General features: G+C 33.1%; 96 protein-coding genes and 21 tRNA genes (2 of these 117 running past the window's edge). 85 read left to right on the top strand and 32 right to left on the bottom strand.

Translation table 11 applies throughout. The features are described 5' to 3' along the window. The 7 genes from AC1Q7L_RS13215 to AC1Q7L_RS13185 form a co-directional block, all read left to right on the top strand. Window positions 1-627: the 3' portion of a tRNase toxin domain-containing protein gene (locus AC1Q7L_RS13215; protein WP_492306324.1), read on the top strand. It extends 24 nt beyond the left edge of the window; 627 of the gene's 651 nt are visible here — the last part of the coding sequence; its start codon lies beyond the left edge, outside the window; its stop codon occupies window positions 625-627. A gap of 67 nt (window positions 628-694) precedes the next feature. Further along, a complete protein-coding gene (locus tag AC1Q7L_RS13210) occupies window positions 695-2,059 on the top strand; it encodes an SDR family oxidoreductase (protein ID WP_492306323.1) in 1,365 nt (454 codons plus the stop codon). Between the two features lie 7 nt (window positions 2,060-2,066). After that, a tRNA-Gly gene (locus AC1Q7L_RS13205) sits at window positions 2,067-2,138 on the top strand. 3 nt (window positions 2,139-2,141) lie between these two features. Next, window positions 2,142-2,215 (top strand) — tRNA-Gly (locus AC1Q7L_RS13200). A gap of 83 nt (window positions 2,216-2,298) precedes the next feature. Next, window positions 2,299-2,368, top strand: a tRNA-Val gene (locus AC1Q7L_RS13195). Window positions 2,369-2,382: 14 nt separating this feature from the next. Beyond that, window positions 2,383-2,712: a hypothetical protein gene (locus AC1Q7L_RS13190; RefSeq protein ID WP_492306322.1), complete on the top strand. Its 330-nt coding sequence runs from the start codon at window positions 2,383-2,385 to the stop codon at window positions 2,710-2,712. Next, window positions 2,709-3,494, top strand: coding sequence for a TatD family hydrolase (locus AC1Q7L_RS13185; RefSeq protein ID WP_492306321.1), 786 nt, complete (start codon window positions 2,709-2,711; stop codon window positions 3,492-3,494). Before AC1Q7L_RS13190 ends, AC1Q7L_RS13185 begins: the two co-directional genes overlap by 4 nt. A gap of 61 nt (window positions 3,495-3,555) precedes the next feature. Here the strand turns inward: AC1Q7L_RS13185 and deoD are convergent, their stop codons facing one another. Next, entirely contained in the window at window positions 3,556-4,266 is a 711-nt protein-coding gene (gene deoD / locus AC1Q7L_RS13180; protein WP_492306320.1) for a purine-nucleoside phosphorylase, read from the bottom strand. A 112-nt stretch (window positions 4,267-4,378) separates the two neighbouring features. Between deoD and AC1Q7L_RS13175 the strand changes: the two genes are divergently transcribed. The 33 genes from AC1Q7L_RS13175 to AC1Q7L_RS13015 all read left to right on the top strand — a co-directional run bounded on the left by AC1Q7L_RS13175 (window position 4,379) and on the right by AC1Q7L_RS13015 (window position 24,793). Then, window positions 4,379-4,768, top strand: coding sequence for a VOC family protein (locus tag AC1Q7L_RS13175; RefSeq protein ID WP_492306319.1), 390 nt, complete (start codon window positions 4,379-4,381; stop codon window positions 4,766-4,768). 322 nt (window positions 4,769-5,090) lie between these two features. Continuing rightward, window positions 5,091-5,756, top strand: coding sequence for a hypothetical protein (locus AC1Q7L_RS13170; protein ID WP_492306318.1), 666 nt, complete (start codon window positions 5,091-5,093; stop codon window positions 5,754-5,756). Then, complete coding sequence (locus AC1Q7L_RS13165; protein WP_410692828.1) at window positions 5,734-6,297, top strand: DUF4919 domain-containing protein; 564 nt, start codon at window positions 5,734-5,736, stop codon at window positions 6,295-6,297. The genes AC1Q7L_RS13170 and AC1Q7L_RS13165 overlap by 23 nt, the downstream gene beginning before the upstream one ends. 11 nt (window positions 6,298-6,308) lie before the next feature. Next, window positions 6,309-7,442: an AAA family ATPase gene (locus AC1Q7L_RS13160; protein WP_492306317.1), complete on the top strand. Its 1,134-nt coding sequence runs from the start codon at window positions 6,309-6,311 to the stop codon at window positions 7,440-7,442. After that, window positions 7,415-8,158, top strand: a complete 744-nt coding sequence (locus AC1Q7L_RS13155) for a hypothetical protein (protein ID WP_492306316.1) — start codon at window positions 7,415-7,417, stop codon at window positions 8,156-8,158. Before AC1Q7L_RS13160 ends, AC1Q7L_RS13155 begins: the two co-directional genes overlap by 28 nt. Then, window positions 8,149-10,518, top strand: a complete 2,370-nt coding sequence (locus AC1Q7L_RS13150) for a hypothetical protein (protein ID WP_492306315.1) — start codon at window positions 8,149-8,151, stop codon at window positions 10,516-10,518. Before AC1Q7L_RS13155 ends, AC1Q7L_RS13150 begins: the two co-directional genes overlap by 10 nt. Then, window positions 10,508-12,223, top strand: coding sequence for an APC family permease (locus AC1Q7L_RS13145; RefSeq protein WP_492306314.1), 1,716 nt, complete (start codon window positions 10,508-10,510; stop codon window positions 12,221-12,223). Before AC1Q7L_RS13150 ends, AC1Q7L_RS13145 begins: the two co-directional genes overlap by 11 nt. Next, window positions 12,216-13,238, top strand: coding sequence for a tetratricopeptide repeat protein (locus AC1Q7L_RS13140; protein WP_492306313.1), 1,023 nt, complete (start codon window positions 12,216-12,218; stop codon window positions 13,236-13,238). Before AC1Q7L_RS13145 ends, AC1Q7L_RS13140 begins: the two co-directional genes overlap by 8 nt. A 38-nt stretch (window positions 13,239-13,276) precedes the next feature. After that, window positions 13,277-13,531, top strand: coding sequence for a hypothetical protein (locus AC1Q7L_RS13135; protein ID WP_492329386.1), 255 nt, complete (start codon window positions 13,277-13,279; stop codon window positions 13,529-13,531). A gap of 794 nt (window positions 13,532-14,325) precedes the next feature. After that, a tRNA-His gene (locus tag AC1Q7L_RS13130) sits at window positions 14,326-14,398 on the top strand. Window positions 14,399-14,495: 97 nt separating this feature from the next. Then, a tRNA-Ile gene (locus AC1Q7L_RS13125) sits at window positions 14,496-14,569 on the top strand. 7 nt (window positions 14,570-14,576) lie between these two features. After that, window positions 14,577-14,650, top strand: a tRNA-Lys gene (locus AC1Q7L_RS13120). Window positions 14,651-14,747: 97 nt separating this feature from the next. Next, window positions 14,748-14,821, top strand: a tRNA-Arg gene (locus AC1Q7L_RS13115). A 7-nt stretch (window positions 14,822-14,828) separates the two neighbouring features. Beyond that, window positions 14,829-14,900: transfer RNA gene (locus AC1Q7L_RS13110), tRNA-Asp, on the top strand. Window positions 14,901-14,968: 68 nt separating this feature from the next. Further along, window positions 14,969-15,040 (top strand) — tRNA-Pro (locus AC1Q7L_RS13105). A 6-nt stretch (window positions 15,041-15,046) separates the two neighbouring features. Further along, window positions 15,047-15,119 (top strand) — tRNA-Glu (locus AC1Q7L_RS13100). Window positions 15,120-15,212: 93 nt separating this feature from the next. Further along, a tRNA-Met gene (locus AC1Q7L_RS13095) sits at window positions 15,213-15,286 on the top strand. Window positions 15,287-15,294: 8 nt separating this feature from the next. Then, a tRNA-Asn gene (locus tag AC1Q7L_RS13090) sits at window positions 15,295-15,366 on the top strand. Window positions 15,367-15,931: 565 nt separating this feature from the next. Further along, a tRNA-Tyr gene (locus AC1Q7L_RS13085) sits at window positions 15,932-16,018 on the top strand. 89 nt (window positions 16,019-16,107) lie between these two features. Beyond that, a tRNA-Glu gene (locus AC1Q7L_RS13080) sits at window positions 16,108-16,179 on the top strand. A 108-nt stretch (window positions 16,180-16,287) separates the two neighbouring features. Beyond that, window positions 16,288-16,361: transfer RNA gene (locus tag AC1Q7L_RS13075), tRNA-Leu, on the top strand. A 90-nt stretch (window positions 16,362-16,451) separates the two neighbouring features. Then, a tRNA-Phe gene (locus tag AC1Q7L_RS13070) sits at window positions 16,452-16,527 on the top strand. Window positions 16,528-16,612: 85 nt separating this feature from the next. Continuing rightward, window positions 16,613-16,685, top strand: a tRNA-Gln gene (locus AC1Q7L_RS13065). A gap of 8 nt (window positions 16,686-16,693) precedes the next feature. Next, a tRNA-Trp gene (locus AC1Q7L_RS13060) sits at window positions 16,694-16,764 on the top strand. A 117-nt stretch (window positions 16,765-16,881) separates the two neighbouring features. Then, window positions 16,882-17,367, top strand: coding sequence for a ribonuclease H-like YkuK family protein (locus tag AC1Q7L_RS13055; RefSeq protein WP_492306311.1), 486 nt, complete (start codon window positions 16,882-16,884; stop codon window positions 17,365-17,367). Window positions 17,368-17,472: 105 nt separating this feature from the next. Further along, a complete protein-coding gene (locus AC1Q7L_RS13050; protein WP_492306310.1) occupies window positions 17,473-17,844 on the top strand; it encodes a cyclic-phosphate processing receiver domain-containing protein in 372 nt (123 codons plus the stop codon). Further along, on the top strand, window positions 17,844-18,401 hold the full coding sequence (locus AC1Q7L_RS13045) for a DinB family protein (RefSeq protein ID WP_492306309.1): 558 nt from the start codon (window positions 17,844-17,846) through the stop codon (window positions 18,399-18,401). Before AC1Q7L_RS13050 ends, AC1Q7L_RS13045 begins: the two co-directional genes overlap by 1 nt. Window positions 18,402-18,536: 135 nt before the next feature. Continuing rightward, on the top strand, window positions 18,537-19,550 hold the full coding sequence (locus AC1Q7L_RS13040; RefSeq protein WP_492306308.1) for an RNA ligase, Rnl2 family: 1,014 nt from the start codon (window positions 18,537-18,539) through the stop codon (window positions 19,548-19,550). A gap of 194 nt (window positions 19,551-19,744) precedes the next feature. Continuing rightward, a complete protein-coding gene (locus AC1Q7L_RS13035; RefSeq protein ID WP_492306307.1) occupies window positions 19,745-20,689 on the top strand; it encodes an MBL fold metallo-hydrolase in 945 nt (314 codons plus the stop codon). A gap of 24 nt (window positions 20,690-20,713) precedes the next feature. After that, entirely contained in the window at window positions 20,714-21,277 is a 564-nt protein-coding gene (locus AC1Q7L_RS13030) for a metallophosphoesterase family protein (RefSeq protein ID WP_492306306.1), read from the top strand. 90 nt (window positions 21,278-21,367) lie between these two features. After that, a complete protein-coding gene (locus tag AC1Q7L_RS13025; protein ID WP_492306305.1) occupies window positions 21,368-21,913 on the top strand; it encodes a 3'-5' exonuclease in 546 nt (181 codons plus the stop codon). A gap of 109 nt (window positions 21,914-22,022) precedes the next feature. Next, entirely contained in the window at window positions 22,023-22,574 is a 552-nt protein-coding gene (locus AC1Q7L_RS13020; RefSeq protein ID WP_492306304.1) for a 3'-5' exonuclease, read from the top strand. Window positions 22,575-23,695: 1,121 nt separating this feature from the next. After that, the gene (locus AC1Q7L_RS13015) at window positions 23,696-24,793 is read left to right on the top strand and encodes a slipin family protein (protein ID WP_492306303.1); all 1,098 of its coding nucleotides are present in this window, start codon (window positions 23,696-23,698) and stop codon (window positions 24,791-24,793) included. A 365-nt stretch (window positions 24,794-25,158) separates the two neighbouring features. Here AC1Q7L_RS13015 and AC1Q7L_RS13010 read toward each other — a convergent pair whose 3' ends face one another. After that, entirely contained in the window at window positions 25,159-25,605 is a 447-nt protein-coding gene (locus tag AC1Q7L_RS13010) for a VOC family protein (protein WP_492306302.1), read from the bottom strand. Window positions 25,606-25,920: 315 nt separating this feature from the next. Here AC1Q7L_RS13010 and AC1Q7L_RS13005 point away from each other — a divergent pair, with 315 nt between their 5' ends. Then, the gene (locus AC1Q7L_RS13005; protein ID WP_492306301.1) at window positions 25,921-27,438 is read left to right on the top strand and encodes a TROVE domain-containing protein; all 1,518 of its coding nucleotides are present in this window, start codon (window positions 25,921-25,923) and stop codon (window positions 27,436-27,438) included. A 53-nt stretch (window positions 27,439-27,491) separates the two neighbouring features. Beyond that, window positions 27,492-28,190 (top strand): hypothetical protein, encoded by a 699-nt coding sequence (locus AC1Q7L_RS13000; protein ID WP_492306300.1) that lies wholly within the window; start codon window positions 27,492-27,494, stop codon window positions 28,188-28,190. 2,065 nt (window positions 28,191-30,255) lie between these two features. On the opposite strand, the gene AC1Q7L_RS12995 is transcribed toward AC1Q7L_RS13000, so the two are convergent. The 6 genes from AC1Q7L_RS12995 to AC1Q7L_RS12970 form a co-directional block, all read right to left on the bottom strand. Then, a complete protein-coding gene (locus AC1Q7L_RS12995; RefSeq protein WP_492306299.1) occupies window positions 30,256-31,764 on the bottom strand; it encodes a transcriptional regulator in 1,509 nt (502 codons plus the stop codon). Between the two features lie 574 nt (window positions 31,765-32,338). Continuing rightward, on the bottom strand, window positions 32,339-33,856 hold the full coding sequence (locus tag AC1Q7L_RS12990) for a helix-turn-helix transcriptional regulator (RefSeq protein WP_492329385.1): 1,518 nt from the start codon (window positions 33,854-33,856) through the stop codon (window positions 32,339-32,341). 521 nt (window positions 33,857-34,377) lie between these two features. Beyond that, complete coding sequence (locus AC1Q7L_RS12985) at window positions 34,378-35,901, bottom strand: helix-turn-helix transcriptional regulator (RefSeq protein ID WP_492306297.1); 1,524 nt, start codon at window positions 35,899-35,901, stop codon at window positions 34,378-34,380. 680 nt (window positions 35,902-36,581) lie between these two features. Continuing rightward, complete coding sequence (locus AC1Q7L_RS12980; protein ID WP_492306296.1) at window positions 36,582-38,096, bottom strand: tetratricopeptide repeat protein; 1,515 nt, start codon at window positions 38,094-38,096, stop codon at window positions 36,582-36,584. 235 nt (window positions 38,097-38,331) lie between these two features. After that, a complete protein-coding gene (locus AC1Q7L_RS12975) occupies window positions 38,332-38,667 on the bottom strand; it encodes a helix-turn-helix domain-containing protein (RefSeq protein WP_410692852.1) in 336 nt (111 codons plus the stop codon). A 9-nt stretch (window positions 38,668-38,676) separates the two neighbouring features. Continuing rightward, complete coding sequence (locus tag AC1Q7L_RS12970; protein WP_492306295.1) at window positions 38,677-39,105, bottom strand: transposase; 429 nt, start codon at window positions 39,103-39,105, stop codon at window positions 38,677-38,679. A 735-nt stretch (window positions 39,106-39,840) separates the two neighbouring features. On the opposite strand from AC1Q7L_RS12970, the gene AC1Q7L_RS12965 reads away from it, so the two are divergent. Next, a complete protein-coding gene (locus AC1Q7L_RS12965; protein WP_492306294.1) occupies window positions 39,841-41,379 on the top strand; it encodes a SulP family inorganic anion transporter in 1,539 nt (512 codons plus the stop codon). Between the two features lie 233 nt (window positions 41,380-41,612). Here the strand turns inward: AC1Q7L_RS12965 and fusA are convergent, their stop codons facing one another. Further along, a complete protein-coding gene (fusA, locus tag AC1Q7L_RS12960) occupies window positions 41,613-43,679 on the bottom strand; it encodes an elongation factor G (protein WP_492306293.1) in 2,067 nt (688 codons plus the stop codon). A 798-nt stretch (window positions 43,680-44,477) separates the two neighbouring features. Here fusA and AC1Q7L_RS12955 point away from each other — a divergent pair. The 7 genes from AC1Q7L_RS12955 (at window position 44,478) to AC1Q7L_RS12925 (ending at window position 50,572) form a co-directional block, all read left to right on the top strand. Then, the gene (locus AC1Q7L_RS12955; RefSeq protein ID WP_492306292.1) at window positions 44,478-45,146 is read left to right on the top strand and encodes an HAD family hydrolase; all 669 of its coding nucleotides are present in this window, start codon (window positions 44,478-44,480) and stop codon (window positions 45,144-45,146) included. A gap of 5 nt (window positions 45,147-45,151) precedes the next feature. Then, a complete protein-coding gene (locus AC1Q7L_RS12950; protein WP_492306291.1) occupies window positions 45,152-45,976 on the top strand; it encodes a phosphoribosyltransferase family protein in 825 nt (274 codons plus the stop codon). Then, window positions 45,966-46,520 (top strand): TerD family protein, encoded by a 555-nt coding sequence (locus AC1Q7L_RS12945; protein WP_492306290.1) that lies wholly within the window; start codon window positions 45,966-45,968, stop codon window positions 46,518-46,520. Before AC1Q7L_RS12950 ends, AC1Q7L_RS12945 begins: the two co-directional genes overlap by 11 nt. A gap of 6 nt (window positions 46,521-46,526) precedes the next feature. Further along, a complete protein-coding gene (locus tag AC1Q7L_RS12940) occupies window positions 46,527-47,705 on the top strand; it encodes a toxic anion resistance protein (RefSeq protein WP_410692859.1) in 1,179 nt (392 codons plus the stop codon). Between the two features lie 166 nt (window positions 47,706-47,871). Further along, entirely contained in the window at window positions 47,872-48,669 is a 798-nt protein-coding gene (locus AC1Q7L_RS12935; RefSeq protein WP_492306289.1) for a hypothetical protein, read from the top strand. Between the two features lie 65 nt (window positions 48,670-48,734). Further along, on the top strand, window positions 48,735-49,346 hold the full coding sequence (locus tag AC1Q7L_RS12930; RefSeq protein WP_066751804.1) for a TerD family protein: 612 nt from the start codon (window positions 48,735-48,737) through the stop codon (window positions 49,344-49,346). A 185-nt stretch (window positions 49,347-49,531) separates the two neighbouring features. After that, window positions 49,532-50,572: a TerC/Alx family metal homeostasis membrane protein gene (locus tag AC1Q7L_RS12925; RefSeq protein ID WP_492306288.1), complete on the top strand. Its 1,041-nt coding sequence runs from the start codon at window positions 49,532-49,534 to the stop codon at window positions 50,570-50,572. A gap of 261 nt (window positions 50,573-50,833) precedes the next feature. On the opposite strand, the gene AC1Q7L_RS12920 is transcribed toward AC1Q7L_RS12925, so the two are convergent. After that, window positions 50,834-51,832: a catalase family protein gene (locus AC1Q7L_RS12920; protein WP_492306287.1), complete on the bottom strand. Its 999-nt coding sequence runs from the start codon at window positions 51,830-51,832 to the stop codon at window positions 50,834-50,836. A gap of 175 nt (window positions 51,833-52,007) precedes the next feature. On the opposite strand from AC1Q7L_RS12920, the gene AC1Q7L_RS12915 reads away from it, so the two are divergent. The 4 genes from AC1Q7L_RS12915 (at window position 52,008) to AC1Q7L_RS12900 (ending at window position 54,732) form a co-directional block, all read left to right on the top strand. After that, the gene (locus AC1Q7L_RS12915; protein WP_492306286.1) at window positions 52,008-52,442 is read left to right on the top strand and encodes an FKBP-type peptidyl-prolyl cis-trans isomerase; all 435 of its coding nucleotides are present in this window, start codon (window positions 52,008-52,010) and stop codon (window positions 52,440-52,442) included. A gap of 151 nt (window positions 52,443-52,593) precedes the next feature. Continuing rightward, on the top strand, window positions 52,594-53,544 hold the full coding sequence (locus AC1Q7L_RS12910) for a hypothetical protein (protein ID WP_492306285.1): 951 nt from the start codon (window positions 52,594-52,596) through the stop codon (window positions 53,542-53,544). 66 nt (window positions 53,545-53,610) lie between these two features. After that, the gene (locus AC1Q7L_RS12905; RefSeq protein ID WP_492306284.1) at window positions 53,611-54,021 is read left to right on the top strand and encodes an Rrf2 family transcriptional regulator; all 411 of its coding nucleotides are present in this window, start codon (window positions 53,611-53,613) and stop codon (window positions 54,019-54,021) included. A 57-nt stretch (window positions 54,022-54,078) separates the two neighbouring features. Next, complete coding sequence (locus tag AC1Q7L_RS12900) at window positions 54,079-54,732, top strand: NAD(P)-dependent oxidoreductase (protein ID WP_492306283.1); 654 nt, start codon at window positions 54,079-54,081, stop codon at window positions 54,730-54,732. Window positions 54,733-54,804: 72 nt separating this feature from the next. Here the strand turns inward: AC1Q7L_RS12900 and AC1Q7L_RS12895 are convergent, their stop codons facing one another. The 4 genes from AC1Q7L_RS12895 to AC1Q7L_RS12880 form a co-directional block, all read right to left on the bottom strand. Further along, window positions 54,805-55,842 (bottom strand): M23 family metallopeptidase, encoded by a 1,038-nt coding sequence (locus tag AC1Q7L_RS12895; protein ID WP_492306282.1) that lies wholly within the window; start codon window positions 55,840-55,842, stop codon window positions 54,805-54,807. 362 nt (window positions 55,843-56,204) lie between these two features. Continuing rightward, window positions 56,205-57,230, bottom strand: coding sequence for a hypothetical protein (locus AC1Q7L_RS12890; RefSeq protein ID WP_492306281.1), 1,026 nt, complete (start codon window positions 57,228-57,230; stop codon window positions 56,205-56,207). A gap of 80 nt (window positions 57,231-57,310) precedes the next feature. Further along, window positions 57,311-58,627: a tail fiber domain-containing protein gene (locus AC1Q7L_RS12885; RefSeq protein ID WP_492306280.1), complete on the bottom strand. Its 1,317-nt coding sequence runs from the start codon at window positions 58,625-58,627 to the stop codon at window positions 57,311-57,313. Window positions 58,628-59,294: 667 nt separating this feature from the next. Beyond that, complete coding sequence (locus tag AC1Q7L_RS12880) at window positions 59,295-60,890, bottom strand: helix-turn-helix domain-containing protein (protein WP_492306279.1); 1,596 nt, start codon at window positions 60,888-60,890, stop codon at window positions 59,295-59,297. Window positions 60,891-61,205: 315 nt separating this feature from the next. On the opposite strand from AC1Q7L_RS12880, the gene AC1Q7L_RS12875 reads away from it, so the two are divergent. From AC1Q7L_RS12875 to AC1Q7L_RS12865, 3 genes are all read left to right on the top strand, one after another. Then, the gene (locus AC1Q7L_RS12875; protein WP_492306278.1) at window positions 61,206-62,246 is read left to right on the top strand and encodes an NAD(P)H-dependent glycerol-3-phosphate dehydrogenase; all 1,041 of its coding nucleotides are present in this window, start codon (window positions 61,206-61,208) and stop codon (window positions 62,244-62,246) included. A gap of 294 nt (window positions 62,247-62,540) precedes the next feature. Beyond that, window positions 62,541-64,046, top strand: a complete 1,506-nt coding sequence (gene mqo / locus AC1Q7L_RS12870) for a malate dehydrogenase (quinone) (RefSeq protein ID WP_492306277.1) — start codon at window positions 62,541-62,543, stop codon at window positions 64,044-64,046. A gap of 96 nt (window positions 64,047-64,142) precedes the next feature. Continuing rightward, window positions 64,143-64,544, top strand: a complete 402-nt coding sequence (locus tag AC1Q7L_RS12865) for a hypothetical protein (protein ID WP_066751760.1) — start codon at window positions 64,143-64,145, stop codon at window positions 64,542-64,544. A gap of 209 nt (window positions 64,545-64,753) precedes the next feature. Here the strand turns inward: AC1Q7L_RS12865 and AC1Q7L_RS12860 are convergent, their stop codons facing one another. Further along, window positions 64,754-66,331 carry a GMC family oxidoreductase N-terminal domain-containing protein gene (locus tag AC1Q7L_RS12860; RefSeq protein WP_492306276.1) on the bottom strand — a complete coding sequence of 526 codons (1,578 nt, stop codon included), beginning with the start codon at window positions 66,329-66,331 and terminating at the stop codon, window positions 64,754-64,756. Window positions 66,332-66,586: 255 nt separating this feature from the next. Here AC1Q7L_RS12860 and AC1Q7L_RS12855 point away from each other — a divergent pair, with 255 nt between their 5' ends. The 4 genes from AC1Q7L_RS12855 to AC1Q7L_RS12840 all read left to right on the top strand — a co-directional run bounded on the left by AC1Q7L_RS12855 (window position 66,587) and on the right by AC1Q7L_RS12840 (window position 71,643). Continuing rightward, window positions 66,587-67,204 carry a DUF1684 domain-containing protein gene (locus AC1Q7L_RS12855; RefSeq protein ID WP_492306275.1) on the top strand — a complete coding sequence of 206 codons (618 nt, stop codon included), beginning with the start codon at window positions 66,587-66,589 and terminating at the stop codon, window positions 67,202-67,204. Between the two features lie 8 nt (window positions 67,205-67,212). Next, complete coding sequence (locus AC1Q7L_RS12850) at window positions 67,213-67,686, top strand: GNAT family N-acetyltransferase (protein ID WP_492306274.1); 474 nt, start codon at window positions 67,213-67,215, stop codon at window positions 67,684-67,686. Window positions 67,687-67,856: 170 nt separating this feature from the next. After that, window positions 67,857-68,666, top strand: coding sequence for a glucose 1-dehydrogenase (locus tag AC1Q7L_RS12845; RefSeq protein WP_492306273.1), 810 nt, complete (start codon window positions 67,857-67,859; stop codon window positions 68,664-68,666). 322 nt (window positions 68,667-68,988) lie between these two features. Then, window positions 68,989-71,643 (top strand): MGH1-like glycoside hydrolase domain-containing protein, encoded by a 2,655-nt coding sequence (locus AC1Q7L_RS12840; protein WP_492306272.1) that lies wholly within the window; start codon window positions 68,989-68,991, stop codon window positions 71,641-71,643. A 10-nt stretch (window positions 71,644-71,653) separates the two neighbouring features. Here the strand turns inward: AC1Q7L_RS12840 and recO are convergent, their stop codons facing one another. The 4 genes from recO to AC1Q7L_RS12820 are packed head-to-tail and all read right to left on the bottom strand — an operon-like array spanning window position 71,654 to window position 76,332. Next, window positions 71,654-72,340: a DNA repair protein RecO gene (recO, locus tag AC1Q7L_RS12835; protein ID WP_492306271.1), complete on the bottom strand. Its 687-nt coding sequence runs from the start codon at window positions 72,338-72,340 to the stop codon at window positions 71,654-71,656. Then, the gene (gene porZ / locus AC1Q7L_RS12830) at window positions 72,340-74,622 is read right to left on the bottom strand and encodes a type IX secretion system anionic LPS delivery protein PorZ (RefSeq protein ID WP_492306270.1); all 2,283 of its coding nucleotides are present in this window, start codon (window positions 74,620-74,622) and stop codon (window positions 72,340-72,342) included. The genes recO and porZ overlap by 1 nt, the downstream gene beginning before the upstream one ends. 1 nt (window position 74,623) lies before the next feature. Next, window positions 74,624-75,574 carry a bifunctional metallophosphatase/5'-nucleotidase gene (locus AC1Q7L_RS12825; RefSeq protein ID WP_492306269.1) on the bottom strand — a complete coding sequence of 317 codons (951 nt, stop codon included), beginning with the start codon at window positions 75,572-75,574 and terminating at the stop codon, window positions 74,624-74,626. Further along, entirely contained in the window at window positions 75,574-76,332 is a 759-nt protein-coding gene (locus AC1Q7L_RS12820) for a 5'-nucleotidase C-terminal domain-containing protein (protein WP_492306268.1), read from the bottom strand. Before AC1Q7L_RS12820 ends, AC1Q7L_RS12825 begins: the two co-directional genes overlap by 1 nt. A 195-nt stretch (window positions 76,333-76,527) precedes the next feature. Here AC1Q7L_RS12820 and dapA point away from each other — a divergent pair, with 195 nt between their 5' ends. The 4 genes from dapA to AC1Q7L_RS12800 all read left to right on the top strand — a co-directional run bounded on the left by dapA (window position 76,528) and on the right by AC1Q7L_RS12800 (window position 79,464). Beyond that, the gene (dapA, locus tag AC1Q7L_RS12815) at window positions 76,528-77,400 is read left to right on the top strand and encodes a 4-hydroxy-tetrahydrodipicolinate synthase (RefSeq protein ID WP_410692881.1); all 873 of its coding nucleotides are present in this window, start codon (window positions 76,528-76,530) and stop codon (window positions 77,398-77,400) included. A 240-nt stretch (window positions 77,401-77,640) separates the two neighbouring features. After that, window positions 77,641-78,144 carry a GNAT family N-acetyltransferase gene (locus tag AC1Q7L_RS12810; protein ID WP_410692882.1) on the top strand — a complete coding sequence of 168 codons (504 nt, stop codon included), beginning with the start codon at window positions 77,641-77,643 and terminating at the stop codon, window positions 78,142-78,144. 296 nt (window positions 78,145-78,440) lie between these two features. After that, the gene (locus AC1Q7L_RS12805) at window positions 78,441-79,022 is read left to right on the top strand and encodes a helix-turn-helix domain-containing protein (RefSeq protein WP_410692883.1); all 582 of its coding nucleotides are present in this window, start codon (window positions 78,441-78,443) and stop codon (window positions 79,020-79,022) included. After that, a complete protein-coding gene (locus tag AC1Q7L_RS12800; RefSeq protein ID WP_492306267.1) occupies window positions 79,015-79,464 on the top strand; it encodes a response regulator in 450 nt (149 codons plus the stop codon). Before AC1Q7L_RS12805 ends, AC1Q7L_RS12800 begins: the two co-directional genes overlap by 8 nt. Window positions 79,465-80,077: 613 nt before the next feature. Here the strand turns inward: AC1Q7L_RS12800 and recG are convergent. The 5 genes from recG to AC1Q7L_RS12775 all read right to left on the bottom strand — a co-directional run bounded on the left by recG (window position 80,078) and on the right by AC1Q7L_RS12775 (window position 88,039). Continuing rightward, the gene (gene recG, locus AC1Q7L_RS12795) at window positions 80,078-82,162 is read right to left on the bottom strand and encodes an ATP-dependent DNA helicase RecG (RefSeq protein ID WP_492306266.1); all 2,085 of its coding nucleotides are present in this window, start codon (window positions 82,160-82,162) and stop codon (window positions 80,078-80,080) included. An 89-nt stretch (window positions 82,163-82,251) separates the two neighbouring features. Beyond that, window positions 82,252-82,785 (bottom strand): thioredoxin family protein, encoded by a 534-nt coding sequence (locus AC1Q7L_RS12790; protein ID WP_066751721.1) that lies wholly within the window; start codon window positions 82,783-82,785, stop codon window positions 82,252-82,254. Window positions 82,786-82,829: 44 nt separating this feature from the next. Further along, window positions 82,830-84,341, bottom strand: coding sequence for a peptide MFS transporter (locus AC1Q7L_RS12785; protein ID WP_492306265.1), 1,512 nt, complete (start codon window positions 84,339-84,341; stop codon window positions 82,830-82,832). A gap of 154 nt (window positions 84,342-84,495) precedes the next feature. Further along, window positions 84,496-86,250, bottom strand: a complete 1,755-nt coding sequence (locus tag AC1Q7L_RS12780) for a peptide MFS transporter (protein WP_410692886.1) — start codon at window positions 86,248-86,250, stop codon at window positions 84,496-84,498. A gap of 133 nt (window positions 86,251-86,383) precedes the next feature. Next, on the bottom strand, window positions 86,384-88,039 hold the full coding sequence (locus tag AC1Q7L_RS12775; RefSeq protein ID WP_492306264.1) for a peptide MFS transporter: 1,656 nt from the start codon (window positions 88,037-88,039) through the stop codon (window positions 86,384-86,386). A gap of 87 nt (window positions 88,040-88,126) precedes the next feature. Between AC1Q7L_RS12775 and AC1Q7L_RS12770 the strand changes: the two genes are divergently transcribed. Together AC1Q7L_RS12770 and AC1Q7L_RS12765 are read left to right on the top strand one after the other, a co-directional pair. Continuing rightward, window positions 88,127-88,372 carry a DUF2281 domain-containing protein gene (locus AC1Q7L_RS12770; protein WP_492306263.1) on the top strand — a complete coding sequence of 82 codons (246 nt, stop codon included), beginning with the start codon at window positions 88,127-88,129 and terminating at the stop codon, window positions 88,370-88,372. Next, window positions 88,362-88,664, top strand: a complete 303-nt coding sequence (locus tag AC1Q7L_RS12765; RefSeq protein ID WP_492306262.1) for a type II toxin-antitoxin system RelE/ParE family toxin — start codon at window positions 88,362-88,364, stop codon at window positions 88,662-88,664. The genes AC1Q7L_RS12770 and AC1Q7L_RS12765 overlap by 11 nt, the downstream gene beginning before the upstream one ends. A 58-nt stretch (window positions 88,665-88,722) precedes the next feature. Here AC1Q7L_RS12765 and AC1Q7L_RS12760 read toward each other — a convergent pair whose 3' ends face one another. The 3 genes from AC1Q7L_RS12760 to AC1Q7L_RS12750 form a co-directional block, all read right to left on the bottom strand. Next, entirely contained in the window at window positions 88,723-90,852 is a 2,130-nt protein-coding gene (locus AC1Q7L_RS12760; RefSeq protein ID WP_492306261.1) for a S9 family peptidase, read from the bottom strand. A gap of 133 nt (window positions 90,853-90,985) precedes the next feature. Then, window positions 90,986-92,365: a hypothetical protein gene (locus AC1Q7L_RS12755; RefSeq protein WP_492306260.1), complete on the bottom strand. Its 1,380-nt coding sequence runs from the start codon at window positions 92,363-92,365 to the stop codon at window positions 90,986-90,988. Window positions 92,366-92,369: 4 nt separating this feature from the next. After that, window positions 92,370-93,551 (bottom strand): hypothetical protein, encoded by a 1,182-nt coding sequence (locus AC1Q7L_RS12750; protein ID WP_492306259.1) that lies wholly within the window; start codon window positions 93,549-93,551, stop codon window positions 92,370-92,372. A gap of 215 nt (window positions 93,552-93,766) precedes the next feature. Here AC1Q7L_RS12750 and AC1Q7L_RS12745 point away from each other — a divergent pair, with 215 nt between their 5' ends. Both AC1Q7L_RS12745 and AC1Q7L_RS12740 read left to right on the top strand, forming a co-directional pair. Further along, window positions 93,767-94,240 carry a hypothetical protein gene (locus AC1Q7L_RS12745; protein ID WP_410692891.1) on the top strand — a complete coding sequence of 158 codons (474 nt, stop codon included), beginning with the start codon at window positions 93,767-93,769 and terminating at the stop codon, window positions 94,238-94,240. Window positions 94,241-94,250: 10 nt separating this feature from the next. Then, on the top strand, window positions 94,251-94,436 hold the full coding sequence (locus AC1Q7L_RS12740; RefSeq protein WP_492306258.1) for a DUF6496 domain-containing protein: 186 nt from the start codon (window positions 94,251-94,253) through the stop codon (window positions 94,434-94,436). Between the two features lie 60 nt (window positions 94,437-94,496). On the opposite strand, the gene glgP is transcribed toward AC1Q7L_RS12740, so the two are convergent. Further along, a complete protein-coding gene (gene glgP, locus AC1Q7L_RS12735) occupies window positions 94,497-96,161 on the bottom strand; it encodes an alpha-glucan family phosphorylase (RefSeq protein ID WP_492306257.1) in 1,665 nt (554 codons plus the stop codon). Between the two features lie 204 nt (window positions 96,162-96,365). Between glgP and AC1Q7L_RS12730 the strand changes: the two genes are divergently transcribed. Both AC1Q7L_RS12730 and AC1Q7L_RS12725 read left to right on the top strand, forming a co-directional pair. Then, window positions 96,366-97,163, top strand: a complete 798-nt coding sequence (locus tag AC1Q7L_RS12730) for a hypothetical protein (RefSeq protein WP_492306256.1) — start codon at window positions 96,366-96,368, stop codon at window positions 97,161-97,163. A gap of 159 nt (window positions 97,164-97,322) precedes the next feature. Then, the gene (locus AC1Q7L_RS12725; RefSeq protein WP_492306255.1) at window positions 97,323-99,428 is read left to right on the top strand and encodes an FIDD domain-containing protein; all 2,106 of its coding nucleotides are present in this window, start codon (window positions 97,323-97,325) and stop codon (window positions 99,426-99,428) included. A 47-nt stretch (window positions 99,429-99,475) separates the two neighbouring features. Here the strand turns inward: AC1Q7L_RS12725 and AC1Q7L_RS12720 are convergent, their stop codons facing one another. Beyond that, a complete protein-coding gene (locus AC1Q7L_RS12720; RefSeq protein WP_492329384.1) occupies window positions 99,476-99,811 on the bottom strand; it encodes a nuclear transport factor 2 family protein in 336 nt (111 codons plus the stop codon). A gap of 82 nt (window positions 99,812-99,893) precedes the next feature. On the opposite strand from AC1Q7L_RS12720, the gene AC1Q7L_RS12715 reads away from it, so the two are divergent. The 3 genes from AC1Q7L_RS12715 to AC1Q7L_RS12705 all read left to right on the top strand — a co-directional run bounded on the left by AC1Q7L_RS12715 (window position 99,894) and on the right by AC1Q7L_RS12705 (window position 103,470). Continuing rightward, entirely contained in the window at window positions 99,894-100,484 is a 591-nt protein-coding gene (locus AC1Q7L_RS12715; RefSeq protein ID WP_492306254.1) for a DUF1572 family protein, read from the top strand. Between the two features lie 67 nt (window positions 100,485-100,551). Further along, window positions 100,552-101,898, top strand: a complete 1,347-nt coding sequence (mtaB, locus tag AC1Q7L_RS12710; RefSeq protein ID WP_492306253.1) for a tRNA (N(6)-L-threonylcarbamoyladenosine(37)-C(2))-methylthiotransferase MtaB — start codon at window positions 100,552-100,554, stop codon at window positions 101,896-101,898. A 54-nt stretch (window positions 101,899-101,952) separates the two neighbouring features. Beyond that, a complete protein-coding gene (locus tag AC1Q7L_RS12705) occupies window positions 101,953-103,470 on the top strand; it encodes an FMN-binding glutamate synthase family protein (protein ID WP_410692899.1) in 1,518 nt (505 codons plus the stop codon). A 77-nt stretch (window positions 103,471-103,547) separates the two neighbouring features. On the opposite strand, the gene AC1Q7L_RS12700 is transcribed toward AC1Q7L_RS12705, so the two are convergent. Further along, window positions 103,548-104,288 (bottom strand): hypothetical protein, encoded by a 741-nt coding sequence (locus AC1Q7L_RS12700; protein ID WP_492306252.1) that lies wholly within the window; start codon window positions 104,286-104,288, stop codon window positions 103,548-103,550. Window positions 104,289-104,343: 55 nt separating this feature from the next. Between AC1Q7L_RS12700 and AC1Q7L_RS12695 the strand changes: the two genes are divergently transcribed. After that, window positions 104,344-104,805 (top strand): RNA-binding S4 domain-containing protein, encoded by a 462-nt coding sequence (locus AC1Q7L_RS12695; protein WP_492306251.1) that lies wholly within the window; start codon window positions 104,344-104,346, stop codon window positions 104,803-104,805. On the opposite strand, the gene AC1Q7L_RS12690 is transcribed toward AC1Q7L_RS12695, so the two are convergent. Then, the gene (locus tag AC1Q7L_RS12690; RefSeq protein ID WP_066751674.1) at window positions 104,800-105,315 is read right to left on the bottom strand and encodes a shikimate kinase; all 516 of its coding nucleotides are present in this window, start codon (window positions 105,313-105,315) and stop codon (window positions 104,800-104,802) included. The two genes, AC1Q7L_RS12695 and AC1Q7L_RS12690, sit on opposite strands and share 6 nt — an antisense overlap. A 115-nt stretch (window positions 105,316-105,430) precedes the next feature. Between AC1Q7L_RS12690 and AC1Q7L_RS12685 the strand changes: the two genes are divergently transcribed. The 3 genes from AC1Q7L_RS12685 (at window position 105,431) to AC1Q7L_RS12675 (ending at window position 105,776) form a co-directional block, all read left to right on the top strand. Next, a tRNA-Lys gene (locus tag AC1Q7L_RS12685) sits at window positions 105,431-105,503 on the top strand. A gap of 41 nt (window positions 105,504-105,544) precedes the next feature. Then, a tRNA-Leu gene (locus AC1Q7L_RS12680) sits at window positions 105,545-105,627 on the top strand. Window positions 105,628-105,703: 76 nt separating this feature from the next. Further along, window positions 105,704-105,776: transfer RNA gene (locus AC1Q7L_RS12675), tRNA-Lys, on the top strand. A 250-nt stretch (window positions 105,777-106,026) separates the two neighbouring features. Here AC1Q7L_RS12675 and panC read toward each other — a convergent pair. After that, a complete protein-coding gene (panC, locus tag AC1Q7L_RS12670; RefSeq protein ID WP_410692903.1) occupies window positions 106,027-106,875 on the bottom strand; it encodes a pantoate--beta-alanine ligase in 849 nt (282 codons plus the stop codon). 170 nt (window positions 106,876-107,045) lie between these two features. Between panC and AC1Q7L_RS12665 the strand changes: the two genes are divergently transcribed. The 7 genes from AC1Q7L_RS12665 to porN all read left to right on the top strand — a co-directional run. Beyond that, a complete protein-coding gene (locus AC1Q7L_RS12665; protein WP_072409446.1) occupies window positions 107,046-107,816 on the top strand; it encodes a glycogen/starch synthase in 771 nt (256 codons plus the stop codon). Between the two features lie 13 nt (window positions 107,817-107,829). Then, window positions 107,830-109,392, top strand: coding sequence for a DUF4270 family protein (locus AC1Q7L_RS12660; protein ID WP_492306250.1), 1,563 nt, complete (start codon window positions 107,830-107,832; stop codon window positions 109,390-109,392). A gap of 25 nt (window positions 109,393-109,417) precedes the next feature. Further along, on the top strand, window positions 109,418-111,271 hold the full coding sequence (glmS, locus tag AC1Q7L_RS12655; protein ID WP_410692905.1) for a glutamine--fructose-6-phosphate transaminase (isomerizing): 1,854 nt from the start codon (window positions 109,418-109,420) through the stop codon (window positions 111,269-111,271). Between the two features lie 108 nt (window positions 111,272-111,379). Continuing rightward, complete coding sequence (porK, locus tag AC1Q7L_RS12650) at window positions 111,380-112,798, top strand: T9SS ring complex lipoprotein PorK/GldK (RefSeq protein WP_066751654.1); 1,419 nt, start codon at window positions 111,380-111,382, stop codon at window positions 112,796-112,798. A gap of 62 nt (window positions 112,799-112,860) precedes the next feature. After that, window positions 112,861-113,553, top strand: coding sequence for a type IX secretion system motor protein PorL/GldL (gene porL / locus AC1Q7L_RS12645; RefSeq protein ID WP_066751651.1), 693 nt, complete (start codon window positions 112,861-112,863; stop codon window positions 113,551-113,553). A gap of 50 nt (window positions 113,554-113,603) precedes the next feature. Next, entirely contained in the window at window positions 113,604-115,193 is a 1,590-nt protein-coding gene (gene porM / locus AC1Q7L_RS12640; protein ID WP_492306249.1) for a type IX secretion system motor protein PorM/GldM, read from the top strand. A gap of 24 nt (window positions 115,194-115,217) precedes the next feature. Further along, window positions 115,218-115,343, top strand: partial view of a type IX secretion system ring subunit PorN/GldN gene (gene porN / locus AC1Q7L_RS12635; protein WP_066751647.1) — the start only. It continues 813 nt past the right edge of the window; only the first 126 of its 939 coding nucleotides appear in the window; the start codon lies at window positions 115,218-115,220; its stop codon lies beyond the right edge, outside the window.

Genomic DNA, 115,343 nt, shown 5'->3' with positions numbered 1-115,343 from the left:
CCATTGCTTTCAACATCTTGGAAAGAAAAATACCATCCTATTTTATCGTCAGAACATTTGGAAATTTTATCAAAAAATATTCAGAAATATAAAGACAAAACTTTAGATTGGGATTTACCTTATTTTAATGAAGAAATAAAAATTGACCGCGATAAAAGTTTTTCTGCATTCATCAATATTCTTGAAACTGATGACTCAGATGAGATTATCGCTCAAAAATTACAGGAAATTCCATTTGAGTATTGGCTGGATATTTTGGGTCAAAGACTAACTTCAGCGAGTATTCGGGATGAACATGCAATTCCGCCTTCTAGAAATGTTTTGATTGAAAGTTGTATGAAACCTTTTAATGATGAAATTACTATTGCCCAACGCGCCTGGGAGAAGCATGTCGGAAGAATGGACGATTTGTTTTGGGGTGAAGTCAAAGGAAATAATCAACAGAAACAACAAAAAGTAATGGAGAAAATTAATTACATCGTCAACAATCAAACTTGGTGGAATGTTTTCTTTCACTACAAACATGAATTAGTTTTTGAGATAAGAGAAAAAGACGGTCATGGAATTCGGTGGAGCCACGGCGGAACTCAATTGATTGGTTTTCTGGAAATTTTTATTAATGAATAAAAATCTTTTTACTGCGTAAAAAGATTGCGTACAGGTTTGATAATTTTGTCATCATAAAATTGAAGCAATGGATTTTTCTAATCAAAAATTTTCGGAATATGAATGGGAAGCATGTCTCAAGGTTTTAAATGCCTTGAAAGACGAGCCTTTTCATAATCCTGATAGCAGAATGTTTTCAGGGCTGATTACAAAAATTCATAAGAATGCTAAAAAACAAAATCGTCAGGAAAGTTATTTCCAAATGAAAACTCAGGATCTGGAAGTCAATTCAGAATCTGTATTGCTGAAAAAAGCTTTGGCAGGAGTTTCTGCTTTTTATGATAACCAAAAAGATGAAACAAAACTTACAAAACTTCAGATTCCTAAAAATTGTTACTGTTGTAATCAAAGCTATACATATGCACATTCATTTTACACAAGATTATGCCCGAAATGTGCAGAAGAAAACTATGAAAAACGTTTTGAATCTGTAAATTTAAAAGGAAGAAATATAATTCTTACGGGAGGACGTGTAAAAGTAGGACTTGCAACAGCTTTAAAAGTTTTGCGAAATGGTGCAAATTTGGTTTTGACGACCCGTTTCCCCGCTTTGGCTCTGGAACAGCTTCAGCAGGAAGATGATTATCTTGAATGGAAAGACAGGCTTTGGGTTTACGGACTGGATCTTAGAAATTTAAAGGCTATTCAGGAATTCATCAATTTTTATAAAGATAATTTTGAAACACTTGATATTCTGATCAATAATGCTGCTCAAACTATAAAATATCCCGATGAATACTATCTTCCAATTATAAAACGTGAAAATGAAATGTTGGTTGAGTTTAAAAATATTCAGAACTTAATTCCCAATCAAACACAAATTTCAAATGAGATCGGAAAATTGGAATATGCTCAAAATGAAGAAACCACAGTTGCTTTGACGCGTTTTGGGCAACCTGTTGATAATCGCGATAAAACCAGTTGGAATTCTACTTTGGAAGAAGTTTCAATGTATGAATTGGTAGAGGTTAATCTCATCAATCATATTGCCCCTTATTTTTTAATTAAAGAATTAAAACAATTAATGAGAAACTCTTTATTCAAAGAAAAATTTATCATTAATGTTACATCTTCTGAAGGTATTTTCAGTTATGAAAATAAAACTATTTTTCATCCACATACAAATATGACGAAAGCGGCTTTGAATATGATGACGCTCACTTCTGCAAAAGAATTTGAAAAAGATCAGATTTACATGAGTGCAGTTGATGTTGGCTGGATTTCTACGGGAGCAAAAGAAAGTTTAAGAAAGAAACAGTTTGAGCAAGGATATATCCCGCCACTGGATTCTGTGGATGGAGCTGCTAGAATTTTACAGCCTGTTATTGAAGGAATCAAAGGGAATTATTTTAGTGGAGTTTTATTGAAAAATTATAAAATTCATACTTGGTAAAATAAAAGAAACGTTAGCTCAATGGAAGAGCCCTGACCATCCAAGTCAGATGTTACGGGTTCGAGTCCCGTACGTTTCGCAGGAGTACATAGTTGATAATTGGAAAAATACTGCCCTTCCAAGGCAAAGTTGCAGGTTCGAGTCCTGCTGTACTCCCAAAATGGAGATAATAGTAGTAAAGGAAAAATACGTTTTGCTAAGACGAGTTGCAAGTTCGAATCCTGCTTATCTCCCAAATGGAAGCAATAGTTTAAATGGAAAAATGCCTCAAACCCAGAGGAGTTGCGAGTTCAAATCTTGCTTGCTTCCCTTTTTAAAACGCTATGAAAAATCTTTACAATAAAGGAACTTTCCGATCTTATGAATGGGGAAAAATTCCACCTTATTTAAAAAAGTATGGAAATAAAAAATGGAGAAGAACAGAAAAATCTGCCGTTCAAGATCAATTGATTGAAGAAGTGAAATTTTGGAAAACCAGAAAGCAAAACCAGAAAATGATCTGGGTGAAAATTACAAAAGAAGTTAATGGAACAAAATATTCTGATTTTAGAAAATATGCTACAGAAAAATCATTTAAAAGCGCCATTACAAGTCCTCATGTCATAAGATACTTTACTATACATAATGAACAAAATAATAACAAAAACAAATGAACACATTTATAGACATTGGCATTAACCTGACCAATAAACAATTCCACAACGAACACGAAGAAATTATCAACCGAGCGTTGGATAATGGAGTAGAGCAAATGATCCTCACAGGAACAAGCGTCCGCGGAAGCAAAGAATCAGCAGAGATTGCAGAAGATTATCCTGAAATTTTATTTTCAACCGCAGGAATTCATCCTCATGACTCGAAATCCTTTAACAATGAAAGCATCAACGAACTTCGAAAATTATTAAGACAAGATCAAGTCATCTCAGTCGGTGAATGTGGAATGGATTTTGATCGCGATTTTTCACCAAGACCTATTCAGGAAAAATGTTATCGCGCTCAACTCGAATTAGCAATTGAAGTTGATAAACCTCTTTTTCTTCACGAAAGATCAGCCTTTAAAAGATTTAATGAAATTACTGACGAATATCTTTCAAAACTTCCCGAGGCTGTTGTTCATTGTTTTACAGGAACTTTGAATGAAGCAAAAATCTATTTGGATAAAGGATTTTATTTAGGATTTACGGGAGCGATCAGCGATGATAAAAGGTTTAAACATTTGGAAGATGTAATTAAATATGTCCCACTTGACCGAATGATGATCGAAACAGATGCGCCTTTCATGCTGCCGAAAAATATGCCGAGAACACAAAACCGCCGAAATGAACCATCCTATCTGCCTTATGTCGCACAGACAATTGCAAAATTAAAGAAAGTAAGTATTTCCGAAGTTGCGGATGAAACGACAGAAGTCGCCAGAAAATTTTTCAGAATATAAAAAAAAGCTCTACAAATTAATGTAAAGCTCTTTTTATTTTATAGTGTTGCTTTTTTCCTTCTTAGATGCTTTTCCAAGCAGCTTCTAAAGCTAATTCGATCATTGGTTTCAAAGCAGTTTCCCTTTGGTCAGCCGAAATATTTTCGTGAGTCGGAATAATATCAGTTACGGTAAGAATCGTTGCTGCGTTTTTCCCCAAATTTTTTGCATTGGCATACAATCCGAATGCTTCCATTTCAACAGCCGGACAGTTATATTTCGTTGCAATCGCAGGAATTGCCTGATCTTTTCTGTAGAAAATGTCACTACTGTGAACGTTGATTGCTTTAGTTTTTAAAGCTAATTCTTCTGCAGTTGCATTAATTGTATCAAAAATATTTCCCTGATGAGAAAGAATTTCATCTTCAATTTCCCATGCATATTTTGCGTAAGTACTTTCACTTGCTGCATTTTCAACATTTAAAATATCAAAAGTTTTCAAATCTGTTGTATACGCTCCACAAGTTCCGATTCTTATGATTGTCTCCACTTCATATTCTGTGTACAGCTCAAAAGAATAGATTCCAATGCTCGGGAAGCCCATTCCACTGGCTCCCACAGTAATTTCTTTACCTTTATAAAGACCTGTATAATAAAAAATACCTCTCGTTTTACTTACTAATTTTGCGTTTTCTAAAAAGTTTTCTGCAATATACTGTGCGCGAAGCGGATCCCCCGGCTGCAATACAACTTTAGCAATTTCTCCCTTTTTTGCACTAATGTGAATACTCATAATTTTATTTTGAATGGCACAAAGATAGCAAATCTGTGAAAAGCGAATTGTCAATTTGCTCAACTTGTCAATTTATAGAAGACAATTATTATCTTTAATTAAAATTTAAAAAATGAAGATAGAGCATATTGCTATTTGGGTTAAAGATTTAGAAAAAGTAAAGGAATTTTATCAAAAATATTTCGGAGCAACTTCCAATGAAAAATACCATAATCCCGTAAAAAACTTTGAGTCATATTTCTTAAGCTTTGAAAATGGTTCACGATTGGAGATCATGACAAGACCAGATATTCAGGAAGGAAATAACTCATTTGACGCTCAAAAATTTGGAATTGTGCATCTTGCATTTTCAACAGGAAGCAACGAGAAAGTTGACGCGCTTACAGAAACGTTGAGAAATGATGGCTACGAAGTTGTAGGAGAACCTCGTACATCTGGCGATGGTTACTACGAAAGTGTAATTCTCGATCCGGAAAATAATATTATTGAGATTATAAATTAAGTCTTTGCGAGGAGAAAAGCGAGCCTGTGCTGAGCCTGTCGAAGTAAAGCAATCTCAAAAAAATATTACTCATTACTTATTTTTTTGAAGCAATTTCCCGCTTTCCACTATATCTTTTTTGTTACGGCCTCCGCTTCGCTCCGGCCGCAACAAAAAAGGATGCCGTTTCAATCGGGGCTAAAGTATTGTAAAAAAAGCTGCTTAAATCAAACCTAACAGGTTTTCAAAACCTGTTAGGTTTCTTATTCCGAACTGAAATTAATTAACAATAACTTGCGACGCAAAATTCACAATTCACAAATAATATTTTTATTTTTGTTAGATGCTGGAAAACACCTCCCCATTTTTAGACACCTTATTTCTTCTCCGAAAAGATGAATGCATCACGATTTTTTCAGATATAAAAGAAATTTCAAGAAAGGAAGAACAAGATGCATCCGATTATTTTGAAAGCGAATTTGAAAAAGAAAGGCTGGAATTTTTATCAGATCAAATAAACTGCAATAAAGAAACAGCAGTTTGGGCAGGAAAAATAGTATATCACAGTGCTCAATTGTATTTAATTCGTAGAGATACAGCAAAGGATTTAAATAAATTGATTCCATCATATAAAGGAGCAAGAGACATTTCTTCCATACTTTCAGCAGATTTATCGTTAAGGTTTTTACCGCAAATTGTTGACGGATTACAAATTGCAGATGCAGAAGATCCTTTGATTAAAATGTTGGAAAATATTTTATCACAATTTCATTATTCAGCAATCGGATCTGACATTGATTTAGAAAAAGTAAATTGGGAAGAAGAATTAAAAGACAAAACTTACCGAAAACTATATCTCGAAAGAATTGTAGAAAAGAAAGCATATAAATTGGCTGAAATTCCGTTTATTAACAACTTATTGATTGCAGAATTTGGACTGCATAAAGATGCTTTTTGGAGAGAATTAAAAACAATAACCGAAGAAAATGAGAGAAAAGACAGTATTTGATTTTGTGGCAGACCCCACAAAAGAAAATTTTCTGAAACATAGAGAATTAATTATAACCAATCCCGATTATGACCCTTATTCTGATGATTTAGATATCATGGAAAAATTATATGAGAATAAAGAATACGATAAACTGAATTATTATGTTACGATTAATGTACTGCTAAGCCCAAGAGCTCATTTTAGAAAATATTTTTCTTTAAAGCAGATTGGAAATACAAAAGCTGCAGAAAGCGTAATGTTTATCTGTCATAATATTCTGAGTTGTATGGAGAAAACGGGAGATGGATCAATAGAGAATCCATACATTGTTATTAGGGTTTCTGATGAAAAGGATTTCATGGAACTTCATTTGAAAAAAAAATATATCCAACAAAGATTAATTCAACATGAAGATAAATATTTGGATGTTTTAACACTAGAAGACGGATCCGAAGTCCATTTTGATATTACTGATGCTTACCAGAGATCAATTTTTCTCTCTAAAAAAAGAAAGGAAGAAGAGGAAAAGCCAAAAAATAAAAAATGGTGGAAGTTTTAAAATTTTAATCAATGACTCAAAATATAAATAAATTAAACACAGTTCTTAATTACGTTAAGGAAACCTTCGTCGGCAAAAACGACGTAGTAGATTTACTGGGAATCTGTTTATTAGCAAGAGAAAATGCCTTTTTGTACGGACCTCCCGGAACCGCAAAATCTGCGATTGTAAGAACCTTAGCAAAAACAGTGAAAGACGGAAAAAACTTCGAATATTTATTAACCCGTTTCACAGAGCCAAATGAAATTTTCGGACCTTTTGATATCAGAAAATTAAAAGATGGTGAACTTTTAACCAACACAGAAGGCATGATGCCGGAAGCGTCAATGGTTTTTCTGGATGAGATTTTTAATGCCAATTCTGCAATTTTGAATTCACTTTTGATGGCTTTGAATGAAAAGATCTTCAAAAGAGGAAAAGAAACAAAAAATCTTCCTGCACTAATGTTTGTGGGAGCAAGTAATGTTCTTCCTGAGGATGAAGCTTTGAACGCGTTGTTCGACCGTTTTTTGATCAGAATTAATGTTGATTATGTGCATCCGGATCTCCTTCAACAGGTACTTTTAGCTGGAAGAAAATTAGAAAATAATATTGAAACAGAAGCGCCTGAGATTCTTTCAGATGAAATCAGAGAACTTCAAAGTTTGTGTAGAAATATAGATCTGAAACCGATTTATGAAGTCTATTTAAATACAATTATCAGTCTTCGAAATACAGGAATTGCAATTTCTGACCGTCGAGCGGTAAAACTGCAAAATTTAATTGCAGCAAGTGCTTTGATTTGTGGCAGAAATGAAGCGATTCTTTCTGATATTTGGGTATTGAAACACATTTGGGATACAGAAGAACAGATTGAAATTTTAGAAGGAATTATCAACCGAACCATCGAAAAAGATGAAGATCCTAAATCTCATCCTCAGGCCTTACAAAACAAGACGCCGAATCCGGAGGAAGTAATGAAAGATGTAAAAATTTTAATTGATAAATGGGAAGGCGGAACTTTAAGTTTTGAAGAGCAAAATGTTATTAAAGATAAATTAAGGTATCTTCAAACGCGATGCGACTGGATCAGAAATCCGGAGCAAAAACAATACATTCAAAAAGAAATTGAAAGTCTATGGCAGAAGATTCTTCAAACCGTATAAAAGAATTTTGGGCAGAACTTCCCCGAGCTGATGAAGATTTTCTGGGCTCCATTCGTGACTGGAAAAATATTCAGATCGCTTTGGAGGAAGATGTAATCTGGTTGAAAAACTTTACCGATGAACAAGCCGATTCTGCGGAAATTCAGCAATTGCCCAACTTTTTATTATACGAATTAAGAGACGGATTATTGTTCCGAAAAAATGCTTTAGTTCCAACTAAAAAAGTGAGAACGGCTTTGCTGTGGACGCCAATTGATAAAGCTTTACGTTTGACTTTTCCACCTTCCAATCATAATTTTTTTGGAATTGATGAAAAAGTAAAAGTCAACTTAAAATCAAGTGAAGAAGAACAATCTGCAACAGCTTTATTAAGTTCTATATCTAAAATTAAAGACTTTATTTTAGCAACTCCAAAATTCAAATTAGACCAAATTGAATGGATTGTGATGGAAGATAAAGCCTTATTTCTCGGAACACCCTTATTAAGTTTTCCGGGAAAAACATATTGGACGAAAGACGGGCATCTTTTACCCACAGGTTTTGATTTTGAATTTAAAAATTTGAGCTCATTACTTCAAAAAAAGTATAATGAAAATGGAGATCAATGGCTTGTATGGAACGAAAACGGAAGTTATGTTTCAATTAATAAAAATGATTTCCGAAAACTGTCGGTAAGCTCGTTTCGTCTCACTGAAAAAGCACAAGAATGGATGTAAAAGAATATTTTCAGTCATATGAGCATTATTTCTGGGAATGGACAACTGATGAAGATGTTCCTGATAATACTGGATATAATGAAAATAACCTTATTTATTTTACAGGAATAGGAGCAGTCGCTTATCGACCTTACGTAATTGAAGTTTTAAAAGAACTAAAATATCAAGGATTTCCACCTTTTGGTTCACTTCTTATGGTATTATTCGTTAGCAATGATACTCATATAGATTTAGGAAACTTTATGATGAATTCTAATGTGAAAATTGAAATTAGTGGAGTTTTTCATTTCCTAAAAAATATAAAAGAGCTAGACCCTATTTATAAAAAAGGAAGAAACAGAATAATTTTGTTGCAAACGCTTTTTAAAGATTGTCATAATATAATTTCTCCAGGAAATTCAGAATTGATATTGAAAAGATTTGAAAAAAGACCAGATAAAATCTCAGACTGTGCAATTAAACAACCTTTTATTAATGCTCCAGTTAACAAAGATTTTCAGACTTTAAAATTACTTTATCAAAAATTCCCTACTACAGAGTCTATTGTTGAAGCTATGAAAGGTTTTAATGATATTCCCGAATTGGACGTCGAAGTAGTACAGGAAGAAACAACCATTGAAACCAACAAAGACTTTATTCAGGAATTAATTGAAGATCCAAAAACCTTTCAGGTTGGGAGCTTAATAAAAAGAATTTGGAGCGGTCTTAAAATTCCAATGCGTCATCTTTCTCCCGGTGAACAACCGATTGGAGGAATTTCTGATATGACCAACAAAGGCGAATTATCAAGAATGCTTTTATCTGAATTTGCCAATGAAGATGAGATTTTCATGAATCGGGTTGCCAATAATGAAGCCTTGTACATTCAGCGTGAAATTCCGCCTGAGGAAAATATTTTTGAAAGAATAATTTTAATTGATACTTCCCTTAAAAATTGGGGCACGCCAAAGGTTTTGGCCTTTGCTTCTGCCATTGCGGTGATCAAGCATCCGAAAGCACATTCTGAGTGTAAAGTTTTTGCGTTAGGACAAACCAATGTGCTTATCTCTTTAGATAAAGTGGAGGAAGTGGTTGATAATTTAAATCAGGTAAGTCCGGTTTTAGAAGTTTCACCTGCTTTGGATAGATTTTTTCAGGAGGAACATAAAGAAAAAGATCTGGAGGTTTTCTTCATTACGCATCAGGAAAACTTGGCGAACGAAAATATTCAACGAACGATTCACGAAAATAGAGATCGATTAAAATTTTTAGTCACCACTTCGGCGGATGGAGAATTAAATTTCTACAAACATCATAAAGGAACAAGAAAGCATGTTCAAAAAATAATTCTTCCTCTTAAAGAATTATGGGCAAATCCGCCACAGAGAAGAAAGAATAGAGATCATGATACTTCGTTAAGTGGAAAAAAAACAGATCTTCCACTCAATTATCCGATTTTATTTCCAACTCCGACTTATAAAATTGCTCAATTTTTATATGAAGGTGAATTTTTCATTTTAAGCAATAAAAAACAGTTGTTAAAGACCTATCTTTCTGATAATTATTATAATAGAGATTATTACGATTATTATAAAACTTATCATGGAAGTGAAGTTTTGATTGAAAATATTTCTGTAAAACCCAAAGGACAGTTCGCTTTGGCGAAAAATAAACAACAACAATTTATTTTATGTCAATATCAACCGGATAAGAAGTTGATTTCTAAATTAAATTTAAGTACAAAAGAATATTCAGAGCAAAATATTACAGGTTTAAATATTCCTATCGGGTTTAATCTAGTTTATTTTAATAAAAATTTTTACTTGTATCAATCTCGAATTCCAGATGTTTTTAAGATAAATATTGAAGGAAATATTTCAATTGAGCCTAAGTTTAGTAATGATTATGAGATTGAAAAAAACTGTTCAAAGGTTGAAGCAGAAGTTTCAAGATTAAATTTCAGTGGAATTAAAATTCTGGGTAATTTCAGTAAAATTGGAATTAATACAAAGGGTAATTTAGTCGTTTCTGGAAGTGAATTAAACAAGAATTATGAAAATTCAATAAATTTCATCAAAAATAAGTTTGAAATTAAAATTTTCGCAGAGCAAAATAAAAACAAATTCACTTTTCCTGATGGTAGCGAAATCATTACAGATTCCCGCGGAATGTTGACCTTTAAAAGCAGTAACGGAAATGTTCCGACGTTTTATATACCCTCTACAGAACAGGGTTTCTTGTCGTTGTCGACTAATGTAGAATTTGGTGGTTCAGAATATTATCTGCCCGAAAATACATTGTTGAAAGTGAAAAAAATGGAAGATATGTATCTTGAATATCTCGAAAAGTTTATTAATCAAATTTTGGAATATGGAGCTTAGAATTAAACCTTTTCCGAAAAATAATTATCCTAAAAAAGGACTTTTAATAAAAGGTTCTTCACCATCGATTTGGCTTCACGAGATGGAAATTTTAGGAATTGATTTAAACGAAATTCAGTCATTTCCGATTCCTTCCAACGAACCGAATATTTTGTATGGATGTTTTTTAATTTTTGATAAAAATACACCAACTGAAATTGGAAAAAATTCTTATTTCCAATGTTTTGATAATAAATTATTCATTCCTGAAAACACGATTTTTTATCCTAAAATAAATCCTGAAGACTGGCAAAATATAGATGCTGAATATCTCATTATGCATCCCGAATTTGGTTTGGTTAAATTATCAGAACAAATCGATTGGATTTCATTAATTCAATATCCTGAAAAATCAAATATTACTGTTCGAAAACCATCAAACGGCGTAAAAATTCCTCAAAAAATTGAGAGTTATACTGTTGAAATGGACGATGAAAAAATTCTTGAAGCTCTTGAAAAACCACAGACAGAAGAAGAATGGATGAAAAACCTGCCTTTCGACCTGAAAAAAGTGATGGCAGGAAATAAAAAAGAAGTTGAAAAATATTTAAGTTATATCGAAAAATATCCCGACAGAGCGGTAGAATTAGGAGTTCCCCTCGATGTGATGGGAACTTCCAGAGGTGACGGTTTCGGTAAGTTTAAATTTCAGAATTCATGGCTCGGTAAATTATTCGGTGGAAATTCTTCAAATGATGAAAAATCTACTTATTCTCAAAAATACCGTTGGATATTTTTTGTGTTTTTAATTGTAATCGGTTTGTTTAGAATATTCATTTTTTTGAATAAAGAAAAACCTGTACAAAACCCTCCGATGCCTTCATCAGGAAAGGTTTCCGAAGTGGATAAAAACATGATGAATCCTGTTGTCGCCTATCAATCCGGTGTTACGGATATTGATATGAAGATCGATTCTATGTACGGAAGAGAAAGACGTGGGTTGATGGACGAACACATGAAAGCATCATTACATCTTAGCAATCGAGATAACGGAAAAAGCTATGAAGGATATTTAAAGAATGGTGGTAAACCGATTAATAAAATTCAGGACGAAATTTTCAAACTTAATGATAAAACAGATGTTTCAAAAGATTCATTAAAGAAAGTTTACAGTAAAAAAATAGTAAAATACTTAGCTCAAAGCGAAGAAAAATTCAAGAAAAAAATTACAGATTCTCTTAACAAAATAAGTTCAGGAAAACCAGCCGATCAGGGAATTGTAAAAACAATATTGAAAAAGAAACAGGTTTTAATTGAAGATTCTTTAGGTCGACTTTACGGGACAAAAGAATATATTGAACCACCAATTGATCCGAACAAAGCAAAAAAAGTGGAAACATTGCAAAAAGAAAAACCTTATTCAAAATATAACATTTCTTTTTCTGAAATTATTTGGTTAATAATTTTCATGACAGGAGTTGTCGGACTGTATTCTTTTATCGTAAAAAGAAAATCCTTGAATATTGGAGGTGATAATGTCCCAAGTGGAATTAAAATTTTTCTGATTATTGTTCTTGTCGCTTTGTTAGCATATATTTTCTATCCTTTGATCGAAATGTTTGGCTACAATTGGTTTGTTTGGCTTCTCATTATTGGAGTTGTATTGCTTCTTTACAGGCTTTTCAGTGAAGATAAAACTATTTTAAAATCAGATAAAGATGAATAAGCAGAAGTTTATAGACAAGTTCATGGCGGCATTTTTTATTCTGGTGATCATTAAGGTTATCGGGATTTTGGCTCAGCTTTTTCATCAGAGTTTTTGGAGTGTTATCGGAACTTTAGTAATTTTTGCGATTGTTGCTTTCATCATTTTTATAGTCCTGATTCGTTTGGAAGAGAAGGAAAAAGAAAAACAATCTTCCGGTCGTAAAGGTGGAGCAGGTGGCGGAAATTTCTATCTTGAACCTTCACTTTTTGATAAGATTAGAAGTAAATATGAAGACCTAGCGCAAAAATATATCGACGAAAAAGATTACAAAAGAGCTGCAAAAGTGTATATGAATCTTCTTCGTGATCATTATCGTGGAGCCCAAACATTGGAAGATGGCGGATTTTATAATGAAGCAGCAGTGATTTATCTTAAAAAACTTAGAAATAAATCGGAAGCTGCAAACTGTTACGAAAAAGCAAAACAACATAGAAAAGCAATCGATCTTTATAAAGAACTTGAGCAAAAGGAAAAAGTAGGCGATTTATACATTGAAATTCATGATATAAAAAATGCTCATACTTACTATCAAATGGTAGTTGATGATTATGTAAAAAATAATCAGATGGTAAAAGCTTCTTTAATATATCGCAAAAAAATGGAAACACCGGAAGCTGCTCAACAGATTTTATTAAAGGGTTGGGAGGAAAATAAAGATGCTTTTAATTGTCTTAATAATTATTTCGCCAATATTTTTGATGTGAAAAAACTAGACAGCGAAATTCAAAATTTATATAAGAAAACTCCATCAGATAAAAGGAATATCTATCTGGAAGCTTTGAAATATGAGTTTAAAAAAGATGAAAAATTACAATCAACCACAAGAAATATAGCTTACGAAATTATAGCAGAAAAAGTGAATACCCATTCTGAAATCGTAAATGAGTTGAAACATTTCAATCCAAAAGATGAAATTATTTTGAAAGATATTTCCAGGTTTAAAACTGGGAGAAATAAAATGTTTAGGAATTAATTGTAATTAAAATAAAAGATTTTTAAATGGATAACACGATGAAATATCTTTATTTAAAGCATGAAGGTAAAAATGCTTTTGAAATTGTGAATGAAATTATATCATCTGGAAAAACGCAACTATTTGCAGTAAAAAAAATAAGAGAAATATTTCCTCATCTTTCTTTAATTGAAGCAAAAGAGATTGTAGTCATTTCCACTTCGGAGTATAAAAGTTTATACGATTTTCAAGGCAGCCTATTTCCAGATCTTGAAGAATTAGATAAATTGATAAATGAAGAAAACGGGAATTAGAATCAGTGAAAAACTGTTGATTTAAGTTCCCAAAGCCATCGGTACAAATGTAAAATCACCAACAAATTAATAAAAAGATTTATCTTTGCGACAACAAAATTATGACAATACAAAGAGCACATATCAGTTTAAATCTATGCGATCGCCCGTCAATAAAGGGATCGTTTGGATATGAATGGATGATATGGAATGAAGCGAAATGTGCTTGCTTTGGAAATTATTTACTGTAAACTCGTAAAAATTTAATCAAAATACCACAAAAACGCTTCGACAATCGAGGCGTTTTTTGTGTTTTTAGGTCAGAAATTATTTAGAATGAAAAAAAATAACCATAAAAGTGAAAATTATTTAATAAACAATGAACATTTAATACGATAAATAAGCGTGATAAGTAAACCCGATGAGAGACAGTCATTTAGGTAATTAAGATATCTGTAAAATATTACGGACAGAAATTCTTTACTCCAAATGTAAGGTTTAATTAATTGATTTTCAATTGGTTGAAATAAAAATAAATTTGCGAGTTAAAAAAAATCACATTTACTTTGCAACCGAAAATTGAAAGCAACAGAGTTTTCAACATTTCAAAAACTTTTTAACATAACAAGAATATAATGAAACAATTACATAACATATCTAATCAGTATTCAAGACTACACGGACAAGAGCCGATGGGATGTGCATGTATTCTTGATAGTGAATTTGTGGATAAAAGGTGCTTATATAAATGCGTCAGTTAATAAACTGATACGTCAAAATATAGAGCGCCTCCCAAAAAGAGGCGCTTTTTTTATGGTTTCTTTAGCTTATTTGGTAAAGCGTCGGTCTGTGGCACCGGAGAACAGGGTTCGATCCCCGGAGAAACCCAAAAATGTGAATGGTCAATAGTGAATTTTGATTCGTAGGTGAATTAAAATTGACAAGCAAAGCAAATTGACAATTGACTATTCACAAGTTTAAAAACAATCGCATAGCTCAATTGGTTGGAGCATCGGTCTGATACGCCGAAGGTTGAAGGTTCGAGTCCTTCTGCGATTACAAAAACAATCTCATAGCTCAAATGGTTAGAGCACCGGTCTTTTAAACCGGGGGTTGAAAGTTCAAATCTTTCTGGGATTACTAAAAAGTGAATGGTCAAAGGTGAATTTTTACTTCGTAAGTGAATTTAATATTGACAAGCAAAGCGGATTGACAATTCACTATTCATATTAACTAAGGTTCCGTAGCTCAATTGGATAGAGCATGGGTTTTCTAAACCCAGGGTTACAGGTTCGAGTCCTGTCGGAATCACAAAAAAGGTCTATTGAGGTAATGGCTAACCTGCCTGACTGTCGCTCAGGCACTGCGAGTTCGATTCTCGCATAGACCGCAAAGATTCATGGATAATTTCCGATCCGACTGTCTCTCGGAAAAGAATTTTGAAATGAATCTGCAAAACTGGAAAGATAACGGTGGTTGTTTACCCGTCTTGGACGCGGGAGGTCGCAAGTTCGAATCTTGCTTTCCAGACAATTTGCTCCATTCGTCTAATGGTTTAGGACGGCTGCCTTTCGAGCAGTAAATAAGAGTTCGATTCTCTTATGGAGTGCAGTAATGTGAATGGTTAATAGTGAATTTCACTTCGTAAGTGAATTTGAAAATTGATAGCAAAGGGAATTGATAATTGGCAGTTCACATAAAAGATTTCGTAGCTCAATAGGTTAGAGTATCGGTTTCATAAGCCGAAGGTTGAAGGTTCGAGTCCTTCCGAAATTACAAAAATTGATTTTGTAGCTCAATGGTAGAGCACCGGTCTGTTAAACCGGAAGTTGAAAGTTCGAATCTTTCCAGAATCGCAAAAACTAAATGTTAATTGTTTCAAAAGAGAAAAAGAAAAGGTTTGTCGAGAGCAGAAGATCTTTACGCCAAAAACACAATACAGACAGGCTTTTTCTTAACTCACTTGAGGCTGGAAGATTGAAGTTTTAAACATAATATAAATTTTTAGGTAAAATAAAGTTTGTCACAGCGCAGAAGTTCTTATATCAAACAAAAATTAAGACAGGCTTTATTTTTTTAATGAAAATTTTAAAATTTTAAAGAGAAAGAAATATCAATTATCATTTATTCTTTCTTATCAATTATAAATAGAAAACGATGGTTCGCCGAAGTGGAAGAGTCGGGGTGGTCTGCAAAACCGTTGTGAAAACTGAGTGGGTTTGAATCCCATAACCATCTCAAATAACTAAAATGAGATTAGTTCCGAAGAAAAAAAGAGTTTGTCGAGCGAAGAAGTTCATATATCAAACTAAAAAAATAATGACAAGCTTTGTTTTTCTTCACAAAAAAGAAGTTAGATGCTAGAAATTAGAAGTAGAATGAAAATCATTTATCTCTTATCAATTATCATTTATAAAAAAGGGAAGTACGCCGAAGTTGGAGAGTCGGGGCAGACTGTAAATCTATTGCTTCATTGCTGAGTAGGTTCGAATCCTACTACTTCCACCATAAAAATCAGCTGATAATGTAACGGCAGCATGCAGGAAATGTACTCTTGTTGTTTAGGTTCGATTCCTGGTTGGTTGATTTTTTTTAATGCTCCATTCGTCTAACGGTTAGGACGCCTGCCTTTCGAGCAGAAAGCAAGGGTTCGATTCCCTTATGGAGTACAAAATATGAGTAATAAGTAATGTGCAATGAGTAATTATTGCTAGTATAAATTATTAAGTATGAATTTATATTATTAATTACACATTACTGATTACTTATGAAAATTTGCGGGAATGGTGGAAATGGTAGACACACTTGATTTAGGCTCAAGGTTTTGAGGGTTCGAGTCCCTTTTTCCGTACAAAAGCATAATTGATAAATTATCAATAATAAATGATAGAAGCAACAATGGTATCATTTATAACTTATCAATTATCATTTACAAAAATTTGGAAGAGTGGTGTAGAAGGTCTGCACGTTAGTCTGAAAAACTAAAGGTACAGGTTCAATTCCTGTCTGTTCCGCCAAAATATGAATAATAAGGAATGTACAATGAGTAATAATAAAGCATGAAAAATATTACTAATTACCTATTACTCATTATTAATGAATTGATTCATAGTGTAATTGGTCAGCACACAAGACTTTGACTCTTGTTGTTCAGGTTCGAGTCCTGATGAATCAACAGAAATTGCTTCGATAGTGTAATGGTAGCATCTCAGTCTCCAAAACTGATGGTATTGGTTCGAGTCCAGTTCGGAGTGCAAAACGGTGAATAGTCAATCGTGAATTTTGTATCACAAAATTGATAAGCAAAGCGAATTGACTATTCACAATTGAAATTATTAACAAATAAGTATTTAAACAAACATGTAGAAAAAATGGAAACGCAACAACAAACATGGCAAAATATGACTGGAAAATTTTTCCAACATTCTATCACACAATTGGTAGAAGAAGCCATCATCCGCGAACAGGCAAATGGACACCGACTGAAAGTGTGTGTGGGTTCAGACTCCCACGTTTATGGTGATGCCATTAATTATGCTACGGCAGTGGTCTTTATTCGTGAGGGAAAAGGAGCGTTTACCTTTATCAGAAAAGAAAGAGAAATACAGAGTATCAGTATCAAAGAACGAATGTTGAATGAAGTCAACAAATCTGTTGAAATCGCCTATGCAATTTGCTCTATTCTGGAAACTTATGATGTGGAAATGGAGGTACACGCAGACATTAACACCGATCCGGATTTTAAATCCAATGTTGCTTTGAAAGATGCAATGGGATATATTCTGGGAATGGGATATGTGTTTAAAGCAAAACCTGACGCATTTGCAAGTTCCAATTGTGCTGATATGATGGTGTAATAAATTTAGCTGGAAGCGGGATGTAGGAAGCTGGAAGTTTTTTGAAATGTATATAAACTTTCTGCACCCAGCTCCCAATTTCCAACCAAAAAAATAAATAAAGCAATGGAAATAACAAAAAGATTATTGTTTCTGGATGATATAAGATATCCGATTGAGGCATATCATTATACAAAACAAGATATTTTCCTCAGAAAAGACTGGCACATCGTTCGTAATTACGAGCAGTTTGTCAATAGGATTTTGGAAAAAGGACTTCCAGAAATGATTTCTTTTGACCATGACCTTGCAGATGAACATTATTTAGAACCAAATTCTCAGGAATTTGTTGAAAAAACAGGTTACGATTGTGCAAAATGGTTGGTAGAATATTGTATGGATAACTATTTGGACTTACCAAAATTCTACTCCCACTCAATGAATCCTGTTGGAAAGGAAAGTATTGAAGGACTTTTAAACAACTTTAAAAAATTGTAATGGACATTTTTAGATTAATTCAAGATATAAAAAAGCATTTGAAACTCAGTTTTGATGAGGTTGACAGATGGTTTGATAAAGATAAAGCAACGTTGAATTATCAGCCTTCAAACGGAGGTTGGACGGTTCAGCAGATTTTAGAGCACGTTTATCTTACAAACTTTTATTTGTTGATTCTTATTGAAAAAGGTTCAAAAAAAGCAATGCGAAATTATCTTAATCTTGATTTAAATCTTGAAATTGAAAATTACAGTTTCAATAAAGAAAGGTTTGAAAAAGTAGGTGAACACGGAGCTTTTGAATGGATTAGACCAGAACATATGGAGCCGAAAGGAGAATTAAATTTAGATGAAATCAGAAGTTTAATTTCTCAACAATATCATCAATGTTTAAATTATTTAGACTTGATGAAAAACGGCGAAGGTCTTCTCTGCAAAACAACAATGACCGTGAATGAACTGGGAAAAATCAATGTATATGAATACATTTATTTCCTTTCACTTCACGCTCAAAGGCACGTTACTCAGATGAAGAATAACGAATTAGAAGTAAGTTAAACTACAAATGAAAATCTTGGATTTTCTCTTATGTATACTTGATGTTTTCAAAGTGTTAAGCTTTAAAAACTTAAGTGTTCTTAAGTGTTAAATCTTTTGTCTCTTTTGTGGTTAAAATAATTAAAAATTAAAAAAATGATTTTCAAAACATATAACTCTATAGAAAATGCTTACCAAACCCGCGTGATCGATCAGATCAAGTTGCAGGGTTTTGGGGATGAGGTTTTCATTGTACAGGAAAAAGTTCACGGTGCTAATTTCTCTTTCTTTACCGATGGAAAGGAAATTAAGATTGCCAAAAGAACCGCTTTCATTGAAAAGGATGAAAAATTCTATAATGCACATCAAATTTTAGAACGTTATAGAAAAAACGTAATTGATGTCTTCGAAAAAGTGAAAAGTATTTACCCTGATTTAGAAACCGTGGTTATTTACGGTGAATTGTTCGGTGGTGGTTACAAGCACAAAGAAGTTGAGCCCATAAAAGATGCAATAAAAGTTCAAAAAGGTGTTGAATATGCGCCTTACAATGAATTTTATGCATTCGATATTAAATTGAATGGAACAACTTATTTAGATACAGATTTGGTCAACCAAATTTTCGAGGAAACCGGATTTTTCTACGCAAAAATTTTGTTTCAAGGTACTTTGGATGAAGCTTTGAAGTTCCCTAATGTTTTCGATTCTAAAATTCCGGCTTGGTTGGGATTACCTGAAATCGAGAATAATATGTGTGAAGGAACTATTGTTAAAACTTTGAAAACCAGATATTTTGGAAACGGTTCAAGGGTCATTTTAAAAAATAAAAATGAAAAATGGGTCGAAAAATCTAAAATGGTTAGAAAAGATAAACCGACTCAAAAAGAAGTTCATTTTGGTGAAAAGGCTCAGGAAATTTGGGAAGAAATCCAAAAATATGCAACTGTAAACAGGTTGAATAATGTTGTTAGCAAGATTGGTGAATTTGAACCCAAAATGATTGGAAAAGTCATTGGTCTTTTCTCACAGGATATTTTTGAAGATTTTGAAAAAGATTTCCCGAAAGTTTTCACAACTATAGAAAAAGACGAACATAAAAGAATCAATAAAAAATTGAATTCTTTAGTAATCGACTTTATAAAAGAAGAGTTGATGACTCTTAAAGTTTAGTTTCGGTAATTTATTATCGAAACTTTTTTATGTATTTAACAAAACCATAAAATAATCAATTTAATATGCAGAAGGTTTGTCATTCTGACGAAGGAAGAATCTATTTTCGTAATATTAAAGTAGATTCTTCACTCCACTTCGTTTCATTCAGAATGACACTGAGAATGATTAATTGTGGTAAAAAATAAAAAGAAATGTTACAGGCAGAAATAAAAAGTCTTTTAAGAGAAGACATCAGTATATTAATAAAAATTCCCAATTCAGGAAAACATTATTTGTGTGATTGCGGTGAAGCGAGTTTACTGACAGTGAAAGAAATACAGTCGGTCTCAGCAATATTCATTAGTCATACTCACATTGATCACTTTTCAAATTTTGATGGAATTTTCAGACATCAAATTGGAAGTGGAGAAAAAATTGTGATTTGCGGACCGAAAAATATTCATTATCAAATTGAAGCAAGGTTAAAATCTTACACTTGGAACTTAATTGATGAAAATGCAATTGAATATGAAATTCGTGAGATTGTTTCAAAAGAAGAAATCAATGTCTATAAAATTCGTCCACCACATTGGAATCTTGAATTGTTAACAACTCAAAATTTCCTTTTTGAAGATGAATACATGAATGTTGATTTTGCAATTCTTGATCACAAAACAGATTCCATTGCTTATCTGTTTAAACAAAAAGATTCAGTTACTTTTAATGAAAACGCTTCCGAATTTAAAAAAGGAAAATGGATCAGCGAATTGAAAACAGCTTTTGAAAACAACGATTCCGACAAAGAAATTGAAATTGAAGGAAAGATTTATAAAGTTTCAGATCTATTTCATTTTTTGACAAGAAGTGAAGGTTACAAATTAGGAGTAATTATGGATCATGCCGTTTGTGAAGACAATTATGAAAAAATAAAAACTGTTTTCAATGGAGCAGATATGGTCTATATAGAAGCATTTTACAAAGATGAAGATCAGGAATTTGCAAAGCTAAATTATCACAGTTTCGCATCTGCATCAGGAAAAATTATGAATGAATGTGAGGTGAAAGAAGCCATCCCGATTCACTTTTCCAGAAGATATACGGAAAGCGATAAACTAGAAATTGAAACTGCTTTTTATAAAGCATTTCGAGAAAATTAATTAAAAATTTAAACAAGACAAAAAATGAAACCCAATATATTTTTTACAGCAGACCATCATTTTGGTCACGAAAATATTATAAAATTCTCCGAAAGACCTTTTGAGTCTTTAGAACAGATGAATGAAGAACTCATCAAAAGATGGAATGAAAGAATTGCAGATGGTGACACTGTCTATCATTTGGGCGATATGAGTTTAGGAAAACCTGATTTTACTAAAGAAATTTTAGATAGATTGAACGGAAACATCCATTTAATAAAAGGAAACCATGAAGGTGCAACATTGACTTATCCTAAACGATTCGCTTCCATTCGAGATTATCATGAACTGAAAATTGATGAACCTGAAAATGACAATGGCAAACAGAAAATTATTCTTTTTCATTACGCAATGAGAACCTGGAATGGCTCACATCGTGGAGTTTGGCAGCTTTACGGGCATTCACACGGAACTTTGCCGGATGATGAGATGGCATTGAGTATCGATGTGGGTGTAGACTGTCATAATTTTTATCCAATTTCTTACGAAGAAGTCAGGGAATTAATGAAGAAGAAAAAATGGACTCCACCTTTTGCACCAAGAAATTAATAAGATGGAAGTCTGAAGTTGGAGGCTGGAAGTATATTGCACACCGTAAAAACTTCCTGCTTCCAACTCCCATCCTTTAAACCAAAAAACATGAAAACAACAAACACAATATTAATCATCGACTTAGAAGCCACATGTTGGGAAAACGACAGAATTCCCCCTGGACAAAAAGTCGATATTATAGAAATAGGAATTTGCGAATTAAACGTAACAACAAAAGCAATTTCCAAGAAACAAAGCATTTATGTAATTCCAGAAAGGTCTAAAATCAATAAATTTTGTACAGATTTAACAGGAATTACTCCACAATTAATAAAAGAAAAAGGAATTCATTTTGAAGAAGCCTGTGAGAAAATAAGGAATGAATACAATTCTCCCACGCTTACTTGGGCAGGTTTCGGAAACTTTGATAAAGAGCAGATCATGGAACAATGTGATTATCTCGGAATCGAAAATCCTTTTTCTGAAAATTATATAAATGTGATGAATCAATTCAAAAACTATCATGGACTTCATAAAATGATGGGTTTAAAAAGAGCCCTAAAGTTCTTCAATATGGATTTTGAAGGAAATCATCACAGCGGAGCAGACGATGCTTACAATGCTGCCAGAATTCTAAGAAAAATTTTGGAATAATAATTTTGGTAAGGAAGATTGGAGCGGGAAGCGGGAAGTTTTTTTGCAGTGCATAATTCACTTCCAGCCCCCAACTTCAAACTTCGAACCTTTTAAAACATTTAAAAAAGTGAAAACAACAGACAATATATTAATTATAGACCTCGAAGCCACGTGTTGGGATGACCGCCCGCCGAGAGGTCAGGAAAGTGAAATCATAGAAATCGGAGTTTGCATAATGGATGCAAAAACCGGTAAGATTTCGCAAAATGAGGGGGTTTTAGTGAAACCTCAATATTCAAAAGTAAGTCCGTTTTGTACGGAACTGACTTCCATTACTCAGAAAATGCTTGATGAAGAAGGCATTTTACTCGAAGATGCATTAGATATTCTGAGAGCAGAATATGATTCAGAAGACCTGACTTGGGCAAGTTATGGGAATTACGATTTGAATATGCTTCAAAATCAGGCAAGAAGATTCAATGTCGATTATCCTTTGAGTGATGATCATATTAATGTGAAAACATTATTCGGCGAATTGCATCCAACCGTTCGCAAAAGTGTCGGAATGGCAAGAGCTTTAGGCGAACTGAATTTCAAGCTTGAAGGCACTCATCACAGAGGGGTGGATGATGCGAAAAATATTGCAAAGATTTTGCATTGGTGTTTACTGCAAGATTAATGTAACAATTTAGCAATTTAAAAATGTAACAATGACTCCCTTTCCAAAAGGGAGTTTTTTATTGACATAGGAAAATGGAGCGTTAAGAAAATTAATTCTGTGAACGTTAAGAAAATTCTACTGTTTGAGCGCGAGACCAATATTGAATCGAAGAACCAATGCCGAATTCGCGCGAGTTTTAGAATTTTTAGAGAACAGAATTAATTTTTAGCGTAAGTTTCCAAGTCTTGAATTTTTGTTTCTTTTGTTTCAAGACAAAAGAAAATTAAAAAAAATATATTAAAAATATTCTACGCAGAAACATTGCGCAATACACCCTTTACTTTGCATCATCAAAATAAAACAACACTAAAATTTTTAAAAACAGATTTTAGTCAAAATATCAGGCAAGTCTTGTTGAGTGTTTCTGTATAGCATCATTGCAGGAGAATTTGTTGAGAGACATTATTGATTCTGTTCAACTTGACTTGAAGGTTTCAGGAGTTTGCCAAAAAACTTCTACCATGCGCTATATGTCGAAGGTTCGAATCCTTCTATTTCCGTAAGGGAATATAACTCAGTTCGGTTAGAGTAATAGCTTTTTTGGATGCGAGGGTTCGACTCCCTCCCTCACTTCGAATGAGGTAGCTCAGTTGGTTAGAGCACTACACTGTCACTGTAGGTTGAAAATAGACTCAAAATCTATTTTTTATTAGAGTTTTGAATGTTTCTCACTAAAAAAACATTTTGTAACGGGAAAATTTGAGTTTTTTTCAGTTGTTGAATCAACATTTTGAAAAAGCTTGTAAGAAAAGATTTTTTCTGAAAATGAAATTCAGTTGATGAATAGTTAATAATTAGATTGAATTTTCTAAGAAGGACGATTTTCCGCGTGAGCGATGGTAACGGATATCCTTTTTTGTTCGCAAAAAAGATAGAAGTGAACGTAGCGACCCGAGTTGTTGCTTTCAGCGATGGTAAGGGACACGCCCAAGATCTGATTCATTAGAAAATAGGTTTAAAAATAATATTCTGAATTGAATGGAATTTCATGAAAAACTTTCCTTCCGCCATTTTTGGAAGAGAGAATCTCGAATTTTTCCTTTTTTAATTAAAATTAATAACACTTAAAATAAAATATGATGTTTAAAAATGTACAAATTAAAGCATATCAGATTGGTTTGGTCTTCAAAAACCGAAACTTAATTGAGATCTTAAAACAAGGTAATCATTGGATTCTCGGAAATAAATCCGTGGAAATTCATGAAATGAAAAATCCATTTAAAACAACAGAGGATCTGAATCTTTTATTGAAAAATGAAAGTTTGAATTCAATGGTGGAAGTCATTGACGTAAAAGATGGTGAAATCGTTTTGGTACAGGAAAACGGAATATTCAAAGAAGTGTTGAATGTTGGTCAATATGCTTTCTGGAAAGGTATTTTAAACAGAGAATTTCAAAAAATTGACTTGACGAAAGTTGAGATCACAGAGAAAATCTCTAAAACAATCCTGGAAAATATGAAGTTGAAAAATTTCACAAGAAAGTTTGTGGTGACGAATCAATATAAAGGATTATTGTTAATTGACGGGAAATTGACTAAAGTCTTAGAAGCCGGAACTTACTACTTCTGGAACAACGAAATTTCTGTTGAGGTAAAAGCTATCGATACTCGTATGCAGCAAATGGAAATTGCTGGTCAGGAACTTTTGACGAAAGATAAAGCGATGCTTCGTATCAATTTCTATGTGCGTTTTCAAGTGGAAAATATTGTAAAAGCCTTGATGGAAAATAAAGAATATGATAAGCAATTATATATTTTGATGCAATTGGCTTTGCGTGAGTTCGTTGGAGCTTTGACGTTGGATGAATTGCTTGTGAAAAAAGATTCTGTAGGAAAAGAAATCCTTGAAAATCTTGGAAACAAAGCAGAAGATCTAGGTCTGAAAGCTTCTGACGCCGGAATCCGTGACGTGATCTTGACCGGAGAAATGAAAGAAATCATGAATCAGGTTTTGATCGCCGAGAAAAAAGCTCAGGCAAACAGCATCATGCGTCGTGAAGAAACAGCTTCCACAAGAAGTTTGCTGAACACCGCAAAATTGATGGAAGAAAACGAAGTCCTGTGGAAACTGAAAGAAATGGAATATATGGAGAAAATCGCCGACAAAATTGGAGATATCACCGTTTCCGGAAACAGTAATATTCTTTCTCAGCTGAAAGAGATCTTCGCAAAATAAAACTAATAACCATTATTATAGAGATGGGTTTTGTGAGAACAAAACCTGTCTTGTTTTGAAAATTTAAAGAGTCCCAAAGGGACGATTTATCAAAGGATTGGATGATAATCCAATTAATAAAATAAAGTAAAAACAGCCTTGTAGCTTAAAAGGAAAAGCCTACGGCAAAATATTGCTTACCGTAGAGTTTGCGGATATTCCGGTTAGACCTGCGCGGACTAATGGGTAGAGTTTACAGAAGCACCGAAAATCTTCGGAGAAGTAGGAAAGCGTATTTACAGCCGCAATGCCAATAGGGAATGTGAGTTCGAATCTCATCAAGGTTACAAAAAATCGACAGATCTAAATTTTAGATTTGTCTTTTTTTATTTGTTTTCCAACCATTTTTCATAGGAAATGACTCCAAACTCAGGTTTTCCTTCTCCTTCCAAAATCGAAATAAATTCCAGTTGATTTCCATCCAGATCATTAAAATAAATCGCTAACGCAGGCATCCACGCAAAAACCATTGGTTCATCAATTCCGTCTTTTAAGAAATTGTACGGCTTTAAATTTTTATTTTTTAAAAACTCAACGGAATAATTCAGAATATCTTCTTTATCTGCCGAAAAAGCAAAATGTCTTGTTTGCAAATTTTCTTTTTGCTCCCACAAACCAAGCATGGATTCTTTATTTTCTCCAATCCATAAAAATGCAATTCTGCGACTTTCTTCTTTGTGAGCAAATTCTAATCCTAAAACTTTAGTATAAAATTCTATTGCATTTTCCAAATTACTTACCTGTACGTGAGTTTCATATAATCCTTTTATCATAGCTTAAATTTTAATCAAGACAAAGCTAGACAACTGATTTCCAAAAAATCCAAATTAGCAATTCCTTTATGTAAAACGAATGATAGATTTTATCTAAACACAAATCACACTAGTACTTTCACAAATATCACAATCAATCATTCGTGTTTTTAGTGCAAAAATTTGTGTCATTAGTGTTTAAAAACGAAAAATTTAAAAAATATTCACAAAAATAGTTACTACGCAAAAACATTGCGCAAAAGCATCCTTACTTTGCATAAGAAATCAGAGAGGAAGGTGATAATCTCCAAATGTTTAACAAAAAAAACAGTAACCATGAAATTTAATTTTTTAAGAAAAGAGAATAAAGTAGTCATGAACTACGAAGGTGCAAAAGCTTATACAATGACACCTGCAGAAGAACTATACAGTGCTGTTGTTACAACAGGATTATCAAACACTTCATATGAAAAAGGTAACGACAGATTGACAAGAATTCAATCTTTGATTCTGAAAAATGATCCTGAATTCGTTGCAAAATTGGCGATCTATGCAAGAAAAGATATGTATTTGCGTTCAATTCCATTGGTTTTGACGACCGAATTGGCTAAACAAACTTCAGGTACAGACTTGGTAAGCAGAACCGTTGACGGAGTTATCCAAAGAGCAGACGAAATCACAGAATTGCTGGCATATTACCAATTAGCCAACGAAAGAACGGATACTAAAAAATTGAATAAACTTTCAAAACAAATCCAAAAAGGTTTGGTGAAATCTTTCAATAAATTTGATGAATATCAATTCGCAAAATACAACAGAAAGGCTGAAGTAACTTTGAAAGATGCTTTGTTCTTGGTTCACCCAAAAGCAAAAGACGAAAATCAACAGGCAATTTTTAATAAAATTGTTGACGATTCGTTGGAAACTCCATACACTTGGGAAGTTGAACTTTCAGTGTTGGGTCAGACAAAATTTGCTGATGAAACAGAAAGAAAATCAGCTTTCAAAAACAAATGGGAAGAATTGATTTTCAGCAACAAACTAGGTTATATGGCAACATTGAGAAACCTTAGAAATATTTTGGAAGCCAACGTTTCTTCAGACGCGATGTACAAAGTTTGCAACTATTTGTCGGATGAAAAAGCAGTGAGAAATTCAAAACAATTGCCATTCAGATTTTTGGCGGCGTATAGAGAATTGAAAACGATTGATTCAAAATATACTTCGTCAATCTTGGAAGCATTGGAAGATGCTGTGATGGTAAGTGCAAAAAATATCAAAGGTTTTGGTTTCGAAACTTCGGTTGTGATTGCGGCAGACGTGTCTGGTTCGATGCAACAACCTGTTTCTCCGAAATCTAAAGTATTGTTGTACGATATCGGTTTGTTAATGTCAATGATGTTGCAGTCGCAGTGCAAAAATGTGATCTCAGGTATGTTTGGTGACACTTGGAAGAGAGTTCCGATGCCTAAAAATGGTATCCTGAGAAACGTAGATGCATTCTACAAAAGAGAAGGTGAAGTGGGTTACTCCACAAACGGTTACTTGGTGATCGAAGATTTGATCAGAAAAAGAGAAAAAGTGGATAAAGTAATGTTGTTCACCGATACTCAGCTTTGGGATAGCAACGGTGGTAGAAATTCTTTTGAAAACTCATGGAATCAATACAAAAGTATCAATCCGAATGCAAAATTGTATATTTTTGATTTGGCAGGTTACGGAAAACAACCGTTGGATGTCAGAAAAAATGATGTATATCTTATCGCAGGTTGGTCCGACAAAATTTTCGATGTATTGAATGCTTTGGAAGACCGAAAATCAGCGGTAGCAATGATAAAAAAAGTAGTGCTGTAAAAGGCACTGCTTTTAAAAATAAAAAACTAATAACCAATTTTTATATTAAGATTATGAGTGAAAATTTTAATGATTCTGCAAATCAGTCAATTGAAAGTTTTACTAATCAATTAGATGCTATTCAAAAAATCAATAGTTTAGTTAATGAACATTTTAAAACAAATTTTAATACTATTGATGACAAGATTTATATTGAGCAATTAGATTTTATGATATCTGTAAGTGATATAAGTTCATTAATAAATATTGCTAATCTTGATTTATCTGTTATAAGTAAATTCTTATGCAACCCTAATTGCTCTTCAAGCAACTGGGAGAGAATTTTTTTTACTAAAAATGCTTGTTTGACAATTTTTGAAACACTTAAAACATTTGAAAAGTATAGAAAATTTCTTCATGATGTAGCTTCAACGAACTTTCCAAATCTAAAACAAGACTTTAATAACATAAATAATTTAATTAAAATTTTTAAAAAACAATTTGATTATGACGGTAAAATAAGCTTTATCAGAAATAATGTAAGTGGACATATAAATGATAATGTAGAATTGTATTATAAGACAATACAAAGTTTTAATGAAGATGAAACTATAAAGATGATTGATAACTTCTTTTTCATAACATATAGCCTTCATACTTTTCTTATAACTATTTTAATGCAAGATGAAATAAAGGAAAAAATGGAAAATATTAAAAATATTGCGAAAGAAAGGGTACCTGATTTAAGCGAAAAAATGAAGTCATTAAAATAAAGATTGCTTCGTCATTTCATTTCTTGCAATGACTAAAAAATAACCGATGCCGTAAGAAAAGAAATCCTTCGACTTTTAATTGAATATGAGTCTTTTCACAAATTGCTCGGTTTTAAATAACCAATGTCGTTACCATAAGAGTTTCATCGTCAAACTTCCAATTTGAAAAATATTCAAAAACTTTTATAAATTGTTACTTGGTTTTTAAAATAAATTTCAACTGCGTAAAAAGAATGCGCACTAACGCAATAATTTTGCAACAACAAAAAACAATAACCATAAAAACTTAAAAAAGTAAGTGTCGTAAAACAGAATTTCTTCGTTTTCAGGGTGGCGATGTAGGTTCGATTCCTACTCCTTGTGATAGTATAATGGTAATACTTCACCAGTAAGTCTCTGTTTGCTTTTTTACCTTACTTAAAACAATCGATGCCGTACAAAAGAGTTACTTCTACTTTACATTGAAATTAAAACTCTTTCAAAATTTTGCTCGATTTTAAAATTATTTAAACATACAAATCAAGTGTCGTCTTAGAATCATACTTCGAGATTGAGTAAACATTGGGTCGCAGGTTCGATTCCTGCCTTTTCCCTCGAAAAGGAGAAGTAGCTCAGCTGGTAGAGCAAATGCACGGAAGATTCTATAATTTTTTACCTTGATTTAACAAAATAAAGAGTGCCGTTAGAGAAAACTTACTTCGGTTAATTTGGTTCGACTCCAGAATAAACCTGAAAATGGTTTATATTTTTATAGTTTTCTTGCATTTTGCCTCTTTTTAATAGAAAAATAAAACAAGTGCCGTAGAATAGCGTTACTTCGCTCATTACGACGGGGTCACGGGTTCGAATCCCGTCTTTTCCACAAATCAAAACACAAAATCTAAATAGGAAGAGTAGCTCAGTTGGTTAGAGCACGATTACGCTTTTTGCTTATCGCCTTGTTTTCTCTAAAATAAAAGTGTCGTAGAGAAAAGTTCCATCGTACCATTTAAAGGGGAGGAATAGCGAAGTTGGTAACTCCAACAAGGTTATCCGGTTCGATTCCGGCAAACGAATGCCCCGTACTTTTCTTGATAGTTACCTTTTAATACAAAAGCCCGATAATAATTATTTTATTGGGCTTTTTTGAAAATATATTTAAAAATGAATGTTTCAAATGTAATTAATGACAGAAAAAGAAAAAGGCAATATGGTGTATTGCCCTTTTTCATTTAATGTTTTTTCATCTTGTGTTTGGTAAAATAAAAATCAGAGTTTTTTAATAATTGTTACGACTAACTTTTTTTATATCATAGAAAATTGGGGGCATTATTCATTGATATAAATTTTTCATCATTTGTGTGTTTTAAATAAATCTTACTCTTACTGTCTGATTAATTTTACTGATGCAAATAGAAGCAAATTTTCTTCTATATCAAAAAAACAGATATACCATTAATATACTATTTTGGTTTATATTATTGATAATTAAACATTTAAATTTCCAATAAGTAGCTGGATATTCTTTAATTCGATTCGTACGATGTATTTTATAAACTTTATTGAGCAGTTAATAAAATATATGTTTTATATTAAAATTAAAAAAATGAATCTTTTTTTTTGCTCCCTTTTGCTGATAAATTTTTAATGATTGAAATTGTAATTTGTAGATATTTTTAATCATAAAAAAGGCTCTAAATAAATAATTTAGAACCTTATTGTCAAAACCTTATTATGATATACTAGTTTTCATTTTTTAATAGCATAAGGGCAATATAAAAATGAGAATATTACCCTTTTCTCAGCTATTGATTTTCATCATTGTGTGTTTAGTCTACCGTTTTAACTTGGGAATTTTAATACGGCAATTTTTTTTCATTTGTGTTGATTTCTATCGGTTGGATCTGACCAATTTCACTTGTAGTATTTTTTTTTCATCATTTGTGTTCGGAAGTTTTTATGATTAGATCTCCGATTGATTTTACTGATGCAAATAGAAGCAAAAATCATGAAAACATAAAAAAAATAGTATACCATCTGTATACTATTTTTATGTAACTATTTGAAAATTAATTGTATAATTTTCTTATTCTTTCTTAGAAGTTAAATTTCTTAACCATATTCCCATATCTTCTTCAGTTTGAATACTAAATTTTTTCCTTAAATTTTGTTTTCTGTTGCGTATTGTGTTTATTGATTTGAAAGTATATTCCGCAATATCCTTAATACTGAACCCTAAAAATGTATAGGCGCAAAGTATAAGTTCAGAAGTTCTTAAAGTTGGACTATTTTCCAATAGTTTTTTTTGAAATTCGGGATATACTTCCTGAAAACGAAAATAGAAAGAAGGATCATTCTTTTTTGCCAATTCTACGACATCGGTATAAGCATCATTTATTTTTAGCTGAAGCTCTTGGGTCTCAGAGTTTTTCTGATCAATTATTTCTTCCTTGTTTTGTAAAGTGGTAGCAGCTTCTTGGATAATTATATCTTTATTCTTAAGGTTTTTTCTTAATATTCTATAAATAAAAAAGAATAAGAAAATAAGTACTAAAACACCAACGGAGATTAGTGTATATTTTTGAAGCTCAGACGATTTATACTCTTCCTCTTTGTCTTTTAAAAGAATATTAAGTGCAGATTCTACATTTTTATTTCTTTCAGTTAATAATTTTTTTTGAAGATCTGAATAGATTGCCTGATATTCATTTTGTTTATCTTTTTCTTTTTCTCCTAACTTCCCGTAAAGATCTGAAATCTTGTTATAAAGATCATTATTTACAAAATGGTATGGAGTGATATTTTGCTCTTTTATATTTTGAATTGCTTTCTCATAATAACTTATCGCGTCATTATATTTTTTTTGACTGGAATAGTAATCACCAAATGCCGTATAGTTGAAAAAAAGTACAGGGTCGTTATATTTTTGAGTTATCTGAATACTTTTTTGATAATAATAAAGAGCAGAATCCGGATTCTTCTCCTGAAATTCTGTGCCTTTGTATCTATAAAAATCAGCTAATTCTAAATGAGTATCTTTTTCGGGTAATTTTTTTAATTCTTTAAAGCATAATTCTGAATAATATTTGGCAGAATCGGGTTTTGTTGAGCCAATATTTAAGTAAGTCCGCTGGAGTAAAATAATAGCGTCTTTGCTATTTTCCTTTTTTAAAAGTTTGACAATGCCAGGCAATTCTTTATTAAACTGCGAATTTAATCCTAAACTATAATAATTAAAGGCTTTTATTTCCTTAAGTTGAGCCTGTATAAGCTTACTCTTTTTTGTATAAGGCTGCTGAGATGCTTTATTGATATAGGAGAAACTTTCTTTTTGAAGTTCCAAAAAGGATAAAGCACGCGCAATATTATAATAGCATTCCGCTATTTTTTGTGAATCTCCTGTTTCTTCGGCTAAAATACTAGCTTGTTTAGCGTATTTTAATTGATCGAGATTATTAAATTCTTTTCTGCTTTGCTCTGCTTGTTGTAATAATTGATCTATTTCCTTGAACTGATTTTGGCAGAACATGAAATTTGAAATGAGAATAGCGAAAATTGCTATACTGTTTTGTATTAAAGTGTTTTTCTTGATCATACTAACTTTCGCCCCTTAAAGTTGTATAATTGGTTTTGGGATTATTGCAAAAATAAAACAATTATATTAAAAATATGGTAGATAACATTTGTTTTAATTGTTTTTTTTAACAGATCAATGAAATTCTATGAAACAGAATATTTGGGGAATTTATAAGCTTTTGAAAATAAAAATTAATAGCAAAAGGATAATTATTTGGATGAGAAATATTATCCTTTCTCAGCTATTAATTTTCATCATTGTGTGTTTTTGGTATGCATCAGAAAAAATTGGGGCATTTTACTGATACTTTTTTTCATCATTTGTGTGTTTTTAAACTTACCGTCTTGGCTTGGGATCAATCCGGTAAGTTTTCTTTCATTTTTACTTTTTAGTAAATCTTTTGGATAGTAATGTTAATTTTCTTTGTGTTTTGTTTTTTTCATCATTTGTGTTTTAAAGTTTTTTGACCAAACTTTCCAATTGATTTACTGATGCAAATAGAAACAAAATTCACAAAAAAACAAAAAAAATAGTATACCATTCATATACTATTTTTAGTTAAGTTTTTGATTATTAATATTTTAAATTTATTTTATGATTTTTCACGGGTTAAATTCCTTAACCAAATTCCCATATCTTCTTCAGTTTGTATAGCGAATTTTTTTCTTAGGTTTTGTTTTCTGTTACGAATTGTGTTTACAGATTTAAAAGTGTACTCCGCAATATCCTTAATTGTAAATCCTAAATATGTATAGGCACAAAGGATGAGCTCAGAAGTTCTTAAATTTGGATTATATTCTAGTAATTTTTTTTGAAATTCGGGATAAACTTCTTGAAAACGAAAATAGAAGGAAGGATTATTGTTTTTAGCGAGTTCTATTATTTCAGTGTAGGCGTCGTTTACTTTTTGTTGAAGTTCTTCGGTTTCCACATTCTTTTTTGAAATTATTTCCTCTTTTTGCTGTAAAGTATTTGTGAATTCTGAGATTGTAGATTCTTTATGCTTTAAATTATTCCTCAATAGAGTATAAATAAATAATGATATTATAATAAGCACAGAAACTCCGATAAATATCCATGCATATTTTTTCTGTTGAGTAGAATTATATTCATTTTTTTTATCAGCCAGGATAATATTTAAGGCATAATCAACATTCCTGCTTTTTTCAAGTGTAAGTTGATTTTCTTCTTTTGAATAGAGTTCTGCAAACTCATTTTGTTTGTTCTTATTACCTGAAATTCCATATAAATCGGAGATTTTTTTATTAATAAAATTAAAGGGAATTTCGTTTACCGAATATTTTTTCATGTTTTGAATTGCTTTTAGATATAATTCTAAAGCTTTTTCATATTGTTTTTGATTCTCATAATAGCTTCCAAAAACCATATATTGTATGAAAAGTATTGGATCTTTGTATTTCAGTTTTAATTCATAGCTTTTTTTGAAATAATATAATGTGGAATCTGCATTTTCCTTTTTCAGGAAAGCATTCCCCAGATTTATATAATGCTCGCAAAATACATTGTGGAATTTAGATACAGGTAATTTTTCTAATTCTTTAGTAGATAATCTGTAAAATATAAGTGCAGAATCTATCTTGTTTTCGTCAAAGTAGTGATTGGCGATATTATCATACGTTCTGCATATTATATTAACAGAAGAAAAATCCTTATTTCCTTTTAACATTTCCAGGATTTTATGAAGTTCTGCTGAACTTTGAGATTTTAATGATAAAACGTAATAATTATATGATTTTAATTCGATTAGTTTGGCTTGAAGAATGGGTGTCTGTTTTGTAAACTTCTGTTTTGATGCTTTTTGTATATAGTAAAGACTTTCTTTTTGTAATTCGAGAGAGCATAATGCCCGGGCTACTATATAACTGCTTTCAGATATCAGTTTAGAGTTATTGGTTTTTTCGGCAAGAATATTGGCTTCTTTAGCTAATTTTAGTTCTTCAAAATCACGATATTTAGTATGATTTTTCTGTGCTTCTTTTAGTAATTTATCAATTTTTGTTAATTGACTATCTTGAGATGCCGCCAAATTCGATAGTAGAATGAAAAAAATAATTATACAGTTTCTTATGAGAAATTTTTCTTTGATCATATCACTTTTGCCCCTTAAAATGTGTGATTGTTATTTATTAGTGCAAAAATAAAGAGATATTCTGAATAATTATCAATAAATAATCATTTTAATTATATTTTTAATAATTATGAAATAATATTAATGAATTAAAATGTATTTTGTCTGAATTTAAATGAGAAGTTGGAAAAAAAAGAAAATTAATAGCAAAAGGGTAATACTTGGACGAGAAATATCACCCTTTCTCAGCTATTAATTTTCATCATTGTGTGTTTTTGGTTTGTATCAATAAAAAAATGGGGCATTTTAATGATACATTTTTTCATCTTTTGTGTTTCTACTTTTTTAGTAAATCTTATGGAAATCTGATTCTGTTTTTAGTGATCTAATTTTTTTTCATCATTTGTGTTGGATTTTTTTGAACCAGATGCTTCGTTTGATTTACTGGTACAAATAGAAACAAAATTCATGATAAAACAAAAAAAGTAGTATACCATCTGCATACTACTTTTATTTAATCTGTTGATAATTAATTGTTTAATTTAATATTTCGAATTTAATCCGGTTAAATTTCTTAACCAAATTCCCATATCTTCTTCGGTTTGCAGATCGAATTTTTTTCTGAGATTCTGTTTTCTGTTACGGACTGTGTTTACGGATTTAAATGTATAGTCTGCAATGTCCTTAATACTGAATCCTAAAAATGTATAGGCGCACAATATAAGTTCGGTAGTTCTTAAGCTTGGACTTATTTCCAGTAATTTTTTCTGAAACTCCGGATATACTTCTTGAAAACGGAAATAAAATGCAGGATCATTATTTTTTGCTAAATCTATTACTTCCTGGTAAGAATCATTTACTTTCTGCTGAAGTTGTTTTGTTTTATGGTTTTGCTGAGTAATGATCTCATCTTTATTCTGTAAAGTACTGGTTACTTCTAAAATAATATTTTCTTTATGTTTTATATTTTTATTAAGAAGCTTATAGAGAAAGAAAAAGAAAATAAGTAACAAAAAGATGCCAATAGAAATATACATGTAATTTTTCTTTTGAGCATTATTATATTCCTCAGATTTATCTTTTAAGATTACATTGAGAGCATAATTTACATTGCTATTTTGTTTAGCAAGTATTTTATTTTGTATCTCTAGATAAAGATTTTTATATTTTTCTTGTTGATCTTTTTGTTTTAATATGCCATAAATATCTGATATTTTTTTGTAACAAATTGTTAAATAGCTTTGTCTGGCAGAAAAATCATTTATATTTTTAATAGCTTTTACATATTGTTCTAGGGCTTTTGGGTATTGTTTTTTATAAATATAATAATCTCCTGAATAAATGTGTTCCATATAGAGTACGGGATCTTTATACTTTTGTTTTAATTGGTAGCTTTTATCTAAATAGTGTGATGTTGAATCTGGTTTTTTATTGATTAAATATGCATTTCCTACAAACGAATAATATTCACATATAGCGGGGAAGTATTTTTTTTCAGGAAGCTGTTTTAGTTGTTCTCCTTGTAATTTGAAATAGATAAATGTAGAGTCTGTGTTTGTTTTTTTATTATAATATAAATTATAAATAGCAAGATTTGCGTAAGCTCGAGATTTAATCTCAATAGAAGTATAATCCGAATTATTTTTTACTAAGCTAATGGCTTTTTGTTCTTCTTGAGCGTATTGAGATGTTAAATTTAAAAATTGATAATTAGCAGCTTTCAATTCGGATATCATGGCCTGCATAATTATATCTTTCTTTGTATAATCTTCTGCAGATGCCTTCTCTATATAAGAAAAGCTTTGTTTTTGTAATTCTAGATTAAGAAGAGCACGAGCCATGAAAAAATAACTTTTTGCTATTCTTTCAGAATTTTTAATTTCTTTTGATAGAATATTTGCTTTTTTAGCATATTCTAATTCCTTTAAATCATCATATTTTTTATTGCTTACATCTGCTTTCTTTAGAAGTTGATCTATTTCTTTAAATTGCTGATCCTGGCAAAATAAAAATCCTGACATTAAAATTAAAAACAGTAAAATATTTTTTCTAATAAAACTAAGCATTGATGTGTTTTTAAACGTTACGGTTTAGTCTTAATAATTATTTAAACTAAAATCATGTTGAAGCACAAAAATACAATCATTATGATAATAATAAAATAGAAAATACTTAGAATTGTTTGAAAATAGTAACTTTTATTTTAATTGTATTGAATATATTACTATTAATAAGCATTTTAAGAAATTAATAATGCTATACATAAAAAAACGAATGAAACTAAATTCACTCGTTTTTTTAAACTAATAAAATTAACTAATATGGGATAAAAATATGGGTCTGTAAAAAAGAAAATTAATAGCAGAAGGGTAAATACCTGGATGAGAATATTACCCTTTCTCAGCTATTAATTTCCATCATTGTGTGTTTTTTGGTTTGCATCAGAAAAATGGGGCATTTTACTGATACTTTTTTTCATCATTTGTGTTTTTTTTACTTACCGCTTTTAGTTGGGGCTTAATACGATAAGTTTTTTCATTTTTACTTTTTAGTAGATCTTTAGATTGGTATGATTAAAATTTTAAAATTATTTTTTTTCATCATTTGTGTTATTGTTTTTTTAATAATACTCTCTACTGATTTACTGATACAAAGAGAAACAAAATTCATGAAAACGCAAAAAAAGCAGTATACCATTCATATACTACTTTTGCTTAACTTATTGATAGTGAGTTTTTTTTTTAATTTAATTTGCTCCTTTTTGATCAATTAAATTTCTTAACCAAACTCCCATATCTTCTTCAGTTTGTAAATTAAATTTTTTCCTTAAATTCTGTTTTCTGTTACGAACTGTGTTCACAGATTTAAAGGTGTAGTCTGCAATGTCTTTAATAGTAAACCCTAAAAATGTGTAAGCACAAAGGATGAGTTCTGTTGTTCTCAAGCCCGGGCTTATTTCCAATAGTTTTTTCTGAAACTCAGGATAAACTTCCTGAAATCTAAAATAAAACGAAGGATCATTATTTTTCGCTAATTCTATGACTTCTTGGTAAGAATCATTTACTTTTTGCTGAAGTTGTTTTGTTTCATGATCTTTTTGGGTAATTATTTCCTCTTTATTCTGTAAAGTACTCGTTACTTCCGAGATCATGTTTTCTTTCAGTTTAATATTTTTATTAAGTAATTTATAAAGGAAGAAAAAGAAAATAAGTAATGAAACTATAACAACGGAAATGAATATGTAATTTTTTTCTTGGGCTTTATTGTATTCATCAGCTTTGTCTTTTAATATAATATTGAGAGCATATTCTGTATTTTTATTTCTTTCAATAAGCATTTTACTTTCTTTATCGGAAAATATTTTTTCATATTCTTTGTATTTGGTTTGCTCTCCCAGCATACGATATGTTTCCGAAATTTTTTTGTAAATTTCCGGTGTGGAAGTACGATGAACACGGTGTTCATTTATATTTTGAAGAGATTTTAAATAGAAATCCAGTGCTTTCTGATATTTTTTTTCCTCAAAATAATAATCTCCCTGTAAAGTGTAATCTGCAAATAGCAAAGGGTATTTGTATTTTTGTTTTAGTTCAATGCTTTTTTGAATATAATGTAAAACTGAATCTGTATTTTTTTTCTTTAAATAGGATTTTCCCATATAATAATACAGATATGCTTTGTTTTTGTAAATGTCTTTTTCAGGTAATTTTTTTAGCTGATCAAACTTTAGTTTGTAGTAAACAAAAGCAGAATCTATGTTATCTTGGTAGTAATAATTATTTCCGATTTCACCATAAATTCTTGCCAGCAATTTTGCAGATTCTGTATCCTTTTGTGTTTTAATAAGCTCTTTGGATTCAAATAACTCTTTTGTACCTTCAGACTTTAATCCTAACGAGTTGTAATCATAAAATTTCAATTCTTTTAATTTTGATAATAACAATGTGTCTTGGGCTGTAGACTTTTGTGCGTAGGCTTTTTGTATGTACACTAAGCTTTGTTTCAGCAATTCTAAATTGGCCAGTGAAAGCGCCATTGTGTAATAACTGTTTGCAAGTCTTTTAGAATCTCCGGCTTCCTGTGATAAAATAATTGCTTTTTTTGAGTACTCAAATGTTTCCAGATCTCTATATTCCGTATTGCTTTTTTCTGCAGCTTTTAATAGTTTGTCGATTTCTTGAAATTTCTTTTTCTGACAAAGCATTAAACTTGAAATTAAGAGCGTAGGAAATAAAATATTTTTCTTAATGAAACGAATCATTGTGGTGTGTTTTTAACTTCGGGTTTATAAGTTTATAATTTATTAAAACTAAAACTCTCAATGAAGCAAAAATACTACCAGTTTTATGATTATTATGTATGGAATGGTTTGGTATGTTTGAATAATAATAACAATAGTTTGATTTATTTTGAATATTTTACTGTTAAAATATCTGTCGTTGAATTAATAATAAATGAATAAAAAAAACGGATGAAATTTAATCCATCCGTTTTTTTTATTTTAAAGCTTCAAACTCTTCTTCAAAAGTTACTTTCCACTTCGCTAGTGTGGTTCTGCTTATTTTGTATTTCCGAGACATATAACTTGTAGAAAAACCGTGCTTCTTTTGATATTGCAAAAGCTTCAGCATCGTTTTCTTGTCATAAGTTTTTAATTTCTGATTGTTTTTTTGAGCTTCTTTGGATTGCTCAAACAATTTTTCATTAAAATTTAATACATCTTCACTCGTATTAAGATTTTTAATAAGCTGTTGAATTTTTGGATCTTTTAGCTTTTCAGGATGCTCCAGCCTTAGCATATCCTGATAAATTTTTGTGTAATTTGGGCGCATCAGGCTATTTTATTCGTTAGTATTGTCGCTTTTCTGTAACCATCTGTGAAGCGTGCTTTTAGGAATAGAATATTCCCTAATTACTTCACTCTGAGTCATTTCTCCGGAAAGAATTCTTTTAATAATGAACTCTTTGATCTCCTGAGTATAAATATTTTTCCTGAAATAAGGTATTTTTTCAGATTTATTAGCATTTTTATTTACGGCAGATGGGGGAGCATATAAGATAAGGTGTGAACTGTAGAGTCTAAAAAAATCATACTCCAATAATTTGCTCCATCTCAAAAGAAGATCTGTATCAACAGATTTGCTTGTATAGATTGCTTCAACAAAATCTTCATCTTTGTTTAAGAAATTACAAATTCTTTCTATTGTAATTTCTTTTTCAAGAACTCTTTCTTTGATGAACTTTCCTATATGTATTTCTTTGTATAACATTTATTTAAATAAATATTTCTTAATTAAACATGTGCATTAAAGAATAAATAGGTATGTATTATTTTCAAAAAAAATGATATTTTATTTCGTTTCTTTTTGAAACTTATAAGCTGAAGAATAATTTGAATATAATTTAATTAAAATATATGAAACCCAACTTGGGCCTTGGCTAATACAAAAATTAATTATAATTAATATATGGTTTGCTTAAGATCATTATTTGTTGGCTAAAGATCTTTTGTTTTCAGGTAGTATTTATATTGAAGAACTCTTTGTACCATAAAAGTTGTACAATGATTCTTTTAATTCTCACTCCATTTGCTTAATAAAACCTTATATACCTATTTCAAACTTCCTTTTTTTATAAGTATGAATAATATATTACCTATTAAAGCTCTCTCATGCAATTTTATTTATGTAGTTTTAAACCTTTGATTTTCCCTGATCTATACAGGCTTTATTCTAAAAAAAAGTTTGAATAACTCCTATAATAACCCTTGGAAATTGATCAATTAGTTTGTATTCAAATATATAAAAATTAAGAATCAAACCAAAAAATGAATTAATAAATATTGTTAAAAATTTAAATTCAATTAAAAAGAATCATAATAAATACACTTATTAGTGAAATAATACCATTTTTTCATCATTATTATTGAATATTTTAACATAAAGTTGTGGTACTGGATTTTTATAATTGTATAAATTATTTCAAGTCCATACCTTTGTCCCGAAATGAATAGCTATCTCAATATTTTCGACTTTTCCAAAAAAATAAACTACAAAAATGAGTTATTGGCTGGTTTTACAGTAGCCATGACCATGATTCCGGAATCTCTTTCGTTTGCAATCTTAGCGGGTCTTTCTCCTTTGACGGGTTTGTACGCAGCTTTTATGATGGGATTGGTAACTGCAATTTTAGGCGGCCGTCCCGGAATGGTTTCCGGTGGAGCAGGAGCAACGATTGTCGTTTTAATCGCTTTAATTAAAACTCATGGAACAGAATATCTTTTCGCAACGGTTGTCTTAGCGGGTATTTTTCAATTATTGGTCGGTGTTTTTAAGCTCGGAAAATTTGTAAGATTAATTCCGCAACCTGTAATGTATGGCTTCCTAAATGGTTTGGCGGTCATTATTTTTATGGCGCAGATCGAACAGTTTAAAATTACAGACAGCAATGGAGTTGTAGGTTGGCTTCAAGGCACATCCTTATATATTATGGCGGGTTTAACTGCTTTAACGATTGCCATTGTTTACTTTTTTCCTAAAATCACAAAGGTTATTCCGGCTTCTCTTGTCGCAATTTTAATTGTTTTTGCTATAGTTTTAGGTTTTAATATTCATACAAAAACGGTTGCAGACATTGCCAGCATCAGCGGAAGCCTTCCCAGTTTTCATATTCCGCAGATTCCTTTTTCATTAAAAACGTTGGAAATTATCTTTCCTTATGCGATGATTATGGCAGGAGTTGGGTTGATTGAATCTCTTCTTACTTTATCAATGGTTGATGAGATCACGGATTCCAAAGGAAATACAAACCGCGAATCGGTTGCGCAAGGTATCGCCAATATTACCAACGGATTTTTCGGTGGAATGGGCGGTTGTGCAATGGTAGCGCAGACTTTAGTTAACTTAAATGCAGGTTCTCGAGCGAGATTGTCAGGGATTATTGCATCAATAACTATTTTAATTATCATTTTGGTCGGCGCTCCGTTTATAGAAAAAATTCCAATGGCAGCTTTGGTTGGAGTTATGATGATGGTGGCGATCAGTACTTTTCAATGGGTTTCCATCCGAATCGTCAATAAAATGCCGAAATCTGATATTTTTGTAGGAATTACAGTTGCTTTAATAACGATTGTTTTACATAATCTTGCTTTAGCGGTTTTAGTTGGAGTAATTATTTCTGCCTTAGTTTTCGCTTGGGACAATGCAAAAAGAATCAGAGCAAAAAAATATGTTGATGAAAAAGGGGTAAAATATTACGAAATATATGGACCATTATTTTTCGGTTCCGTAACAGCATTTACAGATAAGTTTGATCCTGCAAATGATCCCGAACAAGTCATCATAGACTTCAAAGAAAGCAGAATTGTTGATATGAGTGCCATCGATGCTTTAGATAAATTATCGAAAAGATACGCTCAGCAAAACAAAAAATTACATTTAAAACACCTTAGCGAGGATTGCCGAAAAATGCTGAAAAACGCAGAAGCAATCATAGAAGTCAACATCCAGGATGACCCGACTTATAAGGTAATGCCTGAGAAGTAGGAGAGTTGTAGAGTTTGAGGGTTTTAGTGTTTGAGAATTAGGTTGGAAGTTGGATGATGGAGGTTTAAAATAAAACGCAAACATCTGTGAAAATCTGAGAAATCTGTGGTCAAAAAAAGAAAAAATTTGCGCAATCAGCAAAATCTGCGAGAGAAAAAATTCACAATTCACTATTGACCATTCACTTTATAACCCAAACAAGGACTGCAAAATAAATTCACAGCCCTCGCTTTTTAAGTTATTAATGTATTTGAAATAAAATCAGGCACTAAAGCGTAGTGTGACAATTTCATACTGATCGAAGCTCTACCGCTCGTCAACGTTCTCAGATCAGAAATATATCCGAAAGTAGAAGCCAAAGGAACTTCCGCAGTGAAAATTTTTCTGCCTGATCTTTCATCAATTGAAGTAATAATTCCTCTTCTTTTATTGATATCAGCAGTCACAGCTCCTGTATATTCTTCTATACTTTGAATCTCAACTTGCATGATGGGCTCCAGTAATTTTGGTTTGCACTGTTTTGCAATTGCTCTAAAACCATCTCTTGCTACAATCTCAAAATCATAAGCACTCGAATCTTCGGAGTGAGTGGAACCATCAAGAAGCGTAATTTTCATACTTTCCAAAGGATATCCATTGAAAGCTCCGTTTTCCATTGCTTCTCTGAAACCTTTTTCCACGGAAGGAATAAATTCACTAGGAATAACTCCGCCTTTAATTTTATTAATGAATTCTAGCCCGATTTCATTATGATCTCTAGGTCCGATTTCAAAAGTAATATCGGCAAACTGTCCGTTTCCTCCGTTTTGTTTCACCAATTTTTCTCTGTGAGTTTTAGTTTCGGTTAAAATTTCTTTGTACGAAACTTTAGGTTTTCCCTGATTGATCTCAATTCCATGATTCAATCTGATCTTTTCTAAAGTAACCTCAAGATGTAATTCGCCCAAACCACTCAATAAAGTTTCACCCGTTTGTTTGTCTCTTTCAACAACTAATGAAGGATCTTCTTCCTGAATTTTAGCTAAAACCAAACCGAAAGATTTCTCATCAGCATTCGTTTTAGGCTCAATTGAAACTCGGATAACCGGAGCAGGAATCGTAATCGCTTCCAAAACTACATGCCTTTGAAGAGAAGATAAAGAATCTCCTGTTTTAGCATCTTTTATTCCTGTTAAAGCGATGATGTCACCAGCTTTTGCGTCTTCAATGGTTAACGTTTTGTCCGACTGCATTTGCAAAATTCTCGAAATTCTGAAGTTTTCCTCGGTTCTCACGTTCAAAACAGTATCTCCGGATTTTATCTTTCCTGAATATATTCTTACCATTGCCAGTTTCCCCATATGTTTATCGATCATCACTTTGAAAACCAATCCTGAAAAAGTTTCTTCTTCATTTCTTTCTAATTCAATAGTTTCTTCGGTTGCCGGATTTTTTCCTTTAATTGAAGTCAATTGATTTGGGGCGGGAAGATAACTCACTATCGAATCAAGTAAAGGTTGAACTCCTTTATTCTTAAAAGCAGAACCACATAAAATTGGAACAATTGCTCTTGCTTGACAAGCCCTTTTTATCGCTTCAATCATCATTTCCTCAGAAATTTGAGTCTCAGAATTCATGAAAGCTTCAAAGAACGTTTCGTCATATTCGGCCAATGTTTCCATTAATTTTAATCTGAATTCATCAGCTTCCGTTTTATAATTTTCAGGAATTTCTTTTTCAATAATCGTCTCGCCATTTTCATCCATCCAATACAAGGCTTTTTGTTTGATTAAATCAATTACTCCTTCAAAATTGTCCTCAGAACCGATTGGAATTTGTAAAGCCAGAGGAACTGCATTCAATTTGGTCTTGATTTCGTTTAAAACAGCAAAGAAATCGGCTCCGATTCTATCCATTTTATTGATAAAACAGATTTTTGAAATTCTATGTTTCTCCGCTTGGAACCAAACGTTTTCAGTCTGTGGCTGAACTCCTGAAGAAGCACAGAAAACAGCAACAACGCTATCCAGAACTCTTAAAGAACGTTCAACTTCCACGGCGAAATCAATGTGCCCCGGAGTATCAATAATGTTGATATTAAAAACGTTATCATCCTTTTTCCATTGCGTGGAAATAGCTGCGGATGAAATAGTAATTCCTCGGTTTTTCTCCTGAATGTCTTTATCCATCGTCGTATTTCCTTCATCTACGTTTCCGATTTTATGGATCATTCCTGTATAATAAAGCAATCTTTCCGTGAGCGTTGTTTTTCCGGCATCTACGTGTGCTATTATCCCTATATTTCGTGTGTTGTATTTCATTTTGTTAAATTTAAATTGTTGATTTTTAAGGCTGTATTGAAATTTTTAAACGCGAAACTTTGTTAATCTTACCATTTTATTGAGTAAGAAAATTTTTCTTTGCGTTAAAAAATTTAAGACAACCAACTTGAATTTTCGAAAGCTGGAAATTGGGTAGCAAAAAAGGCCTATCTGGATAGATAGGCCTTTAATTATATTTTGATTTTATAAAGGTCGATGCTATTCAGATAAATATTCAGTGCTACCAAAGAACACAGCTCTGATAGGATTGTTTAAAGTTATAATATTTATCATTTTTGTTGACATTGTTGATTGTTAATCGGTTGCGAAATTAGAAAAAATATTGAAACGACAAAAACTTTTTTTCAATTTTTTCAAATGATTGAAAATTTAAAGACATTATTTGCTAGATTATTTTTAACGCGATGATCGCTAGGTTTTGCTTAATCCTTTGAAAATATTTTTCGTTCGCAAAGGCACTCCGTTCAGCAAATGATAGCAGAACGCCTTAGCTGAGTGAAACGCCTTAGCGAACGAAAAATATGCTCAATAATTTTTAAAAAAAACTTTGCGAGCTTTGCGTTTAAAAAAAGAATTTTCCGCCATCAAATATTAAATTAAAATCACGAGAAATCATAAAAATATCTTAAAACATAGAAGTCATTTATCCATTAATAAGAAAAATTCTATCTTTGGGAAAACTGAAAATTTTAAACACGAATTGATGACAGCAAATAATAACCATTTAAAACATCTTTTTCAAGAAAAGCTAAATAAAAACTTTTAACTTAAACCATTTTGAAAACAGATATAGACATCCACAATCACTCACATTTTTCTTTTGATTTGTGGCTTACCTTAATAAAATCTCACCCTGAATTTAAAGCAAAAAGAGTTGAGCTGTTCTCCTCATTTTTTAACGTAAATAAACCGATTGAAGAAGTTGCGAAAGTCGTAAAATATTATGATGATCTTTGTAATAATATCAATGAAGTTTTGGGTGGGAATATCGATACTTTTGAGATTTATTTATTAATTTTAGGATCTTTAAATATTGATTTAAAGCAGATAAATAAAGAAAAACTAAATGACTTTTATCTGAAAAGTGAAGAGTTGTTTTTAGAATATAAACCTGTTGTTATTTTCGGAAATTTACATCAGTTTTTTGACGAAATTAAAAATCAGGGAAAAACAATTAATGTTTTAAGCAATACAGGATTTATTAAAGGGAAAACGATGAGAAAATTTCTGATCAATGAAAATTTGGATCAGTACATTGATTTCCATATTTATTCTGATGAATTGAATATTTCTAAACCGAATCCTCTTATTTTTCAGGAGGTAAAAAATAGAGTTAAAAATCAGGATCTACCAATGGATCAGATTTTGCATATCGGTGATAATCCGATTGCAGATTACAAAGGGGCAAAGGATTTTGGTTTTAATGCATATTTATTAAAAAACTAATAGAAATGAATAAAAGGTATAGTTTACACCACATTCATTCGGCGGATGAGTTTACTTTTTCGCCAGCAGAATACAGCTATTTCAAGTATGGCGATAAATCGTATGCTGAAAAATTTGCAAAAGAATTATTTGACGGATTTATTTCTGAACACGAAGAAATTTTAAATACAGATAAAGAAATCGTTGTGTTGCCAAGTCCATACATGGCGATTCCGACGGCTTCTAATTTTTTATGTTTTTATTTCAAAAAATATCTTGATTTTTATTTATTTCAGAAAGGAAAAAAATCGAGTATTTTATCAAAAATCAATAGGAATCATACCTACACAACAGATTACGGAAATTTAAGTTTTGAAGACCGTAAAAATCTGATTGCCAATGATACTTATTATCTTGATAAAGATTTTTTAAGAGGAAAACTTTGTATTTTTATAGACGATATTAAAATTACTGGAAGTCATGAATTTACAGTGAATAAAATTTTGGATGAATTTGATGTAAAAGCAGATTTTTTATTCATGTATTACGCTGAATTGATGAATTTTGAACTAGATCCCAAAATTGAAAACTTCTTCAATTACTACGCTGTGAAAGATGTAAAACATGTTGCAGAAGTAATGGTGAAGCCAAGTTTCCAGTTCAATACAAGGATTGTGAAATATATTTTAGGCCTGGATTCAAGTAATTTTGAGTATCTTACGTCTAAAGTAACAAAGGAACATATGGATAATTTGCTGGAACTTGCGATCAGCAATAATTATCATTTAATAAAAGAATACGAAAACAATATAAACACTTTAACGCAAACTGAATTATATTATGGCTATTAACTTACAAAAAGGACAAAGAGAAAACATAAACGCACCTAAATTTACTGTAGGTTTAGGTTGGGACACCAATAATACGTCTACAGGAACAGGATTTGACTTAGATGCGTCTTTATTTTTATTGGGCGAGAACAAAAAGTTAGTTTCTGATAATCATTTTATTTTTTATAACAACCTTGAGTCTCCGGATAAAGCGGTGATTCACTCAGGAGATAATTTGACGGGTGACGGAAATGGTGATGATGAGCAAATTAAAATCGATTTAACTAAAATTGATGATGCTGTAAAAGAAATTACAGTAGTAGTAACGATTCACGAAGCTGAAGCTAGAAAGCAAAACTTTGGACAGGTGAGAAATTCTTTCATCAGAATTTTTAATACAGAAACGAATGAAGAGATCTTAAAATATGAATTAGACGAAGATTTTTCAATCGAAACTGCAGTAGAATTCGGAAGAATTTACAACAGAAACGGAGAGTGGAAATTTGAAGCTGTAGGAAGCGGACAAAGAGACGGTCTGGATAAGTTTGTATCAATCTATCAATAATTTACCATGGATAATCAAGAAAACCAACCCATTGATCCACTTGGATCTATTGAACCTCTAAAGACATTCGAACCTACTCCAATGGCTCCTCCGACACCGGTTCAGCCGGCAGCTCCAAGCATGCCTCCGGCTCCGCTTGTAGACAGAGATGGAAATGTAAATTTGACTCAGTTACAGATTGAAGAACGTAAAAAATACGAGACTCTTGCAGATTCTATCGATGAATCTAACCCGGGATCTATCGTCAATTTTGGAGCTGATCTTCAAAGAACACTGTCTAATCAGAGTGATAGTTTCTTAGGAAATGTAAGAAGATCAAATTCCGGAGAAGTAGGAGAGCTTATCAATAATTTGTTGTTGGAGCTTAATTATGTAGATGTAGATGAATTGAATCAAAATAAATTCAAGAGCTTTTTAAGCAAACTGCCGTTCATGAAAAGTATTGTGGCGCAGATCGAGAATTTATTCACAAAATATGATAAGATCGTTAATAATATCGATCAGATCGCTTATAAAGTAAATGCCGGAATCATTACTTCTACTAAAGATAATGCTGTTTTGCAGACTATTTTTGAAAGTAATGTGAATGCCATCAAGCAGATCGAAGAATTGGTAATCGTCGGAAACCTGAGAATGGAAAAAGCGGGAGTAGAATTAGCTCAAATGGAAGCTGCTCCACAGACTTATCAGGATTATCAAATTGCTGATAAGAGAGATTTTATCGCGAGATTAGACAGAAGATTGGCGGATCTTAAAGTGGTTCGTTTGATTATGATGCAGTCTCTTCCACAGATCAGATTGGTTCAGAACAACAACGTTTCTATCGCTGAAAAAGCGCAAACTATTTTGACGACAACGTTGCCACTTTGGAAAAATCAGCTTTCATTGGCAGTTGCGATGTACAGACAGCAACAGAATATTGAGATTCAGCAGAAAGTTTCTGCTACGACAGAAGAAATTTTGAGAAAAAATGCAGAACGTCTGGGTCAGAATACAATCAACGTAGCAAGAGCAAACGAGCAAACGATCGTTTCTGTAGAAACATTGAGAGAAACAACTGCGAAACTTATCGGTACTTTGAACGAGGTGAAACAAATCCAAAAGCAAGGTGCAGAAGGCAGAAGAAAGCTGGATCAGGATCTACAGACATTGGAACACGAACTAAAAGCAAACGTCAGAGGATAATTAATACCGTATAAAGGTGGATGATGAAGCTATAACCATATTATCTCAGAGTAAAAGAAGATTAACAAAGCTTAAACTTCTTTCGAATTTTTTTGAAAATATTGATATCATATCGATTTATATTAAAACAGATATTATCGACAATCTATTTCGGGAAAATAAGGGATTGGATTATAGTAAACTTGAGCTTTTTCACCTCCAATATACAGACAGTTTAATAGAATTGCTGACGAAAATTAAACGTCAGAAAGAAAACGATCTGTTAACGGTAATTAATGAAATTGATGTTAATAATAAATATATTTCGGGTTTTGAGGAAGGCAGAGCAGACAGTTTTGAAACCGACAGGAAAATGTACAGCGGTGTATTTTCCAATCAGTTAAAAAGCCTTTATAAAGACCTTACAGAAGATAAATTTCGGGTGCAGTGGGACAATGTTCTGTATTTTTATAAAAAATATGCAACAGAATTTTACAGATCCAGTGTTGATGAAGAGCTGTTAAAATGTAGTGCAGTTCCATCGTATCAGTATTTGGATTATTCAATCGAAAGAAAACTGTTGGGAAGGCTTAATATTCAGGGTTTTAAAGTTCGTTTTATATGCGGTTACATTGTTACGGGTAATGAGTATGAACTTTTTAAGGTTTTTCAGTCGGACGATCATTTCATTTTTAATATTGAAGAAAAAAAAATGTACATGATTGATTCTAAAATGCTTGAAAAGATTGATGTTACACCCAATGAATCAAACCAAAGCTCAATTATTAATCAGTTGAGAAGAAAAAACGAACAGTTGGAAGATACGATCAATGAAAGAAAACGCATATTACCTGAAGCGGTAACAAATGTTTTGAAAGACTATCTCCGAAATCTCGAAAGTGTAGATATTATGAGCAAAATATTCGACATTAATGAAGAAACGAATATTCTTCGCGCGATGTTGAATTTAAATTTAAATAATTAATAAAAAGCTGAAAAGCAAAAGGCAAAATTTGCCCAAACAAATAATAAACAACTAAACATAAAAAGATGGCTATTAACTTACAAAAAGGTCAAAGAATAAACCTTACGAAGGAAAACGGTACAGCTCTTACGCAGGCTTGTGTTGGGATCAACTGGGGTGCAATTGAGAAAAAAGGTTTCTTCGGAGGAGTTACAAGAGAGGCGGTAGACTTAGACGGAAGCTGTATTTTATACGATTCTAATAAAAATTCTACTGAAGTAATTTATTTCGGAAACCTAAAATCTAAAAACGGTTCTGTAAAGCACAGCGGCGATGATTTAACAGGTGACGTAAATGGAGACGATGGTCTTGATAACGAAGTTATTACTATTGATTTCAGTCAGTTAGATGCTAGTGTAGAGCACGTTGCATTGGTTTTAAACAGTTATAGAGGTCAGGATTTCGGAACAATTCCTTTTGCTTCGATCAGAATTTATGAAGGAACTCCAACCAATGTAAGAGAAGTTTTTGCTAAATATGACATCGCAAATGATGCTTCTTTCAAAGGTCACGTTGCCATGGTAATGGGAGTTTTCTACAAGAGAAACGGAGAATGGAAATTCAACGCGATCGGAGATCCTACAGCAGACAGAAAATTAGAAGAAACGATTAAAACTGTTCAGCAGAAATATTTGTAAATAAATTATTGGTTTCAGTTCAATAGGAACGGGCTTTAGCCCGTTTACAACAAATAGGTTTCAAATTTGGCTTTAGCCAAAACTTATTAATTGAGCAGAAATTAATTATACATATTAAAATTAATTATTAGCAATAATTGTACATCATACAATTATTGCTTTTATCATATAATAACACATATATAGTGGAACAACATCAAAGTATTTTAGAACTGCACCCTGGTTTGGTGTGGGGGTTTGCGATAACGGTTGTTATCATGCTACTTCTGGATTTAGGAGTTTTCAACAAAAAAAGCCATGAAGTTTCTTCGAAAGAAGCTACGATCTGGTCGGTGGTGTGGATTTCATTATCAATGATCTTCTCAGGAGTGGTGTATTGGGTTTTCAATACAGACCGAACTCCGGTAAGCCATGCATTAGCAGTAGAAAAATTTACACAATATCAGGCGGCATATTGGGTTGAAAAAGCCCTGTCGGTAGATAATTTATTCGTATTTATCCTTGTTTTTGGATTCTTTAAAGTTCCAAAATACCTTCATCATAAAGTATTGTTTTGGGGAATTATTGGAGCGTTGATATTCAGAGCGATATTCATTTTTGCGGGAGTTGGATTGATCAACTTAACGTATTTACCGGAGATGACGATTTTTGGTCAGGCGGTAACTATTAATGTGGTAATGACCCTTTTCGGAATCTTCCTAATTTACGCAGGAATAAAATCTTGGGGTGGCGGAGATGACGGAGACGATGAAGATTTCGGAGATTCTGCAGGTGCAAAATTAATCAAAAGCTTTTGGAAAGTTTCTGATAATTACGACAAAGACAAGTTCTTCACCGTTCAAAACGGAATCAAAATGGCAACACCACTTTTAGTTGTAGTTGCGGTTATCGAGTTTACAGACGTTCTTTTCGCGGTGGATTCAATTCCTGCGATCTTTGCGATTTCAAATGACCCGTTTATCTTGTATACATCGAATATCTTTGCTATTTTAGGTCTTAGATCATTGTATTTCCTGTTAGCGAATTTCATTCACATGTTCAGCAAATTGCCGTATGGTTTGGCAATTATCTTATCTTTCATCGGAGTTAAAATGCTAATTGCACCGTGGATCCACATTTCATCACCAGTTTCATTAGGAATTGTGGGTGGAGTATTGGTGATTTCGGTTCTTTTATCAATCATATTCCCGGATAAAGACGAGGAAAAAGATAAAATTGAAGAATAATATCAATTAAAATTTAAAAATAGGAAGGCTTTACAAATTGTAGAGCCTTTTTTATTTGAATTTTTTTAGAAGCTTAATCCCGCTTTCCACTGTATCTTTTTGGCTACGGCTCCGCTTCGCTCCGCCGCAACCAAAAAGGATGTCGTTCCAATCGTGGCTAAGGTGGAAGTCATTATTTTCAATATTTGAAAATATCCATAAATTTTGTCATAGAAATCGGAATGACAAATGCTATACCTACTATTCATAATTCCCCTTAACCTAGTTATATTTCAACAACTTATTAATCTTAAGTCTCGTCTGCATAGAAACTTTATAGGCTTCATCCCGAAGTTTCTGTATTTTTCCGACAGGCTGAAAGAAGGCTTTACTTTCAAAAGGATTAAAAGAAAGCATTTCGTTTTCACAAGAACGTGGATCAAGCAGAGTGTTTTTTTCAATTCTTACTTCCCCGATTTTTATAAAAGGTGAATTTTTCCATTCAACATTCAGCTTATTGATCGGTTGATCCTCCAGATTATAACAAATTTGAATTAAAATATCAGCTGCAAATTCGTTAGATTGAAAATAACTCTCAATAGCATCTTTAACCTTTAATTTCTTTCCGAAATTTTTATCAACATATCTTGGACTCAGCTTTATTTTGATCATATTTTCTCCCAATCGGTAGGCACCAACAGAATGGTAATCGAAGGAAAGGAAAAAATCATTTTTATGAAGTAAAAGCTTGATGATATTCTTTAAAAACGAGCCTGTAAAAGTAGACGGAATCACTTTCAATATTTGTATCATTAATGAAAATGAACTCCATTTTTTAATGAAAAACTGATTAACTGAAGTAAATAACTTCAAAAAAGTACTTACAGAATTAATAGGAAATAAAGGAAAATTCACCAGCGGATAATTGGCAAGCAACTGACCGTTTTCATCCTTTATTTTCACGGAAAATCCATAAGCCGGAATATCTTTTTTACTATTTTTAACCTTTAAATGAGCATTGGAAAATCGAATCGTTAAATCAAATTTTTCCTTATCAAAAAACTGTTTCAGCTCATCGGGAATATTGGGATCAATTAAAAATTCACCTTTTGCAACGGCGTAGGTTTTTGCGTGAGCATTTCGGGTAGCATAATCAACATCGCTTACTGATGGGGACTGCTCAACAAAATCGGCAATGCTTTTTTTATTGATTTCGAGGAGTTCTTTTTCCTCGTCCGACAATTGGTCAAATTTCTTGTTATATTTTAGTGGATCTGGCATTTAGTTTTAAAATTCAATTATAACGCCAAGTTTCGAGATATACGTTAAAATAATATTAATCTTATTTGAATTTTTGGAGATGTTTAGAAATGAGGCAATTACGAGCTTCCAAAACTTCCATCATCCAGCTTCAAACTTCCCAATTCAAAATCTTATCTTTGTAAAAAATTAAATTATGGGAGTAGCAGATTTGTTATTTAAGCGTAAAAAAGAATTAGCAGAGAAAAACCTTAACGATGGTAAGGAATATATGGCAGAATACGGTAAAAGAGAAAGCGTAGTGCAATTGCCAAGCGGTTTGCAGTATGAAATAATTACCGAAGGAGACGGTGCAAAGCCAGGGCCTAAATCTATGGTAAAATGCCACTACCACGGAACTACAATTGGCGGAAAGGTTTTCGACAGCTCTGTAAAAAGAGGAACACCAGCTTCTTTTCCTTTAAACAAAGTAATTAAAGGTTGGACGGAAGCATTACAATTAATGCCTGTAGGAAGCAAATGGAGATTGATCATTCCTGCACATTTGGCGTATGGAGAGCAGGAAGTTAGCAAAGAAATTGGACCAAACAGTACCCTTGTTTTTGTTGTGGAATTGTTAGGAATTAAGTAATCCTACCTTACATATAAATTAAAAATTTACCTGAACTTCGGGTAAATTTTTTTATTTTGTTATATTCGTATTCATATAAAACTTCAATATTGCGGTCTGTCATTCCGACGATAGGAGGAATCTCTCTTATTATTAATAAAAACAAAATTGAATGAGAAAAATATTTTACCTTTTTACTGTTTTTAGCTTAATAACTTCCTGTGTTTCTAAGAAAAATCAGGCTATAAAACAGAACATTCTTACTTTGAAAGACAGTTATTGCAAGGCTCCTTTTCAATATAATTATTCTAATAGATTACCTTCATACAACTCAGATTCTATTTTGTTAGCGAATAAAGATCTTAAACCAATGTTTTCTGACCAGAGTATTTTGATTTTAAATGCGTTGGATAATCTGGATGAGGTTCATCAAATTATGGAACTTAAAAAAGATTCTTCTTTGAGTTCTCAGGTTAAAGTTTTACAGCTTAAAACAAGGATTAATAGTAAAATAACAATTTCCCTGACCGAATTGGACGCTGTAGCCGCAGAATTCGACTGTGAAGGCGAACGCGTTGCCCAAATTGGAAATTATGTAGATAATCTTAATGATTCAAAAAGTAATAAACTGATTTTATATTCAATTGTTGCAGGTGCGGCCGCATCTATCGCAGGAGGGATTGTAACAGATGATGCGTGGAGCAGTGCAATTGATATCGGTGGTGGAGCTTTGGGAGCCGGTTTTGGTTTGGCAACATTAAATCCGAAAGGTAAAAAAGTTGAATTCGTACATTCAAGAAACCTTTTAAGAGATATTTGGAAAGAAAAATTGGAATCTCCGAACTTTCCGCCGTTCATTTGGTATATGTACACTGAGAAAAAGTTCTCGAATAAAGAAACCCATTCTATTATTCAGAGTATGAAAGAAAGGTGGTTGCATTATCAGTTTGATGATAGTAAAACAGAAGCCGATCAGTCGGTTATTTTCAGTGATGGAGGGTATTACCGAGCCGATGATCTTCATAATCGGGCTGCCATGTTGAATCAAATGCAATCGGCCACACGAACGATTAATCAGAATATCAATTATTTATTGCTGGATTTAGATAAATTAATTCTTTAAGAAAAATTTAACTGTAATAAAATTTGTTACATTTAAAAATTTGTATACCTTTGTCATGTAATTAAGATGAACAATACAAGATTTGCTACGGCGATACATATTATGACCTTACTGGCCAAAAGTCCGCAGGAGTGGCTAACTTCTGAGTGGATGGCGGGTAGCATTAATATAAATCCGGCGGTTGTTCGTAAAGAGATTAGCGTTCTTCGGGAAGCGGGTTTAATTACGAGCAGACAGGGCAAAGAGGGTGGAAGCCAGCTTTCAAAAGGTGCAGATTCTATAATGATTTCTGAAATTTATTCAGCAGTGAAAAATTCTGAAGTGTTAGGAAAAAAAAATAATAATCCGAATCCTATTTGTAGCGTCGGCCGTGAAATCAATAATCATCTGAATGATTTGTTTGTAGAAACAGATCAATTAGTAGTAAAATTTTTAGGAGATAAGTCATTGAAGCAATTCACTGATCAGTTTGATTAAAATTTTTTAACTATAAATGTAACAAGTTTTATTACAATTAATTTAAAATAAAATAGTATGAAAAAAGTAGCAGTAATTGGGGCAACAGGATTTGTAGGAACCCAAGTCGTAAACGAATTAGCAAACAGAGGATATTCGGTAGAAGCTATCGTGAGAGATGCCTCTAAAGTGGAGCAAAGCGATAAAGTGTCTGCAAAAAGTATCGATGTAAATAATATAGATGAGTTGTCAGAAGCGTTAAAAGGAAGCGATGCGGTTATCAGCACATTCAATGCAGGTTGGACGAACCCGAATCTTTACAACGATTTCCTTACAGGTTCTGAAAACATCGAGAAAGCGGTTGAAAAAGCTGGTGTTAAAAGATTTATTACAGTTGGTGGGGCAGGAAGTCTTTATATTGCAGATGGCGTTCAGATTGTAGATACTCCGGATTTTCCTGAGGCATACAAACCGGGAGCCACTGCAGCAAGAGATTATTTAAATAAAATCAAAGAAAATAATACATTAGACTGGACATTCTTTAGCCCTGCTATCGAAATGAATCAGGCAAATGCAGGATCAAGAACTGGCAAATACAGAACATCTCTTGAAACTCCTGTTTTAAATGAAGAGGGTAGAAGCATCCTTTCTGTAGAAGATGTTGCGGTAGTTTTAGTTGATGAATTAGAGCAAAATAATCATATTCGCGAGCGTTTTACAGCTGCATACTAGTTTTTAGATATATTAAAATAGTTTCGGCGGCACCTATGGTGCCGCCGAAACTCTATAAAGCTCAAACTTTACTTATAAATTCATAAACAATTTCGGATTTACCGGCGTATTGTTTTTGTGTACTTCATAATGAAGATGCGGTCCTGTAGAACGTCCGGAATTTCCGGATTTTGCGATTACCTGACCCACTTTTACTTTTTCATTTACTTTCGCTACTAACTGAGATAAATGTCCGTATAATGTAGCTAAACCATTTCCGTGAGAAATGATTACACAGTTTCCGTAACCTCCTTTCTGTCCTGAGAAAATTACAGTTCCGGCAGCGGTTGCGATAACATCAGAACCAAAAGCAACACCAATATCTAATCCTTTGTGAAACTGCATCTGATCAGCCTCAGCAGGCGGATTATTTTTTTCAACAACAGGAACTTTAGACCCTGAATTTGAATTACTGGCAATAGATTTTGTAGAAGTACTTGCAGGAGCCGAAGCAACGGGAGCCGATTTTGGTGTAACCATTACTTTTACTTCTCGCTTATTTCCGTAACTGTCGGTTAATTCAATAGTTTTTTCAACAGGTTCTGCTTTTACTTCAGGTTTTGCGGCTGCGACAACAGCGGCAGGTTTAGATTCTGAAGATGCACCGGATCTTACGGATGCGTAAACAGTTTTGAAAGGAATAGGGTTCTTTCTGATTCCGAAATTTGATGAGATATGACCTTCAGTAGGCATTCCCAGTGGAACTTGCATTAATTTTTTCTGTAAGTCCATTAAATACTGGCTGTATCTGTTGGATTGTTTTGCCAGATAAACAGAACTTGAAATACTGTCTTTGCTAAGAATTGTTAGCTTTTCATTCGAAATATCTTTTGATTTTAAGAATGAATTAAGTTGAGCAACAGTTTGATCTACAAGACCTAAATCTGTTTTCATTTTTAAGTAATCTACACTGTCTTTTTCAGTGTTTATTTTTACAAGGTTTACTTCATAGGTTTTATCATCTCTATCAGAAAATAATTTAGCTATGAAAATTCCCTGCGCAAAAACTACTAATAAAAGTCCTCCCAGAAGGATATTTACGTTCTTCTTGCTGCTTAGAAATTTCTTCATATTTCTTCTCTTAGTATATTAAAAAAACGGTTTTAAGCTTGCAAATTTAATTAAAAATAAGTTTTAAGGGCTATTTTTTGATAAATATCTAACGTATTTGTTATTTAGATGTCATCAAGCAAATATTTATTCACCCCATTTTTTTAACTTAATTGCTATCTTAATTAACGATAAATCTCCATTTCTATTGTTTAATTTTCTGATAATAAAATATCTGAATGTTAAATTTTAAGATCGAATTTGAACTTAACTGTAACATTAAAAAACGCCCGGAGATTAAACCGGACGTTGTTTTGATATGAAATTTTTAAATCTTATTAATTTTTGATTTGAATAATCTCATTCTTGAAACACTCACTAAATTAAAGCCCCGATTTAATTGTTTGATAACCGAAACTGAGGTTTGTTCCAAGAACATTTATAGTCATTCCTCCTAAGAAGTTAACGTTAACAGTGGTACTTACTCTATAGAGAGACCATGTAAGTGTATTTACTCCGGGATAAATCCATCCTGCATACACTACCATCCTTAAGTTAGCAGCTGCATAAAATACTGTAGCTCCTGGGAAATAAATAGGTGCTCCGTTGGTGGCAACAACTCTTATTCCATTTATATAATTATATTGGAAAGAGCCTAAAACCTGTGGAGAACCAGTATAAGAACCGTTCCATATTGCCGGAGATGATGAATTATGATAATAAGTAACATTGCCATAACTAACGGGATAATTGGGTGCAATATTAAAACCTACACTTGTGATAGTTAAAGGCACAGGTGCTAAAACACTTACGGTTAGATTACAACTAATCCCGGCTACGGTAATAGGTATGTTGATGGTGCCGTTTGCGGTAGGTGTTCCACTCAGATTAAAAACAAGATTGCCATTCCCGGTTGCAAAGTTTCCTGCCGGTAAATCTGCGGTAATACCGTTCGCGCTCCAACTTCCTGCCGGATAACTTCCTCCATTTCCACCTGTGTAGGGGATGGTTCGTGTAACTCCAGCAGGGATAGCTTGACTTTCGCTAATTGTGTTGTCAGACTGTGATCCACCGTTACAAGACAAAGTCGTAAGAGTTCCAATGCAGGTTTGATTAGTACCCGATCCTGTAAAATCTAGCCAGTTGGTACCTTGAAAATCAATTCCTCCCAAAGCTGCTAAATCTGCGCCTTGTGCATACCAATTGCTGTTCAGTGTTACATTTACAGAGGCATTTATGATTTTATTGGAAGATGAATTGTTATATATGGCAGGCGGGCTGTTCCATGTGGAGCAATTGTTCCATGCACCGTTGACTGTTGCTGTGTTATTCTGCGCATTGAGCGGCAGTATCATCAGCATCAGGATTAATGCGAGTAGCTCCTGTATGGTTTTTTTTAATTTTTCCATTGTTATATATTTTAATTATGGATCAGTTATGCACAGTGAATATTTCAGCAACTGTTACAAATAATCCTTAAAATTTATTCTTATTTGGTAAGCTTGTTTACCTGTGCCTGTAATGTCTTTATCTGTTCCTGCTGTGCTTTGATTGCTTCGATAAGTGCTGGAACTAGAGCTTGGTAATTCACAGCTTTGTAACCTTCCTTGTTGGTTGTTACTGCTTCCGGGAATACTTTTTCAACTTCCTGTGCGATTACTCCCATGTCGTGACCTTTACCGAGTGACTGATTAGGAAATTCAGATGCATCTTTCCAATCGTACGTATATCCGCTTAATGACAATACTTTTTTCAAGGCATTTTCAATTGGGACGATGTTCTTTTTAAATCTAAAATCGGAAGGTCCTTGAATTCTATTAGCTGTAATCGTACCATTTACTTGTAATAAAGAAGATGGGGTAGTAGTTCCAATACCTACATTATTGGTAAGGGTTGCAGGATATAAGTTACTTCCTGTAAGTGTCCATAAACTGGCAGCGCCTAAGCCTGTTTTTGGAATTGTTTTAAATACACCTGTACTGGTAACTGCCAATACGTTTGGTGCGGTAAGATCCTCATTCAGACCTTGTACACGTACCGGATCAAAACCTAGCTCAGGAATAATATGAAGTCTATGACTAGGATCTGCTCCCAAAAGACCTATTCCTAAATAACCATAACCACTTAACACCATGCCCGGTGCTTCGGTAGCAGTAGAGGCAGCATGAAACTGAAGTATGCCCGGGCTTATCCCAAGACCATAAAAATCAGCATTTCCGCCGTTATAGATTGCGAATTTCTTTCCGTTAACATCTGTTTGATTGGCTCCGAAGGTATTATTACTCAAACTTAATTCGTTAAATGGAGCCGAATTATTAATACCTATTCTGTTGTTTAAAGCATCAACTGAAAATGTACCGCCATCTACACTAAACTGGTTTACCAATTGTGTTGTTCCAGGATTAAAGCTTAAAGTTCTATCAGCCATTGATACAACACGATTTGTGGCTAAAGAGCCGTCATGTTGGTATAAATTGATATCAAATTTCTGCCACAAAGTTCCGTCCCAATAATAATAACCAGGAGCGCTAATATTAGCAGAAGCAGGTGTAGTTGGGGCTATTGGTTGAGCCGAAGTTGCATAAACTATAGCACCACTTTGCGCTGTGGTGTAAAGTGAACTGCTGGTAGCGGTTTTAATTTCCAGTCCTGTAAGTCTCGGAGCAATGATACCTTCTGCGGTAGTTGCATTCCCTTTAGCTGTAACATCGAATGTTGCTGCGGGGGTTGTTGTGTTGATACCAACTTGCGCGTAAGAGTATACACCTAAAAATAGTGTGACAGCCAGCGATAATTTTTTTTTCATAATAGTGGTTTAATAAATTATAAATGTTAGCACATTGCTTTTTTGAATGGTTGATTTGTGGTATTACTCTGAGGAATAGAAGGAGTAACTCTTCATACTAATTCAGTAATTAAAGTGAAAGTTGTTAATACTTGTTTTTTCATTTTTGTAATTTTTAGAATCTTAGTCTAAATTTTTTGTGTAATGATTTGCTGTATTCCAGATTTGGAATAGTAGGACTCAATTATGTGTTTAATTAATTGGGAAATTTTAATTGTAATAGAATCATTTGCAGCGTATGATAAAAGGGAAATTTTATGGTTGATTTCTACATTAGTTTTTAACTGAAATAGAAAAGTATTTTAATAGGATGGGGAGTTTTTTTAGATGGTTTTTAGTTTAAATGTTACTATGCTTAACATTGTTTTGCAAATTTATCTGAAACTAGTTCATCAAAAAAGAAAGACCCTTCTGTTTTTCGGAAAATCAAAAGGGTTGTGTTTGTAAATATTTGATTTTTAATAATTTAAATTTTAATAGTAGCAAATGGAATAATCCCGATTTAATGAAAATCAAAAATAAATTTTGGATTTATATTAAAAAATAGGATGAAAAAGCATGAAAAAAGCCTGCACTTTAGTAAAGTACAGACTCATGTAAAAAATTAATAATTGTATCGAAATTATATTTAAATTTTCTTTGCTTTTTCCTGTTCAATAAAAGAAATAAAAGTAGAAGGTGAAATACCTGTAATAGATTTAAAAATAGTTGCAAATGCACTGTGCGACGAAAAACCGCATTCCTCGGCCAAAGCTCCCATTTTATATTTTCTGTGTTTTTCTGAAGTATTCAGTTTGTGAATGATGTAATTGATCCTTAGTTTATTGACATAATTCTTAAAATCAGTGTTTTTGTATTTTTTCACCACATAAGAAATGTATTTGCTGTTTGTGTTGAATTCCGTAGCAAGGAAAGAAAGAGAAATGTAGCTTTGATTAAACATTTCGTCTTTTTCAAACTGATCAAGATATTCCAGTATTTTTGTTTCTGTTTCTTTATTAATGGCAATATCTGTCTGTTTATTTTTAATGTCAATTTCATCTAAGATAGTTTCTTCTTCACTTTCATCAATTGCTGAAGTATCAATCTTTGTTTCTAAAACATATTCTTCTTTTTCCTTGTAATGATCAATGATCGTTTTAAACTTAAGATATTCTGCTTTCTGCTTCTTTTTATTAATAATAAAAATTACGATAAGGCTTAAAATCAGGAGAGAAGCAATGCCAATGGCTATATTTTTTGAACTGTCCCAAATTGCATATTGATGGTTTTCGTTTTCAATTTTATTATAGTCGGTGTCAACGGTGTGACTGTGATTTTCAGCTTCCTTCCAATTTAATTCAGCTAACTTTTTCCTGTAAATGGAAGCTTTTTTATACTGATCTGTTTTTTCATAATATTCTGAAATATCATTGTAAATTCTTCTTTTCATTTCAGGATGATCAGTTGTTTCTGCAAATTTTAATGCTTTTAAATAAAACTTTTCAGCTTCATCATGTCGTTTTTGTGAAAATCTTATTTTTCCTAGACCTTCTTGAACAAGTGCAGTCACATAATAAGCTTCGGGAAGATTTTTTAAAGCGATTTGATAATGTTTTTCCGCAAGGTCATAGTTTTTTAAATAAAAACAATATACTTCTCCAAGCATTTGATGCGTTCTTCCCAAGTTGATTTGATCTTCCGGAATTTTTGAACAATACTTCAGAGATTGAGTAAGATAAGTAATGGCAGCCGTATAATTTTTATTATTATTAATTTCATAATATGCCAATTCCTGTAGAAAAAGTGACTTTACCTGTGCTTGTTTCTGAATATCATTGATTTTATCGGCTGTTTTTAGTCCCTCGTCTGCATACTTTTTAGATTGATGTAGTAGTCCGATAATTCTGTATTCGGTCGCCAAAAGTCCGCAGATTTTTGCCTGAAGTTCATAATTATCTGTTGTATCAAGAATATCTTTTGCTTTTTCCGCAAATTTGATACTTTCGTTGTATTTACTTTGCTGCATGTAAAGACTGGCGGTCAGCATGATACTTCTTCCTTCATGTTGAGGTGTTGTTGCAGCTAAAGTCATAGAATCTGCAATTTTCAGTGCTCGGGGCATATCTTTAGCCGCGATTTCTGTTAAGGTGGTCATGTACAGTTTTTCGTAAGGATCATCAGTTTTTTGTGCCCATATTGCTGTAGAATATAGGAATATGATAATGAGTAAGTTTTTCGTCATAATTTAATTAAGGATTGAAAAAATTCTATTAAAATTTAATTTTAACAAAGATAATTTGAAAATAATCGATTATGATTGTTTTTATTTACATATGGTGTCTATTGTGAATAAGATTTATTATAAGCAACTAACGATAACTTTTTGAACAGTTTTAAAAAAGTCTCAATCAAAATGAAATAGACTCTAGTAAAAATTAATTATTAAGATTTTAATTATGCTCTGAAGTGTTAATTTTTTCAGAAAATAACGTTTATCGTCGTTGGAAAAGCTTTGTTGAATCTTTGTTTTAATATATTTGCAGTTCACATTTCAATTATGGCGAAAAAGAAAATAATTTCAGAATCTTCAAATCCTAAAAAGAATAAAAATGAAGTTTCCGTGGGTGTTGTGGGAAGTGGAAGTTTTGCAACGGCGATCGTAAAAATGCTTGTTGAAAACTGCAAAGTGGTGCATTGGTGCGTAAGAAGTGAGTTTGTGAAAGGCGCGATCGAACTTCGTGGCCACAACCCGAACTATCTTACAGCGGCAACTTTTAATCTTAAAAATTTAAAATTAACAACAGATATCAACGAGTTGGTTTCTGCGTGTGATATTGTGGTTTTGGCAACACCGTCAATTTATTTATCTGATACTTTGGATAAAATGAATTGTGATTATAAAGACAAAATTTTCGTTTCAGCGATCAAAGGAATTATTCCTAAAGTGAATGATGTTGTAGCACATTATTTAAGAGACGAATTTAAAATAGGTTTCAGAAATCAGGCTGTAATTGCAGGACCTTGTCACGCAGAAGAGGTAGCGATGGAGAGGCTTTCTTACCTTACCATTGCGACAGTAGAAGATGAGGTTTCTGAGAAGTTATTTAATATTTTCAACTCAGATTTCATTAAAGTACATTCAAGCAAAGATGTTTTGGGTAATGAATACAGCGCGATCCTGAAAAATATTTTCGCGATCGGAGCCGGTATTGCAAGTGGATTAGGCTATGGAGATAACTTTACGGCTGTTTTCGTATCCAACGCGATCCGTGAAATGGAAACTTTCCTGGAAGCGATCTATGAAGCACCAAGAGATGTTAACGAAAGTGCTTATTTAGGCGATTTATTGGTAACAGCGTATTCATTATTCTCAAGAAACAGAAGCTTAGGAAACCTTATCGGAAAAGGATATACCGTAAAATCTGCGATCCAGTCCATGAACATGATAGCGGAAGGATATTACGCTGCAGATTCTATCTATAGAACAGCAAAACAGAAAAACCTTAAACTTCCGATTGTAGATACGATTTACGGAATTTTATATGAAGGTAAAAATGCAGAAAAACAGTTCAAAAAACTGACTACAAAATTGAATTAAGAAAAATTTAAATCAAAATACAGAAACTTCGGTTTTGCTAAGGTTAAAATGTCTATTACAAATGTGTTTAGATTTAAACCGAGCAAAATCGGAGTTTTTATTTTAAAATTGAATAAATTTCACCTATTTTTTAGGAACTAAATTTATCATTCCAATCGGTTAGAATAGATAATTTCCATCATATTTTTTGGATAATTAAAACATTAAATTTATCTAAAAATTAACGTGTTAAAATCGTTAAATGCACCTAAACTTCTAAAACTTTTCCCGAAATTTGATATAAAATTTAGAATTATGTCACAATCGCTTACGAGCAGAACGCCGAAACCAAAATACGACGTTGTACTAATAGGTGGCGGAATTATGAGTGCCACTTTAGCTACATTATTACACGAATTTGATCCCAATCTTGAGATCGCCATCTTCGAAAGGTTGGGCAGGTTTGCTAAAGAAAGTACCGCAGCATGGAATAACGCAGGAACTGGTCACTCCGCTTTTTGTGAACTTAATTATACCCCTGAAAAACCGGACGGAACAATAGATATTTCAAAAGCAGAAAGCATTGCAGAGCAGTTTGAGATCTCAAAACAGTTTTGGTCGTATTTATTAACCAAAGGATATATTCAGGAGCCAAAAGATTTTATTAATTCTTGTCCGCACATGAGTTTGGTATTCGGTGAAAAAGACGCTGAATATTTAAAAAAACGTCACGATAAAATGTCAGAATCTGTTCTGTTTCACGGAATGCAGTTTTCGACAGATCACGACAAATTAAGAGAATGGATTCCTTTAGTAATGAGCAAAAGAAACGAGTCCGAAATAATGGCTGCTACCAAAATGGATCTTGGAACAGACGTAAATTTTGGTTCTTTAACGAGAAAAATGGGAAGGCATTTGTTGGAAGATTCTAATGTTGAGGTTTTCTTATATCATGAAGTAAAAGACATCGATCCAAAAGAAAACGGACAATGGGAAATGAAGGTGAAAGACAGAATTCACAATCACAAACAGGAAGTTGTTGCAGATTTTGTGTTTATTGGAGCTGGAGGTTATGCGCTTCCGTTGTTGGATAGTTCAGATATTAAAGAAAGCGAAGGTTACGGAGGTTTTCCTGTTTCAGGAGAATGGTTGGTAACACATAATCCTGAATTGGTAGAAAAGCATCAGGCGAAGGTGTATACTCAGGCTACTGTAGACGCGCCGCCAATGTCGGTTCCACACTTGGATTTAAGAATTATTGATGGTAAAAAAGCATTGCTTTTCGGTCCATTTGCAGGTTTTTCAACCAAATTCCTGAAAGAAGGAAGTTATCTTGATCTTCCTGAAAGTGTTAATACTAAAAATATCAGATCTCTATTCGGTGCTTGGTGGCATAATATTCCTTTAACGAAATATCTTGTTCAGCAGGTTGCGATGACTAAGGCTCAAAGAATACAGCATTTAAGAGAATTTGTTAAAGATGCCAACGAAGCAGATTGGGAATTGAAAGTTGCCGGACAAAGAGTTCAGGTCATCAAAAAAGATGAAAAAGACGGTGGAAAACTAGAATTCGGAACTGAGGTCGTTGTAAATAAAAGCGGAACAATCGCTTCATTATTAGGAGCATCTCCCGGAGCATCTACAGCAGCTTACGCAATGTTGAATGTTCTTGAAAAATGTTTCTCCGAAAAACTTCACGGAAAATGGAAAGACAAATTATTAGAAATGATTCCATCTTACGGACAAAAATTAGCCGGAAACCCTGAACTGACCGAAAAAGTAAGAAATTATTCTAAAGAGAAATTAGAATTAGAATATTAAACATAGGTAATAAGCAATGGGCAATGAGTAATAAATGATTAATTTTGCGATTAGTCATTACTTATTGCCCATTACTAATTATTCATCATAAAGAAAATGTCAGACACGCTTGTAAAACCCGTTATTGCTAAAGAATTACTGGAATCTCTTCAGACAAAAATAGAAGAAGAGAAGCAGGTAATTGTGCATTGCTGTTTTCCTGCGTCTCCGTTTTTGGGTAATTTGATCAGAATTTGGAACTCAACCTATCTTTTTGACAATAATTCTGACCATAAAAGTAAATTGATCCACGCAGAAAACATCTCCTTATCTCCAAACTGGACGGTCGTTCCTTTTATGAAGGATTTTTGGTTTACCTTAATATTTTCAGGACTTCCGAAAGACTGCAAAAGCTTTGATCTGATGGAAGTAATTCCCGAAGAAGGCGGATTTTTTGTAGAATCTATTAAAAGAAATTCTTTGGACGTTTACCGTGTGAAAATTTCAGAAGCATATTAATCTAGCATTATTCTCAATTTAATATAATTGAAACTCTTAGTGAACTTCGCTGAGTGAAACGCCTTTGCGAACTTAAAAATATTTAGTAGTCAAAAAAAACTTTGCAATCTTTGCGTTAAAAAAAATCAAAATATTTAGCAAAAAAAAAAATCAACTCCATTAATCCAATGAAGTTGAAAAATATTTTAATAATCTTAAATCAGAATAATTTAAGCAAATTCATTCTGTTTGATAAGATTTTCAATACAATATTCTGAAATTGCAACAATCGTTACAAAAGGATTTACACCAATCGTTCCGGGAATCAAAGAACCATCCAAAACATATAAATTATCATGTTCCTTTAATTTTCCATATTGGTTGGTTGCTTCTCCCAACACACAACCTCCGAGCGGATGATAACAAATATCTGCCCCGAAACCATTGTCAAAAAGGAGATGCGCTCTTGTTCCTCCATTGGCTTGATTCATCTTTTTTACGAAATAATCAGCATTTTCTTTCATTTTTTCAGTGTGGGTTTTATTCCAGTCTAACACTAATTTTTTATTGACTTTATCATAAGAAACCTGGCCTTTTTTGTCAACTCTGTTGATCAATAAATATAAACCGGTTGCAACATCCATTCCCATTGGAAGAGGAGCAATTTCCGTGAAAAACGGATGTTCCTTATCATCCCAATTATCAACACCTCCAACAGGAATTGTAGATTGTTGAGATCCTGTTCCTCCGTGTAAAGGATTTACAAAGTTTCTTCCGGTCATGAAGTTCCCGTTATTTCCCCAGTTTTTTCCGATATTCTGACCAATAGGGAAGTCATTCATAGCATTAGAACGGAGCAGAAGTTTCAACGTTCCCATTGTTCCGGCAGCTATAATCAGTTTTTTACAGTGAAAAACTTTTTCAGAAACCACATCTCCTGAAGTATTGATGTTTTGAGCATTCAGCGTATAGGTTTTATCTGCATTTAGCTTGATATTATCAACATAATGAAGATCAAGAATTTCAAGATTTCCGGTATCTAAAGCTTTTTTAAGATACGTTTTATCCAAACTGTTTTTACCATAATTATTTCCATAAATAACCTCAGTATTCAGAGCAGAACGCGGAACCTCATTTTTATATTCCTTTTCCATGTATTTAAAATCATACACATTCGGAACTCTCATCGTTTTGAAACCCGCTTTATGAGCTTCTTCTTCACCAACTCTTGTAAATTTATAGTAAGGGCAATCGTTTAAAAATTGCTCATCGATAACATTAACTTTAAGCTCTTTTCGGGCTAATGGAAAATAGAAATCATAAAATTTTGAAGCGTCAAGATTAGGAAAAACTTCTTTAAAATAAGTCTCTTTTGGAGTAACTGCCATTCCGCCGTTTACGAGTGAGCCTCCGCCGACACCTCTTCCCATCCAGATGTTGATGTTTTCAAATTCCAATTTGTCCAAAGCTCCCGTAAAAGGTGTTAAATTGAAGAGATTCATAAACGGAGCAATGGTTTTCTTTCTCAGCCAGGCCGCACTTTTCCCGGGTTTTAATAAATTAGAATAAGGAATTCCTGATTTCTCCCAGTTAAGTCCCATTTCCAACATAAGCACCTTTTTTCCGGCTTCACAAAGTCTTAGTGCGGAAACTGCACCGCCATATCCGGAACCAATAATAATGATTGGGGCTTCAATTTCTTTTTGTTCGATAGATTTCGGTTGCGCTGCCTTAAAAAGGTTGGAGTTTAAAAAATAAAAACCGCCAACGGCAAGAAGGCTAGATTGAATAAATTTTTTTCTGTTCATTTGTTTGCTATGTTTTTTCTTCTCTCCCTATCCAAAAAACATGCTAGAGAATTAATTTGTTCTTATTTTGTATTAAAATTTTCATTATTGATGTTTATATTGGTTTTATTTTGAGTTTTTATTTAAAATAATCTTTATTTAAATTTGTTTAATGAATTTTATTTTTAAAGAAGAAAATGAGCGGATTGTAATATATTTTTAATCTTTATCAAATTAAAATTTCATAGTTTTAAATTTTAATTACTAAATGAGTTTATGAAAAAATACATATTGATAATGTTGATGTTTCCATTGTTTGTTTTCTCTCAAAAAATGGTTTCAAAAGATGTAATGGAGGTCAAAAAATTTCAGGAAGACCTGAATGCAGAATATCTTAATTCTAAAGAAACACCTTTGCGTGGAGATAATTTTACCAATTTTAAAGGACATCCATTCTTTCCTTTTAGTCCAAAATATAAGGTCACTGCAAAATTTGTTAAGACTAAAAGCCCCAAACCTTTTGATCTTCCAACATCATCCGGAAAAACAAAATCTTACAGAGAATACGGAAAAGCAACTTTTGAGCTGAACGGGAAACCGTATACTTTAACCTTATATCAAAGTTTAGATTTAATCAAACAAAAAAAATACAAAGATTATCTTTTCTTGCCTTTCCGAGATCTGACAAATGAAAAAGAAACCTACGGCGGCGGAAAATATATGGATCTAACGATTCCCAAAGGAAATACAATCGTTCTGGATTTTAATAAATCTTACCAGCCATTTTGTGCCTACAATGCTTATGATTACAACTGTCCGATAGTTCCCGAAGAAAATAAACTTCCTGTGGAAATTCGGGCAGGCGTAATGTATGAAGACATTTATCATCATTAAAATCTAATATGATTAAATTAAATTTTTTCAAGCGGGAAGACTTATCGGAAGTGAGTTATACTTTAGATGAAGTTCAGTTAAAATATACCTCCACAGCAGAGTTTGCTATAAATAGAATAAAAGAAAGAAATACCAACTTAGAATTTCCCATAACCATTTTTGAGGATGAAAAAGCGGTAGGTTTCTTCACATTGGATTTCGGAAAAGATAAACTTGACCTTACGGATAATCCAAATTCTACGTTGTTGAGGTCTTTATCAATCAATCCAAAATGTCAAGGCAGAGGAATTGGAAAAGCTTCCATGATCCAAATTGATGATTTTGTAAGAGAAAATTTCAAAAACTGTGACGAAATAGTATTAGCTGTAAACCAAAATAATTTGACTGCTTACGAACTTTACATCAAGGTTGGTTATTTGTACGACGGCAAAAGCAGAATGGGCAGAAGCGGTCCTCAATATCTGATGTATAAAAAACTTTAAAACCTTACCCATCAATAGGAGCGGGCTTTAGCCCGTTCACAAAAAAGATAAATTCCAAAAGGCTTTAGCCAAAACCTATTATTTCTAAACTTTAAGAAAAATTTAATTATAAAATTTCCCGTTTGGCGTGATACTTTCTGCTAACTTTGAGTAACATCAAATAAAAAAACATGGAAATATCACTTCGTAATCAGGTGGCAGTCGTTACCGGAGCTTCAAGCGGAATAGGAACAGGAGTCGCCAAATCATTGGCATCAGCGGGCGCAACAATTATTGTGAATCATTCTTCGGAAAGGTCTACAGATGAAGCCAAAGCTGTTTTAAAAGAAATTACAGATGCAGGAGGAAACGGAATTACCTATCAGTGTGATGTTTCCAAGGAAGACCAGGTGGTGAAAATGTTTCAGGATGTAGTTTCACAATTCGGAACGGTTGATATTCTCGTTAATAACGCTGGGGTACAAAAAGACGCCAAATTCACAGAAATGACGCTTGATCAATGGAATACCGTGATCGGAATCAATCTTACAGGTCAGTTTCTTTGCGCAAGAGAAGCCATCAAAGAATTTCTTCGCCGCGGAATTGATCCTATACGATCTATTGCCTGCGGAAAAATCATTCATATCAGTTCGGTTCATGAGATTATTCCTTGGGCGGGGCACGCGAATTACGCTTCGAGTAAAGGGGCGATCAGAATGTTGATGCAGACGTTGGCCCAGGAATATGGAGCAGATAAAATTCGTGTGAATTCCATTTGTCCTGGTGCGATTCAAACGCCGATCAATAAAGACGCTTGGGGAACTCCGGAAGCGTTGAATTCTCTTCTTAATTTAATTCCCTACAACAGAATCGGGCAACCTCAGGACATCGGAAATCTGGCTGCATTTATAGCGAGTGATCTCGCAGATTACATCACAGGAACAAGTATTTTCGTAGATGGCGGAATGACGACTTTTGAAAGTTTTTCTACGGGAGGATAAATTTTTGGCGCACATTTCCGGCTTTCACTACTCGCTTTTTTGTGCTCTTGCATTTTCCGGGGCTTACAAAAAGAGCTCAGACAGGCCGTTCAATCCGGGGCGCATTGCAGTCGAAGTAGAGATAGTAGGTATTTGAATGTCAATTGTGAAAAGTGAATTCACTTCGTTTGTCAATTTTTTATTCGTACATTAAATTCACAATTCATATCAAAAATAAATTGACCATTCATTTCATCACACAAAGTTTAAAATTGACAATTGACTTGCAAAGCAAAATTAACCATTCACCCTTTAATCAATTATCATTAATCATTTATCAATTATGAAGGAAAAAGAAAGATTATCCGACATTACATGGAAAAAATGGGGATCATATGTCAGCAACCGCGAATGGGGATTGGTACGCGAGGATTACAGCGAAAACGGTGATGCATGGAATTATACCAACCATGATTCAGCAGAAGCAAAAACCTACAGATGGGGTGAAGAAGGCATTTGCGGAATCTGTGATGATCTGCAAAAGCTCGTTTTTTCCGTAGGATTTTGGAATAAAAAAGATAAGATGGTGAAAGAACGTTTCTTTGGCTTATCAAACGGGCAGGGGAATCACGGTGAAGATGTCAAAGAATATTTTTATTATCTGGATGCAACGCCAACGCATTCTTACATGAAAATGCTGTACAAATATCCTCAAAATGCCTTTCCATACGAAGATTTGGTGCAGACAAATGCAACAAGAAGTAAAGAAGAAACAGAATACGAATTAATCGACACCGGAATTTTTGACCAAAATGAATACTTCGATATTTTTATTGAATATGCAAAGGAAAGCCAGAATGATATTTTGGTAAAGCTTACGATTATCAATAAATCTGAAAAAGAATCACCTTTAATTATTCTTCCAACAATTTGGTTCAGAAATACATGGAATTGGGGATATGATGATTATAAACCTCAATTAAGTTCGGAAGAATCTACTTCAATAAAAATTGATCACAAAGATTTAGAAACAAAAAATGTATACGCAAAACAGTCTTTAAAAACATTATTTTGTGACAATGAAACTAATAATGAAAAGCTTTATCAATGTCCTAGGGAATCAAAATACAGCAAAGACGGAATCAATGATTTTGTGATTAATGGAAATTCTCAAGCCGTTAATCCAAAAGATATCGGAACGAAAGCTTCATTTTTTATTGACGAAAATTTTAAAGCTAAAGAAACCAAAGTATTTGAATTCAGACTTTCAGATAAAGATTTAAAACAGCCTTTTGAAGATTTTGATAAGATTTTTACTTCAAGACAAAAAGATGCAGACGAATTTTACAATGAAATTCAGGAAGGAATAAAAACTGATGATGAAAAGCTAGTTCAACGACAGGCTTTCGCGGGAATGTTGTGGAACAAAATGTTTTACCACTACAACGTTGAAAAATGGTTAAAAGGCGATCCTTCAGAGGTCAATCCATCAAAATCCCGCGAAAAAATCAGAAATTATGAATGGAAGCATCTCAACAACGAACATATCATTTCAATGCCCGATAAATGGGAATATCCGTGGTATGCGACTTGGGATCTGGCTTTTCATACGATCAGTTTTTCTTTAATTGATCCCGGTTTTGCCAAACATCAGTTAAAATTATTTCTTTTTGAATGGTACATGCATCCAAATGGTCAACTTCCGGCGTATGAATGGAATTTCAGTGATGTGAATCCTCCGGTTCATGCCTGGGCGGTTTTTAGGGTGTTTAAAATTGATGAATATTTAAATGAAAAACCCGATCTGGAGTTTCTGGAAAGTGCTTTTCAAAAACTGTTGATGAATTTTACGTGGTGGGTCAACAAAAAAGACAACAACGGGAATAATATTTTTGAAGGTGGATTTTTAGGACTCGATAATATCGGAGTTTTTGACAGAAATATGCCACTTCCAAACGGTGAAGAACTGGAACAATCGGACGGAACAAGCTGGATGGCAATGTTTGCGCTAAATATGATGAGAATTGCCCTTGAATTGGCACTTTACAACAAAGTATACGAAGAAATGGCGATGAAATTCTTTGAACATTTCCTTTCAATTGCCAATTCCCTCGACAATATGGGAGACGAATGTTTCAGTCTTTGGGATGAGCAGGATGAGTTTTTCTACGATGCGCTTGCAGCTAATGACGGAACTCATATGTATTTGAAATTGAGAACAATAGTTGGTTTGATTCCAATGTTCGCTGTTGAGGTTATTGATGACGAAATGATAGAAAAACTTCCCAATTTTAAGAAAAGAATGAATTGGGTGCTTGAAAATAAACCTGAGTTGGCTTCTTTGGTTTCCCGTTGGGAAGTGAAAGGTCAGGATTCCAAACATTTACTGTCACTTTTACGAGGACATCGTTTGAAGAGATTGTTAAGCAGAATGCTCGATCCGAATCAGTTTTTAAGTGATTACGGCGTTCGTGCTTTGTCTAAAGAATATGAAAAAAATCCTTATCAACTCAATTTAAACGGAACAGATTATTCCGTAAAATATACTCCGGCAGAAAGTGATAGCGGACTTTTTGGAGGAAACAGCAATTGGCGTGGACCGATCTGGTTTCCGATTAATTTTTTAATTATTGAAAGTCTGCAGCGGTTTTTCTTTTATTACAGCCCGGATTTTATGGTTGAATATCCTACAGGAAGTGGGAATTATTCAAATTTAGATCAAATTGCGGATGCTTTAAGTAAAAGATTATCTAAGCTATTTTTAAAAGATGAAAATGGAAACCGACCTTTTAACGGACAATATCCAAGATTTCAAACTGACCCTGATTTTAAAGATTATATTTTATTTTATGAATATTTTCACGGAGACAATGGCCGTGGAGTAGGAGCTTCTCACCAAACGGGATGGACTGGTTTAATTGCAAAAATTCTTCAGCCAAGATTTACAAAAAAGGAAATTGCTGAATCTGAGACGGAAATGCCGGATGATGCAAAATAGGAAAGAAATTTTACTCAAAAATCTGTTGAATAACTTCTAAGGAAGTTGGTGTCCTAAAATCGGTAATATGATAATGATAGTACACCAAAACACTATCCAGAAAGTTTTTTCTTAATGATGAATGAATTTTTATCTGATAAGGATCTGCAGAGGAAATAATATTTTTCCAAATCAATGATATTTCTTCATTGAAAAGGTGATGAATAGAATTAAAGGAAAAATTTCCTGTTTCAGGATCTAAATATTTCCCGTCATCAAGCAAAGGCGCCACACCCTGAATTTTTAAAATTTTAATTAAAAATATTAAATGAGACTGGTAATTTTTTTGCGTTAATTGATCCGTAAATTCGTCAATACAGAAGAAAATATTTGGATTTTTATTTTCATGTCTTAAAACCTGATTTAAAAAATCTGATACGAAAAATATAACAGTATTCGCTTTAATATCGGTATAAATATCGTTGTTTTTGGTCAGTTCAAATTTAGAAACCGACTGAATGCCGTTACCTCTTCCTGTATTTACAGAAAAATTAAGCTGATTTAATGGCAGAAGCAAAGCTTTCTTCTTATTTCTTTTGGTGTAAACTCCTTTTAAGAAATAGGTCTGAAAGCCATCATCTTCGGTAAAACAATGCAAGACAGCATCATTTTCGCCATATTTTATAAATGAAAGTAAAAATCCGTTTTGAGAATTCATTAATTAACTACAGCTATTTTTGCAGTAGCTTTATCAGAACCATCTTCATTGGTCATTAGTACAAAATAAATCCCGGAAGCTACTCTTGATCCTCTCATATTGTTAAGATCCCATTCGTAGTAACCACCTCTTGCAACCGCTGAATGCACTACATTTCCTGCAACATCTGCAATTCTGATATTTGTTTTTTCTGCTAAACCTTTAATGGTAACTTTTCCTTTAAAGTTTGAATAGACCACAGGATTTGGGTAAACTACTACGTTACCAAAATCAGATGTAACATCTGCTACATCGCCTTGATAAACCACAATTCCGTCGTATGATGCAAAATATACTTTTCCTGTTTTTTTATCAACTTTAATGTCTGTAATACTGTTTGTTGGCAAAGGAGAGTTTTCTTTTGTAAAATGTTTAATAGTTTGCTGACCGTCTGCTGATAAATAATATACACCACCGCCATCTATAGAAACCCATTTGTGATCTCCGGCATCTACTTCAATCTGTAAAATTTGCAGATCTCTGAAAAGCTCTTCACCCAATCCGTTTTGTTCGATAACAATGGGTTCTGCTTGAGGATCAGCTTCTTTAATTGCCGTTGTTGCATTAGAGAGTACTCTTATTCCGCTGTCTGTACCGATCCATGCGTCACCTGCTTTGTCTATTACAACAGAAAGTGAGCCTCCATTATTTGATGGTAAGCCGTTTGACGGATCAATAATATAGTCTACATCATCTGAAATACTAGGTGTTTTTTTATTATCGTATACAACTAAGCTATTTAATCTTGGAGTTGGTATCCACAACAGTCCCTCATAATAGTAAGGTTTTTGAGCGGCTCCACTTGAAGAGGTTGTATTTTTAACAATAAAATTATCTGTTGCCCTGTCGTAAGACCCTATTGCTGTTGCTGTACCGGCAGTTGTTCCGTTTCCAGAGAAAGCAATAGATGTAAATAAATTATTTTGATCATCATAAACCAGCCCCACTGGACGACGATCCTGATTAATTACACCACCAAGATCATAATATTTTGTGAAAGCAAAGTCTTTACTACTTGCATTATATTTCATTTTATAAATACCATGTCCTGTAGAATTATTATAGTTGGTGAAAAATACATCATCTGGACTAGCAGGATCTAATACAGCATCTAGAACATTAAATCTTGTCGTACTTCCTATAAAATATGAAGAATAGATCCATTCCATTCCATTAAAGAAATAGAAGCCTGGATTTTTGGAATTATTTATGGGAGTATTAAATCTTGATTCTCTTCCTCCAGTTGAAACAACAATTTGATTATTCTCATGTAAACTAATTTTATAAGCATAGTTCAGATAAGGACCATCCGGCTTAAATGTATTGTTTGTCTCATTTTTTATACCAGATAATATGGTTCCACCATAAACTCTTCCTCCAACGGTGGTTGCCGTATTACATTCTTCTCCAAAACTTGAAACTGTACCTGCAGTTCCGTTTGTATTAAAAGAATATATTCTCGCCAAGTCTGTTACAATAATATTATTAGCATTTACAGCAACATCATGAACATTTGTAAATGTCTGTCCAATAGGTGTAGAAACACCATTATTATAGATGTAAGAAGTGGTTGGTGATGAAAATGTAAGTACAGATTCAGAATCGATATGCGTGAAATTTCCTGGCATTTCCGTTACCCAAGTTGTAAATACCGGGAATGTGGTATTCATTTCGTGGGTTTTTAATCCTGTATTTGTTACAGAATATACTTTATTTCCAAACAAAACAGCTTCATTACTTGCCTGATAAACTCCTCCTGTTAAGAAGAAAGCGGAATCATTGAATTCCTTCTTTTTTAAATCAAATATAGAAACTCCATATCCTACAGAAACGACAGCTTTATCGCCTGTAATTGAAATATGATTAATTTTTTTACTTCCATTATATCCTGTTGCAATAGGAATATCTACAACATAAGTCACTCCGTCTGGGGTAACAACATCCAAAGATCCGTTTTGATAACCTATAAGCCCAACTTTGGTTTGTGGATTATAATCGAAAGCCGTTATTTTTATCTCATGTAAGCCATTTGCTTTAGACAGCTTGGTAATTTCTCCTGTGGAAATTGTATAGTAGAAAAGTCCGTTTTCTGCAGCGGCAACTATTTTTCCGTTATCTTCTTTCATGGCGATGACGTTGTTATAGGAAAACAAATCTGTCCATTTTTTTGAAGAAATAGTTTGAGCATTTACCAATTGCAGGGATGCTAAAATACCAAGAGAAACTATAGAGAATTTTTTCATATTATGCTATTATAGAGCTGTCTATTGCCTGATTGTTCCAGGAAATATGTTTTACATTTTTATTTGAATCAAAAAAGAAATCTATTCTGCCTAAAAGAAGACCTGCCCAACCAACTTGATTCACCAAAACATTTTTACCCTGTCTGTTGGTAAAAGTTTGAGGTTCTGGCAAGAAAGTGTGTGTATGGCCGCCTAAAATTAAATCAATATTTTCAGTTTTGGCTGCTAAAATTTTATCACTTATTTTATTAGGTTCGTCTTTGTAATCGTAGCCGATATGTGAAAGGCAAATCACAAGATCACATTTTTGTTCGTTTTTAAGGAAGTTTGAATAATGTTGGGCAACATCAACAGGATCAGAATAAACTGTTCCTCCATATTGTTTTTTGCCAACCAATCCATCCAACTGAATTCCGACACCGAAAATCCCGACTTTGATTCCATTTTTGTTGAAAATCTTGTATTGGGAAGTTTTCCCGTCGAGAATTGTATTTTTAAAATCATAATTTGAACAGATAAAAGGAAATTTTGCATTAGGCAAAACCTTTAAAAATCCGTCTAAACTATTATCAAAATCATGATTTCCCATTGTTGAAGCGTCATACTTCATCATGGACATTAATTTAAACTCCAATTCACCTCCGAAAAAGTTGAAATAAGGAGTTCCCTGAAATATATCACCTGAATCAAGAAGCAAAAGGTTACTTTCCTGATTTCTGATTTGCTGAATTAAACTTGCCCTCCTCGCAAAACCTCCCTGATTAGGATTTTTGGTATAACTTGCATCAAAAGGCTCTATTCTGCTGTGTTGATCGTTGGTGTGAAGAATCGTAAGTTTATTTGCGGATTTTAAATCAATAATTTTTAATTCTTCCGCCATCATCATATTGGGAGCTAAAGCCATTGCTAAAGTTCCGCCACCTATTGCTTTTAAAAACTTTTTTCTATCCATTACTTCTTACCAATAAAATTTAAACGAACATCTGTATTTGCTACAACTTCAGGATTTTTCTTAAAATAATCAATAAATAAATCTCTCATTTTAAGTCCTGTAGGAATGGATTCTCCTTTTGCGAAGAATTTCATATTGTCTCCACCCAAAGCCAGATAATCAGACGTTGCGATGTAATAATCCTGAGTTGGATTTACTGCTTTTCCGTTGATTAAAGTTTTGATTGCCTGTCCGTTTTTTGTTTCAATATACAAATGAGAAACCGGATTATTAACCTGATGTTCAGCGTAATAATCAAAAAGTCCTTGTAAATCCGAACCTTTCATCTTTACGATAACCACTTCATTTTCAAACGGCATTACTTCGAACACATTTTTCAAAAAAATATCGCCCTTGCCAATCGTTGTACGGATGCCTCCGATATTGATTAACGCGGCATCTACGTTTTTATTTAGTTTTGATTTTGCCCAAACATCAGCTCCATCGAATGTATAGTCTGCTAAAAGATTACCTAAATTACTATTGTCCCCTTGCTTTGTAAGATCAACATTGGTGTGGGAGATTTTTTGATTCATCTCTTTATCCAATTTTTGCTTATAAGGTTCAATAATTTTTACAAACTCCTCATCATTCTTTAGCTCATTATTAATAGAAATGTTTTTCTGAGTCTTCACATTCGCCACCTGCAACGGAGAAACCGTCTTACAAGCGGAAAGTGTAGCCAGAACAATTCCTAGTAACAAGAATTTATTTTTCATATGCAGCATATTATTTTTTATTAAGGTCATATGTAATCACCACTATTTATAATGTTTTTGTCAACAATTTCAGTCATAGCGATTTCATAATATCTTTTAGTATATGCAAATATAATTATATGTATAATAAAACATTATTATTTATTATAAATTCTTAGCTTAAATTATTAAATTTGGCAAAAATAATTCTAACAGATGAGCATTTTAAAAGGAGTAGGTGTGGCGTTGGTGACACCCTTTAATGAAGATTTATCCGTTGATTTCGACAGTTTAACAAAACTTGTTGAATATAATATCGAGAACGGAACCAATTATTTAGTTGTTTTAGGTACTACAGCAGAAGCTGCAACGCTTTCTGATGAGGAGAAGAAACAGGTGGTAGATCATATCATTAAGGTGAATAGTAAACGCTTGCCTTTGGTGTTGGGAATTGGCGGAAATAATACGCTTGAAGTTAAAAAACAAATCGAGGAAACAGATCTTTCAGCTTTTGAAGCTGTACTTTCTGTGTCTCCATATTACAATAAACCTAATCAGGAGGGGCTTTATCAACATTATAAAGCGTTGGCTTCTACAGGAAAAAATATCATTATTTATAATGTTCCTTCAAGAACGGGACAAAATGTTGAAGCAGAAACAACTTTACGTTTAGCAAATGAATTCCCGAATTTATTCTTAATTAAAGAAGCTGCACCGAATATTTTACAGTATTTCGATATTTTAAGAAAGAAGCCTGAAGGTTTCAATTTGGTTTCCGGTGATGACGAATATACGCTTCCTGTAACCTTAGCAGGTGGAAATGGTGTTATTTCTGTGATCGGACAAGGCTATCCTAAAGAATTTTCTACGATGGTGCAGTTGGCATTTGACGGAAAAGTAAAGGAAGCATACGAAATCCACAACAAATTAGTTGATATCACCAGATTGATTTTTGCTGAAGGAAACCCTTGCGGAATTAAAGTTATCTTGGCAGAAAAGGGAATCATTAAAAACTATTTAAGACTTCCTCTTGTTGCTGCTTCAGAAGGACTTTATGCAAAAATTAAAGCTGAAATGGCGAAAATATAAAAGTGAATTGTTAATAAGTCAATTGTGAATTTAATAACTTACTGTTTAAAATTTATAATTCGCTTGCAAAGCAAAATTGACAATTGACAAAAATATATAATAAGGTGAAAGGTTTCAATACTTTTCACCTTTTTAATTAAGTTCTTCGCTGAGTGAAACGCCTTTGCGAACTTAAAAGCATAAAGTATTTTAAAAAAAACTTTGCGAACTTTGCGTTTAAAAACATCAAAATTTAAAGTCATGAAATTGATAAAAGCCACAGAAAACGATATTCCAATGATTCAGGATTTGGCAAGAAGATCTTGGGAAAATGCTTATGCGGAAATACTTTCTAAGGAGCAAATGGAATTTATGCTGAGTACAATGTATTCTCAGAAAGAAATTGCCAATCATATGCAGAATCCGAATTACCATTATTTTTTAATTCAGGATGAGAGTAATGATTCATTTGAAGGTTTTATCGGATATGAAATCGGATATGAAAAGGAAACAACAAAACTTCACCGTATTTATCTAATTCCGGAAAGTAAAGGAAAAGGTTTTGGCAAAAAAGCCTTAGAATTTTTAAATAAAGAAGTTTCCGAGAGGGGAGATAAGAGGATTATTTTGAATGTGAACAAGTACAATTCTGCGAAAAAATTCTATGAATCTCAAGGTTACAAAGTATATGATGAAGGAGTTTTCGATATTGGTAATAATTTTTTCATGGACGACTATTTAATGGAGTATTTAATTCACAAATAAATGACTTAAAATTCTGTAACATTTCATTGTAATTCTATAACAAGTGATATCAGTAATTATTTCATCTTTGTAATAGAACCAAATCACTTTACAACAATACATTCATATGCTTGGTTATAAGCTTTTTTAGCTTTCTATCAGTATATTTTTTTTCATCCTTAGTGTTTAAATTCCTGTATTCAACAATACAGGAGTTTTTTGCGTTTATACAAAAAATCAAGATTTTTATCCCTATATCACTTTTAATTGAAATAAAGTATTATATTTACTAAAAAAATCGACACACTTATATTAGGATGAAAATGTATGTAAAATTTGATTTCAATGCTCTTTGTAAAAAGATTTTGGATGAAAAACTTAAGGAACATGGTTTGAAATATCGCTTGCTGAATTTTGGAGAAGTAGAATTTTATGAATCGCTTACCCAGGAACAGCATACTATTTTTAAGAAAAATCTTGAAGATTACGGTATAGAAATTATTGAAAGCCAAAGAACGGCTTTGGTACAAAAAATAAAGGATGCAATTGTAGAATTGGTTTTTTCGGAAGAAATGATTCCGGTGAAAGCTTCTATTTATATTGCCGAAAAGCTGAATCACAGTTATGGATATCTGTCTAATCTGTTTTCTGAAGTAAGTTTTACTTCCATAGAAAACTTTATTATCCTGCAAAAAATTGAATATGCCAAAGAGCTTATCATCAATAATAAGCAGAGTCTGACGGAAATTGCCCATAAACTTAACTATTCAAGTGTTGCACATTTGAGTACGCAGTTTAAGAATATGACCGGTGTTACGCCCTCTCAGTTTCAAAAAATTATTGTAAAGAGAAGAAAGGCGCAGAGCCTTATCAGCAATACCAGAATGCAGTATGAATAGGGAATATTTGAGTGTAATTTTGGTAGATGATGATGAAGGAAACCGTATTCTTTTTAAGAATATTTTTAAAGAGTTAAAAATAGGAGTTAAAGTTCAGAGCTTTGGAAACGGAGCAAATTTAATGGAATATCTGAATAGCAAAGAAGCCCAGATTCCTGAGATTTTATTTATGAATTATCATATTTCTCAGAAAAACAGTCTGGAATGTATTTCAGAAATTAAAACAGATTTTAGGTTTGATAATATGGTGACCGCCATCTATTCGGAAAATTTATCCGAAAATGAAGTGGAGGAGATCTTTGTAAACGGAGTCAATATTTTTATTAAAAAGAAGGACGATTATAATGCCATGAAAAAGGTACTTTCTGAGGTGATCACAATAAACTGGCAATATTATACGTCCGGACTTAATAGAGATAATTTTATCATGAAAGTATTATAAATAAAGGCTTTAAGTAATATATTTTAAAATTAATTTAATCGTATTTATTGCATAATATTCACACAAAGGTGAAAATTTTGTAACGAATAATTAAAATAATATAAAACCTTTTCCGTAGTATATCATCACTTTTGTAAAAGCAATTTTTAACACAATGTTTAGATATAAAAAAACATTAAATGAATGAAATAATTGTTTCATCAAGAAACTAAATTATATAAATCACAATGTTAGTTAAAACAAAATGGGTTATATGAATTTCCAATTTTAGAAGCGAAGAAGATCTTTAAAAAAACGGTACAATCATGAAAACTCAAGAGTAGTTAAAGGAAAATATATTCGTTTCATTTAAAAAAAATCCTTTAACGAAAAACGGTTAGTTTTTATAATAAACAAGTTGGAAACATAATTCATTTTGTTTTTTTCAATTTATTTTAATAGTTATAACTAAAAAATTACTTCAGGTAATAAGTATAAATATTTTCACACCAAATCACAAGATATTAAGTTATAACTATTAAAATATTTTATTAAAAACGGTACAAAATAATTTCTTCAAAATAACAGTTTTATAAGGGGGAACCGCGTTAAGAAAAGTCTTTTCGCGGTTTTTTTATGAAATTTTACTCCATTTATTTTTGCCTTTGTAATATCTCACATAGTAGTTTTTGATCACGAGATTTTCAGGGCTTGCTAACATTGGATCGGCTTCCAGAATTTTTTCCACCGCCTTTTTTGTGGCTTTTATAATCGCAGAATCATTTACCAGATCCAGTCTTTTAAAATCTATGACACCGCTTTGTTGAGTGCCTAAAATGTCTCCGGGACCACGAAGTTGCATATCGACTTCTGAAATTTTAAAGCCGTCATTAGTCTCCGTCATCGTTTTGATGCGGGTTCTGCTTTCTTTGGATAGCTTGTCGGAAGTCATCAGAATACAATAACTCTGTTCGGCGCCACGGCCAACACGACCTCTCAGCTGATGAAGCTGTGATAAACCAAATCTTTCTGAGCTTTCAATCACCATTACCGAAGCATTCGGAACATTTACCCCAACTTCAATTACAGTCGTTGCAACCATTATTTCTGCTTCTCCTGATGCGAAATAATTCATGGCAGCATCTTTTTCCGCAGGTTTCATTTTACCATGAAGCATGGAGACTTTGTAGTCCGGAAAAGAATTCATCACATGATCAAGACCTTCCATCAGATTTTTATAATCCAGCGTTTCAGATTCTTCAATTAACGGATACACAAAATAAACCTGTCTACCTTTTTTGATCTCATCTCTGCAGAAATTATACACAAAAGCCCTATCTTTTTCACGTCTGTGGGCTGTAATAATTGGTTTTCTACCAACAGGCATTTCATCAATCACAGAAACATCAAGATCAGAGTAAAAACTCATTGCCAGCGTCCTTGGAATAGGAGTAGCAGTCATCACCAAAATATGGGGTGGAATTTTATTTTTAGCCCAAAGTTTAGCTCTCTGAGCAACACCAAATCGATGTTGTTCATCAATAATTGCTAAACCAAGATTTTTAAATTTAACTTTATCTTCTAAAACAGCATGAGTTCCTATTAAAATAGAAAGTTCACCATTTTCTAATTCTTCATGAATAATTTTCCGTTCAGAAGCTTTGGAAGAACCTGTTAAAATACGAACGTTGATATTTGTCTCTGCCAATAGCTCTCTGATACCGTTAAAATGCTGTTGAGCCAGAATTTCGGTCGGAGCCATCAAACAGCTTTGAAAACCGTTATCCATTGCTATCAGCATGGTTAATAGAGCTACCATTGTTTTTCCAGAGCCTACATCTCCTTGTAAAAGCCTGTTCATCTGGATTGGCTTTTTCATGTCTAAACGAATCTCCTTTAATACTCTTTTTTGAGCATTAGTGAGTTCAAACGGAAGATTATTGGCATAAAAATCAGTGAAATGAACCCCAACTACAGGAAATGGATTTCCATGAGATTGGGTTTTATGATGAAGTTTTTTTAATCCAAATCCTAATTGAAAAAAGAAGGATTCTTCAAACTTTAATCTATTATTGGCTTTCTCAAAATGTTCCAGATCTTTCGGAAAATGAATATTTAAATATGTATGTTGTCTGGACATAAATTTAAACGAATTCATCATGTAATCCGGAAGATTTTCCTGTATCAGATTAGGAATTTCTTTGCAGATGTTTCTTAAAACCGTCTGGAAAAATTTTTGGTGCAATCCTCTTTTGGTAAGCTTTTCTGAACTTGGATAAATCGGTCTTAAACGGTTGTCGTTTTCTTTTCTTTCGTCAATTTCAATTTCCGGATGTGGCATTGAAAATTGATTATTGAAAACATTAATTTTACCAAAAATATAGATCTCGCGATTGATAGGAAGCTGTTCCACCATCCATTTCGAATACTGAAACCAAACCAGATCCATCATTCCCGTATCATCATTGAATTTTGCAGACAATCTTTTTACTTTTCCTGTCTGGATTTCCTGAACACTGGTAATTTTTCCTTTTAACTGAATTTCAATACTGCTTTCCTCAAGGTTAGCAATTTTATATACTTTATTTTTGTCAATATAACGGGTCGGGTAGAAGGTAAGAAAATCTTCCACGGTAGAAATTCCCAACACATTTTTAATGAGTTTGGCTTTTTCAGGACCGATTCCTTTTACGTATTCGATGGATGTTTCTAAAGTCATTTAAAAGAAGCAACGAATTTCGTGAAAATTTAGAAATTAAAAAAGCTTTCAATATTTGAAAGCTTTAATTTTTTTAATCTTTTATTTTTTTAATCTTTTATTTTAGATTTAAATTTCTTCTGATAATCCTCCCATTGTTGTCTGGTTCGGATTTTTTTATATAAATCTTTTGAAATTAATTCTAAATAAGGTTCCAGTTCTTTTGCGGATAATTCTCCCTGCAGAATGGTAATTGGGCCACCTTTTTCATCCAGAAAAACAGTACTCGGAACTGCTGAAACATTCATGTATTGAGTGAATTCATGTAAAGAATTTCTTCCTTTTTTCTGCTCTGTATTAGGATTTGAAAATGTTCTGTCAAAAATTTCAACAGAATTTTTTTCCTCGGCATTAAACTTTACAGGATAGTAATTTTGATTTAAAATATCAGCAATTACTTGGTGTCCGTATGTATTTTTGTCCATTATCTTACATGGAGCGCACCAATCTGCATAAAAATCGACCAATATTTTTTTTGGATTTTCTTTTTGAGCTTTTAAAGCTTCTTCAATAGTCATCCATTTTACCTGAGCAAAGCTAAAACTTACTATAAATAAGAGGAATATGCTTATAATTTTCTTCATAATTTGGTATTTAAATAATAAAAATAAGCATAATTTCCTTATTTTTATTTTACTTCCTGCATTAATTTTTTAACGAATGGGGAGATCAAAATTAATACAACTCCGGCAATTATAGCGTATAATCCTAATTGTTTATATCCATCAGTGTAAGTGATTAAAGCATCATAGTTGGTAGAGCCTTCTTTTGCTGTCGCCAAGCCTGCTCCAATGATTCCTGCAACGTATTGCCCGTAAGCTGATGCTAAAAACCACATTCCCATCATCATTCCCTGAAGATTTTTTGTGGAAAGTTTGGTCATGATTGATAATCCGATAGGAGAGAGACAAAGCTCACCCAAAGTGATAACCAATAATGCGATTGTAAAGAAGTTCAATGAAGTGATTCCCTGTAAATTAGCAAATAATTTCGTTGCAAATAATACGTAATAACCAAGTCCAAGGAAAATAAATCCAAGTCCAAATTTAATGATCGTGTTGGGTTCTATTTTTCTCTTATTCAACCAAATCCAAAGCAAACCGATGATCGGAGCTAAGAAAATGATGAAAAATGCACCTCCGGAATTATTAACACCATTCGGGTCTAATCCTAAAAGGTCTTTATTTAAATTTTTAGCAGCAAAAATACTTAATGAACCTCCACTTTGTTCGTAAATACCCCAGAATAGGATAGAAAATAAGATGAAGACCAATGCAGCCAAAAGTTTTTTACGTTCTGCAGCGGTTACTTTTGTCATTTCATAGAAAAGATAAATCAACGTAAGTGGTCCGATTGTGTACATAAAATAGTCTGTATACTGCGTCTTTGCAACCATTACCATAATAATCGGAACGAAGATTAATGATAAAACATAAACTCCATACTCCTGCCATTTTGGAATTGGGGCAGATTTTATTTCATTATCTGGATGCCCTGGCTGAAGTCCAATTGTTCCTAAACTTCTTTGGGTAAAAACAAAGTTGATCAAACTTATTACCATTACAATAGCAGCTAATCCGAACGCTACATTCCATCTCATCGTTTCAGAGATAACATTTCCTAAGATTTCTCCTTTTCCTATAGCAATACATAAATATCCTCCAAGCAAAGCTCCCAAGTTGATTCCTGCATAAAAAAGTGAAAAACCTGCATCAGCTCTTGAGTCATTGGGTTTGTAAAGCTGACCAACCATTGATGAAATATTTGGTTTAAAGAAACCTGTTCCTACAACGGTAAATGCGATTCCAAGGAAAAAGAATTTGTGTGGATCTGTTGCTAAGATTAAACTTCCGACAATCATTAATAATCCACCCCAAAACAAAGATTTTCGGAATCCCAATATTTTATCGGCAAATAAACCACCAATAAATGTGAAAGCGTAAACAAATGCTTGCGTCGCACCATATTGAAGATTGGCTTCTTTTTCGTGGAAATTAAGTTGTGAGATCATGAAGAATACCAACATTCCGCGCATTCCGTAGAAACAAAAACGTTCCCACATTTCAGAGAAAAATAAGCTCCATATTTGTTTTGGATATTTTCCTTTGAAATCTTGTATTTCATCTAAAGTTAAGCTCATAATTGTATATGATAAGTTTGTATTTAAATTTGCTTTCAATTAATTTAATTTGTGACGCATTGCGTCACAAATTAGAATTATTTGATAAAGAACACACGAAAATAAAAAAAACCTCCGACTTAGCAGAGGTTTTAGTTATATTTTATTGATGCATTTAGTTTACACCGTGCATCATTTTCTTTAAGATTGGTGAAATTAAAGCCAAAATTACAGCAGCAATACCACACAATACAACGAATACCATGAAGAATTCGAATAAGTTGTGGATTTCAACTCCTACAAAAGTTGGATTTGCCAAAGGTAACTGAGCTTTTTCAAAAGCAGCAACCTGATCAGCATTTAATGTCACTTTTTTATCTAAAACATCTTGAAGATTTACTCCGATTTCCTGTGCTTTAGAGAATTTATCACCAGTTGCAGGGATCAATGCTCCTAATGAACCTGCCAAGGCATAACCAGCAGCATTAGAAATAAAGAATACACCATATAATAATGAAGCAAATCTTTTTGGAGCCAATTTACCTACTAAAGATAAACCGATTGGAGATAAACAAAGTTCACCACAAGTTTGGATGAAATATAAAAGCATTAACCATTTGATAGCTAATAATCCTGAGTTTCCAAGATCTTTTACGTTATGTGCGATAATGAAATAACTTAAAGCAATTAAAGCAAGACCCATTGCCTGTTTCATTGGAGAAACCGGTTCTTTTCCTTTTGCTCTTAATTTATCCCAACATAAACTGAAAGGAACTGCCAATAATACAACGAAAATACCGTTGAAAATCTGAACCATTGACGGTGGCATATTCCATCCGAAAATGCTTCTGTCAGTTTGATTATCTGCGATAAATGTTAATGAAGATCCTGCCTGCTCGAAAGCTGCCCAGAAGAAAATAATAAAGAATGATACGATATAAATTACCCAAATTCTTTGTCTTTCTATCTTGTTTTCAGCAGAACTCATAATTAAGAATGCCAAGGCAATACCTGCAGCATAAATGAAAGGATAAATAATTCCTTTGATTAATTGCCCCATTTCTACAGCTTTAAACCCAAATTCACCAACAAGTAAATATCTGAAAACGAAGAATAAAACAACGAAAATACCTCCAGTAATTCCTAATGATGCTCCAGTAAATTTTGCTGTCTGAGTTTCACCTTCTTCAAAATCTTCACTTGTATTATTTTTTGGTAATCCACCGATAGGTCTTCCTTCCGGCGTTACTACATATTTGTTTTTAAGGATAAAGAATGTTATTGTTCCAACTACCATTGCAATTGAAGCAGCTAAGAATCCCCATTTAAAAGCAAAAATATCTCTTACTCCTGTTGTAGCATCTTTTACGTCTCCTACGTAAGGACAAATGAACTGTCCAAGGAACGCTCCAATATTGATTCCCATGTAGAAAATCGTGAAAGCAGAGTCTAATTTTGATTTTTCCTGTTTAGGATAAAGACTTCCTACCATTGAGGAAATGTTCGGTTTGAAGAATCCATTACCAAAAATAATAACGAACAATGCCAGCCACATAATTGTTTTCGCGCTTCCTAAATCTGCGGAAAAACTTGAGGCACTGATGAATAATAAGAACTGGCCAATTGCCATTAAAGATCCACCAATAAGGATAGCATTTCTATTTCCGATATATTTATCAGCAATAAAACCTCCCAAAAGCGGAGTAAGATAACATAAAGCTAAAAATCCACCATAAATGATTGCCGCATCAGCTTCTTTTATTAATAGGGAATTTACCATGAAAAGCGTCAAAAGCGCTCTCATTCCGTAAAAGTTGAAACGCTCCCACATTTCGGTTCCGAAAAGTACCCATAATCCTTTTGGGTGTCTGGAACCTTTTCTTTCTACAAATTCATCCGGTTTCGGACTTAATGCTTCAGTATTATCCATTTTTATTGTTAATTTTTGTTAAGACTGACAAATATAGTTTTTTTTGTGTTTTCAGCAAGGTTTTAATTTTATATTTAAAGAAAAAAGCTGCAGAACAGATCTACAGCTTTGATATTCTTTATGAAGATAAGGATTAATGCCCTTTTTCTTTCATGATTTTGTTTAATCTTTTTAGCATAGAAAGGCCTAAAAGTGTGGCAAATATCAGTAAAGCAAAATTGACAAGGAAATAATTCGCTTTGTTATCGTAGTTGTACCACGTACTTGCTAAAATTCCTGATAATTTGTTTCCTACTGAATTGGCAAGGAAGAAACCACCCATCATTAATGCCGTTAATCTTGCAGGAGATAATTTAGACACAAAAGATAATCCCATTGGTGAAAGACAAAGTTCTCCGATTGTAATCACTCCATATCCGGCAACTAACCACAATGCTGATACTTTTATGGCTCCGTTTTCTCCGGCCATCACCGCCAATACCATGACGAGACAAGATAATGCCGAAATAAATAATCCCAAGACAATTTTTGTTGGTGTTAAAGGTTCTTTTCCTTTTCGTCTTAATAAAGCCCAGAATCCTACGACAACAGGCGTCAATGCAATTACCCAAAACGGATTGATAGATTGGAATAGTTCTGTATTGTATAAGTAAACTTCATTTGGACCAGTTCCTCCCAAAGCTTTGCGGTCTAAATCTGAAATATTATTAAAATAAATATCTTTTCCTATTGTTTTTATGGGTTTTCCATCTTTATCTTTTTGAGATTGGTACTGATCATTATATACAGGAACTTCTTTATCTTCATAGCTTTTTCGTTCAACCATATAAATATCCTCTAAAGGTTTTTCCATAGAAGCAGGAACGCTTCGGTCTGTATAATAATTGGCCCATCTCGTTAAAGCTGTTCCATTTTGTTTAAAAACTGCCCAAAAGAACATGCTGATCATAAATACAGATAAAAGGGCTCCGATAGAGGCTTTTTCTGCAGGTTTGGCTTTAAAGTAAAGTGAAGCATAAAAGTAAATAACAGGAATACACGCGAAAATAAAGGCATCTGTACTATCGCTTCCAAAGATATTTCCAGGAATAAACCATCCGATCACCCCAGCAATAATTGCGGGAAGAAAAACTTTAAGCAAAATTTCAGAAAGCTTGGTATCACCTTCTTGTACAGGCTTCATCTGAGCTGCGTGAATGTAATGTTTTCTACCGATTGTAAAAATGACCATTCCAATTAACATTCCAACTCCGGCGGTGATGAATGCTTCACCCCAACCGAATTTATTTCTCATGAAAGCCGCAATAATGTTGCAAATAAACGCTCCAATATTGATTCCCATGTAAAAAATATTGTATCCAGAGTCTTTATTCGCTTTATAAGGTTCTTCTGAATATAGATTTCCTAATAACGTAGAAATCGTTGGTTTAAAGAAACCGTTTCCGATAATAATTAAAGCTAAAGATCCGTAAAACAAAGGAAGTTCTTTAAAAACTCCCATCCCAATATATCCGGCTGCCATTAAAATTCCACCCAAATAAATAGATTTTATATATCCTAAAACTCTATCCGCCAAAAAACCTCCGATGAAAGGAGTCAAATAAGTCAAAGCGATGTAAGTTCCGAAAATATCGTCTGCGGTTTTGTCGGGAAGTCCGAGTCCGCCCTTCATTCCGGTAGGTTCAATAACATAAAGCACAAAAATTCCGAGAATTAAATAGTACCCGAAACGTTCCCACATTTCAGTAAAGAAGAGGAAAGGCAACCCTTTAGGATGTTTAGTCTTCATAGTTTCAAATTTCAATTTTCACAAATATAGAATTTTAAAAATAATAATCGAATTTTCTTAACTTTGACTCATATAAAGATGAAGAAAATGGAAATTACATTAAAAGATTTAGAAAACAATATCAAAACACTTCCTGAAAATTTTTACGAGGAAGTGAATGATTTTATTGATTTTTTGAAGCATAAGAATATTAAAAGAAAGGAAAATGATATTCCCGAATGGCAGAAAGAAGAAGTAAGAAGAAGGGTAAAATATTCTCAGGATAATCCTCAAAGTTTTGTTTCTGAATCTGAGATGGATGAATATTTAAATGATTTGGAAAGTGGCGACTAAATTAATTTATAACCATTTTGTTAAAGATGATTTGAAAGAAATCAATGAGTGGTACAAGAAAATTAATAAAAAACTATGGAATAATTTTATTAAAGAATTTCGTTTGAAAGTTAATTTTATTAAAGAAAATCCGTTGTCTTTTGAGATCAAATATGACTATACCAGAATTATTTTTCTCAAGAGATTTCCTTATGGAATTCATTATTCATACAATGAAGAAGAAAATATAATTGAAATATATTCCGTTTTCCATACCTCTAGAAGTCCTGAACATTGGAAAGATAGAAAGTGAAAAATCCGAATCTAAAAAAAAGAGATTCGGATTTTTTATGTTTAAATTTTATTTGAGATTATAAATTCTCCAAGATAAAATCAGTCATTTTCTGATACAATTGCGGTCTTGTCTGCCCACCAAAAATTCCGTGGTTTTTGTCTGGATAAGCCATGAAATCAAACTGTTTTTTGTTTTGAATTAAAGCTTCCGAGAATTCCATAGAATTTTGGAAATGTACATTATCATCGGCTGTTCCGTGAATTAACAAGAACTTTCCTTTTAATAAATTAGCGTATTCAGTAGGAGAGTTTTTATCATAACCATCGGCGTTTTCCTGAGGTGTTCTCATGAATCTTTCCGTGTAAACTGAATCGTAATATCTCCAGTTCGTAACCGGTGCAACAGCGATTCCTGCTTTGAAAACATCGGCGCCTTTCGTCATTGCCAAGCTCGTCATATAACCTCCGAAACTCCATCCGAACATTCCGATTCTTGATTTATCAATGTAAGATTGATTACCGAACCATTTTGCAGCGGTAATTTGATCTTCAATTTCGTATTTACCCAAATTCATGTAAGTTACCTTCTTGAATTTAGCACCTTTGAAACCTGTTCCACGTCCGTCAACACAAGCTATAACGTAACCTTTTTGTGCCAACATTTCAAACCACATTGCATTTCCATTGTCCCAAGAATTGGCAACCTGCTGTGAACCTGGACCTGAATATTGGAACATGAATAATGGATATTTTTTATTCTTATCAAAGTTTTTAGGCTTAATAATCCATGCATTCATCTGATCTCCGGCTTCATTTGGAATGGTGATAAATTCTTTTTCAACAAAATTATCAGACTTTAATTTTTGAAGCTGATCGTTATTGTTTTGAAGTTCTTTTATCGTTTTACCGTTTCCATCTTTTAAAACAAAAGTGTTAGGTTTTGCGGCTGTAGAAGATGTTTCGATGAAATAATTATAGTTTTTACTAAAGTTTGCAGAATTATTTCCATCCCCGTTTGAGATCAATTGAGATTTTCCGTTTTCAATATTTACTTTAGAAACAACTTTATTAATGCTTCCTTTTTCTGTGGTCTGAACGTAGATTTCTTTTGATTTTGGATTAAATCCATAATAATCAGTTACCTCCCAATTTCCTTTTGTGATTTGTTTTTTCAGTTTTCCATCTTTATCATACCAATATAAATGACGGTTTCCGTCTCTCTCAGAACCCCAAAGGAAAGAATTATCCTCTAAAAATTCTAATGTCGGACTGTCTGTATCGATCCATTTTTCGTCAGTTTCTGTGAATAATTTTTGAACTGCTCCTGTTTTTGTATTCACTTTTAAAACATCAGAAGCATTTTGAACTCTCTCAGAAGTAATTAAAACAATTTCGTCAGGTTTTGCCGTCTGAATAACGTTTGGAATATAATAATGCTTATAATTATCTAAATTAACTCTCGTTTTTTTACCATCACTCAACTGATAAATGTGAGCCGAAACAACCGAATTCTTTTCTCCCGCTTTTGGATATTTGTAACGCATTTCCTGCGGATACAAAGATTTCCCATAGATTGGAATATAGATTTCCGGAACTTCCGTTTCATCTAATTTAACGAAAAGAATGGCGTCCGAATTTTTTGTCCATTCATACAATCTTGCGTGCCCGAATTCTTCTTCATACACCCAGTCTGCAAGACCGTTTAATATTTTATTTTTAACGCCGTGTTCAGTTATCTGTGTGATTTTACCTGAACTTAAATCCTGATAAAATAAATTGTTATCAACGATAAAAGCTACTTTCGTCGCATCAGGAGAAAATCTTGGTTCCTGAATAGGTTTTCCGTTATTTAAGCTAATAACTTTCTCTGATTTTAAATCTTTTACATCAAAAATTCCCAAGAAAGAGTGTCTGTAAATCGGCTGACTTTGCTTTAATAAAAGGATTTTAGACTCATCATCAGAAAATTCATAGCTTTCAAATTGTCCGTCAACGATATTGCCTTCTTTTTGAGAAGTTTTGTAAGAATATTTTGCAATTCCACCTTGTTCGATAACTAAATAATTTTCACCGTTTTTCATGGAAGTGATTCCGGCAATGCCTTTTCCACGGTAATAACCTGAATATATTTTATCTAAAGTGATTTCCTGAGCGGATAAACTTTGAAATACAGCAGCAACTGTAAGCGTTAGTAAGAATTTTTTCATTTCTAATTTTAAAAGAATTCAAATATATAAAATATTTAAATCTTACAGATGAAGTTTAGGATTTGGTGAATTATTTAAAACAAAAAAGTTGACATTTCTGCCAACTTTTCGTTTATTTATCAATAAAAAATTATTATTTATTCCAATTATAAATACTTTCTGTATACATTTCTTTATCTCCCAATTTTCTTAGGAAAATAACTCGATCAGATTCCGGAATATATTTAATAGAAGTCAGAATTGCTGAACCATTTTTATCACCCTTACGACCGTAAAAAAGATCAACTTCCGGTTTAGATTCTGTGGCAGAACCTACTTTAAAAGAGGTAAGAGCGTTTACACTGGTAAACATATAATTGGTATTATCTTTGGTGAAAAAACCAATATTTCCTGTCTTCATCGTAGAAGTAGCTGTTGCAGTTCCATCAGATTTTATCGTAAACCATTTACCTGAACCGTAAGAATAGATCGGATCCGGGAAACGGTTAGACGGAGTTGATGGAGGTAAAGTTTTATCCACGTTGAATCCGTATAAAAGTGCTTTTCCGTCTACAACCTGAACCAAAGGAACATCTACTCCAGACATATTGGTATTTGATCTAAAATCAGAAACCTCACTCATCGTAATATTTCCGTTCTGAAGATTGATGAACGCCATATCTCCAAAATTACTTTGGTTGATTCTCACTCCCGTAAAATATCCGAAAGAAACCAAATAATCCTGATCATTAATAGAAACCGGAGTCAATGTTTTTAGAATTAATTTCTCTTTTAAAGCAATATCCTGCTCACCTTGAGCCGAAACATAAACCAATTTAGAAGATTCTTTCCAACCTGTTGATTTTCTTAGAATTAAAATTCTTCCTGAATTGGTGACGGCCGCATCAGATTCAAAATATTCAGTGTCTAAAGTGATTTCTTTATCCCATTTTTTCGAAAGAGTAGAAAGATCGATCACAATATTGTCGATGGTGTTTGCTGTTTTTTTAGATACAGATCTGTCGTTTACAATAGCAACATATTTTCCGTTTTCTGAGAATCTAAGAAAAGTTGTTCCCTGTTTCATTCCGCCTTCTGTGAAAAGTTTTCCAACGCTTGTTGTAGTGAAATTTCCGTCTTTTCTATTGAAAACATGTTGGAAAATCTCTTTTCTGTTGATTTTTGTTTCAATTTCTTCTGTGTAAATCACAAACTGATCTTTGCTGGTCTGAATAGAACCTAAATAATTATGCAAAACACCATTGGTTTTATTTGCATAATCTTTAGTATAAGTATCGATTAAGTTTCCGTTTTGATCCAGTTTTCTCATTAGGATCTTTTTGTGAGGATATGAGCTGTAACCGTCTTCGTTAATATCGCTGAAAACGTATTGATTATAGTCGTCACAAAGAACCAATTTAATGTCTTTTTCGTATTTTGAATTGAATTCAAAAGCGTCACCGTAGACAAATTTCTTTTGCCCGAAAGCCAGAGAACTGATTACGGCTAGAGAAAGGATTAAGTTTTTTTTCATGGAATTAGTTATAGATTTTTAGTTCAAGAGCTTTTAGTTCGTTATTTTGATCCCAAGATAATTTTAGGTCAACAAGATGTTCCTGCATTTCATTTAAATATTTTTCAGCTTCAGCTTTGTTTCCTAATGCAATATTCAAACGAATTAAATTCATATAAATATAAGTTGCAATTTTACCGTTGAATATTGCTTTTTTATCGTTGTAATCAATTTTTAATAAAGTACTTTTCCAGATCTCAACACCTTTGTTTAAGTTTTCAAAAGCAGCTTTGTTTGGGGCGTAATCCGGTTTTGCCTGCATTTTTTTAAGATTGGTTGTTACGTAGATGTATGCTTTATCTAAATTGTCATAATCTCCTTTATTTTTTACATTCTCCAGTTTTACCGTTGAAATGATTTTTGAATACGCAAAATTCTCAGCTAAGATGTCATTAATTCTATTGATTACTTTTTGAAGATAATTTTTTTCGTGAACACTTAAATTAATTTCGTTTGTTGGACTTGATGCAATTTCTTCAAAATCAGAGAATAAGGTTTTGTCGATTTTTACAACACCGTTTTGCTTTACAACCAATTTTGTAGGTTGATTTGCAAAAGATTTTCCTGCGTTATCCTGAAAGTTTGTTCTTTCCATGTTTACAGAAATTTCGATGTAATTTCCGCCTCTTGAAAATCCGTCGATGTTGATTTGTGAAGCAAGAACTTTGTTGTCAACAATCAAAGCATTTCTTAAATCAGGTTCAGTGTAAACAGGTTTTTGTGGTACATTCAACTGTGGACGAGATGGAATTCTCAAAACCGGAGGAGTTGCATTCATCGCAATTTTTTCAACGGTTTTCAACTTGTTATATTCCGCAGATTCGATTTTGTATTTTTCCTGAAGTTTTTTTACTTCAAGATCGTACTCTTTTAGCCTTTCTTCGTGCTGAAGTTTTGCATCTGTAACGCTTTGGTCATAATTATCAACACTTTTTTGGAAATTAGCCTTAGCATCTGCCACCACATTTTCTTTTGTGATGTTGTAAGGTGAATTTACGACTACCGAGAAGTTTCTGTTTTGAGCTTCTATGGCATTTGTAGGTTCTTTTAATATTTGAAAAGAAATGTTTTCTGCATCAATTCTTTGAGCCTTACCCAATACGGCTGTTAGTGATAGAAAAATAGAAAAAATAAAATTTAATTTCATATCGTCAAAATTTTAGTCTGCAAATTTAATTGTTTAAATGAATATTTTTAATTTAATTAATTAATTTTTAAAGATATCGAATTAATGGTTGAAAATTCACAGTTTATATTCAGTTCAAGAATCTTCTGAAATATTTACTAAATATTAGCAAAATAGGTTCTGTTTGGCAAAAAAATTGAATGTATCATTATATCAATCAATTTAAAATAATAATTATGGAAACGAATGCATACGATCAGAAACTTAACCGTTATGTTTTGAGTGATCAAATTGTATACACAGGTTTTTCAAGCTTTAAAGATGCTGAAGACTGTGCGCAAAAAAAAGGAGGAACTCTGGTAGAAGTAGCTTTTAAAGACGGAAATGATAATCCTCAAATTACAGATGAAGCCGGACTTATTGAGAAAAAACTTCATTTTTATGTGTATGCTGGTGAAGAATATAAATTTATCCACTCTTCCGATCCCGGATTTAGAAAATATGCCGACGAATTACAAAAAATAAAGGCTAGTAACGATAAAACGAGCCCCGACGAAAGATATTTTGCCAATTTTGAAATTGAAAATACTGAAGACCCGATTATTGTGATTAAAAATGATCATCTAGAATCGGTGACTTCAAGAGAGCGCTCAAAGTATTTGAAGCATGCTGATGTTTATGAATTAGGAGTTACGTTACCAAAATCTTAAAAATAGGATCATGAGCAAAACAAAATATTCAGATAAAGCTCAGGACAAAGTAGGAAAAGTAATGCACGAATTCAAGGAAGGAAAACTGAAATCTTCTTCCGGAGAAAAAGTGACGGACAGAAAACAGGCGATTGCCATCGGTATTTCTGAAGCCAAAGAACAAGGTTTAAAAGTACCTAAAAAGAAAAAAGATTAATACAAATAAAAATTCCGTGAAGATTTTTCACGGAATTTTTTTATGGTTTAAAAATAAATTTTATCCTTTATAATTGTAAAGGTTTTTATAATATTCATCAGCCATTCGATCGCTATTGAACTGATCTTTAACATCATTCATCGAGTTGTGCTGAATTTTTCTCCATTTATTAGGATTGTCGTAATACGTTGGAAGAATCTCATTTTCAAGGATTTCATATAATTTATTCAAATCATAATTATCCTGTTCATAAATACTCATTTTTTCATAATCACATTTTGGAACTACGAACGAGTTTTCTCCGTGTTTCGCGAATTCTGGAATCCAGCCATCGTCTGTTGAAAGGTTTACAGAACCGTTCATTGCTGCCGTCATTCCTGACGTTCCTGATGCTTCTCTAGGAACTCTTGGGTTGTTTAACCAAAGATCAGAACCTTGTTTTAAAGATTTACTCAATGAAAGTTCATAACCTGTAAGAACCGCCATATTTTTATGGTTTTTACTTTCTTCAACCAATGTATTGAAAGTAGAAATTGCAGAGTAATCCATCGGATAAGGCTTTCCGGCCCAGATAATCTGTACAGGATATTTTGGATTATTTAATAATTTATAAAACCTGTCTTTATCGTGTAAAAGTAAGTCAGCACGCTTGTAACCAGCAAATCTTCTAGCCCAAACGATTGTGAAGATATTTGGATTAAATAAATTTCCCGTTTGGTCTGCAACGATTTTGAAAAGCCTCTTTTTTAAATGTTTTTTACGGTAATCAAATACAATTTCGTTGTTTTCATCTTTAGAATTATACAGCGGTTTGTCCGACCAATACTTGAATTCCTGAGCATTGGTGATTGAAGTTATTTCACAAATTCCCGGATATTTGCTCCACATTGCTCTGGAAACGACTCCATGAAGTTGGGAAACTCCGTTGGCAACTTTCGCCATTTTCAAAGCACAAAGCGAATGGTTGAAACGGTCATCATCAAAACCTTCAATACTTTTTACTTCTTCCATGCTGAAACCTGAAAAATAGGACATATCGTAACATAATTTCATATTATGTTTCTCATTTCCAGCTTCTTCAGGCGTGTGAGTCGTGAAAACTAATTTCTCTTTCACTTTATTAAGATCTCCTTTATATTTTTTCAATAAATGGAAAGCCGCAGGAAGTCCGTGTGCCTCGTTAAGATGATAAGTATCTCTTTCAAGATTCATTTCATCTATTAATTTTGCGCCGCCTTTTCCTAATAAAATGTATTGTGCAAGCTTTGTAGACTCATTGGCGTCATATAATCTATGAGAAATTGTTTTAGAAATGTGGTCATTTTCAGGGACATCCGTTGAAAGGAAAAACATAGGTGCGGTGTTGAAAGTTTCAGGATCTAAATACCAAACCTTCACCCAAACAGGCGCGCTGTGAATTTCAATTTGAAATTTTATTCCCGTATCTTCAAGGAAACTGTACATTTTTTTTGTCCAAGTTGGCTGTAAAGTCTGATCATGATTTCTTGCCTGATCATAATATCCGAATTTCCAGAGAATCCCGATCCCAATAAGGTCTTGCTTTAAATTATAAGCACTTCTCATGTGAGAACCTGCCAAGAAACCCAAACCTCCCGAATATATTTTTAAGACCTGCTCAAGGGCAAATTCCATTGAGAAATAGGCAACTTTTTTAGAATATTGAGGATTAATACCAAACGGCATTTTAAAATTTTTAAAATCCATACATTAATGTTTTTTTTTGTAATCGAAAAACAAATGTATCGATTATGAAAATAAACTCTACATTAATTATATAATAAATTATTTTTAAAAGCATCTTCTGAATAGTTTTTTTGCTTACCTTTAAGTGTAAGAAATTGATAATCAAAAACTTTATTAGTGAAATCGTAGCGGATATTTGTTGTTTAACATAATAAAAAAGAAGTCATGAAAAAGGTATTTTCCGATGAAGATCTGATCAAAAATCTGAGTTTATACTACCTGAATCGACATTTGAAAAAAAAGCCGATGGAGAAGTATCACCGTACGATAGATGAGTCTCCGCTTCATGACCGCGAAAAGTACAAGAAGAAAGCCGAAATCTTGCTTCTTAATTCTTTCATGCACCATTTTCCTGAAGTTAAATTTGAAGATCTTACCTGCGAAAGTCCAGACTTTATCGCAAAATTCAACGACAAAAAAATCGGAATAGAATTAACCGAAGTCATCAACCATTTGGAAATGAAGAAGGTGGAAAGTAATCTTAACAAGATGTTTCGTCAGGCAGAAATATTATTAGAACATGAAGACACTACGAAATATCGTGGTGTTTATTTTTTAGGATTTCACCCTAATATTAAGTTTGAACGTCTGGAAGAACAGGAGGAAAATATTCTGAATATTTATAAAAGTATTAAAAAAGGAAAACCTTTCGGCTGTGTAAAAAGTATCAGAAAATCTTTTCATCGCAGAAATGTTTTCATCACTCATGAGTATAACATGAATTTGTTTGATGAGCTTTGTTCCGAGAAAATTTTAGAATTAATAGAAAAGAAAAACGAAAAATTTCCATATTACGATACTTCTGTGGACGAATGTTGGCTCGTAATTGTTTCTGATATGAATTCCATTGCTTCCCGATATACTTTCATTCAGGATAAAGAACATTTGAATGAAGTAAAAAGTCCTTTCCATAAGATCTTTCATCTTGAAAACCTTTGCGGAAATATTACGAGTATAAAATAATCATTGTTGTTTTCTTTTTAAATCTTGAATAATTTTTAATTTTTCACATTTAAATGTATTATTTTTTTTGAATATTGTTATTATTGATTGAAAAAATGTTTATATTTGATATCCACTGTCTTACAAACATTTAAATTAATAACCATTGAAAAAAAATATATGAAAAAAACTCTACTATTTCTTCTCTTATTTATTTCACAGACCTTTTTTTCACAAGCAGATTGTACATCTGCATTGTCGGTTTGTGGAAACTCGAGTATCACTTATTCTCCTTTGGGAATTGGCGCTGTCAATGAAAGTTTGGGAGGATGTTTAACGACAGGTGAACATAATTCGATTTGGTACAAATTCACGATTGCTACAGGAGGAACGCTTACTTTTGATCTGGTTCCGAATGATCCTGCAGCAGATTACGATTGGGCAGTTTATGGTCCAAACGTTACCTGCGGAAGTTTGGGTTCACCAATTCGTTGTAATGCAGCAACCGTAATCGGAGTCGGCGCATCTACAGGATTGAATATGACAAGCACGCTTACAAATGCTGCAGGAGGTTCATTAACACCTTATTGCAAATATTTGGATGTTCTGCCGGGACAGACTTATTATTTATATATAGATAACTGGGTTGATGGGATTAATCCTACAATGGCTCCATTTTCTTTAACTTGGGGAGGAACGGCTACTTTAGCTTCACCATTTACAGATCCTACGATACAGCCTCATCCGTTTGTAGCTCCGGGACTGCCTGCCGCAAACCCAGCAGATCCGAGAGAGGTTGTTGTATGTAATAATCCTGCGATTTTTGATTTCACGACTTTATCAGCGGGAATTCTTAATAATAATCCGAATTTCCTGATCAGTTATCATACTACACAAAATAATGCACTTTCGGGGACAAATCCTATTTTAACGCCAATTACGGTTAATACAACGACTACTTATTATTACAGTATTCATTATCTGGATCCTACTAATCCTACAAACCCTATCAATTCCTGTCGACAGGTTGGTGCATTCAAATTTAAGATGGGAAATATTACGGGAACGAATGTTAATTTATTTGCCTGTAATAATAACAATGAGGGGTTAGGAACATTTAATCTTACAACAGCGGCCGTTTTTGGAGATCCGACTGCAACTAAGAAATATTATCCTACACTCACTGACCTTAATGCAGGAACTAATGAAATCATGAATTTTACAGCTTATGTTGCAGCAGAAGGTACAGTGTATGTGAAAATAACGTCTCAATTTGGATGTATCGCAACTGCGGTCATCACATTGAAGTTTTTCCCAGTTGTTGTCGTAAATGATGCAACGCTGAGATCTTGTTTTATCGAAACCAATCCTTCAACAGCATTATTTAACCTTACCAATGCTTCGGTTACAACACAGGGAGGAATTACCAAAAAATATTATCCATCATTAACTGACGCATTGAACGGTACAAATGAAATTCCTGCGACACTAGCAGCTGCATATATCGCTCCAAGTGGCGTTGTTTACATAAAAGTAACGAACGGAAACAGCTGTTTTGCCATTGCTAAAGTTACTTTAATCGTAATAGCTCCAGTCTATTCTACAGTTTTAAAAGATAAAATAATCTGTATGGAAGATAAAACAACATTGGATGCCGGATCTGGATTCAGTTCTTATCAATGGAGTACGGGCGCTACGACTCAATCTATTACTAATGTTGGCGTTGGAACCTATTGGGTTAAGCTAAAAACAGGTGACTGTATCACAACTCAAACGGTAAAAGTGTATGCTTCCGAGCAGCCTGTAATTTCCAGTGTTGACATTTCAACAAATACGGTTACGATTGCCGTGATGGGCGGAACTGCTCCATACAAATATTCAATAGACAATATCACTTGGCAGGATTCTAATATTTTTACGAATGTTCCAAGAGGTGATAATATGATTTATGTAAAAGATGCTTATGATTGCGAACCGATTACTATTACGATTGTTGTTCCGAATCTTATTAACGTCATCACACCAAACGGCGACGGAATAAATGATGTGATTGATTATTCCGCATTGGCAGCAAAACAAAATCTGGTCTTCAATATTTTCGACAGATATGGATCTAAAATTTTCCAGGCGGATAAATTTAACGGTTATAAATGGAATGGAACTACAAATGGAGGAATGAAAGTTCCTACAGGAAATTATTGGTATTCCGTATCATGGAATGAAAAAGATAAAAAGAATACCCTATTCAAATATACAGGATGGGTAATGGTTAAAAACCGAGAATAATTAAATCATCAATATAAAAATAAAACCATCTTTAACGAGATGGTTTTTTAGTTAAATACTTTTGTATCTTTAAAATAATCAGAGAGATATAATATTTTTCCGCAGTCTGAAAACTGAATAATTGTACATATTTCATTTTCGTAAGTGCCTTTTCCTGACATATTTCCTAAAGAATTGGTCTGATAAAAATATTTTCCATTTCCTAATGGAAAGATCTCGGAAACTCGCCATTCGATATTTTCATAACGCCTAAAAATTGCCCTGAACAAAGCTAAAATTCTGTTTTTACCCGAAATTTCTTTGGAAGGTGGAATCCAGATAATACTTTCATCGGTAAACCATTTTTCAAGCTGTTCTGTTTTTAAAGAATTTAAATCTTTCATAAAATGACTGATCTTACAATTCATAATTTCCATTTATGTAATATACGCGAAAATTATTAACTTGGTTTTTATTTTAAATGATATGAAAGAGCTATTTATCAAACGTTTCGAATATTATAAATCTCTTGGTGACAAAACATTTGAGCAACTTTCTGAAGAGCAGATCTTTTGGCAGTTTAATGAAGAAAGTAATTCGATTGCGGTCATTGTAAAGCATCTTGGAGGAAATATGCTCTCCCGATGGACAAATTTTTTAACGGAAGACGGCGAAAAAAGCTGGCGAAACCGCGATGAAGAATTTGTAAATAATTTTAAAACTAAAACGGAAATCCTAGACTTCTGGGAAAAAGGCTGGAAATGCTTTTTAGATGCTTTAAACCAAATTAATGACGAAAATTTATATGCTACACTTTATATAAGAGGCGAACCTCAGTTGGTTATAGATGCGGTTTTCCGTCAGATGGCTCATTATCCTTATCATATTGGGCAGATCGTTTACATCGCCAAAATGATGAAAAATGATGATTGGAAAACACTTTCTATTGCCAGAAATAAATCCCATGAATTTAATTCTGAAATGAAAGATAAATTCTCTGAGAGGGATTTTAATTCAAATTCATCACCTGTTTGTTTTCAAAATAGTACGGAAGTGAGGGACGAATATAAACAATAGACTGAATCAATTCAGAGTTTTTATTTAAATTACTATCTTTGCACCCATAAAAAATCAGGAATACTCAATGTCCCATTTTCATAGAACTGCCGCTTTTCATACACTCGGCTGCAAATTAAACTTTGCGGAAACATCTACTATTGCCCGTCAATTAACAGATGCCGGTTATGATAAGGTAAGTTTTGATGATAGAGCGGATATTTATGTAATCAATACGTGTTCGGTAACTGAGAACGCAGACCGTGAGTGCAAACTTCACGTAAAAAGAGCGATGAAAGCCAATCCGGAAGGGCTGGTTGTAATTGTTGGATGTTATGCACAGTTGAAGCCTGAAGAAATTTCACAAATTACTGGTGTTGATTTGGTTCTTGGGGCCAAAGAAAAATTCAATATTCTGAGTTATTTGGATGATTTAGAAAAATCTGAAAGCGAAGGAGTTGTTCATTCTTGTGAAATTGAAGAAACTGATTTCTTTATCGGAAGTTACTCAATTGGAGATAGAACCAGAGCTTTTTTGAAAGTTCAGGATGGTTGCGATTATAAATGTACGTATTGTACAATTCCTTTAGCTAGAGGGATTTCCCGTTCAGATACCATCGAAAATGTTCTGAAAAATGCCAAAGAAATTGCTGCAAGAGACATCAAAGAAATCGTTCTTACAGGTGTAAACATCGGTGATTACGGAAAAGGCGAATTCGGAAACAAAAGACACGAACATACTTTTTTAGACTTAATTTCAGAGCTTGATCAGGTTGAGGGGATCGAAAGAATCCGTATTTCTTCCATCGAGCCGAATCTTTTAAAGGATGAAAGCATCGAATTGGTTTCTAAAAGTAAAAGTTTTGTTCCGCATTTTCACATTCCGTTACAATCGGGATGCGATGATTTGTTGAAAAAAATGAAGCGTCGTTATTTAACGAAATTATACAACGAAAGAGTCAATAAGATCCGTGAGGTAATGCCTGATGCGGCTATTGGAGTTGATGTAATTGTTGGTTTTCCGGGAGAAACTGAGGAAAGATTCATGGAAACCTATAACTTTCTGAATGATCTTCCAATCACATATTTACACGTTTTCACTTATTCTGAAAGAGAAAATACAGAAGCTGTGGGTATGGAAGGTGTTGTTCCGATTCCTGAAAGAAAAAAACGTAATAAAATGCTTAGAATCCTTTCCGAAAAGAAGAAAATGGCATTTTATCAAACACAATTAGGCAAAACGCTTCCTGTTCTTTGGGAGCATGAAAATAAAGACGGCAAAATGTTTGGCTTCACAGAAAATTATGTGCGTGTGCAAAAAGATTTTGACCAAGCATCTGTAAACCAGATCGAATTTCTGAATTTAGAAAAAATCCTGTCAGATGGCACGGTTTCTGTGCAATCTTCTTATGAAAGTTTTTTAGCAAAAGTGTAGTCTCTTTGCAAAATTTCTACTAAATTTATTTTTAACTTTTAAATATTACATTCTATGAGAGATAAGTTTTTATCTTGGGGAATTGTATTAGTAATTGTTGCATGGATTGTAGCTTTACTAATCCGGGCAGATTATTGGATACCAATTTCTTTGTCTGCGTTCTATGCATTGGGCGTATATAACGCCTATCAGTCGAAACACGCCATTTTACGGAACTTTCCTGTTGTTGGGTACTTCAGATACTTTTTCGAGAGTATTTCACCTGAAATGCAGCAGTATTTCATCGAAAGAGAGACGGATGGAAAGCCTTTTCCAAGAAATCAACGTTCCGCAGTGTACAGACGTGCCAAAAACTTGAGTGATACTGTGCCTTTTGGGACTCAGTTAGAAGTTAATCATAGAAAATATGAAGGAATTAAACATTCCATTTATGCAAAATCACCTGCAGAAGAGCTGCCGAGAGTTTGGGTAGGAGGGGAGCAATGTTCTCAACCTTATCATGCTTCGTTATTTAATATTTCGGCAATGAGTTTTGGAGCTTTAAGCGATAGAGCTCAGATTTCTCTAAATAAAGGTGCTAAAAAAGGAAATTTTTATCATAATACAGGTGAAGGAGGGATTTCTCCCCACCATTTGGAAGGAGGTGACCTTTGCTGGCAAATCGGAACCGGATATTTTGGATGTAGAGATGATGAAGGAAAATTTAACCCTGAATTATTTACAAAATATTCCAATCTTCCGAATGTGAAGATGATTGAAATTAAATTATCTCAAGGTGCAAAACCTGGTCATGGTGGAGTTTTACCGGGAGTTAAAAATACCCCTGAAATTGCAAAAATCCGTCACGTCACACCGGGAATGACGATTATTTCTCCGCCTTCTCATTCCGCTTTTTCTAATGCAGCAGGTTTGTTGAGGTTTGTTCAGCAATTGAGAGAGCTTTCCGGAGGAAAACCTGTTGGATTTAAATTATGTATCGGTGATACCAAAGAGTTTGACGATATTTGTGTTCAAATGAATGTTCTTAAAATCTACCCTGATTTCATCACAATCGACGGAGCAGAAGGAGGAACAGGAGCTGCACCACCAGAATTTTCTGATGGAGTAGGAATGCCTTTAGAACCAGCTTTGATCTTTGTTAACAGAACCTTGAACAGTTATAATGTAAGAGATAAACTGAGAGTGATTGCCAGCGGGAAAGTCTTAACAAGTTTAGATATTCTGAGAGCCGTTGCAATGGGTGCAGATATGTGTAATAATGCGAGAGGGTTTATGTTTTCTTTAGGCTGTATTCAGGCGTTGAGGTGTAATAACAACAAATGTCCGACAGGAGTTGCGACACAGGATAAGATGTTGATCAAAGGTCTTGATGTTACAGATAAAGCAGAAAGAGTATACCATTTTCATAAAAATACGCTTCACACTTGTAACGAATTAATTGCAGCAGCAGGAAGAACTTCATATGAAGAAGTAGATGCCACAATGTTTATGAGAGGTGACGAGTTTGATCATCTGGCAGACCTTTATTTCCCGGATATTTTAGGGAATGTAAAGCAGAAAGCAAGATCTTAAACGACTAAAAATAATTTAAAAATAAAACCCGCTACGAATTTCATAGCGGGTTTATTATTTTATAGATTGAATATTTCTTATCTGGCAGTCGTTTTATAAACCTGGAAGTTGAAAACGAAAGTTCTGTTTCTGAACGAATAACCACTGTAATTGTAGTGAGCATCCCTTGCAAAAGCAGCTCTTGACGGTACAATAATTACACCTTGTAAGTTGTAAGGAGAACCATCAGTCTGATTAAAAGCTTTAAATTTTTGTAAAGCTTCATTATAACCTTCGATTACATAATAGCTCTTTTGTTTCGCAGCGTCAGTTGTTGCAGCTGTTATCAAAGGATCATTATCTGCAATATAATAGAATTTAGGATCTATTACAGGTGAACCAGACCCGTCAATTGTATTGTATCCTGTCATATCAGTTCCTGAGATGAAAGCAACATTTCCGTCTGTGTTAGCTCCAAGATAAGTTCTAGCTCTCATCATTGTTCTAGTAATATCTGTAGCACCAATTGTTGTACCTGTTGTAGGTTGTGCATTAGCTTTTACGATATAAACTACACCTGAAGGCAATTTTACAGGAGCAGGAATCATAGCACTTAGTTTTGTTTGATGATCATCAGCTGTATCTGTTGCGCTGAAAGCCTTTATATTTCCTTGGGTGTCTAAATAATTAGCATCTAAAAACTTATCAATAGACTGGTCGTCATAGGTATTTTGTACTGCGATGTCTTCTGGTTCTACATAAGTTTCAACATCATCATCCTTTTTACAAGCAGAAAAGCACAGTGATCCCGCAAGGATATATAAAAATATTTTTTTCATTTCAAAAAACTTTGATTACTTTACAAATAATATAACGACAAAAGTATAAAAAATTATGAGAATAGATAAATTTTTATGGAGCATTCGTTTTTATAAGACCAGAACCATTGCTACTGAGGAGATTAAGAAAAATAGAGTTTCCATTGGCGAATCGGTTGTAAAGTCTTCTAAAGAGGTGAAGGAAGGAGATGTCATTAAAATCCGTAAAAATCAGATTGATTACAAAATTAAGGTCATCCAGATTCCTAAAAGCAGAATGGGCGCCAAGTTGGTTCCGCTTCATATCAAAGATATGACTGATAAAGAGCAGTATGAAACACTCAAACTGCGTAAAATGACCCAGGATTATTACAGAACCAGAGGAGAGGGAAGACCCACCAAAAAAGACAGACGAGACATGGATGAATATTCTGGAAATGATATTTCCGGAGATTTCACAGACTGGGATGACTTTTTTGGCGAAACAGGTGACTCCAACGATTCAAACGAAGATGAAAAAAATGAAAAAGACTTATAAATATAGTTTTTCAATGATTTCATTAACGATATCTTCCGGTTCTCGCGAATCTGTAATGATATTAAACTGTGCTTTGCTGTAGAATTCGTTTCTTTCGAATAAATGCTTAGCAATAAACTCAGAAAGGTTTTCATCCGAAATGTTGGCTATTATTGGCCTTTTCTCTTTTTGTTTTGAAATCCTTTCTGATAAAGTTTGAATTGAAGCTCTTAAAAATACACTCTTAGAGTTAAGATTTACAATTTCCATGTTATTGTAATAAACAGGAGTTCCTCCACCCAGGCTTAAAACAAGATTTTCTTCCGTAGCCAAGAGCTCTTCCAAAGTTTCTCTTTCCAGCTTTCTAAAGTGGATTTCTCCCTTTTTTTCGAATATTTCAGGAATGGTTAATTTATTTCGCCTAGAAATCTCTTTATCTAGGTCAATTAATTTAAAATTTATTTTTTCGCTTAATATTTTGGAAATGTGAGATTTGCCACTCCCCATGTATCCTACCAGTGAAATTATCATGAATTTATTTTAAACAAATTTGCGAAAAAGTTTTGAGAAATAAAAAAAAGCTATATCTTTGCACCACTCAAAACAAGGGACGTTACTCACAACAAAACTTGATAATAAAGTGACCGACTCGGTAGCTCAGCTGGTAGAGCAATACACTTTTAATGTATGGGTCCTGGGTTCGAATCCCAGCCGGGTCACAAGCGAAAAAATGATTACTAGATTTTTGTAATTCTTTTTAGCCTGCGTGGTGAAATTGGTAGACACGCCATCTTGAGGGGGTGGTTTCCTAAGGATGTGCTGGTTCGAATCCAGTCGCAGGCACTGCAAAGAAAATTGAAATTTTATTTTAAGATGTGAATTATTTTTCATACTTTTGCAATCTTAAAATTTAGTGACCGACTCGGTAGCTCAGCTGGTAGAGCAATACACTTTTAATGTATGGGTCCTGGGTTCGAATCCCAGCCGGGTCACAAGTTTACTGAAAAGTAAATTTTTTTCATATTAATATTTTGTGATTTGGTGTTCAAAGGCTTCCTAACGGTGGCCTTTGATTTTTTATATATACTCAAGAACAAATCAATCTTTTTAATTAATATCCTAGGATTTATTTAAACAAGCATTTAATCTTCATCATTTCATCAATAATAAATTTTAAATTAAAACATAAAAAAAGCGTCACTTAAAAAAGATAACGCTTATTTATATTTTATATGAAATTTTTTAATCCAAATGCATATTGTCGATCAATCTCACACCATCAACCATTACAACAATAAACGCTCTGAAATTTCTGTCTTTATAAAAGAAATCTGTTTCCTTTAAAGTTTCTTCATCTGCAATAAGGAAATATTCCAACTGCATGCCTTGCTGATGATCCATAATATCCTGAACTCTTTCTTTGATCTCCGGAATCGTTACAACTCTGAACCAATCATTTACTTTATTTAAAGTTTCAAAAATAACCTTTGAAGCCTCTCTTCTATCTTCATGAAGCCTTTGGTTTCTTGAGCTTAATGCTAATCCATTTTCTGCTCTATAAATAGGAACTCCTTTTATTTTTACCGTCAATTGCTTCTTTTCGACCATTTTTTTGATAATAGCCAGTTGTTGGAAGTCTTTTTCACCAAAATAAGCGTTGTCTGGTTTTACCTGATTGAAAAGCTCTTCTACAACAGTTCCTACGCCGTCAAAATGCCCCGGTCTGGATTTTCCCTCCATTTCATTCTCCAATCCATCATAATCATAATGCTGGCTTACTGCTTTTTCAGGGTAAATATCTTCAACATTTGGAATATAAACGGCATCTACAAGCCCTGAATTTTTTAAAATTAAGACATCTCTATTAATATCTCGTGGGTATTTTTCAAGATCTTCAGGATTATTAAACTGAGTAGGGTTCACAAAAATTGAAGAAATGACAAGGTCGTTTTCTTTTCTAGCTGCCTCATACAGAGATAAATGGCCATTATGCAAAGCCCCCATCGTAGGTGCAAAACCTATCCTTTTACCCATTTCTTTCTGTCTTTCAATGAAATCCTGAAGTGTTTTTTTGTTTTTTAGAACTTCCATAGTTTATTTTAATAGCAATTCAAAAATACTAAAAATATCATATAATAAAATGCGTTTTTAACAATTTGGAAAAGGGAATTATCGTAAAAAAATGTTAATTAAAATAATGTTGGATGTTTTTTTGTAATTTTGCACATTAAAGCATTTTTACAAAAATTAGATAGAAGTTTATGCCGAATCAAAAAATACTGTACATTACTACAGAGATGTATCCATATCAAGAAGACACGAATATGGCTGCAGTGGTAAACAAAATGGCACTTAAGATGCACCAAGAAGGCAATGATGTAAGAGTTTTTATGCCAAGATTTGGACAAATAAGTGAGAGAAAGTTCCAGTTACACGAGGTTATACGCCTTTCTGGGATGAATATTATTATTAACGATCTAGATCAACCCTTAATTATTAAAGTAGCGTCTCTTCCGGGGGAAAGACTGCAGGTGTACTTTATAGACAACGAAGAATACTTCAAAAGAAAACAATATTATTTTGATGATGAAGGAACTCCTTTCGACGATAACGACGAGAGAGCAATTTTCTTTGCAAGAGGAGTAATTGAGACTATCAAGAAACTAAACTGGGTTCCTGATGTAATTCACCTTAATGGCTGGATGGCTTCTTTCGTTCCAATTTATCTTAAAACATACTACGAATCTGATACTTATTTCAAAGATGCAAAAATCGTTCTTTCATTATATAATGAGAAAGATGCACCTTTTGATAAAAATATAGCTGATAAACTGAAATTTGATAATATTTCAGGATTAAAAGCGTTAGATAACCCAAGTGTTCAAAGTTTTGTAATTGAAAGTATGAACTATGTAGACGCTGTAGTAAAAGGAGACGAATTTTTGGATGGAGACTTGGATAAAGCTTTCAACGAAACATCAACTCCAAAATCGGAATATCTCGATGTGGATTCTATAAACCAACTTTATTAAAAAACACATTTTAATGACTTATAATATTAAAAAAGCTTTCGCCATTCTTTCTTTGGCGATTTTTGGAAGTGTATTGCTTTATAATTGCGAACCCGATCCGGATTCTTTAGGAGAACAATTATTCTTAGACGGAGCTGCACATGGCGAGGAGGTTTCTTATCCTCTTATTGCCTATAATATTAATAATAATGACAGTATCAGAAGTGATGCCTCTAAATTAGGGTATGCAACTTTAGGTGCTGTAAAAGATGCTCAGTTTGGTAAGCAAAAAGCTGCTTATTATACACAGTTGAGATTACCAGCATATAATCCTGATTTTGGTACTAATCCTGCAGTGGACTCTGTGGTTTTAGTTATTAAGCCAACTTATGCTTCAGATTCTATTACAACTACTACCAACGAAGATTATATTTATCCGGATGGAAGTGTAGCTGCTAAAAAAGTTGTAAATACGTATCCTGCAATAAAATACGGTAGAACAAAATCTCCAAAACTTACGATAATAGCAAATGAAGTAACTGATTTCTTAAACGGTCCTGCTGATATTGCTTATTCAAACAAAGATTATGCAGTTGGACAAGAGCTAGGGAGAAAAGAATTTACAGGAACTGTTAATTCTGTAACAATTACTAAAGATTCTGACGCTTCTTCATTATTTACATCTGCTACAGGATTTAGAATTCCTTTATCAGCAAGTATCTTCAAATCTAAAATTATAGATAAAAAAGGTCAGCCTGAACTTAGCGATGTGTCAAATTTTATTAGACACTTCAGAGGAATAAAGCTTTCTGTTGCTGAAGATGATGCTTATTTAATACAATTCTCTCCTAATGATATGGAGTTAGTGATGTATTATAAAAATGATAAAACTGAAAATAATACTACAACAAGGCCGCAATCAACCTATACATTTGCCTTAGGTTCTGCTAATGCTCATATCGGAAATTATGTTTATGACAGAGTTGGAACACCTTCTGGAACTGTAGCTTCAGGAAGTGACCTAGAAAATGGAGATGAAAGATTATATGCTCAGGGTATGGGAGGAGCTTCAATAGGAGTTAGGCTTCCTAAGGAAACAATTGATAAGCTTAAAGTATTGTATCAAAATAATAAAGCAGCCATTATCAGCGCTAAGATCAGATTATATACAGATGGTGATGTTTGGAAGAGTCAATATGCAAAACCTAAAAACTTTACAATCGTTCAAAGAGATAAAGATCTTACTGATCCTGCAAATCCTAAAATTACCACAGCATTTACAGCGGATTTAGGTATTAGTCTCTCTAACAATTTTGCAATTTATAGAGCATATGACTTAGACAAAAATCCAACTTATTATGATTTTACAGTTACAAAATCCGTAAAAGATATTATTGAGGGCACGCTAAGTGATACTGCTATTGCAAATAAATATTTTAAAATTGATTTAGGTAGTTTCTTAACTACATCAGCAGGTAGCTTGGCTGGATACCAATATACATCAACGCCATATGCTGTTGAAAGAGCGGTATTTATAGGATCTAAAACTTCAGATCCTAATAAAGTTCAGTTAAAAATCATTTACGGTACAAAATAAAACTTAAAAAACACTTGATAAAAATATGTGCGGAATAGTAGGATATACAGGTTTTCAGGACGCTTACGATGTAGTAATCAATGGTCTTAGAAGATTAGAATATAGAGGTTATGATAGTGCAGGGATTGTTCTTGAAGATAAAAATAACAAACTTGAAGTTGAAAAGACAAAAGGGAAGGTAGAAGATCTTGTTAATATTGCAAGCCATTTAAAAGGAACGGCTACAATAGGAATGGGACATACACGTTGGGCAACTCACGGTGTTCCAAGTGATAGGAATTCTCACCCTCATTTGTCTAATAACAATAAGATAGCAATCATTCATAATGGTATCATTGAAAATTATGATACGATTAAAAAAATGCTTACTGAAAAAGGATTTACATTTAAATCTGAAACTGATACTGAAGTATTGGTAAATCTTATCCAGTATTTTATGGATCTTAACGTGGAAATGGATTTTCCAACGGCTGTAAGATATGCACTTAACGAAGTTTATGGTGCGTATGCAATTACAGTTATGCATGAAGACTATCCTGGAGTATTGGTTGTTGGTAGATTAGGTTCTCCATTGGCTATCGGTATTGGTGATAAAGAATATTTTATTGCTTCTGATGCTTCTCCTTTCGTGGAATTCACAAAAGAGGCTATCTATTTAGAAGAGGGTCATATGGCAACTATTTCATTGGAAAATGGAGTAGATATCAGAACGATAAATGATAATTCTAAAATTGAGCCTGAAATTCAGAAACTTAAGTTGAGTTTGGAACAGATTGAAAAAGGTGGTTACGAGCACTTTATGCTTAAAGAGATTTTTGAGCAGCCAAAATCTGTGCAAGATACAATGAGAGGAAGATTGATCGTAGATGAAGGTGTTATCAAAATGGCCGGAATCTGGGATCATGTTGAAAAATTCAAAAATGCAAACAGAATCATCATTATTGCTTGCGGAACTTCTTGGCATGCAGGTCTTATTGGTGAATATCTAATTGAAGAATATGCAAGAATTCCTGTAGAAGTAGAATATGCATCAGAATTCAGATACAGAAACCCGATTATCACTGATAAAGATGTGGTAATTGCAATTTCTCAATCTGGAGAAACTGCTGATACTATGGCCGCTTTAAAACTTGCCAAAGAAAGAGGTGCATTTATATATGGTATATGTAATGTCGTAGATTCATCTATTGCAAGAATTACAGATGCAGGTTCATATACTCATGCAGGACCGGAAATTGGTGTAGCTTCTACAAAAGCATTTACAGCTCAGCTTACCATTCTTAGCTTAATTGCACTTAAATTAGGTAAACACAACGGTAACCTAGGAAACGCTGAATTTATGAGCTTAATTGCTGAATTGGATGCTATCCCTAAGAAAATAGAAGATGTTCTTAATGCAACCCATGAATTGACTCAGAATATCGCAAAAGACTTCGTAGGTGCTACTAATTTCCTTTATTTAGGAAGAGGATACAATTATCCTGCAGCTCTTGAAGGTGCCCTAAAACTAAAAGAAATCTCTTATATTCATGCTGAAGGATATCCTGCTGCAGAAATGAAGCATGGACCAATTGCATTAATTGACGAAAACATGCCAATCGTTATCATTGCTCCTAAAAAAGGACACTATGATAAGATTGTTAGCAATGTTCAGGAAATTAAGGCCAGAAAAGGAAAAATCATTGCTGTAGTTAATAGAGGAGACACACAGGTAAGCGAAATGGCAGATTATGTTATTGAAATCCCTGAGACTTCGGAATGTTTCTCTCCAATTGTTGCATCAGTACCTTTACAGCTTTTAGCTTATTATATCGCTGTATATAGAGGTGCCAATGTAGACCAACCGAGAAACCTTGCGAAATCTGTAACTGTGGAATAAAAAATACTTGTAAATAAAATAAATTTAGATTTCTTTCGTTATTTCAAAAAAAATCTTAAAAGTTTCTTAAAAAAATTATATATTTACGGCTTAATTATAAAAATTAACATGAAAAGGATATTTCTTTTATTATTGTCTGCGTCAGTAGCGTCGGTATCTTGTTCAGGTGGTGGAAGCTCTTCTGTAGGGAAGCCAGGAACAAAAGGAGAATTGATACCAAGAGAAAAAACAAAATCATTTGTTGCGGAAAGACCATTCGGAATGGTGGCAATTCCTGCAGGATCGTTTGTTGCTGGTTTAGCAGACCAGGATCCAACAAATACTCCTGAAAAAGCAGCATTGAAAACTGTGACTGTCTCTTCTTTCTTCATGGACGAAGCTGAAACTACGAATGCAGAATACAGGGTGTTTATCAACTATGTAAGAGATTCAATTGCTAGAACTCTACTTGCTGAAGCTGCCGGAGAAGGTGGTGAAGGCGGAGGTAAAGGTGCAAGCATAGGAGATTATGCATACCTTGCTAAAAAAGAAGAGAATTTAACACCATATCAAGAGTATTTAGAGGGACAAGGAGGTAGAGATGACGGCGGATTTGATGCAAGCAAGAGACTAGATTGGAAAATTCCTTTACATTGGAGTACTACAAAATATCCTGATGTAGAATATGCAGAAGTATTAGAGTCTTTATATTTACCTGCTTCTTCAAGAATGGGTAGCGAAAGAATCTTAGATGTTAGTAAATTAAAATATAATTATCAGTGGGGAGATATGGATGCTGCACTTGCTGACAACGAGAGAGGTGTAAACTTCCTTAAGAGCGAGAGTATTGCAGTTTATCCGGACACTACTGTTTGGGTAAAAGATTTCCACTTTGCTTATAATGAGCCATTGTTCGAACAATATTTTTGGCACAAAGCTTACAAAGATTATCCTGTTGTTGGGGTAACTTGGGACCAGGCTAGAGCATACTGTAACTTCAGATCTAAATTGAAATCTGATTACAACGAAAGCTTAAAAAGAAGAAAACAGAGACCATTGACTTTCCGTTTACCTACAGAAATTGAGTGGGAATACGCTGCAAGAGGAGGTATGCAAAATGCTACTTACCCTTGGGGAGGTCCTTATTTAATGGATGATAGAGGTTGTTACTTAGCAAACTTTAAGCCGAAAAGAGGTAATTATATGGAAGATGATAAAAAAGGTACTTATACATATGCCGCTCCAGTAAAGAAATTTAAGAAAAACGGATTTGGGTTATTTGATATGGCCGGAAACGTTTCTGAATGGACAGAGTCTGGATATAATAATTCTTCATACGGTTTCTCTTCTACTTTAAATCCTTCAACTAAAAGTAAAACTGATACTAAGAAATCTGTAAGAGGTGGTTCTTGGAAAGACGTAGGTTATATGCTTATGACTGGTGCAAGAGATTGGGAAAGAAAAGATTCTGCGAGAAGTTATATCGGATTTAGAACAATCCAGGATATTCCTGAAGCTGCTGTTAAGCCAAGAAGAGTTAACAGATAATAATTATCGGACATTTATTTTTTCAATAACAATTTTATTTAACATTAAAAAAACTAACTTATATGTTTAAGACTAAAGATGCTTGGATGAATTTCTTTTATTCGTTCGGTGCTGCAATTGTAATTCTTGGAGCTTGGCTTAAAATTACTCACATTACATTAGGACCAATCAATGGTAACATCGCTCTTACCGTGGGGCTTATTACTGAAGCAATTATCTTTATTATTTTCGCTTTTGACCCTCCAAAATCTGAAGAGTCTTATGCTTGGGAAAATGTTTACCCAGAATTATTAGATAAACATGCAAATCCAAACCCAATACATTCAAATATCTCTTCTAAAAATGGAGCTGCTCAATTTGCTGAATTAGAAAATTCTCTTTCTACAAAATTGGACAAGATGCTTGCTGATGCAAAATTAGATGTTCAGTTATTTGATAGATTAAGAACAGGTATTGATAAATTTTCAAACTCTGTAGACCAGATCAACCAAACTGTTGACGTTTCTGCTTCTACTCATAAGTATAACGATCAGTTAAACAAAGCAGCTACACACATGGAAAGCATGAATGCTCTATATGTAATGCAGTTGGAAAACGGTAAAAGACAATCAGAATTTGCTAATAAATATGTTGCAGATATGCAAAAATCTGCTGAACACTCAGAAAAATTTAATCAGGAATTACAAGGTTTAACATCTAACTTAAATAACTTAAACAGAGTTTATGGTGGTATGTTAACTGCTATGAAGTCATAATTTCCTAAACCATTTCTAAATTTTAACTACTTAATCAAAAACAACAGAGAATGGCAACAGGAAAACAGACGCCTCGTCAGAAGATGATCAACCTTATGTATTTGGTGTTCATCGCTATGATGGCCCTAAATATTGATGCGGAAATCATCAGATCATTTTATGATTCTACTAAAGCACTTAACGAGACTAGATTTTTAACTGAAAAGAAAAACGAGAAAATTTTCGAAAGAACTTTAGAGGCAAAAGCTCAACAAGTACCAGATACTTACGCTACGCCTTGGGAGCAGTACAAAGTCTTGAAATCTAAAGTAGATGTATTAGTGAATTCAGCAGAAGAGATTAAAAATAATCTTAAAAAACAATCTGAATTCCATGAAAAAGACAATACAGGAAAAGATATTGATGTAAGCGAAAATTTCGCAGCCCTTAATAATAATGAAGCAACGATGAGTTACTTCTTTAAAGACGGAGATGAAAATACTCTGACAAAAGGGTCTACGGATTTGAAAGCTAAAATGGATGATGTAAGAAATTACATTGTTGCAACTTTTGGGAAAAATTCTCAATTGAAGGATTTGGTTGATAGAGCTAATGCATCTATCGTTGCAGAATATCCTCAAGGAAAATCTCCAAATGGTAAAACTTGGTTTCAGAATAAATTCTATCACCAGTCACTTATCGCAGCAATATCAAATCTTGGAATTATTCAGAATGATGCAAGAAACGTACAGTCTGATGCATTAGCATTATTGCTTCAGGAAAAAGTGGATGCAAGCATCAAGTTTAATAATTATGAAGCTATTGTTTCTGCACCTACAGATATTCAGTCTGGTAAAAAAGGTGAAGCAGTTATTATGCTTGGAAGTTATTCAAACAGTAATAAAATTAAAATTAATGGTGTAAGCAGACAAGAAAACGGTAAAGGATATATTCCTTTAAATACTGGAGGTCTTGGTGAACATAAACTTAATGGATCTATTACTTTAACAGATGCTACAGGAAAAGCTCAAAACTTCCCGTTCACGCATACTTATAACGTAATTGCTGGTCCGCAAGAAGTAAAACTTGAAAAAGGATTATTACTTTCTGCTGATAAGATGAACGTAATGTATAGAGGACTTGAGAACCCTGTTTCAGGATCAATCTTAGGTGCTGACAATTCTAAACTTTCATTATCTGCTCCGGGTGCTACAGTTAGAAGTACTGGTCCAGGAAAATGGATTGTTAGTCCAAGCTCAGGAAATACTGTTAAATTAACACTATCAGGTAAAAACCCTAGTGGACAAAGTGTTTCTCAGGTGTTTGAATACAGAATTAAAAATGTACCGCCACCACAAGGACAAATGAGAGGTCAAAATGTATTATCTATGCCTGCAACTTCAGTACCTAACCAGTCTGTACAAGCAGCAATACCAGATTTCGACTTCCCAGTTTCATTCACTGTTAATCAGTTTATGGTAAAAATCCCTGGTAGAGCAGCATTATTGATTAAAGGTAGCAGCTTAGATGACGCAGCTGGATTGGTTAAAAACTTAAGAACAGGAGACGTAGTTTATATATTTGATATTAAAGCAACGGCTACAGGTCTAGGTAATCAGCAGATTAAGAATATATCTCCTATCGTTATCAATATTAATTAATTTTAATAAGTTTAAAATAGTATTATGAAAAAATATATAAGCAGTCTTTTAGTTTTAGTTTCGGGGTTTGCATTTTCCCAAACTATTCTAAACGCTTCTTCTCCTGAGGAGTTTAGACAGATGAGAGCTGAGAACAAACAAAAAGTTGGA

This window comes from Chryseobacterium sp. GW823-FHT05E08 (assembly GCF_058795655.1).
This window is presented reverse-complemented; position numbering and strand designations above follow the sequence as displayed.

Coding starts and splice junctions, on each gene's coding strand:
- AC1Q7L_RS13210 (WP_492306323.1), top strand. CDS start 695: ATGGATTTTTCTAATCAAAAATTTTCGGAATATGAATGGGAAGCATGT.
- AC1Q7L_RS13190 (WP_492306322.1), top strand. CDS start 2,383: ATGAAAAATCTTTACAATAAAGGAACTTTCCGATCTTATGAATGGGGA.
- AC1Q7L_RS13185 (WP_492306321.1), top strand. CDS start 2,709: ATGAACACATTTATAGACATTGGCATTAACCTGACCAATAAACAATTC.
- deoD (WP_492306320.1), bottom strand. CDS start 4,266: ATGAGTATTCACATTAGTGCAAAAAAGGGAGAAATTGCTAAAGTTGTA.
- AC1Q7L_RS13175 (WP_492306319.1), top strand. CDS start 4,379: ATGAAGATAGAGCATATTGCTATTTGGGTTAAAGATTTAGAAAAAGTA.
- AC1Q7L_RS13170 (WP_492306318.1), top strand. CDS start 5,091: ATGCTGGAAAACACCTCCCCATTTTTAGACACCTTATTTCTTCTCCGA.
- AC1Q7L_RS13165 (WP_410692828.1), top strand. CDS start 5,734: ATGAGAGAAAAGACAGTATTTGATTTTGTGGCAGACCCCACAAAAGAA.
- AC1Q7L_RS13160 (WP_492306317.1), top strand. CDS start 6,309: ATGACTCAAAATATAAATAAATTAAACACAGTTCTTAATTACGTTAAG.
- AC1Q7L_RS13155 (WP_492306316.1), top strand. CDS start 7,415: ATGGCAGAAGATTCTTCAAACCGTATAAAAGAATTTTGGGCAGAACTT.
- AC1Q7L_RS13150 (WP_492306315.1), top strand. CDS start 8,149: ATGGATGTAAAAGAATATTTTCAGTCATATGAGCATTATTTCTGGGAA.
- AC1Q7L_RS13145 (WP_492306314.1), top strand. CDS start 10,508: ATGGAGCTTAGAATTAAACCTTTTCCGAAAAATAATTATCCTAAAAAA.
- AC1Q7L_RS13140 (WP_492306313.1), top strand. CDS start 12,216: ATGAATAAGCAGAAGTTTATAGACAAGTTCATGGCGGCATTTTTTATT.
- AC1Q7L_RS13135 (WP_492329386.1), top strand. CDS start 13,277: ATGAAATATCTTTATTTAAAGCATGAAGGTAAAAATGCTTTTGAAATT.
- AC1Q7L_RS13055 (WP_492306311.1), top strand. CDS start 16,882: ATGGAAACGCAACAACAAACATGGCAAAATATGACTGGAAAATTTTTC.
- AC1Q7L_RS13050 (WP_492306310.1), top strand. CDS start 17,473: ATGGAAATAACAAAAAGATTATTGTTTCTGGATGATATAAGATATCCG.
- AC1Q7L_RS13045 (WP_492306309.1), top strand. CDS start 17,844: ATGGACATTTTTAGATTAATTCAAGATATAAAAAAGCATTTGAAACTC.
- AC1Q7L_RS13040 (WP_492306308.1), top strand. CDS start 18,537: ATGATTTTCAAAACATATAACTCTATAGAAAATGCTTACCAAACCCGC.
- AC1Q7L_RS13035 (WP_492306307.1), top strand. CDS start 19,745: ATGTTACAGGCAGAAATAAAAAGTCTTTTAAGAGAAGACATCAGTATA.
- AC1Q7L_RS13030 (WP_492306306.1), top strand. CDS start 20,714: ATGAAACCCAATATATTTTTTACAGCAGACCATCATTTTGGTCACGAA.
- AC1Q7L_RS13025 (WP_492306305.1), top strand. CDS start 21,368: ATGAAAACAACAAACACAATATTAATCATCGACTTAGAAGCCACATGT.
- AC1Q7L_RS13015 (WP_492306303.1), top strand. CDS start 23,696: ATGTTTAAAAATGTACAAATTAAAGCATATCAGATTGGTTTGGTCTTC.
- AC1Q7L_RS13010 (WP_492306302.1), bottom strand. CDS start 25,605: ATGATAAAAGGATTATATGAAACTCACGTACAGGTAAGTAATTTGGAA.
- AC1Q7L_RS13005 (WP_492306301.1), top strand. CDS start 25,921: ATGAAATTTAATTTTTTAAGAAAAGAGAATAAAGTAGTCATGAACTAC.
- AC1Q7L_RS13000 (WP_492306300.1), top strand. CDS start 27,492: ATGAGTGAAAATTTTAATGATTCTGCAAATCAGTCAATTGAAAGTTTT.
- AC1Q7L_RS12995 (WP_492306299.1), bottom strand. CDS start 31,764: ATGATCAAGAAAAACACTTTAATACAAAACAGTATAGCAATTTTCGCT.
- AC1Q7L_RS12990 (WP_492329385.1), bottom strand. CDS start 33,856: ATGATCAAAGAAAAATTTCTCATAAGAAACTGTATAATTATTTTTTTC.
- AC1Q7L_RS12985 (WP_492306297.1), bottom strand. CDS start 35,901: ATGCTTAGTTTTATTAGAAAAAATATTTTACTGTTTTTAATTTTAATG.
- AC1Q7L_RS12980 (WP_492306296.1), bottom strand. CDS start 38,096: ATGATTCGTTTCATTAAGAAAAATATTTTATTTCCTACGCTCTTAATT.
- AC1Q7L_RS12975 (WP_410692852.1), bottom strand. CDS start 38,667: ATGCGCCCAAATTACACAAAAATTTATCAGGATATGCTAAGGCTGGAG.
- AC1Q7L_RS12970 (WP_492306295.1), bottom strand. CDS start 39,105: ATGTTATACAAAGAAATACATATAGGAAAGTTCATCAAAGAAAGAGTT.
- AC1Q7L_RS12965 (WP_492306294.1), top strand. CDS start 39,841: ATGAATAGCTATCTCAATATTTTCGACTTTTCCAAAAAAATAAACTAC.
- fusA (WP_492306293.1), bottom strand. CDS start 43,679: ATGAAATACAACACACGAAATATAGGGATAATAGCACACGTAGATGCC.
- AC1Q7L_RS12950 (WP_492306291.1), top strand. CDS start 45,152: ATGAATAAAAGGTATAGTTTACACCACATTCATTCGGCGGATGAGTTT.
- AC1Q7L_RS12945 (WP_492306290.1), top strand. CDS start 45,966: ATGGCTATTAACTTACAAAAAGGACAAAGAGAAAACATAAACGCACCT.
- AC1Q7L_RS12940 (WP_410692859.1), top strand. CDS start 46,527: ATGGATAATCAAGAAAACCAACCCATTGATCCACTTGGATCTATTGAA.
- AC1Q7L_RS12930 (WP_066751804.1), top strand. CDS start 48,735: ATGGCTATTAACTTACAAAAAGGTCAAAGAATAAACCTTACGAAGGAA.
- AC1Q7L_RS12920 (WP_492306287.1), bottom strand. CDS start 51,832: ATGCCAGATCCACTAAAATATAACAAGAAATTTGACCAATTGTCGGAC.
- AC1Q7L_RS12915 (WP_492306286.1), top strand. CDS start 52,008: ATGGGAGTAGCAGATTTGTTATTTAAGCGTAAAAAAGAATTAGCAGAG.
- AC1Q7L_RS12910 (WP_492306285.1), top strand. CDS start 52,594: ATGAGAAAAATATTTTACCTTTTTACTGTTTTTAGCTTAATAACTTCC.
- AC1Q7L_RS12905 (WP_492306284.1), top strand. CDS start 53,611: ATGAACAATACAAGATTTGCTACGGCGATACATATTATGACCTTACTG.
- AC1Q7L_RS12900 (WP_492306283.1), top strand. CDS start 54,079: ATGAAAAAAGTAGCAGTAATTGGGGCAACAGGATTTGTAGGAACCCAA.
- AC1Q7L_RS12895 (WP_492306282.1), bottom strand. CDS start 55,842: ATGAAGAAATTTCTAAGCAGCAAGAAGAACGTAAATATCCTTCTGGGA.
- AC1Q7L_RS12890 (WP_492306281.1), bottom strand. CDS start 57,230: ATGGAAAAATTAAAAAAAACCATACAGGAGCTACTCGCATTAATCCTG.
- AC1Q7L_RS12885 (WP_492306280.1), bottom strand. CDS start 58,627: ATGAAAAAAAAATTATCGCTGGCTGTCACACTATTTTTAGGTGTATAC.
- AC1Q7L_RS12880 (WP_492306279.1), bottom strand. CDS start 60,890: ATGACGAAAAACTTACTCATTATCATATTCCTATATTCTACAGCAATA.
- AC1Q7L_RS12875 (WP_492306278.1), top strand. CDS start 61,206: ATGGCGAAAAAGAAAATAATTTCAGAATCTTCAAATCCTAAAAAGAAT.
- mqo (WP_492306277.1), top strand. CDS start 62,541: ATGTCACAATCGCTTACGAGCAGAACGCCGAAACCAAAATACGACGTT.
- AC1Q7L_RS12865 (WP_066751760.1), top strand. CDS start 64,143: ATGTCAGACACGCTTGTAAAACCCGTTATTGCTAAAGAATTACTGGAA.
- AC1Q7L_RS12860 (WP_492306276.1), bottom strand. CDS start 66,331: ATGAACAGAAAAAAATTTATTCAATCTAGCCTTCTTGCCGTTGGCGGT.
- AC1Q7L_RS12855 (WP_492306275.1), top strand. CDS start 66,587: ATGAAAAAATACATATTGATAATGTTGATGTTTCCATTGTTTGTTTTC.
- AC1Q7L_RS12850 (WP_492306274.1), top strand. CDS start 67,213: ATGATTAAATTAAATTTTTTCAAGCGGGAAGACTTATCGGAAGTGAGT.
- AC1Q7L_RS12845 (WP_492306273.1), top strand. CDS start 67,857: ATGGAAATATCACTTCGTAATCAGGTGGCAGTCGTTACCGGAGCTTCA.
- AC1Q7L_RS12840 (WP_492306272.1), top strand. CDS start 68,989: ATGAAGGAAAAAGAAAGATTATCCGACATTACATGGAAAAAATGGGGA.
- recO (WP_492306271.1), bottom strand. CDS start 72,340: ATGAATTCTCAAAACGGATTTTTACTTTCATTTATAAAATATGGCGAA.
- porZ (WP_492306270.1), bottom strand. CDS start 74,622: ATGAAAAAATTCTCTATAGTTTCTCTTGGTATTTTAGCATCCCTGCAA.
- AC1Q7L_RS12825 (WP_492306269.1), bottom strand. CDS start 75,574: ATGGATAGAAAAAAGTTTTTAAAAGCAATAGGTGGCGGAACTTTAGCA.
- AC1Q7L_RS12820 (WP_492306268.1), bottom strand. CDS start 76,332: ATGAAAAATAAATTCTTGTTACTAGGAATTGTTCTGGCTACACTTTCC.
- dapA (WP_410692881.1), top strand. CDS start 76,528: ATGAGCATTTTAAAAGGAGTAGGTGTGGCGTTGGTGACACCCTTTAAT.
- AC1Q7L_RS12810 (WP_410692882.1), top strand. CDS start 77,641: ATGAAATTGATAAAAGCCACAGAAAACGATATTCCAATGATTCAGGAT.
- AC1Q7L_RS12805 (WP_410692883.1), top strand. CDS start 78,441: ATGAAAATGTATGTAAAATTTGATTTCAATGCTCTTTGTAAAAAGATT.
- AC1Q7L_RS12800 (WP_492306267.1), top strand. CDS start 79,015: ATGAATAGGGAATATTTGAGTGTAATTTTGGTAGATGATGATGAAGGA.
- recG (WP_492306266.1), bottom strand. CDS start 82,162: ATGACTTTAGAAACATCCATCGAATACGTAAAAGGAATCGGTCCTGAA.
- AC1Q7L_RS12790 (WP_066751721.1), bottom strand. CDS start 82,785: ATGAAGAAAATTATAAGCATATTCCTCTTATTTATAGTAAGTTTTAGC.
- AC1Q7L_RS12785 (WP_492306265.1), bottom strand. CDS start 84,341: ATGAGCTTAACTTTAGATGAAATACAAGATTTCAAAGGAAAATATCCA.
- AC1Q7L_RS12780 (WP_410692886.1), bottom strand. CDS start 86,250: ATGGATAATACTGAAGCATTAAGTCCGAAACCGGATGAATTTGTAGAA.
- AC1Q7L_RS12775 (WP_492306264.1), bottom strand. CDS start 88,039: ATGAAGACTAAACATCCTAAAGGGTTGCCTTTCCTCTTCTTTACTGAA.
- AC1Q7L_RS12770 (WP_492306263.1), top strand. CDS start 88,127: ATGGAAATTACATTAAAAGATTTAGAAAACAATATCAAAACACTTCCT.
- AC1Q7L_RS12760 (WP_492306261.1), bottom strand. CDS start 90,852: ATGAAAAAATTCTTACTAACGCTTACAGTTGCTGCTGTATTTCAAAGT.
- AC1Q7L_RS12755 (WP_492306260.1), bottom strand. CDS start 92,365: ATGAAAAAAAACTTAATCCTTTCTCTAGCCGTAATCAGTTCTCTGGCT.
- AC1Q7L_RS12750 (WP_492306259.1), bottom strand. CDS start 93,551: ATGAAATTAAATTTTATTTTTTCTATTTTTCTATCACTAACAGCCGTA.
- AC1Q7L_RS12745 (WP_410692891.1), top strand. CDS start 93,767: ATGGAAACGAATGCATACGATCAGAAACTTAACCGTTATGTTTTGAGT.
- AC1Q7L_RS12740 (WP_492306258.1), top strand. CDS start 94,251: ATGAGCAAAACAAAATATTCAGATAAAGCTCAGGACAAAGTAGGAAAA.
- glgP (WP_492306257.1), bottom strand. CDS start 96,161: ATGGATTTTAAAAATTTTAAAATGCCGTTTGGTATTAATCCTCAATAT.
- AC1Q7L_RS12730 (WP_492306256.1), top strand. CDS start 96,366: ATGAAAAAGGTATTTTCCGATGAAGATCTGATCAAAAATCTGAGTTTA.
- AC1Q7L_RS12725 (WP_492306255.1), top strand. CDS start 97,323: ATGAAAAAAACTCTACTATTTCTTCTCTTATTTATTTCACAGACCTTT.
- AC1Q7L_RS12720 (WP_492329384.1), bottom strand. CDS start 99,811: ATGAAAGATTTAAATTCTTTAAAAACAGAACAGCTTGAAAAATGGTTT.
- AC1Q7L_RS12715 (WP_492306254.1), top strand. CDS start 99,894: ATGAAAGAGCTATTTATCAAACGTTTCGAATATTATAAATCTCTTGGT.
- mtaB (WP_492306253.1), top strand. CDS start 100,552: ATGTCCCATTTTCATAGAACTGCCGCTTTTCATACACTCGGCTGCAAA.
- AC1Q7L_RS12705 (WP_410692899.1), top strand. CDS start 101,953: ATGAGAGATAAGTTTTTATCTTGGGGAATTGTATTAGTAATTGTTGCA.
- AC1Q7L_RS12700 (WP_492306252.1), bottom strand. CDS start 104,288: ATGAAAAAAATATTTTTATATATCCTTGCGGGATCACTGTGCTTTTCT.
- AC1Q7L_RS12695 (WP_492306251.1), top strand. CDS start 104,344: ATGAGAATAGATAAATTTTTATGGAGCATTCGTTTTTATAAGACCAGA.
- AC1Q7L_RS12690 (WP_066751674.1), bottom strand. CDS start 105,315: ATGATAATTTCACTGGTAGGATACATGGGGAGTGGCAAATCTCACATT.
- panC (WP_410692903.1), bottom strand. CDS start 106,875: ATGGAAGTTCTAAAAAACAAAAAAACACTTCAGGATTTCATTGAAAGA.
- AC1Q7L_RS12665 (WP_072409446.1), top strand. CDS start 107,046: ATGCCGAATCAAAAAATACTGTACATTACTACAGAGATGTATCCATAT.
- AC1Q7L_RS12660 (WP_492306250.1), top strand. CDS start 107,830: ATGACTTATAATATTAAAAAAGCTTTCGCCATTCTTTCTTTGGCGATT.
- glmS (WP_410692905.1), top strand. CDS start 109,418: ATGTGCGGAATAGTAGGATATACAGGTTTTCAGGACGCTTACGATGTA.
- porK (WP_066751654.1), top strand. CDS start 111,380: ATGAAAAGGATATTTCTTTTATTATTGTCTGCGTCAGTAGCGTCGGTA.
- porL (WP_066751651.1), top strand. CDS start 112,861: ATGTTTAAGACTAAAGATGCTTGGATGAATTTCTTTTATTCGTTCGGT.
- porM (WP_492306249.1), top strand. CDS start 113,604: ATGGCAACAGGAAAACAGACGCCTCGTCAGAAGATGATCAACCTTATG.